At 69.5% G+C, this 115,343-nt stretch carries 93 protein-coding genes (2 of these 93 cut by a window edge); 61 read left to right on the top strand and 32 right to left on the bottom strand.

The genetic code is table 11. From position 1 onward, the window contains the following. From mdoH to FOZ76_RS05085, 3 genes are all read left to right on the top strand, one after another. Window positions 1–167, top strand: partial view of a glucans biosynthesis glucosyltransferase MdoH gene (mdoH, locus tag FOZ76_RS05095; RefSeq protein WP_143947072.1) — the 3' portion only. It extends 2,290 nt beyond the left edge of the window; 167 of the gene's 2,457 nt are visible here — the last part of the coding sequence; its start codon lies beyond the left edge, outside the window; the stop codon is at window positions 165–167. Between the two features lie 380 nt (window positions 168–547). Then, a complete protein-coding gene (locus FOZ76_RS05090; RefSeq protein WP_143947045.1) occupies window positions 548–1,210 on the top strand; it encodes a hypothetical protein in 663 nt (220 codons plus the stop codon). A 199-nt stretch (window positions 1,211–1,409) separates the two neighbouring features. Beyond that, on the top strand, window positions 1,410–2,849 hold the full coding sequence (locus FOZ76_RS05085) for a DEAD/DEAH box helicase (RefSeq protein ID WP_425473236.1): 1,440 nt from the start codon (window positions 1,410–1,412) through the stop codon (window positions 2,847–2,849). A gap of 22 nt (window positions 2,850–2,871) precedes the next feature. Here FOZ76_RS05085 and gluQRS read toward each other — a convergent pair whose 3' ends face one another. Next, the gene (gene gluQRS, locus FOZ76_RS05080; protein WP_143947044.1) at window positions 2,872–3,750 is read right to left on the bottom strand and encodes a tRNA glutamyl-Q(34) synthetase GluQRS; all 879 of its coding nucleotides are present in this window, start codon (window positions 3,748–3,750) and stop codon (window positions 2,872–2,874) included. A 272-nt stretch (window positions 3,751–4,022) separates the two neighbouring features. On the opposite strand from gluQRS, the gene dnaE reads away from it, so the two are divergent. The 5 genes from dnaE (at window position 4,023) to FOZ76_RS05055 (ending at window position 12,049) form a co-directional block, all read left to right on the top strand. After that, window positions 4,023–7,499, top strand: a complete 3,477-nt coding sequence (gene dnaE, locus FOZ76_RS05075) for a DNA polymerase III subunit alpha (protein WP_143947043.1) — start codon at window positions 4,023–4,025, stop codon at window positions 7,497–7,499. Next, window positions 7,499–8,335, top strand: coding sequence for a glycosyltransferase family 2 protein (locus FOZ76_RS05070; RefSeq protein WP_143947042.1), 837 nt, complete (start codon window positions 7,499–7,501; stop codon window positions 8,333–8,335). Before dnaE ends, FOZ76_RS05070 begins: the two co-directional genes overlap by 1 nt. Window positions 8,336–8,512: 177 nt before the next feature. Further along, entirely contained in the window at window positions 8,513–9,973 is a 1,461-nt protein-coding gene (locus FOZ76_RS05065; RefSeq protein WP_143947041.1) for an O-antigen ligase family protein, read from the top strand. A gap of 7 nt (window positions 9,974–9,980) precedes the next feature. Then, window positions 9,981–10,808: a polysaccharide deacetylase family protein gene (locus FOZ76_RS05060; protein ID WP_143947040.1), complete on the top strand. Its 828-nt coding sequence runs from the start codon at window positions 9,981–9,983 to the stop codon at window positions 10,806–10,808. Next, entirely contained in the window at window positions 10,805–12,049 is a 1,245-nt protein-coding gene (locus FOZ76_RS05055; protein ID WP_143947039.1) for a glycosyltransferase, read from the top strand. The genes FOZ76_RS05060 and FOZ76_RS05055 overlap by 4 nt, the downstream gene beginning before the upstream one ends. Before the next feature lie 109 nt (window positions 12,050–12,158). Here the strand turns inward: FOZ76_RS05055 and FOZ76_RS05050 are convergent, their stop codons facing one another. Further along, entirely contained in the window at window positions 12,159–13,079 is a 921-nt protein-coding gene (locus FOZ76_RS05050) for a LysR family transcriptional regulator (RefSeq protein ID WP_143947038.1), read from the bottom strand. A gap of 233 nt (window positions 13,080–13,312) precedes the next feature. Here FOZ76_RS05050 and FOZ76_RS05045 point away from each other — a divergent pair, with 233 nt between their 5' ends. The 4 genes from FOZ76_RS05045 (at window position 13,313) to FOZ76_RS05030 (ending at window position 18,778) form a co-directional block, all read left to right on the top strand. Further along, a complete protein-coding gene (locus FOZ76_RS05045) occupies window positions 13,313–14,020 on the top strand; it encodes a pirin family protein (protein ID WP_143947037.1) in 708 nt (235 codons plus the stop codon). A gap of 150 nt (window positions 14,021–14,170) precedes the next feature. Continuing rightward, window positions 14,171–14,863, top strand: a complete 693-nt coding sequence (locus tag FOZ76_RS05040) for a hydrolase (RefSeq protein WP_143947036.1) — start codon at window positions 14,171–14,173, stop codon at window positions 14,861–14,863. 159 nt (window positions 14,864–15,022) lie between these two features. Then, window positions 15,023–16,921 carry an amidohydrolase gene (locus FOZ76_RS05035; RefSeq protein ID WP_211366024.1) on the top strand — a complete coding sequence of 633 codons (1,899 nt, stop codon included), beginning with the start codon at window positions 15,023–15,025 and terminating at the stop codon, window positions 16,919–16,921. A gap of 249 nt (window positions 16,922–17,170) precedes the next feature. After that, entirely contained in the window at window positions 17,171–18,778 is a 1,608-nt protein-coding gene (locus FOZ76_RS05030) for an MFS transporter (protein WP_143947034.1), read from the top strand. Between the two features lie 110 nt (window positions 18,779–18,888). Here the strand turns inward: FOZ76_RS05030 and FOZ76_RS05025 are convergent, their stop codons facing one another. Continuing rightward, window positions 18,889–20,091 carry an amino acid aminotransferase gene (locus FOZ76_RS05025; protein WP_143947033.1) on the bottom strand — a complete coding sequence of 401 codons (1,203 nt, stop codon included), beginning with the start codon at window positions 20,089–20,091 and terminating at the stop codon, window positions 18,889–18,891. A gap of 121 nt (window positions 20,092–20,212) precedes the next feature. Between FOZ76_RS05025 and uvrB the strand changes: the two genes are divergently transcribed. From uvrB to FOZ76_RS04970, 11 genes are all read left to right on the top strand, one after another. Beyond that, window positions 20,213–22,273, top strand: coding sequence for an excinuclease ABC subunit UvrB (uvrB, locus tag FOZ76_RS05020; RefSeq protein WP_143947032.1), 2,061 nt, complete (start codon window positions 20,213–20,215; stop codon window positions 22,271–22,273). Window positions 22,274–22,492: 219 nt separating this feature from the next. Continuing rightward, entirely contained in the window at window positions 22,493–22,984 is a 492-nt protein-coding gene (locus tag FOZ76_RS05015) for a low molecular weight protein-tyrosine-phosphatase (RefSeq protein ID WP_143947031.1), read from the top strand. 131 nt (window positions 22,985–23,115) lie between these two features. Then, on the top strand, window positions 23,116–23,631 hold the full coding sequence (locus tag FOZ76_RS05010) for a Fe-S cluster assembly transcription factor (protein ID WP_143947030.1): 516 nt from the start codon (window positions 23,116–23,118) through the stop codon (window positions 23,629–23,631). A gap of 51 nt (window positions 23,632–23,682) precedes the next feature. Then, window positions 23,683–24,894, top strand: coding sequence for an IscS subfamily cysteine desulfurase (locus tag FOZ76_RS05005; protein WP_143947029.1), 1,212 nt, complete (start codon window positions 23,683–23,685; stop codon window positions 24,892–24,894). Between the two features lie 16 nt (window positions 24,895–24,910). Continuing rightward, complete coding sequence (gene iscU, locus FOZ76_RS05000) at window positions 24,911–25,294, top strand: Fe-S cluster assembly scaffold IscU (RefSeq protein WP_143947028.1); 384 nt, start codon at window positions 24,911–24,913, stop codon at window positions 25,292–25,294. Window positions 25,295–25,314: 20 nt separating this feature from the next. Then, window positions 25,315–25,638: an iron-sulfur cluster assembly protein IscA gene (gene iscA / locus FOZ76_RS04995; protein ID WP_143947027.1), complete on the top strand. Its 324-nt coding sequence runs from the start codon at window positions 25,315–25,317 to the stop codon at window positions 25,636–25,638. Continuing rightward, on the top strand, window positions 25,638–26,174 hold the full coding sequence (hscB, locus tag FOZ76_RS04990; RefSeq protein ID WP_143947026.1) for a Fe-S protein assembly co-chaperone HscB: 537 nt from the start codon (window positions 25,638–25,640) through the stop codon (window positions 26,172–26,174). Before iscA ends, hscB begins: the two co-directional genes overlap by 1 nt. A gap of 60 nt (window positions 26,175–26,234) precedes the next feature. After that, window positions 26,235–28,097: a Fe-S protein assembly chaperone HscA gene (hscA, locus tag FOZ76_RS04985; RefSeq protein ID WP_143947025.1), complete on the top strand. Its 1,863-nt coding sequence runs from the start codon at window positions 26,235–26,237 to the stop codon at window positions 28,095–28,097. Further along, complete coding sequence (fdx, locus tag FOZ76_RS04980) at window positions 28,097–28,438, top strand: ISC system 2Fe-2S type ferredoxin (protein ID WP_143947024.1); 342 nt, start codon at window positions 28,097–28,099, stop codon at window positions 28,436–28,438. Before hscA ends, fdx begins: the two co-directional genes overlap by 1 nt. Continuing rightward, window positions 28,438–28,629 carry a Fe-S cluster assembly protein IscX gene (iscX, locus tag FOZ76_RS04975; RefSeq protein ID WP_143947023.1) on the top strand — a complete coding sequence of 64 codons (192 nt, stop codon included), beginning with the start codon at window positions 28,438–28,440 and terminating at the stop codon, window positions 28,627–28,629. The genes fdx and iscX overlap by 1 nt, the downstream gene beginning before the upstream one ends. Window positions 28,630–28,633: 4 nt before the next feature. Continuing rightward, entirely contained in the window at window positions 28,634–29,164 is a 531-nt protein-coding gene (locus tag FOZ76_RS04970) for a nuclear transport factor 2 family protein (RefSeq protein ID WP_143947022.1), read from the top strand. A 45-nt stretch (window positions 29,165–29,209) separates the two neighbouring features. Here FOZ76_RS04970 and FOZ76_RS04965 read toward each other — a convergent pair whose 3' ends face one another. The 3 genes from FOZ76_RS04965 to FOZ76_RS04955 form a co-directional block, all read right to left on the bottom strand. Continuing rightward, the gene (locus FOZ76_RS04965; protein ID WP_143947021.1) at window positions 29,210–30,448 is read right to left on the bottom strand and encodes a CaiB/BaiF CoA transferase family protein; all 1,239 of its coding nucleotides are present in this window, start codon (window positions 30,446–30,448) and stop codon (window positions 29,210–29,212) included. A 148-nt stretch (window positions 30,449–30,596) separates the two neighbouring features. Next, the gene (locus FOZ76_RS04960; protein ID WP_143947020.1) at window positions 30,597–31,511 is read right to left on the bottom strand and encodes an SDR family NAD(P)-dependent oxidoreductase; all 915 of its coding nucleotides are present in this window, start codon (window positions 31,509–31,511) and stop codon (window positions 30,597–30,599) included. A gap of 83 nt (window positions 31,512–31,594) precedes the next feature. Continuing rightward, window positions 31,595–32,008 carry a PaaI family thioesterase gene (locus tag FOZ76_RS04955; protein WP_143947019.1) on the bottom strand — a complete coding sequence of 138 codons (414 nt, stop codon included), beginning with the start codon at window positions 32,006–32,008 and terminating at the stop codon, window positions 31,595–31,597. A gap of 146 nt (window positions 32,009–32,154) precedes the next feature. Between FOZ76_RS04955 and FOZ76_RS04950 the strand changes: the two genes are divergently transcribed. The 4 genes from FOZ76_RS04950 to FOZ76_RS04935 all read left to right on the top strand — a co-directional run bounded on the left by FOZ76_RS04950 (window position 32,155) and on the right by FOZ76_RS04935 (window position 37,024). Continuing rightward, window positions 32,155–33,084: a LysR family transcriptional regulator gene (locus tag FOZ76_RS04950; protein WP_143947018.1), complete on the top strand. Its 930-nt coding sequence runs from the start codon at window positions 32,155–32,157 to the stop codon at window positions 33,082–33,084. 170 nt (window positions 33,085–33,254) lie between these two features. Beyond that, on the top strand, window positions 33,255–34,418 hold the full coding sequence (locus tag FOZ76_RS04945) for an acyl-CoA dehydrogenase family protein (RefSeq protein WP_143947017.1): 1,164 nt from the start codon (window positions 33,255–33,257) through the stop codon (window positions 34,416–34,418). A 144-nt stretch (window positions 34,419–34,562) separates the two neighbouring features. After that, a complete protein-coding gene (locus FOZ76_RS04940; protein ID WP_143947016.1) occupies window positions 34,563–35,930 on the top strand; it encodes an MmgE/PrpD family protein in 1,368 nt (455 codons plus the stop codon). Window positions 35,931–36,043: 113 nt separating this feature from the next. Beyond that, window positions 36,044–37,024 carry a Bug family tripartite tricarboxylate transporter substrate binding protein gene (locus tag FOZ76_RS04935; protein WP_143947015.1) on the top strand — a complete coding sequence of 327 codons (981 nt, stop codon included), beginning with the start codon at window positions 36,044–36,046 and terminating at the stop codon, window positions 37,022–37,024. Between the two features lie 168 nt (window positions 37,025–37,192). On the opposite strand, the gene FOZ76_RS04930 is transcribed toward FOZ76_RS04935, so the two are convergent. Next, window positions 37,193–38,194 (bottom strand): Bug family tripartite tricarboxylate transporter substrate binding protein, encoded by a 1,002-nt coding sequence (locus FOZ76_RS04930; protein ID WP_143947014.1) that lies wholly within the window; start codon window positions 38,192–38,194, stop codon window positions 37,193–37,195. A 144-nt stretch (window positions 38,195–38,338) separates the two neighbouring features. Further along, on the bottom strand, window positions 38,339–39,121 hold the full coding sequence (locus FOZ76_RS04925; RefSeq protein WP_143947013.1) for an IclR family transcriptional regulator: 783 nt from the start codon (window positions 39,119–39,121) through the stop codon (window positions 38,339–38,341). A gap of 119 nt (window positions 39,122–39,240) precedes the next feature. Between FOZ76_RS04925 and FOZ76_RS04920 the strand changes: the two genes are divergently transcribed. The 5 genes from FOZ76_RS04920 (at window position 39,241) to FOZ76_RS04900 (ending at window position 43,316) form a co-directional block, all read left to right on the top strand. Continuing rightward, window positions 39,241–40,236, top strand: a complete 996-nt coding sequence (locus FOZ76_RS04920) for a 2Fe-2S iron-sulfur cluster-binding protein (protein WP_143947012.1) — start codon at window positions 39,241–39,243, stop codon at window positions 40,234–40,236. A 109-nt stretch (window positions 40,237–40,345) separates the two neighbouring features. Beyond that, complete coding sequence (locus FOZ76_RS04915) at window positions 40,346–41,713, top strand: aromatic ring-hydroxylating oxygenase subunit alpha (protein ID WP_143947011.1); 1,368 nt, start codon at window positions 40,346–40,348, stop codon at window positions 41,711–41,713. 5 nt (window positions 41,714–41,718) lie between these two features. Then, entirely contained in the window at window positions 41,719–42,507 is a 789-nt protein-coding gene (locus tag FOZ76_RS04910) for an SDR family NAD(P)-dependent oxidoreductase (RefSeq protein ID WP_143947010.1), read from the top strand. 20 nt (window positions 42,508–42,527) lie between these two features. Further along, window positions 42,528–43,118 (top strand): 3-phenylpropionate/cinnamic acid dioxygenase subunit beta, encoded by a 591-nt coding sequence (locus FOZ76_RS04905; RefSeq protein ID WP_143947009.1) that lies wholly within the window; start codon window positions 42,528–42,530, stop codon window positions 43,116–43,118. A 9-nt stretch (window positions 43,119–43,127) separates the two neighbouring features. Beyond that, window positions 43,128–43,316: a hypothetical protein gene (locus FOZ76_RS04900; protein WP_143947008.1), complete on the top strand. Its 189-nt coding sequence runs from the start codon at window positions 43,128–43,130 to the stop codon at window positions 43,314–43,316. 60 nt (window positions 43,317–43,376) lie between these two features. Here the strand turns inward: FOZ76_RS04900 and FOZ76_RS04895 are convergent, their stop codons facing one another. The 6 genes from FOZ76_RS04895 to FOZ76_RS04870 form a co-directional block, all read right to left on the bottom strand. Continuing rightward, window positions 43,377–44,033, bottom strand: coding sequence for a thiopurine S-methyltransferase (locus FOZ76_RS04895; RefSeq protein ID WP_143947007.1), 657 nt, complete (start codon window positions 44,031–44,033; stop codon window positions 43,377–43,379). Between the two features lie 134 nt (window positions 44,034–44,167). Then, window positions 44,168–44,851, bottom strand: coding sequence for an HAD family hydrolase (locus FOZ76_RS04890; protein ID WP_143947006.1), 684 nt, complete (start codon window positions 44,849–44,851; stop codon window positions 44,168–44,170). A gap of 78 nt (window positions 44,852–44,929) precedes the next feature. Beyond that, window positions 44,930–47,077, bottom strand: coding sequence for an exodeoxyribonuclease V subunit alpha (gene recD / locus FOZ76_RS04885; RefSeq protein WP_246129287.1), 2,148 nt, complete (start codon window positions 47,075–47,077; stop codon window positions 44,930–44,932). Continuing rightward, window positions 47,074–50,778: an exodeoxyribonuclease V subunit beta gene (gene recB, locus FOZ76_RS04880; protein ID WP_143947005.1), complete on the bottom strand. Its 3,705-nt coding sequence runs from the start codon at window positions 50,776–50,778 to the stop codon at window positions 47,074–47,076. Before recB ends, recD begins: the two co-directional genes overlap by 4 nt. Then, a complete protein-coding gene (recC, locus tag FOZ76_RS04875; RefSeq protein WP_143947004.1) occupies window positions 50,775–54,296 on the bottom strand; it encodes an exodeoxyribonuclease V subunit gamma in 3,522 nt (1,173 codons plus the stop codon). Before recC ends, recB begins: the two co-directional genes overlap by 4 nt. Before the next feature lie 200 nt (window positions 54,297–54,496). Next, window positions 54,497–54,916, bottom strand: a complete 420-nt coding sequence (locus tag FOZ76_RS04870) for a DUF4148 domain-containing protein (RefSeq protein WP_143947003.1) — start codon at window positions 54,914–54,916, stop codon at window positions 54,497–54,499. 128 nt (window positions 54,917–55,044) lie between these two features. Between FOZ76_RS04870 and FOZ76_RS04865 the strand changes: the two genes are divergently transcribed. Beyond that, complete coding sequence (locus FOZ76_RS04865) at window positions 55,045–55,977, top strand: LysR family transcriptional regulator (protein ID WP_143947002.1); 933 nt, start codon at window positions 55,045–55,047, stop codon at window positions 55,975–55,977. Window positions 55,978–56,002: 25 nt separating this feature from the next. Here FOZ76_RS04865 and FOZ76_RS04860 read toward each other — a convergent pair whose 3' ends face one another. From FOZ76_RS04860 to FOZ76_RS04845, 4 genes are all read right to left on the bottom strand, one after another. Then, window positions 56,003–56,989 (bottom strand): tripartite tricarboxylate transporter substrate binding protein, encoded by a 987-nt coding sequence (locus tag FOZ76_RS04860; RefSeq protein ID WP_143947001.1) that lies wholly within the window; start codon window positions 56,987–56,989, stop codon window positions 56,003–56,005. Window positions 56,990–57,059: 70 nt separating this feature from the next. After that, on the bottom strand, window positions 57,060–58,016 hold the full coding sequence (locus FOZ76_RS04855) for an NAD(P)H-dependent flavin oxidoreductase (RefSeq protein ID WP_143947000.1): 957 nt from the start codon (window positions 58,014–58,016) through the stop codon (window positions 57,060–57,062). 16 nt (window positions 58,017–58,032) lie between these two features. Continuing rightward, entirely contained in the window at window positions 58,033–59,010 is a 978-nt protein-coding gene (locus tag FOZ76_RS04850) for a Bug family tripartite tricarboxylate transporter substrate binding protein (protein ID WP_143946999.1), read from the bottom strand. Between the two features lie 112 nt (window positions 59,011–59,122). Next, window positions 59,123–60,634, bottom strand: a complete 1,512-nt coding sequence (locus FOZ76_RS04845; protein WP_143946998.1) for a class I adenylate-forming enzyme family protein — start codon at window positions 60,632–60,634, stop codon at window positions 59,123–59,125. Window positions 60,635–60,919: 285 nt separating this feature from the next. Here FOZ76_RS04845 and FOZ76_RS04840 point away from each other — a divergent pair, with 285 nt between their 5' ends. The 10 genes from FOZ76_RS04840 to FOZ76_RS04795 all read left to right on the top strand — a co-directional run bounded on the left by FOZ76_RS04840 (window position 60,920) and on the right by FOZ76_RS04795 (window position 72,101). Continuing rightward, window positions 60,920–62,113, top strand: coding sequence for an acyl-CoA dehydrogenase family protein (locus FOZ76_RS04840; protein ID WP_143946997.1), 1,194 nt, complete (start codon window positions 60,920–60,922; stop codon window positions 62,111–62,113). Window positions 62,114–62,122: 9 nt separating this feature from the next. Further along, window positions 62,123–63,244: an acyl-CoA dehydrogenase family protein gene (locus tag FOZ76_RS04835; protein WP_143946996.1), complete on the top strand. Its 1,122-nt coding sequence runs from the start codon at window positions 62,123–62,125 to the stop codon at window positions 63,242–63,244. Then, complete coding sequence (locus FOZ76_RS04830; RefSeq protein WP_143946995.1) at window positions 63,241–64,107, top strand: HTD2 family dehydratase; 867 nt, start codon at window positions 63,241–63,243, stop codon at window positions 64,105–64,107. The genes FOZ76_RS04835 and FOZ76_RS04830 overlap by 4 nt, the downstream gene beginning before the upstream one ends. Window positions 64,108–64,218: 111 nt before the next feature. After that, a complete protein-coding gene (locus FOZ76_RS04825; RefSeq protein WP_143946994.1) occupies window positions 64,219–65,409 on the top strand; it encodes a CaiB/BaiF CoA transferase family protein in 1,191 nt (396 codons plus the stop codon). Then, a complete protein-coding gene (locus tag FOZ76_RS04820; RefSeq protein ID WP_143946993.1) occupies window positions 65,406–66,233 on the top strand; it encodes an HpcH/HpaI aldolase/citrate lyase family protein in 828 nt (275 codons plus the stop codon). The genes FOZ76_RS04825 and FOZ76_RS04820 overlap by 4 nt, the downstream gene beginning before the upstream one ends. Window positions 66,234–66,368: 135 nt before the next feature. After that, a complete protein-coding gene (locus FOZ76_RS04815; protein WP_143946992.1) occupies window positions 66,369–67,928 on the top strand; it encodes an acyl-CoA carboxylase subunit beta in 1,560 nt (519 codons plus the stop codon). A gap of 9 nt (window positions 67,929–67,937) precedes the next feature. Further along, entirely contained in the window at window positions 67,938–69,164 is a 1,227-nt protein-coding gene (locus FOZ76_RS04810; RefSeq protein ID WP_143946991.1) for a CaiB/BaiF CoA transferase family protein, read from the top strand. 37 nt (window positions 69,165–69,201) lie between these two features. Next, entirely contained in the window at window positions 69,202–70,206 is a 1,005-nt protein-coding gene (locus tag FOZ76_RS04805) for a tripartite tricarboxylate transporter substrate binding protein (RefSeq protein ID WP_143946990.1), read from the top strand. 9 nt (window positions 70,207–70,215) lie between these two features. Beyond that, complete coding sequence (locus FOZ76_RS04800; protein ID WP_143946989.1) at window positions 70,216–71,085, top strand: IclR family transcriptional regulator; 870 nt, start codon at window positions 70,216–70,218, stop codon at window positions 71,083–71,085. Between the two features lie 107 nt (window positions 71,086–71,192). Continuing rightward, complete coding sequence (locus FOZ76_RS04795) at window positions 71,193–72,101, top strand: class I SAM-dependent methyltransferase (protein ID WP_143946988.1); 909 nt, start codon at window positions 71,193–71,195, stop codon at window positions 72,099–72,101. Here FOZ76_RS04795 and lysS read toward each other — a convergent pair. From lysS to prfB, 3 genes are all read right to left on the bottom strand, one after another. Continuing rightward, window positions 72,067–73,587, bottom strand: coding sequence for a lysine--tRNA ligase (lysS, locus tag FOZ76_RS04790; RefSeq protein ID WP_143946987.1), 1,521 nt, complete (start codon window positions 73,585–73,587; stop codon window positions 72,067–72,069). The two genes, FOZ76_RS04795 and lysS, sit on opposite strands and share 35 nt — an antisense overlap. Window positions 73,588–73,606: 19 nt before the next feature. Next, on the bottom strand, window positions 73,607–74,356 hold the full coding sequence (locus FOZ76_RS04785; RefSeq protein WP_143946986.1) for an SDR family oxidoreductase: 750 nt from the start codon (window positions 74,354–74,356) through the stop codon (window positions 73,607–73,609). Window positions 74,357–74,360: 4 nt separating this feature from the next. Further along, window positions 74,361–75,465, bottom strand: a protein-coding gene (gene prfB / locus FOZ76_RS04780; protein ID WP_143946985.1) for a peptide chain release factor 2 whose coding sequence is annotated in 2 segments (ribosomal slippage) — window positions 74,361–75,383 and window positions 75,385–75,465 — 1,104 coding nt in all. Because the reading frame shifts where the segments join, the coding sequence is not laid out codon by codon here. Window positions 75,466–75,658: 193 nt separating this feature from the next. Between prfB and FOZ76_RS04775 the strand changes: the two genes are divergently transcribed. Then, on the top strand, window positions 75,659–76,375 hold the full coding sequence (locus tag FOZ76_RS04775; protein WP_170235296.1) for a glutamine amidotransferase: 717 nt from the start codon (window positions 75,659–75,661) through the stop codon (window positions 76,373–76,375). A 46-nt stretch (window positions 76,376–76,421) separates the two neighbouring features. On the opposite strand, the gene recJ is transcribed toward FOZ76_RS04775, so the two are convergent. From recJ to FOZ76_RS04760, 3 genes are all read right to left on the bottom strand, one after another. Next, window positions 76,422–78,128: a single-stranded-DNA-specific exonuclease RecJ gene (gene recJ / locus FOZ76_RS04770; protein ID WP_143946983.1), complete on the bottom strand. Its 1,707-nt coding sequence runs from the start codon at window positions 78,126–78,128 to the stop codon at window positions 76,422–76,424. Between the two features lie 23 nt (window positions 78,129–78,151). After that, window positions 78,152–79,135 carry a hypothetical protein gene (locus tag FOZ76_RS04765; RefSeq protein ID WP_143946982.1) on the bottom strand — a complete coding sequence of 328 codons (984 nt, stop codon included), beginning with the start codon at window positions 79,133–79,135 and terminating at the stop codon, window positions 78,152–78,154. 152 nt (window positions 79,136–79,287) lie between these two features. Next, entirely contained in the window at window positions 79,288–79,638 is a 351-nt protein-coding gene (locus FOZ76_RS04760) for a hypothetical protein (protein WP_143946981.1), read from the bottom strand. Window positions 79,639–79,750: 112 nt separating this feature from the next. Between FOZ76_RS04760 and FOZ76_RS04755 the strand changes: the two genes are divergently transcribed. The 6 genes from FOZ76_RS04755 (at window position 79,751) to FOZ76_RS04730 (ending at window position 93,495) form a co-directional block, all read left to right on the top strand. After that, the gene (locus FOZ76_RS04755) at window positions 79,751–81,037 is read left to right on the top strand and encodes a lipoprotein-releasing ABC transporter permease subunit (RefSeq protein ID WP_143946980.1); all 1,287 of its coding nucleotides are present in this window, start codon (window positions 79,751–79,753) and stop codon (window positions 81,035–81,037) included. After that, window positions 81,030–81,707, top strand: a complete 678-nt coding sequence (gene lolD / locus FOZ76_RS04750; RefSeq protein WP_143946979.1) for a lipoprotein-releasing ABC transporter ATP-binding protein LolD — start codon at window positions 81,030–81,032, stop codon at window positions 81,705–81,707. Before FOZ76_RS04755 ends, lolD begins: the two co-directional genes overlap by 8 nt. A gap of 39 nt (window positions 81,708–81,746) precedes the next feature. Continuing rightward, the gene (locus FOZ76_RS04745; protein ID WP_143946978.1) at window positions 81,747–82,595 is read left to right on the top strand and encodes a TatD family hydrolase; all 849 of its coding nucleotides are present in this window, start codon (window positions 81,747–81,749) and stop codon (window positions 82,593–82,595) included. A 159-nt stretch (window positions 82,596–82,754) separates the two neighbouring features. After that, window positions 82,755–83,531 carry a ferredoxin--NADP reductase gene (locus FOZ76_RS04740; RefSeq protein WP_143946977.1) on the top strand — a complete coding sequence of 259 codons (777 nt, stop codon included), beginning with the start codon at window positions 82,755–82,757 and terminating at the stop codon, window positions 83,529–83,531. A gap of 656 nt (window positions 83,532–84,187) precedes the next feature. Continuing rightward, window positions 84,188–92,737, top strand: a complete 8,550-nt coding sequence (locus FOZ76_RS04735) for a glycoside hydrolase family 94 protein (protein ID WP_143947069.1) — start codon at window positions 84,188–84,190, stop codon at window positions 92,735–92,737. 17 nt (window positions 92,738–92,754) lie between these two features. After that, window positions 92,755–93,495 carry a S1 family peptidase gene (locus tag FOZ76_RS04730; protein ID WP_143946976.1) on the top strand — a complete coding sequence of 247 codons (741 nt, stop codon included), beginning with the start codon at window positions 92,755–92,757 and terminating at the stop codon, window positions 93,493–93,495. Here FOZ76_RS04730 and FOZ76_RS04725 read toward each other — a convergent pair. From FOZ76_RS04725 to FOZ76_RS04705, 5 genes are read right to left on the bottom strand one after another with little or no spacing between them, the layout of a single operon-like run. Beyond that, on the bottom strand, window positions 93,492–94,553 hold the full coding sequence (locus FOZ76_RS04725; protein WP_143946975.1) for a tripartite tricarboxylate transporter substrate binding protein: 1,062 nt from the start codon (window positions 94,551–94,553) through the stop codon (window positions 93,492–93,494). The two genes, FOZ76_RS04730 and FOZ76_RS04725, sit on opposite strands and share 4 nt — an antisense overlap. Before the next feature lie 18 nt (window positions 94,554–94,571). Next, window positions 94,572–96,734: an acetate--CoA ligase family protein gene (locus FOZ76_RS04720; protein ID WP_143946974.1), complete on the bottom strand. Its 2,163-nt coding sequence runs from the start codon at window positions 96,732–96,734 to the stop codon at window positions 94,572–94,574. Window positions 96,735–96,751: 17 nt separating this feature from the next. Then, window positions 96,752–97,951 (bottom strand): acyl-CoA dehydrogenase family protein, encoded by a 1,200-nt coding sequence (locus FOZ76_RS04715; RefSeq protein ID WP_143946973.1) that lies wholly within the window; start codon window positions 97,949–97,951, stop codon window positions 96,752–96,754. 17 nt (window positions 97,952–97,968) lie between these two features. Then, window positions 97,969–99,147 carry an acyl-CoA dehydrogenase family protein gene (locus FOZ76_RS04710; RefSeq protein WP_170235295.1) on the bottom strand — a complete coding sequence of 393 codons (1,179 nt, stop codon included), beginning with the start codon at window positions 99,145–99,147 and terminating at the stop codon, window positions 97,969–97,971. 25 nt (window positions 99,148–99,172) lie between these two features. Beyond that, the gene (locus FOZ76_RS04705; RefSeq protein WP_143946971.1) at window positions 99,173–100,030 is read right to left on the bottom strand and encodes an enoyl-CoA hydratase; all 858 of its coding nucleotides are present in this window, start codon (window positions 100,028–100,030) and stop codon (window positions 99,173–99,175) included. A 168-nt stretch (window positions 100,031–100,198) separates the two neighbouring features. On the opposite strand from FOZ76_RS04705, the gene FOZ76_RS04700 reads away from it, so the two are divergent. Beyond that, window positions 100,199–100,981: an IclR family transcriptional regulator gene (locus FOZ76_RS04700; protein WP_143946970.1), complete on the top strand. Its 783-nt coding sequence runs from the start codon at window positions 100,199–100,201 to the stop codon at window positions 100,979–100,981. A gap of 78 nt (window positions 100,982–101,059) precedes the next feature. Here the strand turns inward: FOZ76_RS04700 and FOZ76_RS04695 are convergent, their stop codons facing one another. After that, window positions 101,060–102,334: an NAD(P)/FAD-dependent oxidoreductase gene (locus FOZ76_RS04695; RefSeq protein WP_211366004.1), complete on the bottom strand. Its 1,275-nt coding sequence runs from the start codon at window positions 102,332–102,334 to the stop codon at window positions 101,060–101,062. Between the two features lie 92 nt (window positions 102,335–102,426). Then, window positions 102,427–103,809, bottom strand: coding sequence for an aminotransferase-like domain-containing protein (locus FOZ76_RS04690; protein WP_246129293.1), 1,383 nt, complete (start codon window positions 103,807–103,809; stop codon window positions 102,427–102,429). A gap of 206 nt (window positions 103,810–104,015) precedes the next feature. On the opposite strand from FOZ76_RS04690, the gene FOZ76_RS04685 reads away from it, so the two are divergent. The 9 genes from FOZ76_RS04685 to FOZ76_RS04645 all read left to right on the top strand — a co-directional run bounded on the left by FOZ76_RS04685 (window position 104,016) and on the right by FOZ76_RS04645 (window position 113,986). After that, window positions 104,016–104,999, top strand: a complete 984-nt coding sequence (locus tag FOZ76_RS04685; RefSeq protein ID WP_143946967.1) for a dipeptidase — start codon at window positions 104,016–104,018, stop codon at window positions 104,997–104,999. Between the two features lie 26 nt (window positions 105,000–105,025). After that, complete coding sequence (locus FOZ76_RS04680; protein ID WP_211366001.1) at window positions 105,026–105,850, top strand: ABC transporter permease; 825 nt, start codon at window positions 105,026–105,028, stop codon at window positions 105,848–105,850. 2 nt (window positions 105,851–105,852) lie between these two features. Next, a complete protein-coding gene (locus FOZ76_RS04675; protein WP_143946966.1) occupies window positions 105,853–106,905 on the top strand; it encodes an ABC transporter ATP-binding protein in 1,053 nt (350 codons plus the stop codon). 34 nt (window positions 106,906–106,939) lie between these two features. Continuing rightward, on the top strand, window positions 106,940–107,983 hold the full coding sequence (locus tag FOZ76_RS04670) for an ABC transporter substrate-binding protein (protein WP_143946965.1): 1,044 nt from the start codon (window positions 106,940–106,942) through the stop codon (window positions 107,981–107,983). A gap of 41 nt (window positions 107,984–108,024) precedes the next feature. Beyond that, complete coding sequence (locus FOZ76_RS04665) at window positions 108,025–108,873, top strand: ABC transporter permease (RefSeq protein WP_246129286.1); 849 nt, start codon at window positions 108,025–108,027, stop codon at window positions 108,871–108,873. 186 nt (window positions 108,874–109,059) lie between these two features. Continuing rightward, the gene (locus FOZ76_RS04660) at window positions 109,060–110,610 is read left to right on the top strand and encodes a fumarate hydratase (protein ID WP_143946964.1); all 1,551 of its coding nucleotides are present in this window, start codon (window positions 109,060–109,062) and stop codon (window positions 110,608–110,610) included. A gap of 20 nt (window positions 110,611–110,630) precedes the next feature. Continuing rightward, the gene (gene pcaF / locus FOZ76_RS04655) at window positions 110,631–111,833 is read left to right on the top strand and encodes a 3-oxoadipyl-CoA thiolase (protein ID WP_281282932.1); all 1,203 of its coding nucleotides are present in this window, start codon (window positions 110,631–110,633) and stop codon (window positions 111,831–111,833) included. Between the two features lie 226 nt (window positions 111,834–112,059). After that, window positions 112,060–112,698 (top strand): FMN-binding negative transcriptional regulator, encoded by a 639-nt coding sequence (locus tag FOZ76_RS04650; RefSeq protein WP_143946962.1) that lies wholly within the window; start codon window positions 112,060–112,062, stop codon window positions 112,696–112,698. 52 nt (window positions 112,699–112,750) lie between these two features. Next, window positions 112,751–113,986: an MFS transporter gene (locus tag FOZ76_RS04645; RefSeq protein ID WP_143946961.1), complete on the top strand. Its 1,236-nt coding sequence runs from the start codon at window positions 112,751–112,753 to the stop codon at window positions 113,984–113,986. On the opposite strand, the gene uraH is transcribed toward FOZ76_RS04645, so the two are convergent. Continuing rightward, window positions 113,962–114,312: a hydroxyisourate hydrolase gene (uraH, locus tag FOZ76_RS04640; RefSeq protein ID WP_143946960.1), complete on the bottom strand. Its 351-nt coding sequence runs from the start codon at window positions 114,310–114,312 to the stop codon at window positions 113,962–113,964. The two genes, FOZ76_RS04645 and uraH, sit on opposite strands and share 25 nt — an antisense overlap. Before the next feature lie 114 nt (window positions 114,313–114,426). Here uraH and uraD point away from each other — a divergent pair, with 114 nt between their 5' ends. Continuing rightward, a protein-coding gene (gene uraD / locus FOZ76_RS04635; RefSeq protein ID WP_143946959.1) for a 2-oxo-4-hydroxy-4-carboxy-5-ureidoimidazoline decarboxylase crosses the window boundary here: on the top strand, window positions 114,427–115,343 show its 5' portion. The gene runs 889 nt beyond the window's last position; only the first 917 of its 1,806 coding nucleotides appear in the window; its start codon is at window positions 114,427–114,429; its stop codon lies beyond the right edge, outside the window.

Here is a 115,343-nt window from a genome sequence, read left to right as displayed (position 1 = left end):
ACAAGCGCGTCGCCTCGGCGTTGGCCGATGGGCCGCGCGGGCTCGGCGAGGCCGACCGTGTCCGGCTGCTGGACGATCCGGTCATGCTGGCCCGGCTGCATGTCGGCGTCTGGCGCGAGGGCGAGCGGCTCGTACGCTGGCAGCCCCGGTCCGATCGCGGCTCCTGAGGCTCTGCGCGCCCGACCCAACGCATGGCGGCGGATCGGGGCGCGGCCCGCCTCGCGACATGCGCATGCAGCCCCAGAGCATGAACGGATGCGGCGCTTTCTCCCGGCACGCCGCATGCAGGCTGAAACGCCAGGCTACGAAACCTATCAGCAACTCGGCCGGTATGGCGCCGCCGTACAGCCAAGGCGCAGAGAGGGGCGGGAGTGCTGCCGATATTTTCGGGTTCGCAGCGGCCGTGTTGGTGACAAACTGAGTCATGTGTCACAATTGGCGTGAATTGTGTGAATCCAGCGCACCGCTGTCTTCCGACATCGCCCGAGCCATGAAGTTATCCGACTTGCCGAGCACGCACACCGCCGGCCTACGTCCGGCAGACGGTGTGTCACCGCAAGCCGCGCCGCGCGTCGAGCCGGGCGGCGAGACGGCCGCGACCCGGTCGCGCCGCGTCGCCGTGCTGGCTTTCCTGGCCGGTGCGCTGGCGGCGGGGGCCGTGACCATCCTGGTCCTCGACGTGGGCCGGGACGGGCCTGTGCGGGCGCTGGCCCCGGAAGAGCCCGAGCCCGCGGCGGAATCGGTTGCCGAGCGCTGGCCAGGTGCGCGCCTGACCACCGCCGCGGCGGCGACCGGAACAGGGCAGAGCCCGCGCGCACAGCTCGTCGCCGGCACGGACGCGCCGCCCAGCGAACCGCTGGCCGACGTGGCGCGCAAGCTGTCGCCGGAATGGCGGCTGGCGTACGCATCACCCGACACCTCGGCCGAGCGCAGGGCGTCGCGCAGCGCGGCGCCAGGGCCCGCGCCGGCCGCGCCTCCCGCGGCACCGCTCCAGAACGCGCCCATCACCCTGGCCAGCGCCGACGCCGGCACGCTGCAGTACGGCATCGGGGTGCGCGTCTATCGCAGCGGGCCCGATGTCGCCGCCATGCTGTCCGAATGCGACAGCCGCGGCTTCTTCGCGCGTCCGGCATGCCGGGCGGAGGTCTGCCGGCCCTACGTCGGGGTGGTGGCCGAGTGCCCCTTGCCCGAGCAGACCATCCTGCACTGAGGCGTCGCCAGTTCGTGCGGGGCACGGCGGCGGGTGATACAATCTCCCTTTCCTCCCGGCTTCATCGCATCCAGCCGGTGTGAGCACGCCCCTCGGTGTACCTGCTTTTCTTTCGGGCGTCATCGTCGTTTGTGTCGTCGTCGTTTGCACCCGGCCGATCACCGAGGCCGGGCTCCCACTCCCTACACTGATCGATTCTTTGAGCGAATCCACACATTCCTCGGGCGTGCCCGCAGGCGTGACCGGCCCGCAGGCGGCCGAGACGCCCACCACTTTCGGCCAATTCGGCTTTCATTCCGATATTGCGCGGGCCATCGCCGAGACCGGCTACAGTACGCCCACGCCCATCCAGGCGCAGTCGATTCCCGTCGTCATCGCCGGCCGCGATGTCATGGGGGCGGCGCAGACGGGTACGGGCAAGACGGCCGCTTTCACGCTGCCCATCCTGCAGCGGCTCATGCCGCTGGCGAGCCACAGTACCTCGCCGGCGCGGCATCCCGTGCGCGCTCTGATCCTCACCCCGACGCGCGAGCTGGCCGACCAGGTCGCCGAGAGCGTGCGCCGCTACAGCAAGTTCACCCCGCTGCGTTCGGCGGTGGTGTTCGGCGGGGTCGACATCCGGCCCCAGAAGGAGGCGCTGCGCCAGGGCTGCGAGATCCTGATCGCCACGCCTGGCCGTCTGCTGGACCACGTGGAGCAGCGCAACGTCGATCTGGGCCAGGTCGGCATCTTCGTCCTGGACGAAGCCGACCGCATGCTCGACATGGGCTTCCTGCCCGATCTCGAGCGCATCATCCAGTTGCTGCCGCGCCAGCGCCAGAACCTGCTGTTCTCGGCCACGTTCAGCAACGAGATCCGCAAGCTTGCGCGTTCCTTCATCAGCCACCCGGTGGAGATCGAGGTGGCGGCACGCAATGCGACGGCCGACAACGTCACGCAGGTGGCCTATGCGCTGCCCGCCGAGGCCAAGCGCGGCGCCGTCGCGCATCTGGTCAAGTCGCGCGGCCTGAACCAGGTCATCGTGTTCTCCAACACCAAAATCGGCACGTCGCGCCTGGCGCGCCAACTGGTGCTGGACGGCGTCAAGGCGGAGTCGATCCATGGCGACAAGAGCCAGCTCGACCGCATGAAAGCGCTGGACGCCTTCAAGGCGGGCGAACTGGAAGTGCTGGTGGCGACCGACGTGGCCGCCCGCGGCCTGGACGTGGCGGGGGTGCCCTGCGTCATCAACTACGATCTGCCTTACAACGCCGAGGACTACGTGCACCGCATCGGCCGTACCGGCCGGGCCGGGGCCTCGGGCGAGGCGATCTCGCTCTTCGCGCCCGAGGAGGAGAAGTTCCTGCTCGACGTGGAGAAGCTGATCGGCCGCCAGGTGCCGCGCGGCACGCTGGATCTGCCCACACCGCCGCGCCATCGTGAGCGCGAGCGTACGGGCGGCGGTGCGCCGCGGCGCGACGAGCGTGGGCCGCGTTCGTCCACGCGGCCCTACAGCCCCCGCCAGCAGCCGGTCGACGAGTTTTTCCTGAAGCCGTACGAGCCCTCGACGGCGTCGGTGGCTTCCAGCCAGCAGCGGCAAGACAACAAGCCCGTGCCGCGCCGGCAAGTCGGCCTGCTGCTCGGCGGCGGCAAGCGCTGAGGCGGGCCCGGCGCGCGGTTTCTCAACGCCAGCGTCGCGCCCAGGCTTCTGTGGCGCAAGGCCAGAAGTCGTCCAGCCCGCCGGCCTCGAAGCGGGCGAAACCCAGGTATTCCCACGCGTGCATGAGCGCCTCGAGCGGTTTGCCCGCGTCGAAGGGCGGTGCGCCGTTCTGCTTGGAGAGCTTGCGCCCGTCGGGCGCCACGACCAGGGGTACATGCATGTAACGCGGCCGCGGTTGGCCCAGCATGTCGTAGAGCGCGCATTGGCGGGCTGTCGACGTGAGCAGGTCGGCCCCGCGCACGATGTCGGTGATGCCCTGGGCGATGTCGTCGAGCACCACGACCCACTGATACGCCCAGAGCCCGTCGGCGCGCCGGATCACGAAATCGCCCACCTCGCGCGCCACGTCCTGGCATACGCGGCCCAGCCAGCGGTCGTCGATGCAGATCTCGCCGGGCGGCACCCGAATGCGCCAGGCGCGCGGCGCGCGCCCCGGCGCCAGGCCCTGCCGGCAGGTGCCGAGGTAGGGGCGCTCGCCAGTGATGGGCGACGGCGGCGCCGCCTCGGCGATCTCGCGCCGCGTGCATCCGCAAGGATAGACAGGCACGCGCGCGGCCAGCGCATCGAGCGCATGCTGATAGCCGGCCAGGCGCGAGGACTGGTAGAGCACCGGCCGATCCGAATGCATGCCCAGTGCGGCGAGCTGCGCCAGGATGACGCGATCGGCGCCGGCGACCGTGCGCGGCGCGTCGATGTCTTCGATACGCACCAGCCAGGTTCCGCCGTGGGCCAGCGCGTCGAGGCGGCTGGCCAGGGCGGCGACCAGCGATCCGAGGTGCAGCGGGCCGGAGGGGCTGGGCGCGAAGCGGCCGACATAGGCGGAGCGGGCGGATACGGGCACGGCAGCGAAAAGGGCAGGGACGGACCCGCGGTACCGGTCCGCGGGTGCAGCCGATCAGTGTAGCCGAGCCGGGTCACGGCGGCCGTCCGCGGCTACAATCCGGGACATGTCTGATATGAAACGACCCCCACGCTCACTGCGTTCGCTGCCCCCCTGGGGGGCTTCAGCCTCCTTCGGGCGGCCGTGCGGAGAGGGAATGCCCCCACGCTCACTGCGTTCGCTGCCCCCCGGGGGGGCGTCAGCCTCCTTCGGGCGGCCGTGCGGAGGCTGACATGTCCTCCCAACCCGCTTTCGTCCATCTGCGCGTACACACCGAGTTCTCGGTGGTGGACGGCATCGTGCGCATCCCCGATCTGGTGGGCCGCGTCGTCGAGCATGGCCAGCCGGCCGTCGCCGTCACCGATCTCGGCAATCTCTTCGGCCTCATCCGTTTCTACAAGGCGGCACGCGGCAAGGGCGTCAAGCCCATCGCCGGCTGCGACGTCTGGGTCGAGGGCGAAGGCGATACCGCGTTCCGCCTGCTGCTCCTGGTCAAGGACCGCCAGGGCTACCTGAACCTGTGCGAGCTGCTGTCGCGCGCCTATCTGACCAACCAGCGGCGGGGCCGCGCCGAGATCCGCCGCGAATGGCTCGTCGAGCTGTCCGAAGGCCTGATCGCGCTGTCCGGCGCGCGTGCCGGCGATGTCGGCCAGGCGCTCGCGGCGGGCAACGTGACGGCCGCCTGCGTCGCGGCCGAAACCTGGGCCGCGATATTTCCCGGGGCGTTCTACATCGAGCTGCAGCGCAGCGGCATGGAGGGCGACGAGACCTACGTGCGCGGCGCGGTGGCCGTGGCCCAGCGCACCGGGTTGCCGGTGGTGGCCACGCATCCGGTGCAGTTCATCGAGCGCGACGAGTTTCGCGCCCACGAGGCGCGCGTGTGCATCGCCGAGGGCGAGCTGCTTGCCAACCCCAAGCGGGTGCGCCGATTCTCCGAGGAGCAGTACCTGCTGTCCTCGCAGGAGATGGCCGAACGCTTCGCGGACGTCCCTTCCGCGCTCGCCAACACGGTCGAGATCGCGCGTCGCTGCAACCTCACCCTGGAACTGGGCAAGCCGCGCCTGCCCGACTTTCCCACGCCGGACGGCATGCCGCTGTCGGACTACCTGATCCAGCTCGCCGAGGAAGGCCTGGCGGTGCGCATGGAGCAGTTGTTCCCCGACCCGGCCGAGCGCGCGGCCAACCACGAAACCTACTACGCCCGTCTGCGCCTGGAGTGCGACACCATCATCAAGATGGGTTTCCCGGGCTACTTCCTGATCGTTGCGGACTTCATCAACTGGGGCAAGAACAACGGCGTGCCGGTAGGGCCGGGCCGGGGTTCGGGCGCGGGCTCCCTGGTGGCCTTCAGCCTGGGCATTACCGATCTCGACCCGATCCGCTACGACTTGCTGTTCGAGCGCTTCCTGAATCCGGAGCGGGTGTCCATGCCCGACTTCGACATCGACTTCTGCCAGGACAACCGCGATCGCGTGATCGAGTACGTCAAGGAGAAGTACGGCCGCGATGCGGTGAGCCAGATCGCCACCTTCGGCACGCTGGGCGCCAAGGCCGTCGTGCGCGATGCGGGCCGCGTGCTGGACATGCCCTATCTGTTCTGCGATGGGCTGTCCAAGCTGATCCCGCACAACCCGGCCGATCCGTGGTCGCTCGACCGCGCCCTGGCCGAGGAGCCGGCCTTCCGGGAGCGCTACGAGCAGGAGGAAGAGGCGAAGGCGCTGATCGATCTCGCCAAGCCGCTGGAGGGCCTGACCCGCAACGTCGGGATGCACGCCGGCGGCGTGCTGATCGCCCCCGGCAAGCTCACCGACTTCTGCCCGCTGTACTGCCAGCCGGGCCAGCAGTCGAGCGCGGTATCGCAGTACGACAAGGACGACGTCGAGGCGGTCGGCCTGGTCAAGTTCGACTTCCTGGGGCTGCGCAACCTCACCATCCTGGAATGGGCGGTGCGCTACGTGCGCGAGTTCAACCCGCAGCGCGCCGACTTCGACCTGATGAAGCTCGCGCTGGATGACCCGGCTTCGTACAAGCTGCTGTCCGACGGCAACACCACCTCCGTGTTCCAGCTCGAATCGCGCGGCATGAAGGAGCTCCTGAAAAAGCTCAAGCCCAGCAACTTCGAAGACATCATCGCCGTGCTGGCGCTGTACCGTCCGGGCCCGCTCGGTTCGGGCATGGTGGACGACTTCGTCAACCGCAAGCACGGCCGCGCGCGCGCGGAATACTTCCACGACGACCTGGAGCCGGTACTCAAGAGCACGTATGGCGTGATCGTGTACCAGGAGCAGGTGATGCTGATCTCGCAGATCATCGGCGGCTACACGCTGGGCGGCGCCGACATGCTGCGCCGGGCCATGGGCAAGAAAAAGCCCGAGGAAATGGCCAAGCACCGCGAGATCTTCGAGAAGGGCGCGCTCGAGAAGGGCTACGACCCTGCGCTTGCGGTCACGCTCTTCGATCTCATGGAGAAGTTCGCGGAATACGGCTTCAACAAGAGCCACACCGCGGCCTACGCGCTGATCGCCTACCACACCGCGTGGCTGAAGGCGCACCATCCGGCCGAGTTCATGGCGGCCACCCTGTCTTCCGACATGGACGACACCGACAAGGTCCAGATCTTCTGGAACGACACGCTGGCCAACGGCGTGAAGGTGCTGCCGCCCGACGTCAACGAATCCGAATACCGCTTCGCGCCGGTGCAGGACGAGCATACGGCGCGCGGCCGGCCGCCGCGCACCATCCGCTACGGCCTGGGCGCCGTCAAGGGCACCGGACAGGCCGCGGTGGAAGAGATCCTGCGCGTGCGGCGCAGCGGCCCGTACACCGATCTTTTCGATTTCTGCCGTCGCGTCGACCGCCACATCGTGAACCGGCGCACCATCGAAGCACTGATTCGCGCGGGCGCCTTCGACTCCCTGCAGCCGAATCGCGCGGCGCTGTTCGCCACGCTGGGCAGTGCCATCGACGCGGCCGAGCAGGCCGAACGCGCGGCCAGCCAGGTCTCGCTGTTCGGCGACGGCGACCTCGCCGAATCGCTGCACCACGAACTGGCCCAGGTCGCGCCCTGGGATCTGCGCGACCAGCTCACCCAGGAAAAGACCGCGCTCGGCTTCTACTTCAGCGGCCACCTGTTCGACGCCTACGCCGGCGAGGCGCGGCGGATCTCGCCGACGCCGCTGGCGCGCCTGCAGCCCTCGCGCGAGCCGCAATGGATGGCGGGCATCCTCACCGACATGCGGGTGCAGATGACGCGGCGCGGCAAGATGGTGTTCGCCGTGCTGGACGACGGCACGGCCCAGCTCGAGATCTCGGTGTTCAACGAGCTCTACGAGATGAACCGCGGCAAGCTCAAGTCCGACCAGTTGCTCATCGTGCAGGGCAAGGTCTCGCACGACGAGTATTCGGGCGGCATGCGCATCGTCGCGGAGGCCCTGCATGACCTGCAGATGGCGCGCGAGAGCCGGGCTCGGGCGCTGCGCATCGCGCTGAACGGCAATGCCGACGCGGTGCGCCTGCGCGAGATGCTCAATCCCTACCGGGCCGAGCCGGAGAACGGCATGCCGGGCACGCCGGTGGAAGTCTGCTACGCCAGCGACACCGCGGCGTGCACCGTGCGCCTGGGCGTGGATTGGCGCGTACGCGTGCCGGACACCTTGATCGAGCAGCTCGTGCAATGGGCCGGGGCGCCCGGCGTATCGCTGGAGTACTGATGGCGGCTGCTCCCCAAGCGGGCCGGCCGGCGCAAGCGTCGGGCGGCACGGTGAACGGCCGTCCCCGCCTGTCCGTGATCGTCATCACGCGCAACGCCGGGCGCCACCTGGCCGCCTGCCTGGCTTCGGTCGACTTCGCCGACGAGTGCGTGGTGCTCGATTCGGGCAGCGATGACGACACGCTGGCCATCGCGCGTGCGCATGGCGCGCGCGTGGAATGCTCGGCCGACTGGCCAGGCTTCGGTGCGCAGAAGAACCGCGTGCTCGCCCTGGCGAGCGGCGACTGGGTGCTGTCGCTGGATGCGGACGAGTGCGTCACGCCCGAGCTCGCGCAAGAGATCCTCCAGGTACTGGCGGCGCCCGCGCACGTCGCGTACGACATGCCGCGGCTGTCGAAATTCTGCGGCCGCTACATGCGGCATGGCGGCTGGTGGCCCGACCGGGTGCTGCGCCTGTTCCGCCGCGGCCAGGCCCGCTTCACCGACGCGCGGGTGCACGAGAAGCTCGTTGCCGAGGGCAGCGTGGGGCATTTGCGCTGGCACCTGCTGCACGACACGCACGCCGATCTGGACGAAGCCATCGCCAAGATCAACCGGTACTCGACCGACAGCGCCCAGGTCCTGCACGCGCGCGGCAAGCGCGCCAATCTGCCGGGCGCCGTCGGACATGGGGTGTGGACCTTCATCCGCATGTATTTCCTGCGGCTGGGCCTGCTCGACGGCCGTCATGGCTTCGTCCTGGCCACAGTGACCGCCATGGGCAGCTACGCGCGCTACGCCAAGCTGATGTTCCTGAACGACGAGGCGCGGCGCGAGCGCGCAACCCCCCCTCGCTGACCCCCTACGCTGCCACATGCTGCATCCCCATTCCCGACGGCACCCTCAGCATCGCCCCCGACACGGATCTAGTCCGCAAGCGCAATGGCGCCGGCCCGAACCTTGTGCGCATCATCGCGCCATCACCCAGCCCATCCCAGCGCCCATGGCCACACGCACGCTCCCACGGTGGGGGGTATGAGCCGCGCCCGGCCGCCCGAAGCGGCTCGCGCCGCAGCCCGCGAGGGCGCAGGCTCGTCCGACCGCCGCGCCCGGCCGCCCGAAGCGGCTCGCGCCGCAGCCCGCGAGGGCGCAGGCTCGTCGGATCTCCGCGCCCAACCGCCCGGACCGGCTCGCGCCGCAGCCTGTCCGGGCGGCGGCGCGCCGGTCCCGCCGTTCGGCACGCCGTCCGGCGGCGCGCGCGCCTGTGTGGCGAACGGGGCGGCCTGGGTGGCCTGGGCGGCGGCGGTGATGCTGCCCGCGCTCACCCTGGTCATGCGCGGCCATACCAATGCTGCGTACTTCTTCATTGCCTTGAGTACGCTGGCAGGCGCGTGGGCGACGCGGGGCGCGGGCCGGGTCGACGGGCCGGCTTTTCGCGCGGACTTCGGCTGGCTGAGCCTGGCCTGCGCCGCTCCCTTCATCGCGGTTCTCTGGAACCAGATCGTCCTGGGCGAGTTCGCCGACCGCCCCTATGACGCGCCGGCCCGCCTGGCATTCGCCGGCGCGGCGGCCTGGTGGCTGGCGCAGATTCCCTACGGGCGGCTGCGGCATGTGCAATGGGGCCTGTGCGCGGGCGCGATGGCCGGCATGCTGGCGCTGCTGGCGGCCACGCACCACGACCGTCCGGAGCCGCCGTTCGCGACGGCGATCACGTTCGGCAACCTGTCCCTGCTCATGGGCCTGTGCGCCTGGCTGGCGCTGGGCTGGCGCCTGAGCCGGATGCCCAGGCTGGAGGCGCTGCTGAAGGTGGCGGCCGGGTTCTGCGGCGTGTACGCATCGTTCCTGTCGCAGTCGCGCGGCGGCTGGCTTGCCTTGCCTGCCGTCGCGCTGATGCTGCTGTTGCTGTGGCGCGGCCATTGGCGCGCCAAGACGATCGGTGCGCTGGCCAGCCTGGCTTTTCTCGGCGGCATCTACCTGGGCAGCCCGATGGTGCAGCAACGCGTCGCCCAGGCATCCACGGAACTTGTCGACTATCTGCAGGGTCGACATACCGACAGTTCCGTCGGCCTGCGGCTGCAGTTCTGGGAGGCCTCGCTCGAGATGTTTGCGAGCCGCCCCATGACCGGCGTCGGGCCGCAGAACGTGCGGGCGGGCTTTCAGGCGCGTGCCAGCGCCGGGGAGCTGGACGCGGCGGCCGCCAGATTTACGCATTCGCACAACGACGTGCTCTGGGCCATGGCCGGGCTCGGGCTGCCTGGGTTGCTCGCCTTGTTCGCGCTGTATGCGGTGCCGCTGGCGATTTTCGTGCGCGTCGCCCGGCGCGGCGCGCCGCCTCAGCAGGCCGCGGCCTGCATGGGGGCCACCGTGGTCGTCTGCTTCGCCGTATTCGGGCTGACGGAAGCCATGTTCGCCATTACCATGAACGCTGCGTTCTACGCCGGCATGATCGCCATTTTCCTCGCACTCTGCAAAGAGTCCGTCCCTACACGTTGCTGAGTTCTGCATGCGCGTCGCCTCATTCCGCACGGTTCCGGTGTTGATGTATCACCACGTCTCGCCCAGCAACGACATGCTGACGACGGTGCCGGAGCGTTTCGAATCCCAATTGGCGTGGCTCGCCGAAGAGGGCTACGCCACCCTGGATGCCGAAGGCCTGGCCGGCTTCCTGGCGGGCCGGCCGGTGCCCGACAGATCCGTCGTCCTCACCTTCGACGATGGTTTCCTGGACAACTGGGTGTATGCGCATCCGCTGTTGCAGCGCTATGGGATGCGCGCGGTGCTCTTTGTCATCACCGGCCAGCTCGGCGAGGGAGCGCCCCGGGCCTGTGCCGGCTCGGCCGGCACGCTGCCCGACACGCCGGGCCATCGCGCCTGCGAGGCGGCGGTGGCCGCTGGCCGTGCCGACGAGGTGATGCTGCGCTGGAGCGAGGTCGAGGCCATGCGCGAGGCAGGGACCTTCGACGTGCACAGCCACACACACACGCATACGCGCTGGGACCAGTGCTGCCCGGACGCCGCGACCAAGCGCGCCGGCATCGCCGAGGACATCGGACTGGCCCGCGAATCCCTGCAGCGGCGGCTCGGCCCGGCCAGTGCGCACCTGTGCTGGCCGCAGGGTTATTTCGACGACGACTACGTCGCCGAAGCCACGGCCCAGGGCTATACCCATCTCTATACCACCGACCCGGTGGGCCAGAACGTTCCCGGCGCCGATCCGCGCCACATCCGGCGCATCACCGCCAAGGACGAGCCGGCGGCCTGGCTGCGCCGCCGGCTGTGGCTGGCCCGGCACCGCGTGCTCGGGCCGCTGTACGACAAGGTGCGGTATTGATCGGCGGCAGCGGCGCGGACGGGCGCAGCGATGAGGCCGGCACCGCGGCGACGGCCGGCGCGCCGCGTCGGCGTCTGCTGTTCCACATCCGGCAGTTCGGCGTGGGCGGGATCGAGAATGCCCTGATGGGCTGGCTGCGCACCATCGATCGCAGCCGGTTCGAGGTTGGCCTGGCCGTCTCCCTGCCCACCCGGGAGTTCGTGGAGATCTATCGTCCGTGCCTGCCGCCCGACGTGCGCACGCACGTGCTCCTGCCGGCCGGTCGCGTCTCGGCGTTGATGCAGCGGCGGCGCGATCATCGGCTCGGCATGCTCGGCCGGGCCGGGCTCGGCGTGGCCATGAGCACCTGGGCGCAGTGGCGGGTGCGTGCCGGGTTGCGCGATCTGGTGCAGGGCTACGATGTGCTGGTGGATTTCGACCTCACGCTGCGCAAAGTCGCCGGCCGGCTGCCGATTCCGATGGTGGGCGTACGCCACTTCGGTTTCTGGCGCACGCGCAGCAGCAAGGCGATACGGGTTGGCCGCGATCTCGCCCGCTACGACGCTGTCGCCGTCCTCAACGCGACCATGTGCGCGCAGGCACGGACGCTGTACGGCGATACCGTGCGGCTGGCCCTGCTGCCCAACGTCTTCGATTTCTCCGCCATGCGCGCCGCCGGGGCGGCCGGCGTCGCCGGGCTGCCGAGCGAGGATTACGTGGTCTGCGTCGCCCGCCTGGACATGGCCACCAAGGGCCAGGACGTGCTGCTACAGGCCTGGGCCGATCTGTGCGCCGAGCCCGGCTGGCGCGAGCACCTGGTGCTGGTCGGCGACGGGCCCGACCTCGGGCGCGCGCGCGAACTGGCCGCGCGGCTGGGCCTGGCTGAGCGCGTGAGCTTCACCGGCCTGCAGACCCAGCCCTATCCCTGGATCGCCCGCGCGCGGGTGCTGGTGCTGGCCAGCCGCGCCGAGGGACAGCCCAACGTGCTGATCGAAGCGATGGCCCTGGGCTGCGTGGCAATCAGCACTGACTGCCCGGTCGGGCCGCGCGACCTGCTCGACGGCGGCGCCGGGTTGCTCGTGCCGCCGGACGACCCGGCCGCGCTCGCTGCAGCGATTCGTCGGGCGCTGCGCGACCCGCAGACGGCCGCCGCGTGCCGCGAGCGCGCCGCCGCGGCGGTGCTCGTCTACGACGCGCCGGCGGGCAACGCGCGCCTGGCCGCTCTGGTCGAAGAGGTGATTCGCGCACGGGGCGGGGGTTGAGGCGAGCGCAAAATGCGATGCGCAGCGCCCAGGTCTGCCGGTGTGGATCATGCAGGACCGATCCGGTCCATCGTCTCCCCCTAGCCCCGCACTCGGCCGGCAGCAACCTTCATTCAGCGCTGTGTGCCCACGGCTCCTGGGCCAACCGATCGGACAGGTATTCGATCAGCGCTTGAACGCGCGCGGGCCGGCTACGGCCAGGTGGCGTCACGACATGCAGCGCGATCGGTTCGATTTCCCAATCGTCCATGACGGTTTCCAGCGCCCCCGATTGCAGATCCTGCCAAGCCAGGAACTCCGGCTGCAAGGCCACGCCAAGCCCGGTCAACAACGCAGGCGTCAACGCCTCGGCATTGTTGACATGCAAGCTCGCCAGCATGGCCTGGCTGAATTCGCCATGCCGCTTGTGGCGAAAACGCCAACTCGTCCCGTTGCGCGAATACGCATACTGCAGCGCCTTGTGGTTGGCGAGATCGCTCGGGTGTCGCGGCCGCCCGTGGCGCTCGAAGTAGGCGGGCGAACCGACGAGCAGGATGCGCACGCGGCACAAGCGGCGGGCCAGCAGGCTGGAGTCGTCGAGATGGGCGATTCGCAGGGCCAGGTCGAACCGCTCGGCCACCAGGTCCACCTGCTTGTCGTCGAACCGCATGTCCAGTTCAACCTCCGGGTGTGCCTGCATGAAACCCGGCAGGATCGGCGCCAGGCGGGCGATGCCGAACGACATCGGGGCCGAGACCCGGATCAATCCCCGCAGGCTGGTTGCCTGCTCGGTGACTTCGGCCTCGACAGCCTCGCCTTCCTCCAGGATGCGGGAGGCGCGCTCCAGCGAGGCGTAGCCGCTCGCCGTCAGCGACATGCGCCGGGACGTGCGGTGAAACAGCACGGTCTTCATGCGCGCTTCCAGGCGCGTGATGGCCTTCGAGACCGTTGCCTGCGACAGCGAGAGTTCGGCCGCAGCCCGGGCAAAGGAGCCACTTTCCGCCACCTTGGCGAAGATGGCCCACGCTTCCAGATCCGGAAGTTTTTTCATTGAATTTTCGGAAATAATTCAATTGAATTCATGATGATTTTATTGGATATGGCCGTGAAAGTGCATCCCATCGGAGCGGCTGCCGCTTGTATCGGGCGGGACGTATCCATGACGAAAGTGTGCGACGAGCATATAAAAAACGGAAAGGGTGCAATTCAGTTCGTCGCCTTCCGGACAAGAAATGTACGGCCTAGACTGATGCCATCGTAATCAGATGCCAACAGGAAGATGCCATGATCGAACGTCGTCCCTTCGATAGTCTAGGCGGAGCCAACCACGGCTGGCTCAACGCCAAGCATCACTTTTCCTTCGCCGGATACCACGATCCGCAACGCGTGCATTGGGGCGCGCTGCGCGTGTGGAACGACGACACCATCGAGCCTGGGACAGGCTTTGCGCCCCATCCGCACTCGGACATGGAAATCATCACCTATGTCCGCGAAGGTGCCATCACGCATCAGGACGACCTGGGCAACAAGGGCCGCACCGTTGCCGGCGATGTGCAGGTCATGAGCGCGGGCACGGGCATCCGTCACTCCGAATACAACCTGGAGCCGGGCATCACGCGCATCTTCCAGATCTGGATCTTTCCGAACCGGCGCGGCGAGCCGCCGTCCTGGGGTTCCAAGCCCTTCCCCAAGGGGGAGCGGTCGGGACAGTTCGTGGCGCTGGCCAGCGGCATCGAAGCCGACGAGGATGCGCTGCCGATCCGTACCGATGCGCGCGTGCTGGGTGCCACGCTCAAGGCCGGTGAAACCGCCGAATACCGCTTCTCCGGCGAAGGTCGCCACGGCTATCTCGTGCCCGCAATCGGCAAGGTCGAGGTCAACGGCGTTGCCCTGGATACCCGCGATGGCGCCGCGATCGAGGGCGAGGACGTCATCTGCGTCACTGCCATAGAGGACACAGAGCTGGTGTTGGTGGATGCAGCCGCCGGCTGACGGAGCTTTTGTATCGATACGGGGGGCCCTGCGGCATCTCCCGCTATCTGGCCCAGGCGGCACCTGCAGGCTTGGACCGGGCATGCGCTGCGCCGAGCAGCGTAGCAACTCGCCGCGTTTCATCCACTCAATCCCTGAAGGAAGAGCCTCATGTCCAACAAATACCTCGAACTGCTGACCCCGCAGAACAGCCAGGTCATCTTCATCGACCAGCAGCCGCAGATGGCCTTCGGCGTGCAGTCGATCGACCGTCAGGTCCTGAAGAACAACGTCGTTGCGCTGGCCAAGGGCGCCAAGGCGTTCAAGATCCCGACCACGATCACCACGGTCGAGAGCGAAGGCTTTTCCGGCCACACCTACCCGGAACTGCTGGCAGTGTTCCCCGAGAACAAGATTCTGGAACGCACCTCGATGAACTCGTGGGACGACCAGAACGTGCGCGACGCATTGGCCGTCGGTGCTGCCCAGGGCCGCAAGAAGATCGTGGTCTCGGGCCTGTGGACCGAAGTCTGCAACACCACCTTCGCGCTGTCGTGCCTGCACGACACCGACTACGAGATCTACATGGTGGCCGACGCTTCCGGCGCCACCTCGTCGGATGCGCAGAAATACGCGATGGACCGCATGGTCCAGGCCGGCATCGTGCCGGTGACCTGGCAGCAGGTTGTGCTGGAGTGGCAGCGGGACTGGGCGCGCAAGGAAACCTACGACGACGTGATGCACCTCGTCCAGGAGCATTCCGGTGCCTACGGCATGGGCGTGGACTACGCCTACACGATGGTGCACAAGGCGCCCGAGCGCGTGCAGCACGGCGAACGCATCGGCCCGAACCCGGCCAATTAGGCAAGCAGGCCGTCCCGGTGGGCAAGCAGTTGCTGAGCATTCCATGAAGGAAAACGCATGACATCCCGTCGAAATATCGTGAGCGCCGCGACGACGCCGGCGCCGGGCAGCCTGCCGGGGCGCTACGTGGCCGCAGCCACTTATCCAGGAGCATCCGCCATGTCCGATCCCCATCCTGACGCTATCTTCTTCAATGGCCAGATCACCACGCTGGACCGTAGCAAGCCGGTGGCCAGTGCCGTGGCCGTCAAGGCCGGCCGCTTCGTCGCCGTCGGCGATGACCAGGAAGTCCTGGCGCTGGCGGGTGATCGCACCAGGCGCATCAACCTCGAGCGCAAGAGCGTGCTGCCCGGCCTGTTCGACAACCACACCCACGTGGTCCGCGGTGGCCTGAACTACAACATGGAGCTGCGCTGGGATGGCCTGCGCTCACTGGCCGATGCGCTGGACATGCTGCGCCGCCAGGTCGCCATCACGCCCGCGCCGCAATGGGTGCGCGTCGTCGGCGGCTTCACCGAGCACCAGTTCGTCGAGCAGCGCCTGCCGACCGTCGACGAGATCAATGCCATTGCGCCGGACACGCCCGTGTTCCTGCTGCACCTGTACGACCGCGCGCTGCTCAACGGCGCCGCCCTGCGCGCCGTGGGCTACACCAAGGACACGCCCGATCCGCTGGGCGGCCAGATCGTGCGCGACACCAATGGCAACCCCACCGGCCTGCTGCTGGCCAAGCCCAACGCGACCATCCTGTACTCGACGTTGGCCAAAGGCCCCAAGCTGCCGCTGGACTACCAGATCAACTCCACGCGCCACTTCATGCGCGAGCTGAACCGCCTGGGCGTGACCGGCGTGATCGATGCGGGCGGCGGCTTCCAGAACTACCCCGAAGACTACGAGGTGATCCAGAAGCTGGCCGACGCCGACCAGATCACCGTGCGCCTGGCCTACAACCTGTTCACGCAAAAACCCGGGCAGGAAAAGGAAGACTTCCTCAACTGGACCCGATCGGTCGAGTACAAGCAGGGCGACGACTACTTCCGCCACAACGGCGCGGGCGAGATGCTGGTGTATTCCGCCGCCGACTTCGAGGACTTCCGCGTCGAGCGTCCGGACATGCCGCCGGAAATGGAAGGCGAGCTGGAGGAGGTCGTGCGTGTGCTGGTGCAGAACAAGTGGCCTTGGCGTCTGCATGCCACCTATGACGAAACCATCTCGCGCGCGCTGGACGTGTTCGAGAAGGTCAACCGCGACGCGCCGCTGACGGGCATCAACTGGTTCTTCGACCACGCCGAGACCATCTCCGACAAGTCCATCGACCGCATCGCCGCGCTGGGCGGCGGCATCGCCGTGCAGCACCGCATGGCCTACCAGGGCGAGTACTTCATCGAGCGCTACGGCGCGAAGACCGCCGAGGCCACGCCGCCCGTCAGGCGCATCCTGGAAAAGGGCGTCAAGGTCTCCGCCGGCACCGATGCCACGCGAGTGGCGTCGTACAACCCGTGGGTGTCGCTGTCGTGGATGATCACAGGCAAGACGCTGGCGGGCACGCAGATGTACCCGCAGCGCAACCTGCTGGACCGCGAGACGGCTCTGCGCATGTGGACGGAAAACGTTGCCTGGTTCAGCAACGAGGAAGGCCGGCGCGGTCGCATCACGGTTGGCCAACTGGCCGACTTCATCGTGCCGAGCAAAGACTTCTTCAAGGTGTCCGAGGACGAAATCTCCTTCCTGACCTCGCACCTGACCGTCGTCGGCGGCCGCGTGGTCTATGGCGAAGGCGAGTTTGCCGAACATGATGACAACCCGCTGCCGCCCGCAATGCCCGATTGGTCGCCGACGAAGTTGTTCGGCGGGTATGCGGCCTGGGCCGACCCCGAAGGCGCAGGCAAGAACTCCCTCAACCCGACCCGTTACCGCAACATGGCGGCGGCCTGCGGCTGCGGCACGGGCTGCGGCCTGCACGGGCACGACCATGCCAGCGCCTGGGCATCGCAGGCGCCCGCGTCCGACCTGAAGGGCTTCTTTGGCGCCCTGGGTTGCTCGTGCTGGATGGCTTGATCTTCCGGTAGCCCGGCGCACTGCGTTTTTTCGTCGCCGCTCGCGCATGAGGAAGTGCAGCGCGCCGGCGTGCGTAGACCGCGAGGCCCGAGTTCCTGGAAAGCCCCGAAGTATCCGACCGATATAGGAGACTCCCATGCCGACGCCGGTTTCTTCAACCGATCACGGCCTGACCGCTGCGTTGCGGCCGCTGTTCGAAAGCCGTGCCGTGCGATTCATCGCCTACCTGGCCTTGCGGGAGCAGCCGACATGACGCGCACGAACGAATCACCATCGAGCGGCTTTGCGCCGCTGCGGCAGTCCCTGTTCGCGGTGCTGTGGGTGGCCACGGTCATCGGCAATACCGGCAGCTTCATCCGTGACGTGGCCAGCGCATGGCTGATGACCGACCTGTCCAGCTCGCCCGCGGCGGTGGCGATGGTGCAGGCGGCCGCCACGTTGCCGGTGTTCCTGTTGGCGATTCCCGCCGGCGTGCTGGCCGACATTCTCGACCGGCGCAAATTCCTGATCGGCATCCAGTTCCTGCTGGCCGGCACCAGCGTCAGCCTGATGCTGCTGTCGGCCGCGGGCCTGCAATCGGTGGCCTCGCTGGTGGCCCTGACGTTTCTCGGCGGCATCGGTGCGGCGCTGATGGGGCCGACCTGGCAAGCCATCGTGCCCGAGCTGGTCCAGAAGAGGGATCTCAAGAGCGCTGTGGCGCTCAATTCGCTGGGTATCAACATCGCACGGGCCGTCGGCCCGGCGCTGGGCGGGGTGATCCTGGCCAGCCTGGGTGCGGCGTTCACCTATGGCGTGGACGTCATCAGCTACGTCTTCGTCGTCGCCGCGCTGCTGTGGTGGCCGCGCCCGAAGGCCGCGCAGGACGTGTTGTCCGAGCGTTTCGTCGGGGCCTTTCGCGCCGGGCTGCGCTATGCGCGGGCCAGCCGTGAACTGCATGTGGTGCTGGTGCGGGCTTTCCTGTTCTTTGCGCTGGCCAGTTCCGTCTGGGCGCTGCTGCCGCTGGTGGCTCGCCAACTGCTCGGCGGCGGGGCGGGTTTCTACGGCATCCTGCTCGGCGCGGTCGGCCTGGGCGCGATCGGCGGCGCCGTCGTCATGCCACGCCTGCGCGCGCGCCTGGACGCCGACGGCCTGCTGCTGGCCGCCGCGCTGGTGACGGCGGTGGTGATGACCTTTCTCTCTTTCTCCCCGCCGCAATGGGCAGCCGTGGCCGCATTGCTGGTGCTGGGCATGGCCTGGATCACCGCGCTGACCACGCTCAACGGTGTGGCCCAGGCCATCCTGCCGAACTGGGTGCGTGGGCGTTCTTTGGCGGTGTACCTGACCGTGTTCAATGGTGCCATGACCGTGGGCAGCCTGAGTTGGGGCGCAGTCGCACAATGGACCTCGGTGCCGTTCACGCTGCTGGCCGGTGCGGCCGGGCTGGTGCTGGTCGGCGTGGTGGCGCACCGGATCAAGTTGCCCACGGGCGAAGCTGACCTGGTGCCCTCGAACCACTGGCCCGAGCCGCTGATGGCTGTGCCCATCGAAAACGACCGTGGTCCGGTGCTGATCCAGATCGAGTACCGCATCGCACCGGAAAACCGCGCCGACTTCCTCAAGGCGCTGGCCCGGCTGTCGGGTGAGCGACGGCGCGACGGTGCCTACGCCTGGGGCATCGCGGAGGACTCCGGCGACCCCGGCCTGATGCTCGAATGGTTCCAGGTCGAATCCTGGGCCGAACACCTGCGCCAGCACAAGCGGGTCTCCAAGGCGGATGCCGATGTGCAGGAAGACGTGCTGCGTTTCCACCAAGGAGAACAGCGCCCGGTGGTGCGCCATTTCCTGGCTTTCAATCATCCGCACGAAGGCCGGGCATAGGCGGGCCCCGTAACGCGGCAGGACTCAGCCCGGTCAGGCCCGGCGCTGCCGACCGCCCATGGAGAAGGGCGGCTCGGCGCGCCGGCTTTGCCGTGGAACGGCCCTGCGGTTCAGAGCACCGCGGCGATCGCCTTGGCGACGTTGTCGATGTTGCGGCTGTTGAGCGCGGCCACGCAGATGCGGCCGGTGCCGACGGCGTAGATGCCGTGCTCTTCGCGCAGCCGGTCGACCTGCGCGGAGGTCAGGCCGGAATAGGAGAACATGCCGCGCTGCGCCTTCACGAAGTCGAAGCTCTGCTTGGCGCCGCTGGCGGCAAGCTTCTCGACCAGTTGGCTGCGCATCAGGCGGATGCGGTCGCGCATCTCGGCCAGTTCGTCTTCCCATTCCTTGCGCAGCGCCGGGTCGTTGAGCACCATCGACACCACGGTGCCGCCATGGGTGGGCGGGTTGGAGTAGTTGGTGCGCACGACGCGCTTGAGCTGGCTCAGGGTGCGCTTGGCTTCGTCGCCGTCGCCCGCGATCACGGTCAGGGCGCCCACGCGCTCGCCGTACAGCGAGAACGACTTGGAGAACGACGAGCTGATGAAGGTGGTGATGCCGGCGTCGGCGAACAGGCGCACCGCGGCGGCATCGGCGTCGATGCCGTCACCGAAGCCCTGGTAGGCGATGTCCAGGAAGGGCGTCAGGCCACGTTCCTTCACCACGGCGACAACCTGCTTCCACTGTTCGGCCGAGAGATCCACGCCGGTCGGGTTATGGCAGCACGCATGCAGCACGACGACGGTGTATGCCGGCATGGCGCGCAGCGCGGCGAGCATCTCGTCGAACTTCACGCCGTGCGTGGCGGGATCGTAATAGGGGTAGCTGACGACCTCGAAGCCCGCGCCTTCGAAGAGCGCGCGGTGGTTCTCCCAGCTCGGATCGCTGATCGCGACCTTGGCGTCGGGCGTGAGGCGCTTGAGGAAATCGGCACCCACCTTGAGCGCTCCCGTGCCGCCCAGGGCCTGGACGGTGACGAGCCGGCCGCTGTCGAGCAGGGCGGCGTCATTGCCGAGCAGCAGCTTCTGCACGGCCTGGTTGTAGGCGGCGATGCCCTCGATCGGCAGGTAGCCGCGTGCGGCGGCGGCTTCGATGCGCGCGATCTCGGCCTTGCGCACGGCGCGCAGCAGCGGCACGCGGCCCTCGTCGTCGTAGTACACGCCCACGCCCAGGTTCACCTTGGTGGGCCGGGTGTCGGCAGCATACTGCTCGTTCAGGCCGAGGATGGGATCGCGCGGAGCCATTTCCACGGCGGCAAGAAGGGAACTCGTCATAGTAGGAAAGCTGGGCGGGGAGGAGGATGGAAACGGGATGTAATGCAGGAGAACGTCGCCCTTGAATAGCAGGGCACCGACCGCCACAATGGCAGGTTACAGTCAACCCAAAGAGTCTAGCATGTCCGATTCCGGCTTCGTGCGTTTTCCGGACAGCCCCTTTCAGCTCTACCAGCCGTATCCTCCGGCCGGCGATCAGCCGAAAGCCATCGACAGCCTCGTGCAGGGCGTGCACGACGGCCTCATGTTCCAGACGCTGCTGGGCGTCACGGGCTCCGGCAAGACCTACACCATGGCCAACGCCATCGCCCGCCTGGGCCGGCCCGCGCTGGTGATCGCCCCCAACAAGACGCTCGCAGCCCAGCTCTACGCCGAGATGCGCGAGTTCTTCCCGCGCAACGCGATCGAATACTTCGTCTCGTACTACGACTACTACCAGCCCGAGGCCTACGTGCCCTCGCGCGATCTCTTCATCGAGAAGGATTCCTCGGTGAACGAGCACATCGAGCAGATGCGCCTGTCGGCCACCAAGAGCCTGCTGGAGCGGCGCGACACGGTGATCGTGGCAACCGTATCGTGCATCTATGGTATCGGCAATCCCAACGATTACCACGCCATGGTGATGACGCTGCGCACCGGCGATACCTTGGGCCAGCGCGACATTCTCAAGCGCTTGGTGGCGATGCAATACACCCGCAACGACGCGGACTTCAGCCGGGGCACCTTCCGCGTGCGCGGCGAGACCATCGACATCTTCCCGGCCGAGCACGCGGAGCTTGCCGTGCGGGTGACGCTGTTCGACGACGAGATCGAGACGCTCGAGCTGTTCGATCCGCTCACCGGACGCGTGCGCCAGAAGATCCCGCGCTTCACGGTGTATCCGGGCTCGCACTACGTGACCCCGCGCGAGACCGTCATGCGCGCCATCGACAACATCAAGGACGAGCTGCGCGAGCGCGCGCGCTTCTTCGTGGAGAACGGCAAGCTGGTCGAGGCCCAGCGCCTGGAGCAGCGCACCCGTTTCGACCTGGAAATGCTGCAGGAGCTGGGCTTCTGCAAGGGCATCGAGAACTACAGCCGGCACCTGTCGGGCGCGCGCCCGGGCGAGCCGCCGCCCACGCTGGTGGATTACCTGCCGCCCGATGCGCTCATGTTCATCGACGAGAGCCACGTCACCATCGGCCAGCTCGGCGGCATGTACAAGGGCGACTATGCGCGCAAGGCCAATCTGGTCGAGTACGGCTTTCGCCTGCCGTCCGCGCTGGACAACCGGCCGCTGCGCCTGGACGAGTTCGAGGAGCGCATGCGCCAGTGCGTGTTCGTCTCGGCCACGCCGGCGAACTATGAGCACCAGCACGCCGACCAGGTGGTCGAGCAGGTGGTGCGTCCCACCGGCCTGGTCGACCCGGTGGTCGAGGTGCGCCCGGCCGGCACCCAGGTCGATGACGTGCTGGGCGAGATCCACGAGCGCGTCGCGTGCGGCGATCGCGTGCTGATCACCACGCTCACCAAGCGCATGGCCGAGGACCTCACCGAGTTCCTGAGCGAGAACGGCGTCAAGGTGCGCTATCTGCACTCGGACATCGACACCGTGGAGCGCGTGGAGATCATCCGCGACCTGCGCCTGGGCGTGTTCGATGTGCTGGTGGGCATCAACCTGCTGCGCGAGGGGCTGGACATCCCCGAGGTGTCGCTGGTGGCGATCCTGGACGCCGACAAGGAAGGCTTCCTGCGCTCCGAGCGCAGCCTGATCCAGACCATCGGGCGGGCGGCGCGCAACCTGAACGGCCGCGCCATCCTGTATGCCGACCAGGTCACCGACTCCATGCAGCGCGCGCTGGCCGAGACCGGCCGGCGGCGCGAGAAGCAGATGCAGTTCAACGCCGAGAACGGCATCGTGCCGATCGGCGTGGTCAAGGAAGTACGCGACCTCATCGACGGCGTGGTGGCGAGCGACGACATGCTGGCCGCCGCCCCCCCCGAGGAGGCCCTCGGGTCGATGTCGGAGAAGCAACTCGCGCGCGAGATCCGGCGCCTGGAGAAGGCCATGCTTGATCATGCGCGCAACCTCGAATTCGAACAGGCCGCACGCATGCGCGACCAGCTCACCCAGTTGAAGAAGCAGGTCTTCGGCGGCGGCGCGGCCGGCGATTCGGTGGTGCTCGAAGACCAGGGGCAGTGAGCGGTGCACCGTCATGGTGCGCGAAGCGCCGCGACAGGGCGCCGGGGCGCGTCTGGCCGGCTTCTTGCTAAGGGAAAACCCACGTTTCCCGGTGCCCGCGGCGCCGGTCGAGGCCGGAAAACCTCAAACATAACGAGGGTTTACGTATAACACCCGGGATCGCCGATCAAGCTTAAAAAATGCTTGAAATATATCGGGTTTTCCCTCAAACTTTGCACCATGATGACCAAGGTTCTTTTCGTAAGCATGGGCAACGTCTGCCGCTCCCCGAGCGCTCAGGCTGTGTTCCAACGTATGGTTGACGAGGCCGGGTTGAGCGATTTCGTGCGCGCCGATTCGGCGGGCACGCACGCGTTCCATATCGGCGAGGGCGCTGACGCCCGCGCCACGGCGGCGGCTCGCAAGCGCGGCTTCGACATTTCCAGCCACGTCGCGCGCCAGGTGCGCCCGGAGGATTTCCAGGAATTCGACCTGATCCTCGCCATGGACTGGGACAACCTCTCCACGCTGCAGCACCAGTGCCCGCGCGGCCTTCAGCACAAGCTGATGCTGTTGATGCGCTTCGCCAACGAGTATGAAGAGGCCACCGTGGCCGATCCGTACTATGGCGGCCCGGATGGCTTCAACAAGGCGCTGGACTACGTTGCGGACGCCTGCCAGGGCGTGCTCGAGCTGGTGCGCAAGCGCGCTACCCAATACCAGGCAGCCTGAACCGGCAGGCCGGCTCCGCCGGCCTGCGGACGGAGTGTGTCGCGCCTGCGGGCGCGATGCTTTTGCCTGAAAGCCCTAGTAATTTACTCGGGTACGCGCTATACTTGAGTAAATCATTCGGGAATTATGCCATGCGGCTCACGACTAAAGGCAGGTTCGCGGTCACCGCCATGATCGATCTGGCTTTGCGTCAGCAAAGCGGTCCGGTCCCGTTGGCGGCGATCAGCGATCGCCAGAACATTTCCCTTTCGTATCTGGAGCAGTTGTTCGGCAAGCTGCGTCGCCACGAGCTGGTCGACAGCGTGCGCGGGCCGGGCGGCGGCTATTCCCTGGCCAAGCTGGCGCGGGAGGTCACGGTGGCTGACATCATCTTCGCCGTGGACGAGCCGCTGGATGCGACGGACTGCGGGGGAAAGAAGGATTGTACGCGCGGCAACGACGGTCGTCGCGGCGCGTGCATGACGCACGACCTATGGACCACGCTCAACCGCAAGATGGTCGAGTACCTGGATTCCGTGTCCTTGCAGGACTTGGCCGACCAGCAGCGCACGCGCGAGCTGGAGGCGGCGTCGCACGCGCATGCGGTGCGGCTGGCCCAGCGCAGCGAGGGCGATACCGCGCCGCGCGTGCAGGCCACCGTCGCATAGCAGCGCAGGCCGCGGCAGGCACCGTGTTCATGGAACCGATTTGAGGGCAGTATGACCAAGCAACCTATCTACTTCGATTATTCCGCCACCACGCCGGTGGACCCGCGCGTCGCCGAGAAGATGATTCCCTGGCTGACCGAGCACTACGGCAACCCTGCGTCGCGTAGCCACGCCATCGGCTGGGAGGCCGAGGAGGCCGTCGAGAACGCGCGCGCCGAAGTGGCTGCCCTGGTCAACGCCGATCCGCGCGAGATCATCTGGACCTCCGGCGCCACCGAGTCCGACAACCTCGCCCTGAAGGGCGCGGCGAACTTCTATGCCGAGCGCGGCAAGCACATCATCACCGTCAAGACCGAGCACAAGGCGGTGCTGGACACCTGTCGCGAGCTGGAGCGCCAGGGCTTCGAAGTCACTTATCTCGACGTGCAGGAAAACGGCCTGATCGATATCGAGAACTTCAAGCGCGCGCTGCGTCCGGACACCATCCTGGTCTCGGTGATGTCGGTCAACAACGAGATCGGCGTGATCCAGGACGTCGACCAGATCGGCGAGATCTGCCGCGACAAGGGCATCATCTTTCACGTCGATGCGGCGCAGGCCACGGGCAAGGTGCTCATCGACCTGCAGAAGCAGAAGATCGACCTGATGTCCTTCTCGGCGCACAAGACCTACGGCCCCAAGGGTATCGGCGCGCTCTACGTGCGCCGCAAGCCGCGCGTGCGCATCGAGGCGCAGATCCACGGCGGCGGGCACGAGCGGGGTTTTCGCTCCGGCACGCTCGCGCCGCACCAGATCGTGGGCATGGGCGAAGCCTTTCGCCTGGCGCGCGAGGAGATGGCGACCGAAAACGAACGCATCCGTGCGCTGCGCGACCGGCTGTGGGCCGGCGTGTCCGACATGGAAGAAGTCTATGTGAACGGCGACATGGAGCGCCGCGTTCCGCACAACCTGAACGTGAGCTTCAACTACGTCGAGGGCGAGTCGCTCATTATGGGGATCAAGGAGCTGGCGGTCTCGAGCGGCTCGGCCTGCACCTCGGCCAGCCTGGAGCCTTCCTACGTGCTGCGCGCGCTCGGGCGCAACGACGAACTCGCGCACAGCTCGATCCGGTTCACGCTTGGCCGTTTCACCACCGAGCAGCACATCGACTACGCCGTGGCCCTCATCAAGGAGCGCATCGGCAAGCTGCGCGAGATGTCGCCGCTCTGGGAAATGGCGCAGGAAGGCATCGATCTGAATTCCGTGCAGTGGGCGGCACACTAAGGCTAAGGAGTACATCATGGCATACAGCGACAAGGTCATCGACCACTACGAGAATCCACGCAACGTCGGTTCGTTCGACAAGAGCGAAGCCGGCGTGGGCACCGGCATGGTCGGCGCCCCGGCCTGCGGCGACGTCATGAAGCTGCAGATCAAGGTGAGCGCGGACGGCGTCATCCAGGACGCGCGCTTCAAGACCTACGGCTGCGGTTCGGCGATTGCGTCGAGTTCGCTGATCACCGAATGGGTCAAGGGCAAGACACTCGATCAGGCGCTCGACATCCGCAATACCCATATCGCGCAGGAGCTGGCGCTGCCGCCGGTCAAGATCCACTGCTCCATCCTCGCCGAGGACGCCATCAAGGCGGCGGTCGAGGATTACCGCACCAAGCACGCTTCCTGAGCGCCGTTGGAGGGCACGTCATGTCAGTAGCTTTGACAGAAAACGCAGCGCGCCATGTCCAACGCTATCTGGAGAGGCGGGGCAAGGGGATAGGCCTGCGCCTGGGCGTGCGCACTACCGGCTGTTCCGGGTTGGCCTACAAGCTCGAGTTCGTGGACGATTCGGCGAACGACGACGAGGTCTTCGAGAGCCACGGGGTGAAGGTCTTCGTCGATCCCAAGAGCCTGCCCTATCTGGAAGGTACTCAGCTCGACTACACGCGCGAGGGGCTGAACGAAGGATTCCGCTTCAGCAACCCCAACGAAAAGGCGCAGTGCGGCTGCGGCGAGTCGTTCACGGTCTGATGGCGATTCCCTTCAACGTCGACTTCGACGCCGATCATTACGCCCTGCTGGGCCTGCCGCGCCGCTATGCGCTGGACCGCGCCGCGCTCGACACTGCCTGGCGCGAGCTGCAGGCCAAGGTGCATCCCGACCGCTACGCCACGGCGTCGGAAGCCGAACGGCGGGTGGCCATGCAGTGGGCCTCGCGCGTCAACGAGGCCTACCGCGTTCTGCGCTCTCCGCTGCAGCGCGCGCGCTATCTGTGCGAGCTCGCCGGCGTGGACGTCGGCGCGGAAACCAACACGGCCATGTCGCCCGGTTTCCTAATGCAGCAGATGCAATGGCGCGAGGCGCTCGACGAGGCCCGCGAGACGCGCTCGGCGGACGCGCTGGATGCGCTGAACGACGAGATCGATGATGCCCGTACGCGCATCCAGCGCGAGGTGACGGGCATGCTGGACGGCAGTCCGCCCGACGCGGCCGCTGCGGCTGCGCGCGTGCGCGAATGGATGTTCCTGGAGCGCCTGGCCGAGCAGGTCGAAGCCACGCACTCCTGACCCTACAATTTCTCGAGTCGCTGTGGCCGCAACGCGGCGCGGCGGCGCGTCTTCAGGCTTATGGCACTACTGCAGATTTCCGAGCCCGGCATGTCGCCCGCTCCTCATCAACGACGCCTGGCGGTCGGCATCGACCTGGGCACCACCAACTCGCTGGTGGCCGCCGTGCGCAGCGGTACGGCCGAGGTGCTTTGCGACGCCTCGGGCGCGGCGCTGCTGCCGTCGGCGGTGCGCTATCTGCCCGGGCGCGATGTGCGCATCGGCCGCGAGGCCCTGGCCGCGCAGCAGGAAGATCCGCGCAACACCATCGTATCGGTCAAGCGCTACATGGGGCGCGGCGTGGACGAGGCGCGAGCCGTGGCGTCGCCCTATACCTTCGCCGGCGAGGGCGGCATGCTGCGCCTGGTCACCGTACAGGGTGAAATCAGCCCGGTTGAGGTCTCGGCCCAGATCCTCGCCAAACTGCGTCAGCGCGCCGAAGACGCGCTGGGCGACGATCTGGTGGGCGCCGTCATCACGGTGCCGGCGTATTTCGACGACACCCAGCGGCAGGCCACGAAGGATGCCGCCCGCCTGGCCGGGCTGAACGTGCTGCGTCTGCTCAACGAGCCGACGGCGGCCGCGATCGCCTACGGCCTGGACAACGCCGCCGAGGGCATCTACGCGGTGTACGACCTGGGCGGCGGCACCTTCGATATCTCCATTCTGCGTCTGTCCAAGGGCGTGTTCGAAGTCATCGCCACCGGCGGCGACACGGCGCTCGGCGGCGACGACCTGGACCGCGCGGTAGTCGACTGGCTGGCGGCCGAGCACGGCGTGTCGGCCGCCACGCCGCAGGACGTGCGCGGCCTGCTGGTCGCCGCGCGCAGTGCGCGCGAAGCGCTCTCCGAGGTCGAGGCGGTGGTGCTCGAGACGCGCCTGGAAAACGGCGCGCCGGTGCGCGTGACGCTGACGCGCGCGCAGTTCGAGGCGCTTGCCGAGCCGCTGGTCAAGCGCACGCTGGCCACCGTGCGGCGCACGCTGCGCGACGCCGCGCTGGGCGTGGACGAAGTCCGGGGCGTGGTGATGGTCGGCGGCGCCACGCGCACACCGTTCGTGCGGCGCGCTGTCGGCGAGCTTTTCGGCAGCCAGCCGCTCACCGATCTGGACCCGGACCAGGTGGTCGCGCTGGGCGCGGCCATGCAGGCCAACCTGCTGGCGGGCAACGGCCAGCCGGGCGAGGACTGGCTGCTGCTGGACGTCATCCCGCTGTCGCTGGGTCTGGAAACCATGGGCGGGCTGGTCGAGCGCATCATCGAGCGCAACACCACGATCCCGGCCGCGCGCGCCCAGGAGTTCACGACCTTCAAGGACGGCCAGAGCGCGATGGCGATCCACGTTGTGCAGGGCGAGCGCGAACTGGTGAGCGATTGCCGCTCGCTCGCGCGCTTCGAATTGCGCGGCATCCCGCCGATGGCCGCCGGCGCCGCGCGCATCCGCGTCACCTTCCAGGTCGACGCCGACGGCGTGCTGTCGGTCACTGCGCGCGAGCAGGCCTCGGGCGTCGAAGCGGCAATCAATGTCAAGCCGTCCTACGGTCTGTCCGACGAGGAAGTGGCCGCCATGCTGCAGGACGGCATGCGCAGCGCGGAATCCGACATGCGCGCGCGTGCGCTGCGCGAAGAACAGGTCGAGGCCGAGCGCCTGGACGAGGCGGTCAGTTCGGCCCTGGCGGCCGACGGCGGCCTGCTCGACGCCGCCGAGCGCGCCGAGATCGACGCCCGCCTGAGCGCCGTGCGCGAAGCCGCGCGCGGCGAGGATGTCCAGCGCATCCGCGATGCCGTCGCCGCGCTCTCGCGCGCCACCGACAACTTCGCTGCGCGCCGCATGGACCGCAGCATCCGCGCGGCCCTGGCCGGCCGCAAACTCGACGAACTCGCCTGATGCCCAAGCTCACCGTATTGCCCCACGCCGACATCTGCCCCGAAGGCGCCGTCATCGAGGACGCGCCGGCGGGCGAGTCGATCTGCCGCGTCCTGCTCGCGCACGATATCGAGATCGAGCACGCCTGCGAGATGTCGTGTGCCTGCACGACCTGCCATGTCGTGGTCAAGCAGGGCTTCGATTCGCTCGAGGACGCCAGCGACGACGAAGAGGACCTGCTCGATCGCGCCTGGGGCCTGGCGCCCACCTCGCGCCTGTCCTGCCAGGCCCGCCTCACCGACGAGGACCTGGTGATCGAGATCCCGCGCTACACCATCAATCACGCGAAGGAGAACCACTGATGAAGTGGACCGACGTCAACGATATCGCGATCGCGCTGGCGGATGCGCACCCTGACGTGGACCCGCTGTCGGTGCGTTTCACCGACCTGCACGCCTGGGTGCTGGCCTTGCCGGGTTTCGACGATACGCCCGAGCGTTCGAGCGAGCGCGTCCTCGAGGCCATCCAGCAGGCCTGGATCGACGAGGTCTGAACGCATGCCCGCCTTGACTCCCGCGCAGGCCATCTCGGCCTACATCCACGCCAAGGACGGCAACCGTCCGCACTTGTTGCGCACGGCATTCATCGAGGATGTGTCGCTGCAGATGGTCGTGCAGACCGATGCCATCGACTTTCCGCCGACGGTGGAGGGCGTGGGGGCCGTCGCCGACGTGCTGGTCTCGCGCTTCAACCTGAGCTACGAGAACATCTATACCTTGTGCCTGTGCGCCGCGCCGGACGTGGACCGGGCGCGCGCCTTCAGCAGCGACTGGCTGGTCGCCATGACGGAGAAGGGCAGCGGCGTGGTGCGGCTGGGCCACGGCCGCTACGATTGGAGCTTCGAGCCCGCCACCGGCCAGGTGCGCTCGCTGCGCATCACGATCGCCCGCATGGAACGGTTTTCGCCGGAGCACCAGGATGCGGTGCTGGGCTGGGTGGGCGCGTTGCCGTATCCGTGGTGCGAAACCCATGCCGCCCGGCAGCGCGCGCCGGCCTGGGTGCGCGAGCAGTTGCCCGTGCTGGGCTGAAGAATCGCTGCTCGACGCAAGGGCTGTGGCAGCAGGTACGCTTACTCAGCCGGCGCTGCGCTGGCCGGCCAGGAGCCGCTCGATGCGCTCGGCATCCCAGCCCAGCACCTCGCGCAGGACTTCCTCGGTATGCTGGCCGAGCAGCGGCGGGGCGTTGCGGTACTCCACCGGCGTCTCGGACAGGCGGATCGGGCTTGCCGTGGTGGGAGCCGTGCCGCCGGTCGGGTGCGGCAGCGTGCGCCAGATCTCGCGATGCTTGACCTGGGGATCTTCGAAGACCTGGTCGATGGTGTTGATCGGACCGCAGGGCACGCCGGCGGCCTCGAGCCTGGCCAGCCATTCGTCGCGCTTGCCGGTCTTCATGATCTCCTCGAGCACGGGGATCAGCGCGTCGCGGTTGGTGATGCGGCCGCGGTTGGTCGCGTAGCGCGGATCGGTGCCCAGCTCCGGGCGGCCGATGGCGTTGCAGTAGGCGCGATACTGGCCGTCGTTGCCCACGGCGACGATGAGATGGCCGTCGGCGGCGGCAAACACCTGGTAGGGCACGACGTTCTGGTGCGCGTTGCCGGCGCGCCGGGGCGTGGCGCCGGAGGTCATGAAGTTCAGGTTCTGGTTGGCCAGCATCGCCACCTGGCAGTCGAGCAGGGCGGTGTCGATGTATTGGCCCAGGCCGCTGCGGTTGCGCTCCTGCAGGGCGGCGAGGATGCTCACGGTCGCGAACATGCCGGTGAAGAGGTCGGCCACGGCCACGCCGGCTTTCTGCGGGCCGGCGCCGGGCAGGCCGTCGCGCTCGCCGGTGATGCTCATCAGCCCGCCGGTGCCCTGGATCATGAAGTCGTAGCCGGGACGCGGCGCGTAGGGGCCGCTCTGACCGAAGCCGGTGATCGAGCAGTAGATCAGCCGCGGGTTCAGCTCGCGCAGGCTGGCGTAGTCCAGGCCGTAGCGCTTGAGGCCGCCGACCTTGAAGTTCTCGACCACGATATCGCTGATCTTGGCGATCTCCTTGACGGTGGCCACGCCTTCTTCGGTGGCGATGTCGATCGTCACCGATTTCTTGTTCCGGTTGCAGCTCAGGTAGTAGGCGGCCTCGGTGGTGTCCTCGCCGTTCTCGTCGCGCAGGAAGGGAGGGCCCCAGGTGCGCGTGTCGTCGCCCGCGCCGGGACGCTCGATCTTGATGACCTCGGCGCCGAGATCGGCCAGGTTCTGGGTGCACCAGGGGCCGGCGAGAACGCGGGACAGGTCGAGGACGCGGATACCGGAGAGGGGGGCGAGACGCTGGGTCATGAAGGGTTTCCAGTAAGGCGCCGCGCTCTTGCGCGGCGGTATGTACGACCAAAAAAGCAGCGCGGCGCCACAGGGGGCGCCGCGGCGAAACCGGAACGGGCCGCCCGCGGCGGGCTGGTCCCGGCCGCGGGGCGCCTGGCGCAGCCGATCAGATCGGGTCCCAGGAAATGACGTCGGACGAACGCTCGAGCTTGTAGAAGCTGCTTTTCATGGCCGGCATGGCGATCTCGGCGACGGACTCGGGCGTCCAGCCCTCGGACATCTGCACCGAGCGGATCGGGCGCGGCTGGCTGAAGAGCATGATCTCGTTCGCGCGCACGCAGAAGATCTGGCCGCTGACTTCGCTGGCGGCATCGCTGGCCAGGTAGACGGCGAGCGGCGCGATCTTGCCGGCTTCCATTTTCTGCAGCTTGGCGACGCGGGCCTTCTCTTCGGGCGTTTCGGCCGGGATCGAGCTGGTCATGCGGCTCCAGGCGAAGGGCGCGATGCAGTTCGAGCGCACATTGTAGCGTCCCATGTCGAGCGCGATCGATTTGGACAGGCCGACGATGCCCATCTTGGCGGCCGAGTAGTTGGCCTGGCCGAAGTTGCCGATCAGCCCGGAGGTGGAGGTCATGTGCACGAAGGCGCCGCCTTCCTGGTCGCGGAAGTGATTGGCCGCGGCGCGGCTGACGTGGAAGGTGCCGAACAGGTGCACTTCGAGCACCTGGCCGAACTCTTCCTCGCTCATCTTGTGGAACATGCGGTCGCGCAGGTTGCCGGCGTTGTTGACGACGGCGTCGATGCGCCCGAAGTTGTCCAGGGCGCATTGCACGATCTGGTTGGCGCTGGCCGCGCCGGCCACGCTGTCGGTGTTGGCCACGGCCTGGCCGCCGGCCGCGCGGATCTCGTCGACCACACGCTGGGCCGGACCGACGTCGCCGCCTTTGCCGTCCAGGCCGACGCCCAGGTCGTTGCACACGACCTTGGCACCCGAGGCGGCCATCGCGAGGGCGATGCCACGGCCGATGCCGCCGCCGGCGCCGGTGACGATGACTACCTTGTCCTTGACCATGTCGCTCATGGATCTCTCCTGTGTCTGGGTATGAATATCGGGTTTCTACTGCGTCGGGGTTCTACTGCGTTGCGCGGGCGCCGGCAAGGGCCTCAGACGTCCCGGCGCTGGACCAGCTTGAAGGTGGCGCGGGCGACCGCCACGCGCTTTTCGCCGTCTTCGCTGGTGATGGTGCCTTCGCAGAAGGCGATCGAGCGGCCGCGGCGGATGCAGCGGCCCTCGATGATGATGTCGCCGGTGGCGGCTTCCAGAAAATGCGTGGACATTTCGATCGTCATCACGCCCACGCTGTGGGGCGCATGGCCGCGCGCCGCCGCGCTCATGGTGAAGTCGAAGATGGCCATCAGTGTGCCGCCGTGGATGTCGCCGCGGCTGTTGGTGAGCTCCGGACGCAGGGTGAGGCAGGTGCGGCAGTAGTCTTCGCCGATCTGCTCGGGGCGCAGCCCGAGGTACTGCATCAACGGAACGGAGATGCCGAAGTAGTCGATGGGGTCCTGCGTGCTCATGTGTCGATCCTTGGGAAACGCCGTATTCCAGATACGGCCCGGGCATTTTAGGGGGCCGGGGCGCCTGCCCAACGAAGCATGATAGATTCTGCAGGCTGGACCGGGGAACTCCGGTTTACTGAAGGCACGCTTTTGCGTGATGGAACATGCGGTACGACCTGACCGATTTGCGCCTCTTTCTGAATGTGGGCGAGACACTCAACCTGACCCGTGCGGCCGAGCGCAGCTTTCTGTCGCTGCCGGCGGCGAGCACGCGCATCAAGCAGATGGAAGACGCCTTCCAGACACCGCTGCTGGTGCGCCAGGTCAAGGGCGTGAGCCTGACGCCCGCGGGCGCAACGCTGCTGGCGCACGCGCGCGAAGTGTTTCGCGAGCTGGAGTGCATGCACGCCGACCTGCAGCCCTACGCCAGCGGCGTGAAGGGGCGCCTGCGCGTGCTCGCCAACACCACCTCGACCAACTCCTTCCTGCCGGATGCGCTGTCGAGCTTTCTGGCGGCCAATCCGGAGGTCGATGTCGAGCTCGAGGAGAAGCTTTCCAAGGATATCGTGTCGGCGCTCAACAGTGGCGCGGCCGATCTGGGCATCGTCGCCGGCAACGTGGCCATCGATGGCCTGGAGGCGTTGCCGCTGTTCAGCGACGAGCTGGTGGTGATCGCCTCGGTGAACCACCCGATGCGCCAGTTCAAGCGCACCCGCTTCGCCGACCTGCTCGACAACTACCGCTTCGTCGGCATCAGCCAGGTGAGCGCGATCCAGTCCTTCCTGGACAACATCGCCAATGCCATGGGCAAGCGCATCAGCCTGCGCATCCAGGTGGGCAGCTTCGACGCGGTGTGCCGGATGGTGGAGGCCAATGCCGGGATCGCGGTGATCCCGCTCACCAGCGCCGAGCGCTACAACAACCGCCAGGCGCTGCGCCTCATCCAGCTCGAAGACGAGTGGGCACATCGCGAGATCCAGGTGTGCCGCCGCCCGGGCGGGGACCTGCCGCGCTTTGCCGAAACATTCATCGAGCACCTGGTGCGCGCGGCGCAGCCGGCGCGCACGGCCAAGATCGGGGCGGCGGCGGCGTGATCCGTAGCCGCGGGCAGGGTGGACGGCGCGCCGGCGCGCGCGGCGGGCGGCCCGGCCGGGCGGGCTTTCCGCCAAGCTAAGGCGCTCTTTCGGAAAGCCGAATTCGGGCGGGTGGGGACGGCCCCCATAATGGCGCGTCACCCTACGATACAAGACGGACGGCCGCACCCATGACCCCCACCCAGGACGATCTCTATCCCGACATTCGCGCCGCCCTGCGCGACCTCTGCGCGGGTTTCGATTCCGCCTACTGGCAGAAGATCGAAGAGCAGAACGCGTTCCCCGAGGCCTTCGTCAACGCGCTCACCGGCGCCGGCTGGCTGTCCGCCCTGATCCCCGAGGAATACGGCGGCCCGGGTCTGCCGCTGCTCGCGGCTTCCGTCATCATGGAAGAGATCAACCGCAACGGCGGCAACTCGGGCGCCTGCCATGGCCAGATGTACATCATGGGCTGCCTGCTGCGCCACGGCTCGCCCGAGCAGAAGCAGCGCTACCTGCCCGGCATCGCCTCCGGCGAGCTGCGCATGCAGTCGATGGCCGTGACCGAACCCACCACCGGCACCGACACGACCAAGCTCAAGACCGTCGCCGAGCGCCGCGGCGACAAATACGTCGTCAACGGCCAGAAGGTCTGGATCTCGCGCGTGCAGCACTCCGACCTGATGCTGCTGCTGGCGCGCACCACGCCGCTCGCCGAGGTCAAGCGCAAGTCCGAGGGCCTGTCGGTCTTCATCGTCGACCTGCGCGACGCCATCGGCCGCGGCCTGTCGGTACGGCCGATCCGCAACATGGTCAACCACGAGACCAACGAGCTGTTCTTCGACAACCTGGAGATCCCGGCCGAGAACCTGATCGGCGAGGAAGGCAAGGGCCTGAAGTACATCCTGGACGGCCTGAACGCCGAGCGCATCCTGATCGCCGCCGAGTGCATCGGCGACGGCTACTGGTTCACCGAGCGCGCCGCGCGCTACGCCACCGAGCGCCGCGTGTTCGACCGGCCCATCGGCCAGAACCAGGGCATCCAGTTCCCGATCTCGCGCGCCTACGTCAATATCGAGGCCGCCAGCCTGATGCGCGTCAAGGCCGCCGAACTCTTCGATGCGGGCAAGCCCTGCGGCGGCCAGGCCAACATGGCCAAGCTGCTCGCGGCCGACGCGTCCTGGGAAGCCGCCAACGCCTGCCTGCAGACCCACGGCGGGTTCGGCTTCGCCGCCGAGTACGACATCGAGCGCAAGTTCCGCGAGACCCGTCTCTACCAGGTGGCGCCGATATCGACCAACCTGATTCTTTCGTTCGTGTCCGAGCACATCCTCGGCATGCCGCGTTCGTTCTGAAAGTTGAGGTCCCCCTACGCGCTTACGCGCCCCCCCCCCGGGGGGGGGGGCACTGGCGGGCCGGCCAAGCCGGATCCGCTGTGCCCTGGATCATGCGGTGTGCTTGCATGCGTTGCGGCGGGCACACGCCACGGAGATTTGACGATGACTGACAATCCGACCCAGGCCTTGTGCCGGTTCCTCGCCGAGTTCACGCTCGACGACGTGCCGACGCCGGTGGTGGAAAAGACCAAGGATCTGTTTCTCGACTGGTTCGCCTCGGCGCTGGCCGGCAAGGGCACCAAGCCGGTGCAGAGCATCGCGCGCTTCGCCCAGGCGGCCGGCCCGCAGGACGGCAGCGCGCAGATCTTCTGCACGCGAGCCTACACCTCGCCGTACTTCGCCGCCCTGGTCAACGGTGCGGCCTCGCACGTGGTCGAGCAGGACGACGTGCACAACGGCTCGGTGTTCCATCCCGCGGCCGTGATCTTCCCCGCCGTGATGGCGGTGGCGCAGGACGAGCAGCGCACGGGCGCCGAGGTGCTGCTGGCGTCGATCGCCGGCTACGAGGCCGGCATCCGCATCGGCGAGTTCCTGGGACGCTCGCACTACCGCATCTTCCACACCACCGCCACGGTGGGCACGCTGGCCGCCGCCGTCGCCGTGGGCAAGCTCTGGGGCTTCGACGCCGAACGCATGGCGCAGGCCCTGGGCTCGGCCGGCACGCAGGCCGCGGGCCTGTGGGAGTTCCTGCGCGACGCGGCGGATTCCAAGCAGCTACACACCGCCAAGGCGGCGGCCGATGGCCTCATGGCCGCTTGGCTGGCGCGCGACGGCTTCACCGGCGCGCGCGACATCCTGTGCGGGCCGCAGGGACTCGCCGCCGGCATGTCGAGCGATGCCGATCCCTCGCGCCTGGTCGACGGGCTGGGCACGCGCTGGGCCACGGCCGAGACCTCGTTCAAGTACTTCGCCTCGTGCCGCCACACCCACCCGGCCGCCGATGCGCTGAAGGTGCTGATGGTGCGCGAGCAGCTCGCCTGGGACGACATCGAGGCGGTCACCGCCCATGTGCACCAGGGCGCGATCGACGTGCTCGGCCCGGTGCTCGACCCGCGCACGGTGCACCAGGCCAAGTTCTCGATGGGCACGGTGCTCGGGCTGGTGGCCGTGCACGGCCATGCCGGGCTCAACGAGTTCGACGACCATGCGCTCACGGACGCGAAGGTTGCGGCGTTTCGCGATCGGGTCGAGATGCTGCTCGATGCCGAGATCGACGCGGCCTATCCCAAGCAGTGGATCGGCCGCGTCACGGTGCAGACCCGCGACGGCCGCACGCTCGAGGCGCGCGTGGACGTGCCCAAGGGCGACCCCGGCAATACCTTGACGCGCGAGGAGCTGCAGGCCAAGGCCCTGCAGCTCGCGCGCTACAGCGACAGCGCCTCGCAGGCCGAGATGCACGAGCTGTTCGCACGGGTCTGGAGCCTCGAGGCGCAACCCCATGTGAATGATTGGTTCGGCGCGCGCCGCTGAACCGCATACCGGTGCGCCCGTACGGCCGTGCCGTGCGGGCGCTTGCCACACCGCGGCCGTCACAACAAAAGCAGGCCGGCCGCCATGCCCGTCAGCACGGGAAGGAAGAGACAATGTCGTTCAACGCAGCGCGCCGATTCGGCGCCGCGGCCCTGATGGCCGCACTGGGACTGGTGGGCGTGGCGCACGCCGCCGGTGATTTTCCGAACAAGCCCATCCGCCTGGTGATCCCGTTCCCCGCCGGCGGCGGCACCGACACCATCGGCCGCATCATCGGCAAGGGCCTGCAGGAAGCCTGGGGCCAGAACGTGATCGTCGACAACGTCGCCGGAGCGGGCGGGCAGATCGGCGGCAGCCAGGTCGCGCGCGCGGCCCCGGACGGCTACACGGCGATGATCGGCATCACCTCGCTGATCCAGCAGCCGCCGCTCTACAAGAACCTGCCCTACGACGTCTTCAAGGACTTCCAGCCGGTCTCCATCGTGGCGTATTCGTCCGACCTGGTGCTGGTGCCTTCCACATCGCCCTTCAACTCGGTGGACGACATCATCAAGGCCGCCAAGGAGCGCCCGGGCGCGCTGTCGGCGGGTTCCTACGGCGCGGGCACGTCCTCGCACCTGCACGTCGAACTCTTCAAGCTGAACAACGACGTCGACGTGATCCACGTTCCCTACAAGGGCGCGGCGCCCGCGATGGTCGACGTGATGGGCGGCCAACTCGACGTGGCCTTCGTGGACGTGACCTCGGCCGGCCCGCACCTGAAGTCGGGCAAGGTCAAGGTGCTGGCGGTGACCGGCGGCAGCCGCGTATCCATCGCCCCGGACGCGCCCACGCTCAAGGAACTGGGCCAGCCCGGCTACGACGCCAACGGCTGGTTCGCGCTGCTGCTGCCGGCGAACACGCCCAAGCCCATCCTGGACAAGTACTCGCAGGAGGTCATGCGCATCGTCAAGAGCCCGGAGATGACCGAGCGCCTGACGGCCCTGAGCCTGCGCCCCGGCGGGACGACCCCCGAGGAGATGCAGGAGGCGATGGTGCGCGACGGCAAGGGCTGGGCCTCCATCGTGGAGCGCGCGAACGTCAAGATCGATTGATGAGGGCGGAAAATGGAGCCGGTGTAGGGGCCGGCTCCATCGTTCCGAATTTTACGGGCCGCTGTCGCGGCCCGCTTTTTTTTGACCGTGCGGCCCGGGTCGATGCGCTGCAGGCCAGCGAGGCATCGGGACAGGAAGGTCTCGGCATGAAGGCGCCTTCCGGATGCGTCATTCGGGCTTGAGATTCGCGGCGCGCGCAACCTCATCCCAGCGCGCGATGTCCTGGGCGATGCGTTCGCTCAGCGCCGCGGAATCCGTGTTGCCCGGGTCCATGCCCAGCGCGTGCATTTTCTCGACGGTGTCCTGCTCCTTCAGGATGTCCGCCACGGCGGTGCGCAGCGCGGCCAGCACCGGTTCGGGCGTCCCCTTGGGGGCCATCAGTCCGGTCCAGATCGTCACGTCATAGTCCGCAAAGCCGTTTTCGGCGACGGTCGGGATGTCGGGGAAAGCGGCCGAGCGCTTGCCGGTGGTCACGGCCAGCGCTTTCAGCTTGCCCGCCTGCACCTGGGGCATCACGGCCGCGCTGTCCAGGACGCCGACCTGGATTTCCTGCCCCAGCAAGGCGGCCACCACCGGCCCGGAACCACGGTAGGACACGTGGTTGAACTTGATGTCCGAGGCGGCCGACAGCGTTTCCGCCGCGAGCTGGAAGGATGAAGAAGCGACTCCGTGGTCCAGCCTGCCGTCCTGGGTGCCGGTGGCGTATTGCGCCAGGTCCTTCAGGTTCGCGATGGGCAGCGCCGCCGGCACGGTCACGATCAGCGGAAAGGAGCCGAGCAGGGCGATGGGCTCGAAATCCTGCATGGGGTCGTACGACAGGCCCTTCATCACCGCCGGGTTCACCGTCAGGCCGCCGCTGGAGGACACCAGCAGCGTATAGCCGTCGGGCTTGGCTTTCGCCACGAAGCCGGTGCCGATGGCCGAGCTGGCGCCCGGCTTGTTCTCCACCACGAAGCTCTGCTTGAGCCGCTCCTGCAGCTTGGCGGAGACCAGACGCGCCAGGATGTCGTTGGTGCCGCCCGGCGCGAAGCCGACGACGATGCTCACCGGCTTCTCAGGGTAGCCGTCGGCCGCTGCGGTGGATGCGAAAGCCGACAGCACGGCGCCGGCCAGGGCCGTACAGACGGCGCGAAGATACGCCCGACGGGCGCGGACGGGGCGATTGAGCATTGCGATGTCTCCTGTACTTGTTCATGGGTCGACCTGGGCCGAGCATCCGTCAAGCGGATACCGAGTCCATTTTACGGACAGATTTTGACGTAGGTCAAATTCTGATCACGCAGTCCGCACAGTGGATATGCGCTGCTCGCGGTGTCACATGCGCGCTTCTGCGCTGTGTTCTGCGCTATGGCCCAGCATGCCCGACAGGGTGGCGGCCTCCTCGACGAGCAGCTTTGCGACCTGCTTGAGCCGGCTGGCGTTGAGTCTCACTTCAGGGCCGAAGACCCCGATCGAGCCGGCCGCGGCCCCGTGGCGATCGAAGAACGGCACCGCGACCGCGACCGCGCCGGAAATGAGCTCGTTGTGGCTGCTCGCATAGCCCCGTTTGCGGGTCTGTACCAGTTCCTCCTGCAGCACCTTGAGATCGACACCGGAATCCCGGAGATATTCCCGCAGCTCTTCCGGCGCGGCGTCCATGTAGGCGAGGATGGCGCGCCCGGAGGCGCCGCGCACGATGCGCTCCGTATATCCCACGCCCCGTTTGAAGTTCAGCGGTTGCGGGCTGGGCAGCTCCGCCACGCACAGGCGCAACGGCCCCTGCGGGACGAACATCGCGACGGTCTCGCTGGTCTCGCGCCAGATCCGCTGCAGGACGGGCTGCGCGAGCAGCGACAGGTCCAGGCTGGATGTCCAGACATGGGCCAGTCTGGCCACCGAGGGGCCGAGGCGGAACTTCTGCGGTTCGCCCGCGGACACCAGGAACCCATGCTCTTCGAGGGTGTAGAGCAGCCGATACAGCGTCGGGCGGGAAAGGTCGACCCGCTTGAGCAGCTCCGCGGGCGAGAGCTCGACATCCTGCGGTGTGAAGGCGAGCAGGATCTCCAGCGCGCGGCCTACCGCACGCACGTTCTCGCTTTTCTCGGTGGTGGTTGCCATGGCTTGCGGTTCCTCGATCGAATGAAAACCACATTGTCCATCACGCGGACGCGTTGACAACAAACGAGATATGTCCATAGAATGAATTTACTGTCCGACTCATGGACAACGGAGACGCGATGAGTTCCCACATCCCCATCACGCTGCTTTTTGCCGACGGTGTCTCGTGCCGCCTCGCGGTTGCCCGCGGCGCAAAGCTGATCGACGCGGCCGCGGCGGCGGGCCTCAACCTGTTGACGGACTGCGCCAACGGTCAGTGCGGCACCTGTACGGCGCAACTGCTGTCGGGCACGGTGCAGATGGACGACTACGATCCTTCCGTGCTGCCCGACGATGACCGCGCTGCGGGCGTCGTGCTGCCTTGCGTCTGCCGCGCCAGCGCGCCGTGCGCGGTGGCGTTCCCGTACGACGCCAGCGAGGCGCTGGCCGAGGAGGCGCCGCCGATCCCCGGCGAAGTGCTCGCGCTCGAGCGCACCGCGCCGGACATCGTGCGTCTGGAACTGGCGATCGACGAGGCGCTGGCTTTCGAGCCCGGCCAATACGTGCGCATCCAACCGCAGGGCATGGCGATCGCCCGTTCCTACTCCATGGCCAACCCGCCCGGCAGCGATCGCCTGGAATTCTTCATCCGCCTGGTGGCCGGCGGTGCCTTTTCGAGCTGGCTGGCAGGTGCGCGGGCCAACGACCGGGTGGCGCTGAGCGCGCCGCACGGCACGTTCTTCCTGCGCGACGAGCCGCGTCCGCGCCTGTTCGTGGCCGGCGGCAGCGGGATGGCGCCTTTCCTCTCGATGCTGCGCGCGATGAGTCCTGCCGCGCGCGCCGTTCCCACCACCGTATTGTTCGGTGCGCGCACGCCGGAACATCTGTTCGCTCTCGGGGAGCTGCAGGCCCTGCGCAGCGAGATGCCGCAGCTCGACGTGAGGCTGGCGCTGGAGCAGGGCGCGGATCGCGAGAGCCACGCCGGCTACCCCACGGACCTGATCGGCGGGCTGAGGCTGGAGCCATCCACCCGCGTCTATCTATGCGGGCCACCGCCCATGGTGGAAGCCGGCCGCGCCGCCGTGCAGGCGGCCGGACTGCCGCGCGGCGAGGTGCTCTGCGAGCGCTTCAACTGAACCTTGCCCTTCGCCCGACGGATCTCGCCGCGCGCCGCGCGGGCGCCGACCGGACGTCCGGTCCGAGCCGCCGAGGAATACCCACCTACGGAACACAGAGAAAGCACCCATGATCTCCATCACCCCTGAATCCCGCTACAACTCCCTGATCGATCTGCGCAAGGGGGAGATCGGCCGCGAGATTTTCTCCAGCCGCGATATCTACGAGGAGGAGCTCGAGAAGGTCTTTACCCGTGCGTGGCTGTTCGTCGGCCACGAAAGCCAGATTCCCGAGCCCGGCGACTTCTTCAGTTCTCGCATGGGCGGCGAATCCGTGATCCTCGCGCGCGACAAGAAAAGAAAGGTCCATGTCTTTCTGAACTCCTGCCGGCACCGCGGCATGAAGGTGTGCCAGTACGACCACGGCAACACGCAGCTCTTCACCTGCCCCTATCACAGTTGGAGCTACACGACCGACGGCAAGCTCTTCGGCGTGCCGCAGTTCAAGAGCCTGTACGAGGGCTGCATGGAAAAGGAGGCGTGGTCGCTGATCGAGGTGCCGAGGATGGAGACGTACAAGGGCACGGTGTGGGCAAGCTGGGACAAGGATGCCCCCGATCTGCTGACCTACCTGGGCGACGCGAAGACCCACCTGGACCTGGCGCTGGACTGTCGCGACGGGCGCGAGGGCGGCTCCGAGGTGCTGTTCGGCGTGCACAAGTGGATCATTCCGTGCAACTGGAAGTTTGCCGCGGAGAACTTCCTGGGCGACACCTACCACAACGTGAGCCACCGCTCGGTGGACCTGATCGGCATCGGCCCCAGCGCCGAGGCCGGCGTGAAAGGCCGCCGCGACAACGAGATGGAAAAGGCCCGGCACGTCTGGGTCAACTTCCCGGCAGGCCACGGCGTGCACAGCGCGATCATGCCCGAGGACTGGGAGTTCCTGAACACCTACCAGAACAATCCGGTGGTGGCCGAGTATTTCCGCGAAGCCCATGCCAAGCGCAAGGAGCGCCTGGGCGCCGAGCGCCACCGGCTGATCCCGTTCGTGGGCACGATCTACCCCAACGTGTCGTTCCACGGCAATCAGCCGCGCAACCTGTGCGTCTGGCATCCGCACGGGCCGGAGTCGACGGAAGCCTGGCGCTTTTTCCTCGTCGACGCCGATGCCCCGCAGGAGGTCAAGGACTTCCTGCGCAGCTACTACATGCGCTATTCGGGCCCGGCGGGCATGACCGAGCAGGACGACATGGAAAACTGGAACTATGCGACGGCCGGCAGCCGGGGCGTGATCGCCAAGCGCTATCCATACAACTATACGCAGTCGCTGGGCAGAGTGGGCACCGATGGCCCGGTCGCGGGCAACGTGAGCCTGCAGGTGAGCGAGGAGAACCCGCGGCAGTTCTACCGCCGCTGGCGCGACTACATGAACGGCGCCGACTGGGACACGCTGCTGGGCCGCAGGGATGCCGGCCCCGCGAGCATCGCGGGGTGAGCGACATGAGCGTGATCATCGTCACCGGCGGGACCTTCGGGCTGGGCCAGTCCATCACGGTGGAACTGGCGCGGCGCGGCCATCGGGTGGTGGCTTTCGGCCTGGCGCAGCCACAGGTTTCGAGCACGGCGCAGGGCACGCAGTCGCTGCTGGCCGAGCTGGACAGCGCCGGCTGCACCGCGGATGTGCTGCAAGCCGATGTATCGAACGCGGCCGACGTGCAGCGTGTGGTCGATCACACGATGGCGCGCCACGGCGCGATCCACGGCCTGGTCAACAATGCCGCCATCGGCCCGCTGGGCACGGTGCTGGACACCGACGAAGCCTTGTTCGAGCGCATCGTCGCCGTGAACCTCAAGGGGACCTACCTCATGAGCCGCGCCGTGCTGCCGCACCTGCGCGCCGCCGGTGGCGGCGCCATCGTGAACATCGGTTCCGGCGCGGGCTGGGGCAAGCCCAACATGGCGGCCTACAGCGCCAGCAAGGGCGGCATCGTCGCGCTCAGCATGGCGATGGCCTACGACCACTTTCATGACCACGTGCGGGTGAACGTCGCCATACCCGGCGGCGGCGGCATCGTGTCGGGCATGAGCGTCGGGCGCTTCGGCGGCGACGTCGATGCCTTTCTGCGCAAGCCCGCCCCGGGCACGGCGGCGGGCCGCCCCGCCACCGGGCGCGACCTGGCCAACGCCGTTGCCTTTCTCTTGTCGGACGAAGCCGCCGCGATCTCGGGCACCGTGATCGACGTGGGCTGCTTCGCCCTGCAGGGCGGCCCCGTTCCGCCCAAGCCCTGAACGCCATCCAAGGAGCCATCATGTCCGAAGTCGCCGAAACAGCCCAGACGGCCGCAGCGCGAAGCCAGCGTCCCGCGCGCGATGCGCGCTATTACGAAATCAAGCGCGAGATCGAGGAGTTCCTCTACGACGAAGCCAACCTGCTCGACGAGCGGCGCTTCCCGGACTGGCTCGACACGCTGGCCGAAGACCTGCGCTACTTCATGCCCATGGAATACAACGTGAAGGCGGGCGAGCACGCCACGCGCGAGTACACCACGCGCGAGAAGCACATGAGCTGGTTCAACGAAGGCAAATGGACCCTCGCCAAGCGCGCCGAGCAGATCCTGACCGGCGTGCACTGGGCCGAAGAACCGCTCTCGCGCGTGTGCCGGCTCGTCAGCAACGTGCAGTTGACGGGAATCGACACGAACGACGCCGGCGAGTTGGAAGTCGATACTTCCAGCCGCTTTCTGATCTACCAGAACCGCTGCGAATACGAGCAGTACTTCTTCGTGGGCGACCGCATGGACCGCATGCGGCGCACGGCGCACGGCTGGAGGCTCGCCAGCCGCGAGATCCGCATCCATCAGAACGTGCTGCTGGCCAAGAATCTCACGATCTTCTTCTAGGAGGACATCATGCTGAACCTGATGGATATACAACCCGGCCAGTGCATCCGGCTGACGAACGGCGTCACCGGCGAAGTCATCGAGAACGCGGGCGACGGCATGTGGGTCAAGGCCAGGTTCGAGGCGGGAGACGAGGAGCTCGTGTTCTGCGAGGACATCGCCGGCCTCGTGTCGCCGCCGGTACGAGCGCGGGCCTGAGTCCGCGGGCGGCCCGCGCGGCGTGCGATGCCGCCGCGCGCAATGGCCGCACAGCCGCCGTCAACGCCGCGCGAGGCGGTAGGTCAGCGTATCCAGCCGGCTCGCTCCCGCCGCCAGGAACTTCGGCTCCTTGGCGAGCGAATCCCGGCGATCGAGCAGCGAGGCCTCGGTGTGCGGCGCGTACAGCGCCTGCACGTCGGCGTCGGGCACGCTAAAGGGCGGCCCGTCCATCTCGTCCTGCGGATAGTCGAGCGTGACGAGCAGGCCCCGGCAGCCGCTGCGCAGGCCTGCATAGACATGTTCCACATAATGTCGGCGCATGTCGGGGGGCAGGGCGATCAGGGCGGCGCGGTCGTAGACCGCGTCGAAGCCGGCCAGGAAGTCCGCGTCCAGGGCGAAGATGTCGCCCTGGATGAGTTCGATGCGCCCGCTGCGCCAGTGCTCGCCCAGGGCGGAACGGCGCCGCTCGGGCGTCAGGCCGTTCTCGGCGAAGAACTGCCCGACGGCCAGTTCCGAGAGTTCGACCCCGACGACTTCGTGTCCCTGCTCGGCGAGCCACAGCATGTCGAGCGACTTGCCGGCGAGCGGTACGAGCACGCGCGCTTCGGGCGCCAGGCCCAGGCCGGGCCAGAATTTCTGCAGCGGCGGCGTGATGCGGTTCTGGTGGAAGTGGGTGCGGCCTTCGCGCCAGCGCGACAGCCAGAATTCAGGTTCCATGCGTGGGCTCCGACGGTATGAAGAGGGCGAGCGGTCGATGCCGGGATTCTGCCACCTCAGCCTCCGCCCGTCCGCCCGAAGGCGGCTGAAGCCCCCGGGGGCAGCGAACGCAGTGAGCGTGGGGGTGGTTCATGTCATGACGCGCCGCTTTGCAGCACGCTCGCGAGTGCGCCCATGTCGTCGAAGATGCGGGCGACGCCGACGGCGCGCAGGGCCTGCGCGCCGCTGTGCCCCAGGCCGCCCGGGCTGTAGCCGAACACGGTGGCGCCGGCGGCGACGCCGGCCCGCGCGCCCGTGACGGTGTCCTCGACGACCGCGCAGCGGCGCGGATCCACGCCCAGCGCCGCAGCGGCGGCCAGGTAGACGTCGGGATGCGGTTTGCTGCGCGGCATCTCGTGGCCGCTGAAGATCCGGCCTTCGAACCAGCCGGCGAGGCCGGTCTTGCCCAGTTGCAGGTTGATCTTCACACGATCGGCGCCGGAAGCGACGGCGATGCGCCCGCCCGCCAGGACATGGATCGCCTCGACCGCGGCGGGTGCGCCCGGGATGGCGACGATCTCGCGCGCGAGCGCGGCGTCGCGGCGGGCGCGAAAGCCGGCGAGCCAGTCCTCGGTGAGCACGAAGCCGGTGCGCGCTTCGATCAGCGCGGCTTCGTCCTTGACCATCTTGCCGACGAAGGTGGCCATGGCCTCGGGCAGGGTGAGGGTCCAGCCCAGTTCGCCGAGCATCTGCACGAGCACGCTGCAGGTGATGGCTTCGGAGTCGACGAGCACACCGTCGCAGTCGAAGAGCACGGCGTCGTAGGGAAAGGAGGACATGGCGGAGGCGAGCGTCAAAAAGGCGAAGGATACCGCAGCGGCCGCGGTGCGCGGCGGCGCACGGGCGCCGCGCCGGTCTCAGCCGTGCTCGTCCTGCATCAGTCCGCTCGCGCGCACCACGCGGCGCTCGACGGCGAAACCGAGCAGGTGGCGCGGGCCGGATTCGAGCAGCGTGAAGTGTCGGCGTGCGCGGGTGATCGCGGTATAGACCAGCTCGCGGGTAAGGATGGGGTTGGGCTGCTCGGGCAGGGCGAACGCCGTGTGGTCGAACTCGGAGCCCTGGGATTTGTGCACGGTGAGCGCGTACACCGTCTCCACGTCCTGCAGGCGGCTGGGCAGCACCCAGCGCACGGCGTCGCCCCCGGCGCCGCCCGGAAAGGCCACGCGCAGCGCGGGCGGCGCGTGCGCCGCGCCGGGCACGGCGAGCGTGATGCCGATGTCGCCGTTCATGAGGCCCAGGCCATAGTCGTTGCGGGTGACGAGCACGGGGCGGCCCGCGTACCAGCCGTCGTCCGCGTCGATCAGGCCCGCCTGCAGCAGGATGCGCGCGATGCGCCGGTTCAGGCCCTCCACGCCCCAGGGGCCGCGGCGCAGCGCGCACAGGAGTTGAAAGCGCCCGTGCGCGGCGAGCACGGCCCGCGCCCAGTCGTCCCAGGCAGACTGCGCGGTTCCGGCGGCGGGCCGGTCTTCGCGCATGACGCCGAGGTAGTGGCGATAGCCGAAGGCGCGCGCAGCGTCGGCCGCGGCGTGCGGCGTCGTGTCGCGCGGCCCGGCGAAGAGCTCGCCCTGCGCCGGGGCCGGCGGCGCTGCGGCAGGCGCGCCGTCGATCACCAGGCGGGCCAGCGCCTCGTCCTGGCGCGCATCGACGGCGATCACGTCCAGGTCGGCATGGCCGTGCCGCAGGACCGACTCGACCTGGCGCACCCGGCCGGCGTTGACCGCCTCGGCCAACCGGCCGATGCCGCTGCTCGCGGAGAAGCGATGGCTGTGCCGCAGCATGGCGATGGCCTGGTCGATCGGCATACCCTGCGGATCGAGCAGGGCGTCGGGCACGGGTTGGCCCGTGGCCGCTTCCAGCCAGGCGGCCGTGGCCGGCGTGTAGTGCGCCCGCTCGGCGCGTGCGCACAACTCACCCAGCACGGCGCCGGCCTCGACCGAGGCGAGCTGGTCCTTGTCGCCGAGCAGCACCAGGCGAGCCCGCGGCGGCAGGGCGTCGAGGACGGCGGCCATCATCTCCAGGTCGATCATCGACGCTTCGTCCACGACCAGCACGTCCAGCGCCAGCGGGTTGCCGGCATGGTGGCGGAAACGCCGGGTGTCCGGCCGGCTGCCGAGCAGGCGATGCAGCGTGGTGACGTCGGTCGGGATGTGCGCGCGGACGTCCTCGGCCTGCGCCAGGCCGGCCAGCGGCAGACGGGCGACGGCGCCGGCGATCGAGGCGTTCAGGCGGGCCGCGGCCTTGCCGGTGGGCGCGGCCAGGCGGATGCGCAGCGGGGCCGCGGCGGCGGCCGGTGCCAGGGCCGCCGCCTGCAGCAAGGCGAGCAGGCGCACCACCGTGGTCGTCTTGCCGGTGCCCGGCCCGCCTGTCACGACCGCGAAGCGCGCGCGCGCGGCCAGCGCGCAGGCGAGCTTCTGCCAGTCGGTCGAGCCGTCGCCTGCCGAAGGAAACAGGCGGTCGAGCACCGTTCTCGAGGCGGCGGGGTCGGGCGCCTCCTGGCCGGTGTCCAGGCGCAGGTCGATGCGGCGCCGCACGGCGCGCTCGTAGTGCCAATAGCGGCGCAGGTACAGGCGATGGCCGCGCAGCACCAGCGGCGTGGCACCGTCGCCATCGGCGAGCAGAGCGGGCGCGCGCAGCGCGGCCAGCCAGGCCGCCAGGTCCAGGCCGGCCAGCAGTTCGCCCGGCAGCGGTACGCTGGCCTCGTCCGCGCGCCGCAAGCCATCCGGCGGAAGCGAAAGCGCGAGCGCGGGATCGCGCAGCGTCGCGGCCAGGTCCAGGCAGGCATGGCCGCGGCCGAGCTGGTGGCTGGCGAGTGCCGCGGCGAGGATCAGCAGGGCCGGCGCGCCGGGCGCCTCCTGCGCGAGGAAGCGGGCGAAGGCGGCGTCGAGCTGGCGCACCCAGCCGCGCTCGGCCCAGACCTCGAGCACCTCGAGCAGAGCGCGCGTATCGTCCAGGGCCGGCATGCCGGCGCCGTCGTGTGCCGCGCGGGTCTGCGGTGTGCGGTTCATGGACGCCGCCCACGCGGCGCGTCGCGGCCGGCGAAGGCCGCGTCCAGCGCCTCGATGAGGCTGCGCGGCGGGCGTTCGATGTGCACGCCCGCGCCCGGCGCATCGAGGCCGCGCAGAAAGAGATAGACCGCGCCGCCGACGTGGCGGTCGTAGTCGTAGTCCGGCAGGCGGGCGCGCAGCAACCGGTGCAGGGCGAGCAGATAGAGCGCGTACTGCAGTTCGTAGCGCGAGGCGAGGATGGCGCTGCGCATGGCTTGCGGGGTGTAGGCGGCGGCATCCGGGCCGAGCCAGTTCGATTTGTAATCGGCGACGTAATAGCGGCCTTCGTGTTCGAGCACGAGGTCGATGTAGCCCTTGAGCATGCCGTTCAACTGCTGGGGCAGCAGGGCGGGCCTGGGCGCGCCCTGCAGCGTGCCCGCACGCACCAGGGCATCGATGCGCTCGGTGTCCAGCCGGTGGCTGGGCAGCCAGAACTCGAGCTCGGCACGGTAGGCGGCAAGCGTGCCGAGCCGAAAGGCAGGGCTGTCGTTGCCGCACGGCAGGGGGGTTTCAAGCAGGGCGAGCATCCAATCGGTGAGCGCCTCGATGTGCGATTCCCAGCCGCGGCGCTGGCAGCGGCGCGCGATCAGATCGCGCAGCACGTCCGGCTGCGCGCGCACGGCGGCGAATCCCTGCGTCGCGCACCACTCCAGCAGGTCGTGCAGAAACGTGCCGGCCTGCGCACCGCGGGCAAACGCATGGATGCCGCGGGCGATGGCGCTGCCGGTGGCCGCGGCGGCGATCTCGTCCTGCCCGTGCGAGAGTTCGCGCAACTGGTCCTGGTCGGGGGTGTCGTCCTGGGGGGCGTGCGGATCGTGCGCGGTGTCGGCGTAGGCCAGAGCCGAGTACGAGGCCACCCACCAAGCCTCGCGGTGCACGCGCCTGGATTGTCGCGCCGGGCCCAGGGTGTCGGCCGTTGCCGGCGGCGCGTAGCGGCCCGCGTCTCCCATGGGCACGGGCTCGACCGCGATGCTCGCGCAGGGCACGGCCCAGCGCCGAAGCTGCGCGTCGAGTTCGCCCTCGTCCTGCAGTCCGGCGAGATAACCCAGGGCGCTGCGGGGCAGGTCGGCCAGCGCGCCCACGCCGACCCAGGTGGCGTGCTTGGCGCGGGTCAGCGCGACGTACAGCTTGCGCAGGTCTTCGCCCAGGCGTTCGCGGTCGGCTGCGGCGAGGACCGCGTCATCGGCCTGCAGGGCCACGCGCACGCGCTCGCCGTCGCGCCAGACCCAGGGCGGCTTGGCGCCGGCATCGACGGGCCGGCAGTCGGCGGCGAAGGGCAGGAACACCAAGGGGTATTCCAGGCCCTTGGATTTGTGGATGGTCACGATCTGGACGATGTCCGCGTCGCTCTCCAGGCGCAATTGGCGCGCGTCGCCGCCGCCGGCGCGCCGCCCCTCGGCGCGCGCCTGGGCAAGGTGGCGAATCAGCGCATGCTCGCCGTCGAGCAGCGCGCTCGCCTGCTGCAGCAGTTCGGCGAGGTGCAGAAAGTCGGTGAGCACGCGCTCGCCGGAGGCGCCGCCGGGATGGCGCCAGCCCGGCGCCAGCAGGCGCGCCGGCACGCCGAAGTCCTGCATCAGGCGACGCAGCATGGGCAGCACGCCTTGGCGCCGCCAGGTCTCGCGGTAATCGCGGAACTGCAGCACGCGGGCCTCCCAGGCGAGTTCGTCGCTGCCCAGGCGGTCCAGCGCGCTCCAGGGCAGGCCCAGGGTCGGGCTGGCGAGCGCGGCGCGCAGCAGGCGCGGGTTCTCCGGTTCCGCGCAGGCGCCCAGCCAGTGCTGCAGTTCGACGGCCTGCGCGCTCTGGTAGACCGAATCCTGGTCCGACAGATAGACGCTGCGCACGCCGCGCTCGCGCAGCGCGTCGCGCACTTCGGCCGCCTCGGTGCGGTTGCTGACGAGCACGGCGATGTCGGCGGGGCGCAGGTTGAAGGTCTTGCCGTTCTCGTGGAGGATGGCGCGGCCGCGCAGGCCGGCGTCGAGCAGGCGCACGATTTGGCTCGCGCAGGCGGCGGCCTGGGCCTGGCGGTAGGCGCCTTTGCCGAGCGCGCGCTCCGGCTGCGCGCGCGGCTGCTGCCAGAGCGTGAGGGCGGCGGTGCAGGGTTTGCCGTCCAGCACGAAACCGCCGTCGCCGTGCCTGGCTTCGACCGGCAGAAAGGGTACCGGGTTGCCGCCGTCGCGGCGAAACAGGAAAGCACCGTTGCCGTCGGCCCGCGTCTCGGCCGCCGCAAAGACATGGTTGACGGCCGCCACCATGCTGGCGCTGGAGCGAAAGTTCCGCCGCAAGGTGTACAGCCGGTCGCCGGCCCGGGCGCGCGCGTCCAGGTAGGTGTGGATGTCCGCGCCGCGAAAGGCGTAGATCGCCTGCTTGGGGTCGCCGATCAGCACCAGGGCCCGGTCGGGCGCGTTCTCCTGCATCCGGTAGACCGCATCGAAGATGCGGAACTGCACGGGGTCGGTATCCTGGAACTCGTCGATCAGGGCCACCGGGAACTGCTGGCGGATGCGCGCGGCCAGGCGCTCGGCGTTGGGCCCGTCGAGTGCGGCGGCAAGCCGCGTGAGCAGATCGTCGAAGCCCATGCGCGCGCGCTGCGCGAGCGCCTGGTCGAAGCGCGTGCTGATCCAGCGTGCGGCGTGGACGAGAACCTCGTCGTGGGCGTCCGGCAGCTCGTCGAGGGCGGTATGCAGGGCAGCCATCGCGTCCAGGCCGGGATGCGCGGGCGGCTCGCCCTGTTTCCAGGCTTCGGCCATGCCCGCCGGCGTGAGGCGGGCGCGGGCCGCCGCCGAGAGCTCGGGCCGCCGCAAGGCCGGGTCGGCGGCCCAGGCGCGCAGGGCGTCGAACCACTTGGTGTAGTGCTGCGCGCGCAGGCGGGTGCCGTTCACCTGCTTGGCCGCCACGGCCTCGTCGCACAGGGCCTGCAGCGCGTCGGCCCAGGCCGGCCAGGGGGATTTCAGTTCCGCCAGGCGTTCGGTGCAGGTCTGCTCGGCGGCGGCCAGGGCGCGGGCGGGGGGCTCGGCGTGGGCCAGGGCGTGCCGGTAGGGCATGAGCGGACGCACGGCGGCCAGCAGGTCGTCCGGCCCCTGCGGCCACCAGCCGTGCACGGTCTGCGCCGACGAGGCCGGCAGCGGCACCAGGAAACTGCGCCAGTAGTCGCGTGCCGCCTGCGTCAGGAACTCGTCGTTGTCGGCTTCCAGGGTCTGCGTGAACAGGCTGTCGCTGTCGAAGGCATGTTCGCCGAGCATGCGATTGCACCAGCCGTGGATGGTGTGGATCGCTGCCTCGTCCATCCATTCGGCGGCGAGCTGCAGGCGGTGCGCGCAGGCCGGCCAGCGCGCCTCGGGATGGTCGTCGCGCAGTTGCCGCAGAAACGCGTCGCCCGGGGGCTCGTGCGCGGGCTGGCGAAACGCCTGCGCCGCGGCGGACAACTGCCGGCGGATGCGGTCGCGCAGCTCCTGGGTCGCGGCCTCGGTGAAGGTGACGACCAGGATCTCCGGCGGATCGAGCGGCCGCGGGTAGGCGTCCTCGCCGCCATGGCCGAGGACCAGGCGCAGGTAGAGCGCGGCGATGGTGTAGGTCTTGCCCGTGCCGGCGCTCGCCTCGATCAGGCGGCTGCCGTGCAGGGGAAAGCGCAGCGGGTCCAGCGTGGGGATGACGGGCGCGCTCAAGGCTGGGCCCTCCCGCCGGCGCGCGCCCGCCTGGCCGGGGTCGCGCCGGCGTCGCCGGTAGGGTCCGCGTCGCCGTACACCGCGCGGTGCAGCGGGCGCAGCAGGGCCTCGGCAAGCTCGCCGAACTCGCCGCTGGCCGTGAGCGCCGCATAGTCGGGGTAGGCGCGGGCGAGGTAGGGGTCGCTGCGCTCGCCGTCGTGCTGGTAGCCGCCTTCGTATTCGGCTCGTGCCTTGGCCGCATCGTGGCCCTTGAGCCAGGCGAACGCGCTGCGCACCGCGAGGGGCAGCGGGCGCTGCATGCCCTCGCCCCAGGCGCGGAGCAGATCGCGCAGCAGCGCGCGGGCGGTGGCTTCGGGCAGCGGCGGCAAGGTGGCGCTGCCGACCTTGCTGACGATCTCGGTGGTCACTGGCCGGCCGGCGAGGTGGCACGCCAGGTGGGTGACCCAGTGGCGGACCAGCCGGTCCAGGCGGTAGTGGCCGTCCTTGACGACGTCGCTGGTGTCGAGCACGACGCGAGCGAGCGCGCCGCATCCGTTGCTGCGCAGACCCTGGACCCAGTCGTGCAAGGGCGGGCCTGCCGGCAGCCCGGCGTCCAGATCGATGGCGATGTCCTCGGCCAGCTCGGGCCAGGGGGCGAGGGCCGCCTCGTAGCGCGCGAACAGCGCGTCCAGCGGCGCCGTCAGCGCCTGGGCCGCGGCCGTGCCGAAACCCGCTTCGGGCAGCTCGCCGCATCGCTGCAGGCGGGCCAGGGTCCGCGCGCGGCTGGCGAGCCCGTCCTCGCCGCGGGCCCGCGCCAGGGCTTCGCTGCGCACGAGTTCGTCCTGCAGTTGCCAGCGTGCGAGGCCGTCCAGCGCGAAGGGTTCGTGATCCTCGTCGACCGGATCGGCAAGCTCCAGCCACACGCCCAGCCGATGCCGGAAGAAGGCGCGCACAGGCGCGCGCAGGAACTCGGCCAGCTCGGCCAGTTGCAGCGGCTCGGTGCGCAGGTGCGGCGGCAGCGGCACATCCGCTTCGGCAGGGGCGGGCGCGGCGACCCGCCATTCGGCGGCGTAGGTGTAGAGCGGGCCCTCGGCCTGCGCCGGAAAGTAGCGTGGGCTGAAGGGCTGCAGCGGGTGCGCCACGGTGAGCGCGGCGACCAGTCGCTCGCCGCCGGTGTCTACGGTGTCGTCGGCGCTGTGCGCGTCATCGGACAGGCGCCAGCCCGCGCCCAGGTGCTCGCGCAACTGGGCCACCAGCACCGAGGGTGGACGCTCGGTGTTGTCGTGGATGCTGCGCGCGACCCAGGAAATGTGCAGACAATCCCGTGCCGAGAGCAGCGCTTCGAGAAAGAGGTAGCGGTCGTCCTCGCGGCGCGAGCGGTCGCCCGGGCGGTAGTCGCGGCCCATCAGGTCGAAGTCGAGCGGCGGGCGCGTGCGCGGATAGGCGCCGTCGTTCATGCCGAGCAGGCACACCCGGCGAAACGGGATGGCGCGCATCGGCATCAGGGTGGCGAAGGTGATCGCGCCGGCGAAAAAGCGCTGAGTCAGCCCGGTCTCGTGCATCTGCGCGAGCCAGTGCTCGGCCACCACCGACAGCGGGACGGTTTCGGCGAGGCCGGCTTCGGCCGCGGCCTGCTGCCAGTCGTCGAGGGCTTCCTGCAAGCGCAGCAGGGTGTATGCGCCCTCGTCGTCGCCGTCGGCGAGAAAGAAAGTGTGCAGCAGTTCGCTCAGGCGGGCGCACCAGGTGTCGACGTCCGCCGGCTCGCACAGGCGGCTCCAGGTGCCGGCGAGGGCCTCGAAAAGTCGCGTGAGCGGACCGAGCAGCGCCGCGTCCAGCCCGCCGACGTCGTCGTAGGGTTCGATGTCCTGCCAGGCGTCGCTGTGCGCGCCGACGGCGTAGCCGAGCAGCATGCGGCGCAGGCCGAACAGCCAACTATTGGCCGCTGCGGCCGGGGCGGCCGGCAGGCCCAGCGCCGCTCGATGTTCGCCATGCAGCCCCCAGCGCACGTTGGCGCCGCGTATCCAGGCATGCAGGCGCGGCAGGTCGGCCTCGGCGATGCCGAAGCGCGCGCGCAGCGCGGGCACCTCGAGCAGGTCCAGGACATCGCTGACCGCCACGCGCGAGTGCGGCAGGCCGAGCAGGATCTCCAGCGCATGCAGCAGGGGATCGACCGCGCGCCGGTTCTGGTCCACCACGCTGAAGGGCAGGTAGCGCGGATCGCCGCGCTCGATCTGGCCGAACACCGCCTGCACGTGCGGCGCGTAGACGTCGATGTCCGGCACCATCACGATGACGTCGCGCGGGCGCAGGCCGGGATCGGCATTGAAGGCGGCCAGCAACTGGTCGTGCAGGATCTCGACCTCGCGCTGTGGGCTGTGCGCCAGGTGGAACCGGATGGACTCGTCGTGCGCCGGGTCCACGGGCGGCCACTGCGCGAGCGTTTCGCGCAGCGGCCGCAGTTCGAGCACGTCGTCCTGCAGTTGGCCGAGCAGCGTGCCGGTATCGCCCGGTTCGAACTGCGGCACCTCGTGCAGGTCCGGGTGTTCTGTACTGTATTCCTCGAGCAGGGCGATGAAGTCGCGTCCCTGCTTGCCCCAGGCGGCCAGCAGGGGCTGGGCGTGCTGGTGCAGCGTCTCGGGCGTCAGTTCGGCGGGCATGCCGTCGCGGCGCCGGGTGAGCCGCCGCGCGCTGCGCAGCAAGTCCTTGTCGGCGACGATGTCGCCCCAGTAGTGCTGGCAGGGGTTGTGCAGGCACAGCAGGACGTGGCTGTAGCGGCCTAGCGCGCTCAGCACCTCGAGCGACTGGCGCGGCAGGCTCGAGATGCCGAACACGACGATGCGCCGGGGCAGCGGGCGCACCGGCACGGCGCCGTCCCGGACCGCCTGCACGAAGGCCTCGTGCACGGCCGCGCGGCCCGGGCCGGCGCGCTCGCCCATGCCCATGCGCGTCACGTCGCGCAGCAGGGCGCGCCAGAGCGCGGGCTGCCAGCGTTGATCCTCGGGCAGCGCCACGGCGCCGCCGCGCGCCGGCAGCAGCGCGTCGCTGCCCTCGGCCCACGCGGCCAGCCAGTCGGCCCTGTACACCTGGTATTGGTCGAACAGGTCGGCCAGCCGCTCGGCCAACTGGAAGCGCTTGCGCAGGTCATCGTCCTCGGCCAGGAAGCGGCGCAGCGGCGCATAGCGCGCGTCGGTTTCGAGCAGCTCGGGCAGCAGGCGCATGAGGCGCCAGACGAGGCGCTCCTTGTCGAAGGGCGAGACTTCGGGCACGGCGTGGGCGCCGAGCACGCTGCGATAGGCCTGCCAGAGAAAGCGCGAGGGCAGCAGGAAGTCCAGCCCCGCGGCGATTCCGCAGCCCGGCGCCTCATCGTCGTCGGGATCGGTGGCGAGCGCGAGCTTGAGCCACTGCGCGATCCCGTTGCTCTGCACCAGGATGGTCTCGCTCTCGAGCGGCGCGAGCGGGTGCGCGCCCAGCCAGGCGACCAGCAGGTCGCGCAGGCGCTCGGGGCGGTTGCTCTGGATGAAGGTGATGCCGACGTGCAAGGGCGTGGCGGCCGCGCGGGCCGTTGAGGCGGATAAAGGTGAACGATACCGCAGCCGGGGCGCGAGGGTCAGTCGGGCCGGCTTCGTGGCGTTCCCGCGCACCGGGTGCAACCGGCCGACGCAAATGCGAACGCCCGTGGTCGTGCGGCCACGGGCGTTCCCTGGGGACGGGGCGGGCGTGTGCCGCCCGGTGATGACGATCAGCTATTGATGTCGTAGCCAGCCTGGGCGTGCTGCGCGGCGGGCGGGTAGTCGAGGCTGTTCTGCGGCAGCTCGCCGTTGGCGCGGGCCTGGTTCAGTTCGGCGAGCACCTCGGTGCGGCTGTGCGAGGCAGCGGCGAGCGCGGGAGCAGGCGGGTAGTCCAGATTGCCGGTGGGCAGCTCGCCGGCGGCGCGCGCGGCGTTCAATTCGGCCACGACTTCGGCCCGGGTCTGGGCCGGCGCCTGGCTGACGAGCGCGGGCGGATAGTCCAGATCGGTGGCGGGCAGTTGGCCGGCGGCGCGGGCAGCGTTCAGCTCGGCGACCACTTCGGCGCGGGTCAGGCCTTGGGCGTCGGCCGCGAAGGCGGCGGGGCTGGCGGCAGCGGCGGCGAGGATGAGGGCGATGGCAGTGCGTTTCATGATCAAACTCCTTGTTCTTCGTGAGGTCGGGTTCTTGTCTGCAACCCGATGACTGAATTGTGTTCTTTTGCAGGAGTGAGATAAAGTTCCTGAGATGGAATCAATTTTCCATTCATGGGATAAAGATTATGGTAAAGGGCGAGATCGTGGACGAGGGCGTGCCGCGCCTGGATGACATCGCGCTTTTCGTGGAAGTGGCCAGGCGCAAGAGCGTGAGCCGCGGCGCCGAGGCCCTGGGGCTGCCCACCTCCACCGTTTCCCGGCGCCTGAAACAGCTCGAGCGCATGCTGGGGCTGCGCCTGCTCAACCGCACGACGCGCCGGATGGAGCTGACCGAAGCGGGGGCGCGCTATTACGCCCGCTGCCTGCCGCTGGTCGAGGAGGTCCGGGTGGCCCACGAGCAACTGGGCGAGATGCTCACCGTGCCCCGCGGCCATCTGCGCGTGTCCATGCCGAACAGCCTGGGCTCGCTGATTCTGCCGCGCCTGTTGAGCGGCTTCTCCGAGGCCTTCCCCGACATCCTGTGCGAGGTGGACCTCGGCGTGCAGTCGGTCGATGCCGTCACCAACCCCTTCGACGTCGTGCTGCGTTTCGGCGTGCAGCCCGACAGCGGGCTGGTGGCGCGGCGCATCCTGCTGATGGAGCATGGTCTGTTCGCGGCGAAGTCATACCTGGATCGCCACGGCCGCCCGCGCGAACCGGAAGACCTGCGCGCGCACCACTGCCTGCGACCCTATGACGACGCCTCGTCGTCGCGCTGGTCGCTGCGTCGCGGCGACGAGGTGCGCGAGGTCGAGGTGCGGGGGCGGGTGGTGGTCAACAACATCGGCATGCTGGGCACGCTGGCCCGTCTGGGCCTGGGCATCACGTCGCAGCCGTTCAGCAAGGACCTGCACTTTCTGGCCGCGGGCGAGGACATGGAGCAGGTGCTGGCGGACTGGAGCCTCGACCCGATTCCGCTCTATGCCCTCCTGCCCTCGCGCATCCTGCCGGCCAAGACGCGCGCCTTTCTCGATTATCTCGCGCCGCTGCTGGTGCACGACGCGACAGGCTCGGGCTGACGCGCGTCAGCGTGCAGGGGGGGCGTTATTCAACCGTGATGTTGGCCTTGCGGATCACTTCGCCCCACTTGCGGATCTCATCGTCGATGAACTTGCCGAATTCCGCGGGCGTGCCCGGGCTCACTTCGGCGCCCGCATCGAGGATGCGCTTGGCTACGGCCGGGTCGTTCAGGCCCTGGTTCATGTCGGCGTTCACCTTGTCGACGATCTCCTGCGGCGTACCGGCCGGCGCCACCAAGCCGCTCCATGAATAGGCTTCGTAGCCGGGCACGCCGGATTCGGCGATGGTCGGCACGTCGGGCATCATGCGCGAGCGTTCCGGGTAGCCCACGCCCAGGGCGCGGATGCGGCCGGCCTGCACATGGGGCACGGCGCTCGGGCCGTCGGCGAACATCACCTGCACCTGGCCGCCCAGCAGGTCGGCCATGGCGGGCGCGCTGCCGCGGTAGGGCACGTGCATGATGTCGGTGCCGGCCATGCTGTTGAAGAGTTCGCCCGCGAGGTGGGTGCCGCCGCCCGTGCCCGAGCTGCTGAACGAGAGCTTGCCCGGGTTGGCCTTGGCGTAGGCGATCAGCTCGGCGACGTTGTTCACCGGCAGCGAAGGGTGCACCACCAGGAAGATCGGGAAGGTCGCGGCCATGCCCACCGGCACGAAATCCTTCTGGATGTCGTAGGTGAGGTCCGAGCGCAGGCTGGGCAGCACGGTGTGGTGAATGGCCGCGAACAGGTAGGTGTAGCCGTCGGGCCTGGCCTTGGCCACGGCCTGCGCGCCGACGATGCCGCCCGCGCCGGCGCGGTTGTCGATGATGGCCGCTTGCGGCCACAGCTTGTCCAGCGGCTGGGTGGCGAAGCGCGCCGTGGTGTCGACCGGGCCGCCCGGCGGGAACGGGACGACGAAGGTCACGGGCCGCGCGGGAAAAGGATCGGCGGCGAGGGCGGGCAGGGCCGGCAGGGCGCTGCCCGCGGCAAGGGCTGCTGCGCTGGTCAGCAGGCGGCGGCGGGTGGGTTGCATGGTGTCTCCAGAAAGGCGAAAGCGTGAAGCCGGCCATCGGGCCGGCCTCGGATTGATGGGTGCCGCGGCGTCAGCGTACGGCGTAGAGGGCGGCGTAGTACTCGCGCCGCATGCGCTCGACCAGCTCGGCGGTGGGCAGCACCTCGCGGATGGCGGCCACGCCCTGGCCGGCGCTCCAGATGTCCTTCCAGGCCTTGGGGCGGTTTTCCTTGTCCATGTTCACCGGCTTGCCCGGCGCCACGTTCTCGACCTCGGCGAGCTCGATGCCGGCCGCGGCGATGCTCGCGCGCAGGTAGTTGGCCGGCACGCCCGAGAAGTACGGCGTGTAGACCACGTCGCCGGCCTGGGCGTCGAGCACCATCTGCCGGTAGGCGGGCGAGGCCATGGCCTCGGTGGTGGCGATGAAGCGCGTGCCGATGTAGGCGAAATCGCAGCCCAGGGCGCGCGCGGCGAGGATGTCCTTGCCGTGCGACATGCAGCCCGACAGCGCGATCGGGCCGTCGTAGAAGCTGCGGATCTCGTTGACCAGGGCGATCGGGTTGATGCGTCCCGCATGCCCGCCGGCGCCCGCGCTCACCAGGATCAGCCCGTCCACGCCGGCGTCGATGGCCTTGCGCGCATGGGTGGCGTTGGTCACGTCGTGCAGCACCACGGCGCCGTAGCCGGCGGCCGCGTCGACCACCGGCCGGGGCGCGTGCAGCGAAGTGATGTAGAGCGGTACGCGGTGTTCGACGCAGGTCTCGAGATCGGGCTGCCAGCGGGTGTTCGACGGATGGATCACCAGGTTCACGCCGTAGGGCGCGATGGTGGCCGCCGGGCTCTCGCGCCGTGCAGCGTCGAGCGAGCGCCCGATCGTCTCCAGCCACGTCCCGAGTTCGGCCTGGGGGCGCGCATTCAGCGAGGGGAAGGTGCCGATCACCCCCGCCCGGCACTGCGCGAGCACCAGATCCGGGCCCGAGACCAGGAACATGGGTGCGCCGATCACCGGCAGGGTGGTTTGGCGCAGCAAGCGCTCGACGTTGCTCATCGGGAATGTGCCTCGTTCATTCGGGTTGGATGCCCGCGGTATCGACCACGTTCTGCCACAGGGCGTACTCGCGCTCGACGCGCTGCTGCAGGGCGGCGCCGTCGGGCTGGTGCAGGGTATGGCCGGCCTTCTCCATGATCTCGCGAAAGCCGGGCTCGGCATTCACGTCGCGCATGGCGGCGGCGAGTGTCTCGATCACCTCGGGCGGCAGCTCGCGCGGGCCGATGACGGCGTACCAGCCGGTGACTTCGTAGTCGGGGATGCCTGCTTCGATCATGGTCGGCACATCGGGCAGTCCCGGATTGCGTTCACGCGAGGTGACGGCGAGCGCGCGCGCCTTGCCGCTCTCGACGAAGCTCTTGGCGGTGCTCGTGATGTCGAACATGAAGGTGATCTTGCCGCCCATCACATCGACCATGGCGGGCGAGTTGCCGCGATAGGGCACGTGCAGCATGGGCGCGCCGGTGGTCTGCTTGAGCAGTTCTGCCGACAGGTGGTTGGAGGCGCCGATGCCGGCCGAGCCGAAGCTCACTTCCTGCGGGTTGGCCTTGGCATACTCGATCAGGTCCTTGACCGACTCGCCCTTGAAGTCCGGACCCACCAGCAGCACGTTGGTGTAGTCCGCGACCAGGCCCACCGGGGTGAAGGCGGTGCGCGGATCGAACAGCGTGCTGCGCTGGACCTGCGGCGACATGGTCATGGTCGGGCTGGCGACGAAGTTCAGCGTGTAGCCGTCCGGCCGCGCTTTCTGGGTGGCGTCGGCCGCGATCATGCCCGAGGCGCCCGGGCGGTTGTCGACCAGCACGGTCTGGCCGATCTTCTCGGAGAGATAGCGCGCGAAGACGCGGGCGCTGGTGTCCACGGGACCGCCCGGCGAATAGCCGACCAGCAGCGAGATCGGGCGCTCGGGATAGGCCGCGGCCAGGGCGGGCTGGGCAAGGGTGGCGCCGGCCAGCAGCGCGAACGCACCGGCCATGTGTTTGATGGTGGGCATGTGGGCTCCTCCTGTTTCTCGTGTGATGCAAGGGGTCGTTCCGCCCGGCCGCCCGAAGGAGGCTGGAGCCCCTCGGGGGCGGCGAACGCCGTGGGCGCGGGGTGGTCTCCTCCTACAGACGGGCGCGCAGGGACTGCTTCTGGATCTTGCCGCTCAGGGTGGTCGGGATGGCGTCGATGGCGAGCAGCGCGGCCGGCCGCTTGTACGGCGCGAGCTGGCTGCGCAGGTAGGTGCCGAGCGCGCTCAGGTCCACCTCCACGCCCGGCAGGGTCTCGACGAAGGCGACCACGCTTTCGTTGCCGCCGGCCTCGGGCACGCCCAGCACGGCCGATTGGCGCACGCCCGGATAGGCGTTGATGACGGCCTCGACCTCGATCGGATAGACGTTGAATCCCGAACGGATGATGAGGTCCTTGCTGCGGCCCGAGATGAAGAGCGCGCCGTCATCGTCGAGATAGCCGATGTCGCCGGTGGCGAGCCAGCCGCCGGGCAGGATCGCGGCGGCGGTCTGCTCGGGGTTGCGGTAGTAGCCGAGCATCACACCGGGACCGCGCACGTGGATGTCGCCGGGCTCGCCGGGCGCGCGAGCGGGCGCATCCAGCGGGCCGATGTGCAGCTCGACATCTTGCACCGCGTGGCCGGCGCTGCAGTCGCTGCGCGGTGCGTCCTCCCGGGTGATGCACAGCGAGCCGGCGTATTCGGTGATGCCGTAGCCGTGGTGCAGCGGCAGCCCGAAATACGCCTGCACATCGCGCTTCAAAGATGGGTCCAGGGGCGCGCCGCCGGTGTACACATAGCGCAGCCGGGGCGCCTTGAGCGCGGCGCGCTCGGGCGCGGCTGCCAGGATGCGGTTGAACATGGTCGGCACGCCCTGCAGCATGCTGATGCCGGGCGCCTCGAGCGCGCGGAAGACGTCGCCGGCGTCGAACTGTGCGCGCAGGCACAGGCTGGCACCGGCGTGCAGGGTGGCCATCAGCACCGTGGCCAGGCCGAAGATGTGCGAGAGCGGCAGTGCGGCGTAGGCCACGTCGTGCGCGCTCAGGCTGCGCGACTCGGCCGAGACGCGGGCAAAGTGCAGCAGCCCGCGGTGCGAGACCATCACGCCCTTGGGTGCGCCGGTGGTGCCCGAGGTGTAGATCAGCGCGGCGACCTGGTGCGCCAGCGGCCCGGTTTCGCTGACGGTGCCCGGGTGCGCGACGTAGCGCAATGCGCCGGCCGTGCCCTCGAGCGGCACGGCGAGCGCGCCGGCGGCTTCGGCGTGCGCGGCCGCCGCGGGCGATACCCTGGCGGTATACACCGTGAGCGCCGGCTCGGCATGCTCGCCGATGGTGGCCAGTTCGCGCGGCGACAGGCGCGCGTTCACGCCCACTGCCCAGGCGCCCATCAGACTGCAGGCGAAGAGCGCGACGACCATCTCCGCGCTGTTCTCGCCGACGATGAGCACGCGCTGCCCGGCGCGCACGCCCTGGGCCTGCATCCAGTGCGCGGCACGCTCGATCTCGCGCCAGAGCCCGCCATAGGTGAGCGTGCGCTCGGCCTCGTGCAGGCAGACGGCGTCCGGCGCGCTGCGGGCCCAGGCTTGCGGGATTTGGTGGATGGCGGTGGACAGGGGTTGCGCGGACATGACAGTCTGGGGCTGGCGCACGGAGCGCGGGGTGGCGAACGGGGCAAGTCTAATCAGCGCTGCCTCCGGCGGGCATTCCGATTTCACTAAGGCCGCGTATGGCAGGGCCGAACATCCCGTCTACGCATGGCCGGGCGGCGCGTTCGGCGCCCGGGGATTCGCCTGTGCCGAAGCGGGTGTTCGGGAAAAATGAGTTTGCGCGTGCGCCCGCGCTTGCTAGATTGCGCAATGCCGGATCGGGATGCCGCGTGGCCGTCCCACCTCACCGATACTCACGGGAATCCCATGGATTTGACCTACACCGAACAGGACGTCGCCTTTCGCGAGGAAGTGCGCGCATTTCTGCGGGACAAGCTGCCCGCCGACATCAAGGACAAGGTGCTGCGCCACCAGCGTCTCGAGAAGGACGATTACATCCGCTGGCACAAAGCCCTGGACGAGCAGGGCTGGGGTGCGCCGAGCTGGCCCAGGGAGCATGGCGGCACCGGCTGGAACCCGCTGCAGCGCCTGATCTTCGAGATCGAGTGCTACACCGCCGGCGCGCCGCGCCTGCTGCCGTTCGGCCTGACCATGATCGGCCCGGTGCTGATGAAATACGCCAGCCAGGCGCAGAAGGATTACTTCCTGCCGCGCATCATCAAGATGCAGGACTGGTGGTGCCAGGGCTATTCGGAACCGGGCGCCGGTTCCGACCTCGCTTCGCTCAAGACGCGCGCCGTGCGCGACGGCGATCACTACGTGGTCAATGGCCAGAAGACCTGGAACACGCTGGGCCAGCACGCCGACTGGATCTTCTGCCTGGTGCGCACGGATGCCCAGGCCAAGCTGCAGGAAGGCATCTCGATGCTGCTCATCGACATGAAGACGCCCGGCATCACCGTGCGCCCGATCGTCACGCTCGATGGCGGTGCCGAGATCAACGAAGTGTGGCTCGAGGACGTGCGCGTACCCGTCGAGAACCTGGTGGGCGAGGAGAACAAGGGCTGGACCTACGCCAAGTACCTGCTGGGCCACGAACGTACCAACATTGCCGGCCTGGGCCACTGCAACCGCGAGCTGACGCTGCTCAAGCAGCAGGCGCGCGAGGTCAAGGGCAGCGACGGGCGCCCGCTGTTCGAGGACGTGCGCATCCGCGACCGCATTGCGCGCGTCGAGATGGACATCATGGCGCTCGAAATGCTGCTGCTGCGCGTGGCGACCGCCGCCGCCGGCACCAACCCGGCCACCGAGGCTTCGATCCTGAAGATCCGCGGCTCCGAGATCCAGCAGAACCTGGCCATGCTGCAGATGGAGGTCGCCGGCGCCTACGCCTGGCCGTACTCGCCCGACTGGATGCATGCCGGTGCCGCCGAGCAGGGCCCCGGGCCCGCGTTCGCCGCGGGCAACGCCGCGGGCTACTTCGACATGCGCAAGACCACCATCTACGGTGGCAGCACGGAAATTCAGAAGAACATCATCGCCAAGATCGTCTTGGGATAAGAGGCCGGCATGGACTTTCAGTACAGTGAAGAACAACGGATGCTCGCCGACAGCCTGCGGCGCTACGCGGCGCAAGGCTGGAGCATGGAGACGCGGCGCGCCGCGGCCACGTCGGGCCAGGGCTACGACGAGCGCAACTGGGGCGTGCTGCGCGACATGGGCGTACTCGGCCTGATCGTGCCGGCCGAGTACGAGGGCTACGGCGAGAACCCGGCCAGCCTGCTGCCGGTGAACATCGAGCTGGGTCGCGCGCTGGCGGGCGAGCCGGTGGTGCCGGGCGCCGTGGTGTCGGCCGCGATCCTCACGCAGCATGGCAGCGATGCGCAGAAGCAGCAGTGGCTGCCCAAGCTCGCCTCGGGCGAGGCCATCCTGTCGCTGGCCTACCTGGAGCCGGCGCAGCGCTATGCCACCGCCCCGCGCGACACCCGTGTCGAGAAGACCGCCGACGGCTACCGCCTGAACGGGCAGAAGGCCATGGTGTGGTACGGCGCCGCCGCCCGGGCGCTCTTCGTCAGCGCCGTGGACGGCGCCGGCAAGGCATCGGTGTTCCTGGTGCCCACGGACGCCGCGGGCGTGAGCCTGAAGGACTATCCCACGATGGATTGCCAGCGCGCGGCCGAGCTCGGCCTGACGGACGTGCAACTGCCGGCCGAGGCGCTGGTCGGCGCCGAAGGCGAGGCCCAGGCCGTGCTGGACACCGGCATGGACTACGGCATTGCCGCGCTGAGCGCGCACGCCGCGGGCGCGATGGAGCGCCTGATCGAGATCACGGCGGACTACCTGCGCACGCGCAAGCAGTTCGGCCAGCCGCTCGCCAAGTTCCAGGGGCTGCAGCATCGCGTGGCCGAGATGGTCATCCAGAAGGAGCGCGCGCTGTCCATGGCCTGCGTGGCCGTGAGCGCGCTGACCGAGCCCGACGCCGAGCGCCGCCGCCGCATGATCTCGGGCGCCAAGGTGGTGATCGCCGAGGCCGGTCGCTTCGTCGGCCAGCAGGCCGTGCAACTGCACGGCGGCATGGGCATGACCGCCGAGCTGGAGGTGGGCGACTACTTCAAGCGCCTGACCCTCGTCGACCCGCTTTTCGGCGACATGGACTTTCACGTCGCGCGTTTTTCGGAGCATATGGCATGAGTCATGCGAGCCGGCCGCCCGAAGGCGGCGCGCAGGAAACGCCCGATCCGGCCGCGTGGATCGGCCGCAGCCAGGAGCTGCGCGACGTGATCACGTCGAATCTGGCGGTGCGCATCGCCGCCACCTTCGGCAAGCCGGTGCCCCAGCCGGGCGAGGGCCTGCCGCTGCTGTGGCACTGGGCGTACTTTCAGGAGCCGGTCGATCCCCCGGGCATCGGCGCCGACGGCCACCCGGCGCGCGGCGGCTTCCTGCCGCCCGCGGCCGGACGCAACCGCATGTGGGCCGGCGGCGACGTCGAGTTCATCCAGCCGCTGCGGGTGGACGTCCCGGCCGTGCGCCGCACCACGATCACGGACGTGAAGGAGAAGGTCGGACGCACGGGGTCGCTGCTGTTCGTCACGCTCACGCACGAGCACCTGCAGGAGGGCGAACTCGCCATCCGTGAGCAGCAGAACATCGTGTACCGCGCGCCGTCGCCGCCCAAGCTGTCCAACGACGAGCCGGTGCCCGAGGCGCAGTGGGCCATGCGCGTGGTACCCGACGAGGTGCTGCTGTTCCGCTACTCGGCCGTGACCTTCAACGGTCATCGCATCCACTACGATCAGCCGTACGTGACGCAGGCGGAAGGGTATCCGGGGCTGGTCGTGCACGGCCCGATGATCGCCACCCTGATGTGCCAGGCCTTCGTGGATGCCAACCCCGGCAAGGGCGTCACGCGCCTTACCTACCGCGGCCTGCGCCCGCTGATCGCCCCGCAGCCGTTCGAGGCGGCCGGGCGCATCGTGGGCGAGGGCAGGGCCGAGCTGTGGGCCGCCAACGAGGCCGGCCTGGCCCATCGCGCCGAGCTGCAGTTCGCGGGCTGAGCGTTCACGCCGTATCGAGGCGCGCGCCGGCGGGCGCAGCGCCCGAGCGCCAGCCTCATGCCGGCCCGCACGCGGGCCGGTTTTCCGAATGTCATCCTGAGGTTCATCACCATGTCCAATCCGACGCGTCCGCTCGAAGGGATCACCGTCATCAGCCTCGAACACGCGATCGCCGCGCCTTTCTGCACGCGCCAGCTCGCCGACCAGGGGGCGCGCGTCATCAAGGTCGAGCGTCCCAGCGCCGGCGACTTCGCCCGCGGCTACGACGAGCGCGTGCGCGGTTTGTCCTCGCATTTCGTCTGGACCAACCGCTCCAAGGAAAGCCTGACGCTGGACCTGAAGCAGCCCGGCGCACGGGCCGTGCTCGACAGGCTGCTCGACGAGGCGGACGTGCTGGTGCAGAACCTTGCGCCGGGCGCGGCCGCGCGTATGGGCCTGTCGTTCGAGGCCCTGCACGAACGGCTGCCCAGCCTGATCGTGTGCGACATTTCGGGCTACGGCGAGGGCGGCCCCTACCAGGACAAGAAGGCCTACGACCTGCTCATCCAGAGCGAGAGCGGTTTTCTCTCGGTGACGGGCACGGCCGAGGAGCGCGCCAAGGCGGGCTGCTCGATCGCCGACATCTCGGCCGGCATGTACGCCTATTCCAGCATCCTCGCGGCCTTGCTGCAGCGCGGGCGCACCGGCAAGGGCAGCCGCATCGACGTGTCCATGCTCGAAAGCATGGTCGAGTGGATGGGCTTTCCCATGTACTACGCCTTCGAGGGCGCGGCCCCGCCCGTGCGCGCCGGCGCCGCCCACGCCACGATCTATCCCTATGGTCCGTTCCCCGCCGGCGACGGCGGCACCGTCATGCTCGGCCTGCAGAACGAGCGGGAATGGGCGGTGTTCTGCGAACGCGTGCTGCAGGAGCCGGCGCTGGCGCAGGACGAGCGGTTCGCCTCCAATTCGCGGCGGGTGCAGAACCGGGCCGCGCTGCGAGAGCGCATCGTCGCCAGCTTCGCCGGGCTGAGCGTGCCGCAGATCATCGAGCGGCTGGAAGAGGCGCGCATCGCCAACGCCAGCGTGAACGAGATGAAGGACGTGTGGGAGCACGGGCAGTTGAAGGCGCGCGAACGCTGGCGCGAGATCGGCAGCCCGGCGGGCACTTTGCCCGCGCTGATCCCGCCGGCCACCAACAGCAGTTACGAACACGCCATGGGCGCCGTGCCCGCTTTGGGCGAACACACCGACGGCATCCTCGCCGAACTCGGTCTGGACACCGCCGCGGTGGCTGAACTGCGCGCAGCGGGGGCCGTATGAGCAGCACGACCTCGCAAGGCGGCTACGCGCCGCTGTTCGTGCCCGCCACGCGCACGGAACGCATCGCCAAGGCGCTCGCGGCCGGGCCCGATGCCGTGATCGTGGACCTCGAGGACGCGGTCGAGGCCATCGCCAAGGAGAGCGCGCGCAACGCGCTGGGCGCCTTTCTCGCCGAGCATGCCGAGATCCGCGTGGTGGTGCGCGTGAATGCGGCAGGCACCGCCGAGCACGAAACCGACCTCGCCCTGTGCAATGCCCATCCGAATGTCGCCGGCATCATGCTCGCCAAGGCCGAGAGCGCGGCCGAGGCCGCGCACGCCGCCGAAGGCGGCAAGGCGGTCTGGGCGCTGGTGGAAACCGTGGGCGGGGTGGCCCGCCTGGACGAGATCGCCGCCACGCCCGGGGTCGAGCGCCTGGTGTTCGGCACCCTGGACTTCGGGGTCGACGCCGGGCTCGACGCCGCGCTGTCCAGCCATGCCGTGATGCTGGACCACGTGCGTTGCCGCATGGTGCTGGCGAGCCGGCTCGCCGGTATCGCCGCGCCGCTGGACGGCGTCTACACCGCGATCGACGATCCCGAGGGACTGCGCGCCAGCGCGCGCCACGCCATGGGCCTGGGCATGGGCGGCATGCTGTGCATCCATCCCAAGCAGGTGCCCGTCGTGCAATCGGCCACCGCGCCTTCCGAAGAGGAGGTTGCCTGGGCGCGCCGCGTCATCGCCGAAGCCGAACGCACCGGCCTGGGCGCTTTCCAGCTCGACGGAGCCATGGTGGACGCGCCCGTGATCGCGCGCGCCCGGCGCATTGTGCAGCGCGCGGCGTAGTACGCCCGCGTCCCCCGCCGCCAGGCGCTGCGGCGCCGGCAATTTTCGCCTGTCGGAAATTGCGGCCCGGCGCTCGGCGCGCGCCGTCGCTTTGCCTAGAATCGGTGCAGACCTGCACGAAGAGGCGAGGACGAGATGGCGTGGGAGGCAGCATACGCCGAGCTGGATCGGCGGCGCGCCGCGGCGCGCGAGATGGGCGGCGCCGAGGGCGTGGCCCGGCAGCACGGCCAGGGCAAACTGACGGTTCGTGAACGTATCGACGCGCTGCTCGATCCGGGCAGCTTTCGCGAGTTCGGCCTGACGACGGGCAAGGGCCGCTACGACGCCCAGGGCGATCCGGTCGGCTTCACGCCCAGCAATGCGGTCATCGGCAGCGGACGGCTCGATGCGCGCAAGGTGATGGTGTCGGCGGACGATTACACGATAGCCGCCGGCTCCAGCGAATCCAGCGTTGCCGACAAATGGGTGTACGCCGAGCGCATGGCGCACCAGTACCGCATGCCGCTCGTGCGCCTGGTCGACACGGCCGGCGGCAGCGTTCGGCTGCTCGAGCAGCAGCAGGCCACCAAGATCCCGGGCTATTCGGGCTGGCCCGTCATCCCGCTGCTGTCCACGGTGCCGGTGGTGGGCGTCGCGCTCGGCGCGTGCGCCGGGCTGGGCGCGGTCAAGGTGAGCGCGGCGCACTTTTCCGTCCTGGTGCAGGGCGTGTCGCAGGTGTTCGCGGCCGGCCCGCCGGTGGTGCTGCAGGGATTGAACCTCAAGCTCGACAAGGAGGCCCTGGGCGGCGCCGCGGTCGCCGCCCGCGCGGGCACGGTGAGCCTGGTCGCCGGCGACGAAGCCGAGGCTTTCGCCGCCGTCCGGCGCTTCCTGTCGTATCTGCCGCGCAACGTCTGGCACCTGCCGCCCGTGCTGCCGGCCGAGGACGATCCGGCGCGCGCGGATGCCGCCCTGGACGAGCTGGTGCCCGAGAACCGGCGCCAGACCTACAAGGTGCGCGAGATCCTGGATCGGGTGTTCGATCGCGGCTCGGTCTTCGAGATGTCGCGCCGCTTCGGCGGTTCCACCGTCACTTGCCTGGCCCGGCTCGCCGGGCATCCGGTCGGCGTGATGGCGAACGACCCGACGGTGATGGGAGGCGCCATGACGCATCAGGCGGCGCTGAAGACCGAGCGCTTCGTCGACCTGTGCGATACCTTTCACCTGCCGGTGGTCAATTTCGTGGACCAGCCCGGCCTGATGATCGGCCCCGAGGCCGAGGCGGCCGGCACCGTGCCGCTCGCCTACCGCGCGGCGGGCGCGATCGAGCAGGCGGCCGTGCCGTGGATCTCCATCGTGGTGCGGCGCGCGTTCGGCGTGGGCGGCGGCCTGCACGGCCCCAAGTACGGCGAGAGCGGCCAGTCGCTCAATCACCGTTACGCCTGGCCGTCGGCGCAATGGGGCTCAATCCCGATCGAAGGCGGGGTGGCCGCGGCGTACCGGCGCGACATCGAAGCGGCGGCCGATCCGCTCGCGCGCCGCACCGAACTCGAGGCGTACTACCGCAAGCTCGCCTCGCCGTTTCGCACCGCCGAGCGCTTCGGCATCGTCGACATCATCCGGCCGTCCGAGACCCGCGCCCTGCTGTGCGACTGGGTCGAGGATGCCTACGAGCTCGTGCGTACCCAGCTCGGCCCGCGCCAGCGCGGCATGCGCTGAGGAGGCAGCATGCAACCCAGACCCGCAGCCCAGGGTGGGACGGGGCCGCTCGCCGGCTATCGCGTGCTCGAACTGTGCTCGACGATCGCCGGCCCGGCGTGCACCCGGTTGCTCGCCGACTTCGGTGCCGAGGTGATCAAGATCGAGCCGCCCGAAGGCGACCCGGTGCGCAACATGGGCAGCCACGACGGCGACGTGTCGCTCTACGGGCTGACCATCCTGCGCAACAAGCGCCTGGTCTCGATCGACCTGCGCACCGACGAGGGCCGGGCGCTGGTGCGCGAGCTCGCGGCCGGCTGCGACGTGGTGGTCGAGAACTTCCGGCCCGGCACGCTCGAGCGCATGGGGCTGGACTACGGGCAACTGGCCGCGCGCAACCCGGGGCTGGTGATGGTGCGCATCAGCGGCTACGGGCAGACCGGGCCGTATGCCACGCGCCCGGGCTACGGCGTGACCTGCGAGGCGGTGGGCGGCGTGCGCCACATGACGGGCGACCCGGACCGCCCGCCGGCGCGGGTCGCGCTGGCCGTGACCGACGAGCACACGGCGGTATATGCGGCGTTCGGCGCGATGATGGCGCTGCTGCACCGCGAGCGCACGGGCCAGGGGCAGGTGGTCGACGCGGCGCTGTACGAAGCGGCGTTCAGCATGATGGAGCCGCACGTGCCGGCGTTCGCGCGCCTGGGCAAGGTGCCCGGACGGGTCGGGCCCAACCTGCCGTCGACGGCACCCAACAGCCTCTATCCCACGTCCGACGGCGAGTACGTGCTGATCGCCGCCAACAACGATGCGATCTTCCAGCGCCTGGCCGCCGCCATGGGCGATGCCGGGCTCGCGCAGGACCCGCGCTACGCCACCCAGCGCGCCCGCGCGGCGCGCGTGGCCGAGCTCAACGCGCGCGTGGGCGACTGGACCCGCACCCGCACCGCGGCCGAGATCGAAACGCAACTGCTTGACGCGGGCGTGCCGGTGGCGCGCATCTACACCATTGCCGACATCTTCGCCGACCCGCACTATCGCGCCCGCGACATGCTGCTGTCGCTGCCGCACGAGACCCTGGGCGACGTCACGGTGGCCGGGGTGGTGCCCAAACTGTCGGCGACGCCGGGCGGCGTGCGCCATCTGGGCGGGGCGGTGGGCGCGGACACGCGCGCCGTGCTGCGCGAGATGCTGCGGCTGACCGAGGACGAACTCGACCGCCTGCAGGACCAAGGGGTGATCGTCGGCCTGCGCTGACGCGGGCGCGCCCACCGGACAACAGGGGGGAAACACCATGACGCAAGCTGGATTCCGTGCCGCGCTCGCCGCCGCGGCGATCGCCACCGGTATGGCCGCGCCCGGCGCGGGCTGGGCAGCATCGCCCGCCGCGTCGAGCTGGCAGCCCGGCCATGTGGAGTTCGTGGTCCCGGCCGGCCCCGGCGCGGCGCTCGACGCCGCGGCGCGCACGCTGGCGCAACTGGCCCAGCAGACGGGCAAGGTGCCTGCCATGATCGTCACCAACCGCCCCGGCGGGGCGGGCGTGATCGCCTTGAACGTGCTCGAGCAGCACCCGGGGGACGGCAACTACCTCATGACGCTCACGAGTTCGCTGCTCAACAACCAGATCCTGGGCGTCGTCGACCGCGATTATCGCGACTACACGCCGATCGCCAAGCTGTTCGACGAGTACGTGGCGGTGGTGGTCAGTGCGAAGTCGCCTTACCAGACGCTGGACGCGCTGCTCAAGGCGATGCGCGAGAACCCGGCTGCGCTGAACATCGGTGTGGCGACTTCGATCGGCAACCACATCCACGTCGGCATCGCCAAGCCGCTCAAGGCCGCGGGGGTGGACATCGGCAAGCTCACCATCGTGCCCTACAAGTCGTCGGCCGAGTCGATGACGGCGCTGATCGGCGGGCACCTGGACATCGTCGCCGCCACCACGCCCAACTTGCTGGGCCCGCTCCAGGCGGGCGCGATCCGCGTGCTCGCCGTGAGTTCGCCGCAGCGCTTGCAGGGCGAGCTGGCCAGCATACCGACATGGCGCGAGCAGGGGGTCGATGCCGTATCCGTGTCCGCCCAGGGTATTCTCGGGCCGCGCGGCATGACGCCGCAGCAGGTGGCGTTCTGGGACGGGCTGCTGCGCCAGGTCGTGCAGACCCCGGCGTGGGAGGATGTGCTGCAGCGCAACCAGTGGCGCGGCGACTACATCGGCCCCGGCGAGGTGCGCGACTATCTTGCCCGCGAATTCGACGGCACACGGGCCATCCTGGCCGATCTCGGCCTGGTCGAACCGTGAGGGGGCCCGATGGCGAATCGACGGCGGGAACTGAGCTACCGCGACGCGACCGAACTCATCGAGGACGGCGACCCTCGGTTCGTGCGCACGCTCGCGCGGGGCCTGGCCTTGCTGCGGTGCTTTCGCCCCGGCGAGCGCTGGCTGGGCAACAATGAGCTGGCCGAGCGCAGCGGCTTGTCGCGCACCGCCGTGTCGCGCTTTACCTATACGCTGGGCCGGCTCGGCTACCTGAGCTATGCGCCCAAGCGGAACAAGTACGCGCTCGGTACGGCGCTGCTGGTGACGACATTTCCCATGCTGGCCAATCTCGCCGTACGCCGCATCGCCCGGCCCTACATGCAGGAGCTGGCAAACCAGGTGCGCGGCGTGGTTTCGCTCGGCGTGCGCCACGGCATGGGCATGCTCTACGTCGAGAGCTGCGCCTGCTCGACGGCGCGCATCCCGGTCGTGGTGGGCATCGGCTCGCGCGTGCCGCTGGCGCGCACCGCCATGGGCCGGGCCCATCTGGCCGGCCTGAGCGAGATCGAGCGGGCCATGCTCCTGCGCGAGATGGCCGCGCACTATCCCGAGCAGTGGGCCGAGCTGGCCGAGCGCATCCGGCTGGCGCTGGTGCAGTACGGAAAGGTAGGCTATTGCGTGTCCGAGCCCGGCCTGGCCAAGGAATCACGGGCAGTCGGCGTGGCGCTACGGCACGCGCCGGACGGCGTCGCCTACGCGTTCAACTGCGGTGTTCCGGCGTTTCGGCTCGACCCCGGCCAGTTGGAGAGCGACATCGGGCCAAGGCTGCGCAGCATGGTCGCGTGCGTCGAGATGGCGCTGGTCGAGGCGGGCAGCGTGGCCAGCGCCGGCGCGACGCAAGCACCGAACGAGGAGGCTTGAGGCATGGCCGAACGCCCCCGCCGAGGAGCGTGACGCCGTCTGCGCGATGCCGTACATTTTGTGCAGGCGTGCCGCTGTCGCGGCGCGCGTCACGCAACGGGGCCGGCATGCGCGAGCGGGAGAACGGAATCGGCGAACGCGCGGCACGGCCGCCCTACGTCTCGACCGAACTGTCGGCGGTGCCTTCGACGCTGCGCATTCCCCTGGCCGCGCGCGCCCTGGGCGCGCGCATCTTCCCACGTCTGTCGGTGGCCGACCGCTATGCGGCCCAGGCCCTGGCCGGCATGGGCGACGATGGCCGTGCCTGGGTGCGCGACCGCATCATGGTCTACGGCATACTCAAGCGCACGCACGCCTTTCGGGCCACCGCGCAAGCCTTCCTGGCGCAGCGGCCCGACGCCCTGGTCGTGAACCTGGGCTGCGGCCTGTCGCAGTACTTCCAATGGCTGGACAACGGCCGCGCCCGCATGCTGGACGCCGACCTGCCCGAGGTGCTGGCGATCCGCCGCCGTCTGCTGCCCGTGCTCAACGCCCGGCACCGGATGGCCGAGGTCGACCTCACGGCGCCCGACTGGTGGCAGGCGCTGGGCCTGGCCGAGGGGGGCGGGGACGCGCTCTGCCTCTTTCTCGAAGGCGTGCTGATGTATCTGCAGCCGGCCCAGGTGTCCGCGGTGCTCGCGGCCTTCGGCGAGTATGCGCCGGATGGCTCGATCCTCGTCTTCGACGCCATGTGCTGGCTCTCGACCGGACACGCCCACTGGCTGGCGTCGATGCGGCGCACGGGCGCCGAATTCACCTGGGGCCCGCGGCGGCAGGCCGACGTGACGGCGGCGCATGCGCGTTTGCGCCTGGATGACGTGGCGTCGCTGCTGGCGGACTACGGCCCGCCGTACAGCGTGGTCGAGCCGATGTTCCGCGCGTGGTACGAGGTGCCGTTCTACGGCGTGTATCGGGTGGGTCTGGAGGTCGGGCCGTCCCGAGTCAGTCTTCCGGCCGCAGGTGCGGGAACAGGATGACGTCGCGGATGCTCGGGTTGTCGGTGAGCAGCATGACCAGGCGGTCCAGGCCGATGCCGCAGCCGCCGGTGGGCGGCATGCCGTACTCGAGCGCGCGCACGTAGTCGGCGTCGTAGTACATGGCTTCCTCGTCGCCGGCGTCCTTGGCGGCGACCTGGGCCTTGAAGCGCTCGGCCTGGTCTTCCGGGTCGTTCAGCTCGGAGAAGCCGTTGGCCAGTTCGCGGCCCACGATGAACAGCTCGAAGCGCTCGGTGATGCCGGGCACCGTGTCCGAGGCGCGCGCGAGCGGGGAGACCTCCACCGGGTAGTCGATGATGAAGGTCGGCTCCCAGAGCTGCGCCTCGGCGGTCTCCTCGAAGAGCGCAAGCTGCAGCGCGCCCAGGCCGGCCTTGGCCAGGGTGGGGCCGTCGATGTCCGCGCCGCGGCGGCGCAGCTCGCTGCGCACGAACTCGGCATCGTCGAGCTGCGCCTGGGTGAACTCGGGCGCGTACTTGAGGATGGCTTCGCAGATGGTGAGGCGCGCAAACGGCTGGCCGAGGTCCAGCGGCCGTCCCTGATAGGTCAACCGGGCGCTGCCGGTGGCGTCGATGGCCGCCTGGCGGATGAGATGCTCGGTGAAGTCCATCAGCCAGCGGTAGTCCACGTAGGCGGCGTAGAACTCCATCATCGTGAACTCGGGGTTGTGGCGCGGGCTCACCCCTTCGTTGCGAAAGCTGCGGTTGATCTCGAAGACGCGCTCGAAGCCGCCGACGATCAGGCGCTTTAGATAGAGCTCGGGCGCGATACGCAGGAACATCTGCATGTCGAGCGCGTTGTGGTGCGTGGCGAAGGGCTTGGCCGCGGCGCCGCCCGGAATCGGGTGCAGCATCGGCGTCTCGACTTCCAGGAAGCCGGCGTCGGTCATGTGGCGGCGTACGCTCGCGATGGCCTTGCTGCGCGCCTCGAAGGTGCGGCGCGTATCCTCGGTCATGATGAGGTCGACGTAGCGCTGGCGATAGCGCAGCTCGGTGTCGGCCACGCCGTGGAACTTGTCGGGCAGCGGGCGCAGCGACTTGGCGAGCAGGCGCACGCTCGTCGCCTTGACCGAGAGTTCGCCCTTGTTGGTCTTGAAGACGGTGCCTTCGACCGCGATGATGTCGCCGATGTCCCACTGCTTGAAGGCCGCGTAGGGCTCCTCGCCCAGCGTGCCGCGATCCAGGTAGATCTGGATGCGGCCGGTGCTGTCCTGCAGCGTGGCGAAGCTTGCCTTGCCCATCACGCGCTTGAGCATCATGCGGCCGGCGACGCTGGCCGGCACGGCGGCCGCTTCGAGCGCCTCCTGGGCCAGGTCGTCGTACTCCGCGTGCAGCGCGGCGGCGCGGGCGCTGGGCGTGAAATCGTTGGGATAGGCGCTGCCGTTCTCGCGCAGCTTGGCGAGTTTGCCGCGGCGCTCTGCGATCAGGCGGTTCTCATCGAGGGCGGGAGACGGCGCGGTGGGGTCGGTCATGGTGTTGCGCAGTGAGGAATCAGTAGTGGCGGATGTCGTCGACTTCGGTGGCGCCGAAGTCGTCGCGCTCCAGGTAGGCAAGGACACGCGCGGCCGTGGCCTCGGGCGTGGCGAGCTTGCCTTCGTCGTGCAGGGCCTGAAAGCGCGCAAGGTCGGGGAAATCCTGGGACGGCGTGGCGCGGATGCCGGCCTGCATGGGCGTGTCGATCACGCCCGGAGCGAGCGAGACGATGCGCGCGCCGTGCGGGCCCTGTTCGAGCTTCACGGTGCGCGCGTGCATGTCGAGCGCTGCCTTGGAGGCGCAGTACACGCTCCAACTGGCGGTGGGGCGGCGCGCCGCGCCGGAGGAAATGTGCAGGATGCGCCGGTTGGCCGTGAGCCCCTCGGTGGCCTGCAGGAAGTGCCCGGTCAGGACCATCGCCGCCGTCACGTTGACGTTGAACGCCGCGGCGATCTGCTCGGCCGGCTGCAGGCCGGCCGGGCCCACCGGCCCCAGCGTGCCGGCGTTGTTGATGAGCAGGTAGCGCTGGGCGTTGCGCGGCATGGCGATCGCCATGCGGGCCGCGGCGGCCTGCATGGCCATGGGGTGCGACAGATCGACCGTGTGCTCCTCGAGCTGGCAGCCCTGCGCCAGCGCGTGGCGAGCCAGCTCGGGGTGCAGATTGCGTGCGAACGTGATCAGGTGGGTGCCTTCGCGCGCGAGGCCGAAGGCAAGCGCGGCGCCGAGACCGCGCGAAGCGCCGGTGATGATCGCCACCGTATGGGTCATGGTGTCATACCCCTTGCTTCAGGCTGGCCTGGATGAACGGGTCGAGGTCGCCGTCCAGGACCTTCTGGGTGTTCGAGATCTCGACGTTGGTGCGCAGGTCCTTGATGCGGCTCTGGTCCAGCACGTAGGAGCGGATCTGGTGGCCCCAGCCCACGTCGGTCTTGGCGTCCTCCAGCTTCTGCTGCTCGGCCATGCGCGTGCGCATCTCCTGCTCGTAGAGCTTGGAGCGCAGCATCTGCATCGCTTCGGCGCGGTTGCGATGCTGCGAACGGTCGTTCTGGCATTGCACCACGATGCCGGACGGAATGTGCGTGATGCGCACCGCCGAATCGGTCTTGTTGATGTGCTGGCCGCCGGCGCCGCTGGCGCGATAGGTGTCGATCCGCAGATCGGCCGGGTTGACGTCGATCTCGATCGAGTCGTCCACCTCGGGGTAGGCGAACACACTCGCGAACGAGGTGTGGCGCCCGCCGGCCGAATCGAAGGGGCTCTTGCGCACCAGGCGGTGCACACCGGTCTCGCTGCGCAGGTAGCCGTAGGCGTATTCGCCCTCGACCTTGATGGTGGCCGACTTGATCCCTGCGATTTCGCCTTCGGATTCTTCCATCACCTCGGTCTTGAAGCCCTTGCGCTCGCAGTACCTGAGGTACTGGCGCAGCAGCATCGAGGCCCAGTCCTGGGCCTCGGTGCCGCCCGCGCCGGCCTGGATGTCGAGAAAGCAATTGAGCGGGTCGGCCGGGTTGGAGAACATGCGGCGGAATTCGAGCGCCTCCAGGCGTTCCTGGAAGCCGTCGGCATCCTGCTCGATGGCTTCGAGGGTGGCCTCGTCGTCATCGCCCGCGGCCAGCTCGAAGAGCTCCTGCGCGTCGGCCAGGCCCTGGCCGAGTTCGCTCAGCGTGACGACGACATCCTCCAGGGCCTTCTTTTCGCGGCCGAGGTCCTGCGCGTGCTTGGGATCGTTCCAGACGTTGGGGTCTTCGAGTTCGGCATTGACGACTTGCAGCCGTTCCGACTTGCCAGCGTAGTCAAAGATAGCTCCGCAGGGAACGTTCGCGCGCCAGGTAATCCTCGAGACGGGCGGCGATCTGGTTCTGGCGTTCTGCTTCCATGACAACTCCTTGCGGGGTGCCTGCAGCGCACAGGCACCGATTCGAGATTCGGGATCAACTCGCCATTTTAGCCTGTGGCCGCGGTCATCCCGACCGGGCCCGACCGGTGCGAGCGCAAAGCGGGCACGCCACCTGCGCCTCATATGATCCTAAAATTGCGTCTTTTGCATCGACGCCATCCAGAGTCCTCGCCATGCAGCCCATTCTCATCCTTCAGACCGGCAATCCCCCGCGCGCGGTCAGCGAGCGCCATGGCGGTTTCGACGCGATGGTGTGCGAGGTGGCGGGGCTGTCCCCGCAGTCGGTGGACATCGTCAAGGTCTATGCGGGCGAGCGCCCGCGTGCGCCGGGCGCATATCGGGCGGCGATCATCACCGGCTCGCCGGCCAACGTCACCGACCGGCTGCCCTGGAGCGTCGAATCGGCCGGCTGGATACGCGATGCGATGGATGTGGAACTGCCGCTGCTCGGGATCTGCTACGGCCACCAGTTGATGGCCGATGCCCTGGGCGGGCGCGTCGACTACAACCCGCGCGGCCGGGAGAGCGGCACGCGCTGGGTCGGCCTGGCCGATGCCGCCACCGACGATCCGCTGCTCGCCGGCATGGAAAGCGCCTTTCCGGCGCACTTCATCCACGAGCAGTCGGTGCTCGAAATCCCGCCCGGCGCCATCGTGCTCGCGGCCAACGCGCACGACGCGCACCAGATCGTGCGCATGGGCCCGCGCGCGGTCGGCGTGCAGTTCCATCCCGAGTTCACCGCCGGTGTGATGCGAACCTACATCGAACAGTTGCGCGATCTGCTCGCGGGCGAGGGCGCCGACGTGCCGGCTCTGCTCGATGGCGTGCGCGAGGCGCAGGCGAGCAACTCGGTGCTCACCCACTTCCTGCGGACCTACGCGGCGCGCTGACGGCCGCCTGCGTCGTTGTGCGCGGCGCGCGGCACCCCGGGCGCGTTCAGGCCGCCTCGGCGTGTTCCAGCACGAGCTGCACCGAGATCATGCCGTTCCAGGTATTGGACTCGAGCCGGTAGGCGGCGTGGATGGTGTCGGGCAGCGGGTCGGCATGGCCGAACCAGATCGCATCGAAGCGCTGGTGGCCGCGCTCGAGCGCGAGCTTCATGTGCTTCTGGCCGACCAGGCGCTGGTGGCGCACGGTGAACACGTCGGCGAACACGGGCGCGGGAAAGCCCGAGCCCCAGACTTCGCGATTCAGCATGTGCGCTACGTCGACGTTGGCGTAGCCCGATTCGAGCGAGCCGTCGGTCTCGAGCAGCGGCTCGAAGCGGTCGCGGCCGGAAAGCTCGCGCACGGCGGCGTCGAAGGCGGGCATGAAGACGGGCAGGTCTGCCTCGGCGAGGGTCAGCCCGGCCGCCATGGCGTGGCCGCCGAACTTGGGAATCAGGTTCGGGTGGCGCTTGGCGACCAGATCCAGCACGTCGCGCAGATGGACGTCCGGGATGGAACGGCCCGAGCCGCGCAGCTCGCCGTCGCCGGCCGGCGCGAAGGCCAGGGTCGGACACCAGAACTTCTCCTTGAGCCGCGAGGCCACCAGGCCGACCACGCCCTGGTGCCAGCCCGCGTCGTACACGCACAGGCTGGCGCGCGCCTGGGCATCGATGCTTTCGCAGGCGGCGAGCGCCTGTTCGCGCATGGTGGTCTCGATATCGCGGCGCTCGCGATTGATCGCATCGAGCTGGCGCGCGAGTTCGAGCGCCTCGGCTTCGTCGTCGGTGATGAGGCAGCGGATGCCCAGGCTCATGTCGGCGAGCCGGCCGGCGGCATTGATGCGCGGCCCGACCGCAAAGCCCAGGTCGAACGCCGTGGCATGGCGCGGCTCGCGCGCGGCGACGGCGAACAGGGCGCGCAGCCCGACCTGCATCCAGCCGTTGCGCATGCGGGCGAGCCCCTGGGCCACCAGCAGGCGGTTGTTGGCGTCCAGGCGCACCACGTCGGCCACGGTGCCGAGGGCGACCAGATCGACCAGGGCGTTCAGCCGCGGCCCGCCGTCGGCGGCGTACACGCCGCGGCGGCGCAGCTCGGCGCGCAGGCCGAGCATCAAATAGAAGATCACGCCCACGCCGGCCAGGTTCTTGGACGGAAAGCCGCAGCCCGGCTGGTTCGGGTTCACGATGGCCAGCGCATCCGGCAGGACGTCGCCCGGCAGGTGGTGATCGGTCACCAGCACCTCGATGCCCGCCTGCCGCGCGGCGGCCACGCCGTCCACGCTGGCGATCCCGTTGTCCACGGTGACGATCAGATCGGGCTTGCCCGAGGGGTGGACGGTGGCCAGATCGACCACGGCCGGCGACAGCCCGTAGCCGGTCTCGAAGCGGTTGGGCACCAGGTAATCGACCACGGCGCCCATGGCGCGCAGCGCCCGCACGGCGACCGCGCAGGCAGTCGCGCCGTCGCAGTCGTAGTCGGCCACCACCAGCATGCGCGCCCGCCGCTCGATGGCGTCGGCGAGCAGGCTGGCCGCCTGCTCGCACTGCGTGAGCTGGTTGGGCGGCAGCATGGCGCGCCAGTCGGCCTGGAGGGTGCTCGCGTCGGCGACCCCGCGCGCCGCCCACAGGCGGGCGAGCAGCGGGTGCACGCCGGCACGCAGCAGAGCCTGTGCGGCATCGGGTCGGGCGGAACGGGCGACGAGGCGGGGCGAGGGCAAGACGGAAACTCCGGATAAAGGGGTCAGCGGGCGGTGTACCAGGCGTGCCAATCGTGCCGGCGTGGCCGCAGCAGGCGGCGCCAGCCCTGGACGGGCGAGATATCCAGCGTCGCCAGGCGGGATTCACCGGTCAGCACCAGGCGCAGGGGCCGGGCGCCGCGCGCCTGCAGCCGCGCGGCCAGCGGGGCGAGCCGCTCCTGGTCCAGGCGGGCCAGTTCCTGCAGCCAGCGCAGCCAGTCGCCGGCCGCGGCCGGCGCTTCCAGGCGCGCGTCGATCACCGGTGCGGTCGGCGGCGGGCCGTCGGCCTGGGTCATTCGCTCGGGCGAGGCGAAATCGGCCGCTCGTCCGCCGCCGAAGAGCCACAGGCTGTTGACGGGTGGCAAGCCGGCCTGCGCGCGCGCGGCGTTCGCCGGATCGTCGTGCCAGGCCATCTGCACCAGGTTGAGCACGCGGCGCCAGGGGCGCGAGGCCGGGTCGAGCGACCACCAGGTCTGCACTTCGCGGCCGGTGGCCGCCTGGGGGGTGGGAGCGTAGGGCGCGACGCCGGCGGGCAGGACTACGCGCAGGCGCGCCGGACCGACCAGCCGCGCGGCGATGCCGACCTCGCTCAGCAGGGGCTGGGCGATTTCGATGAGGCGGCCGGCGTCCTCGTCGGTAAGGCGCAGCGCTGCCGGGTCCAGCAGCGTCACGCCCTGCTGGCTGACATGCAGGTGGGCAAGATCGGCGAGCCAGATCGGCTGACCGGCGTCGTGCGAGCTGGCGGCGCCGGCCTCGATCACCGACCAGCCCGCGCCCAGGGGGGCGCCGTCCGGCGGTACGTAGCCCGCGCGCTCGAGCAGCCACGCCTGCAGCGGCGTGCAGGCGTACTCGGCGAGCGGCAGTTCGCGGACCTCGGCGGCGGCCAGCGACAGCCAGTGGGCGAGGGTGGGCGATGTCTCGGGCAGGCGGCGAGCGATCTCGGCGGCCGCGGCGGCGGGCGGCAAAGCGCCCGGAAGGACCAGAATCATGGCTCTGGATTGTAAGCCGGCGCGCGCACGCCACGTGCCGCGTCGCACCGCCCGCTTCGGCAGCCGGGCAAGACGGTGCGTCTTGTCTGCGCCACGCCCGGCCGAACGCACACGGTCGCCCGGGTCGATCATCCCGGGCTCGATCCGAAGGTTCAGGGCAGCAGGTATTGCGAGGGGTGGGTCGGTACGATCAGGCCGTGCGCCACTTCGTAGACATGCACTGCCACGGCGAGCCGCTCGCGCGCGGAGAGCTGCTGCAACGGCGGCTGCGTGCGGTAGAACGCCTCGACGCGGCGGATCTGCGCGTAGGCGTCGGGCGAGACTTCCTTGAGGTAGGCGAGCTTGCTGGCGGCCGCGGCGATGTAGGCCGGCTCCTGCAGCACCCAGGGCAGGATCACGATGGGCTCGGGCGCGCGCGGCGCGGCCGGCGGCACGCCGCACGCGCTGAGCGCGGCGGCAAGGCAGCAGAGGAGGGGGCGTGCCAGAAGGCGTGTCGGCGTCATAGGCGGCTGAGAGCCGACAGATGATACCCGGGTGTATCGATGTCCCGCGCGGCGCGAAATTGTTACGCCGCGCACGGGCGTCGCTCCACGCCGCTCTGCCATAATCGCGCTCGTGAAAAAACTCTATGAACTCTGGATCGGCTGGCGCTACACGCGAGCTGGCGGCGGGCGCCGGCGGGACCGGTTCCTTTCTTTCATCTCCGCATCGTCGATGGTCGGCATTGCGCTGGGCGTGGCCGCGCTCATCATCGTCATGTCGGTGATGAACGGTTTTCAGAAGGACGTGCGCGACCGCATGCTCTCGGTGCTGCCGCACATCGAGATCTACGGCCCCGGCACCACGGCGCTCGCCAACTGGGAGCAACTGGCGCAGATCGCCGCGCGCCATCCGCAGGTGCGCGCGGGCGCTCCCTACGTGTCGGCGCAGGCCATGCTCGCGCGCGAGCAGACGCTGCGCGGTGTGCAGGTCAACGGCATCGATCCGCAGGCCGAGCGTGGCGTCTCCGAGGTGGCCGACCAGATGATCGCCGGCGCCATCGACGCGCTGCAGCCGGGCAGCTACGAGGTAGTGATCGGCGCTGCGCTGGCGCAGGCCATGGGCAGCGTCGGCCCGGACGGCATGGTGCGCAGCCTGTCGATCGGCGACCAGGTGCTGCTGATGGCGCCGCAGGGCACGATGAGCCCGGCCGGCTTCTCGCCGCGCATGCGCCAGTTCACCGTCGCCGGGATCTTCTCCTCGGGGCACTACGAATACGACTCCTCGCTCGCCTTCGTCAACGTGCAGGACGCGGCGACGCTGTTTCGCGACGGCGCGCGCGCCGGGGTGCGGCTGCACATCGCCGACATGATGCAGGCGCCGCGCGTGGTCGCCGAACTCGCCCCGACGTTTCCGCCCGGCCTGCGGTTGTCGGACTGGTCGCAGAACAATCGCACCTGGTTCGCCGCGGTGCAGACCGAGAAGCGCATGATGTTCATCATCCTCGGCCTGATCGTGGCGGTGGCCGCGTTCAACCTGCTCTCCTCGCTGGTCATGGCGGTCAACGACAAGCAGTCGGACATCGCGATCCTGCGCACGCTGGGCGCGCCGCCCGGCGCCATCGCCCGCATCTTCATCGTGCAGGGCGCCCTGATCGGCCTCATCGGCACGGTGCTCGGCGTGGCCGGCGGCATGCTGGTGGCCTACAACATCGACGTGATCGTGCCTTTCATCGAGCGGGTCTTCAACGTGGAATTCCTGCCTCAGCAGATCTATTTCATCACTCAGTTGCCGTCCGACCCGCGCGCCGACGACATCGTCGCGGTGGCGGCGACCGCGCTGGCGCTGTCGCTGCTCGCCACGCTGTATCCGAGCTGGCGCGCCTCGCGCCTGCAACCCGCGGAGGTGCTGCGCCATGACTGACACCGTGTTGCGGGCGCGCGAGCTGACCAAGCGCTACACTGAGGGCGGCGCGACGGTGGAGGTGCTGCGCGGCGCGAGCCTGAGCGTGCCGACCGGCGAGATGGTGGCCATCGTGGGCGCATCCGGCTCCGGCAAGAGCACGCTGCTGCATCTGCTGGGCCTGCTCGATGCGCCGAGCTCCGGCTCGGTCGAGCTGGTCGGGCGGGCGACCGCCGGCATCTCCGAGCGCGAGCGTGCCCAGTTGCGCAACCGCCATCTCGGTTTCGTCTACCAGTTCCACCACCTGCTGCCGGAGTTCACCGCGCTCGACAATGTCGCCATGCCGCTCATCATCCGCCGCATGGAGCGCGCCGCGGCGCGCGAACAGGCGCGCGAGTTGCTGGGCAAGGTGGGGCTGGCCGAACGCGTGCTGCACGCGCCGGGGCAACTCTCGGGAGGCGAGCGCCAGCGGGTCGCCCTCGCGCGGGCGCTGGTCACGCGTCCGGCCTGCGTGCTGGCCGACGAGCCTACCGGCAACCTCGACCGGCATACCGCACGCGACGTGTTCGGCCTGTTGCGCGAGGTCAACCGCACCCTGGGTACGGCCTTCGTGATCGTGACCCACGACACCGAGCTTGCGGCCCAGGCCGATCGCCAGCTCGCCATGCACGAAGGCCGCCTGGACGGTTGAGGCAGCCGCTGCGCGGCGCCACCGCAGGAGAGTTCCACGTTGCTCATCGACACGCATTGCCACCTGGATGCCGCCGAGTTCGACGACGACCGCGCCCAGGTCATCGCCGCGAGCCGGTGCGCCGGGGTGCGCGCGGTGGTGCTTCCGGCGATTGCGCCGTCCAACTACGCTGCCGTGCGCGAGCTTGCGCACGGCATGCCGGGCGGCGCGTATGCGCTGGGGATCCATCCGCTGCTGGTGTCGCGCACGCCGGACGAGGCGATCGACGCCCTGCGCCAGGCGGTGCAGCAAGCGCTGGCCGACCCGCGTTTCGTCGCCGTCGGCGAGATCGGGCTGGATCTGTTCGTCAAGGAGATCGCCAGCGGCGTCGAACTGCAGCGGCAGGAACGCTTCTTCGCCGAGCAGTTGCGCATCGCCGCCGAGTTCGACCTGCCGGTGCTGGTGCACGTGCGCCGCTCGCAGGACCTGGTCCACAAGCATCTGCGCCGGATTCCGGTGCGCGGCGGTTTCGCGCACGCGTTCAACGGCAGCGAGCAGCAGGCCGACCGCTTCATCGCCCAGGGCCTGGCCTTGGGCGTGGGCGGCGCCATGACCTATCCGCGCTCGCTGCAGATCCGCCGGCACGCGGCGCGGGTGGGGCTGGAACACTTGGTGCTGGAGACCGATGCGCCGGACATCCCGCCGGCCTGGCTGCATCCGCCGAACACGCGCAATGCCCCGGCCGAGGTGGCCGGCGTGGCGCGCGCGCTGGCCGAGCTGCGCGGCGATCCGGTGGACGAGGTCGTGGCTGCGACCGGCGCGACCGCCTTGCGGCACCTGCCGCGGCTGGCGGCGCACCCCGATCTGGCGGACGGCGCGGGCAGCGCGAGCACCTCGGTCGGCACATAACGCGCGTGCAGGCTATGGGGCGCGCCGATATTTCCACCGGTTATATCGATACAACGCTCCGCGCCTTGGTCCGTCCCTGCGGGATCGTGTATCGTTGCGGTGCAGCACGTTATATGCTCATAATTCTCAACTGTTTGCTTATTTCCTCTAGTTATTAAGATGGCTGCTTTCAATACCGAGCGTGTCCTGAGCGTGCATCACTGGAACGATACGCTGTTCAGTTTCAAGACCACGCGCGACCCGGCGCTGCGCTTTCACAACGGTCACTTCGTGATGATCGGCCTGGAGGTCGAGGGCAAGCCGTTGATGCGTGCCTACAGCATCGCCAGCGCCAACTACGAGGAGAACCTGGAGTTCCTGAGCATCAAGGTCCAGAACGGCCCGCTCACCTCGCGCCTGCAGCACCTGAAGGAGGGCGATTCCATCCTCGTCAGTCGCAAGCCGGTGGGCACGCTGGTCGTGGACGACCTGAATCCGGGGAAGAACCTGTTCCTGTTCGGCACCGGCACCGGCCTGGCCCCCTTCATGAGCATCGTCAAGGACCCCGGCACCTACGAGCGCTTCGAGAAGGTCATCCTGGTGCACGGCGTGCGCTGGGTGAGCGAACTCGCCTATGCCGACTTTCTCAGCAGCGAATTGCCCGACAACGAGTTCTTCGGCGAACTGGTGCGCGACAAGCTCGTCTACTACCCGACCGTGACGCGCGAGGAATTCCGCAATCGCGGACGCATCACCGATCTCATCGAATCCGGCAAGCTGTGCCGGGACATCGGCCTGCCGCAGCTCAATCCCGAGACCGACCGCGCCATGCTCTGCGGCAGCCCGCACATGCTGGCCGACGTCGGCGCCATGCTCGACGGCCTGGGCTTCAAGGTCTCCCCGGGCACCGGCCAGCCGGGCGACTACGTCGTCGAGCGCGCCTTCGTCGAGAAGTAACCCCTCCTCTTGCAGGGCAGGGCCGGTGGCTCGGACCACGGTGCCCTGGCTCTCGCAGTCGCGTCCTGTCGCAGACACACGCTCGCGTCGCCCCCGCCTGGGGCGTATGCCAAGAAAACGCACGAGCGTCTGAAGTTCGCTGCGTTGCCCGCCGCCCGATTCTCTCGCCCCCCGGCTGCCGACATGGCGCGCGCGCTCCCGTCCGGCAGGCGGCAGCAGAGGACGCGCGCGCGGCCGATGTGCACGGCCACGCGGACAAGCGGGCGAATTGCGCGTAGTCTTGTATGCGCGGCCGCACCATCGGGACCCCTCGTCCAGCGGCTGCTTGCGCGTGGCGCCGGGCCTGATCCCAACGCGCCCGATCCGCCGTCCGTCGGATCGACACCCACTGCAGAAGATCGATGCCTGGGCAGTCCGCCCAGCCCCCTCAACACGCGCCTAGCCTGCCCTGCGCCGCAGCCAGCGGATGCGGCGATGTTCTTTCACGGTGGACAGCAGATCCGCCCTACCTGGAGTTCCACCATGTCGCAGCATCCCTATGTTCACGAGACTTACGGCGCCATGCGCTTTCGGGGGGAGCCCGTGATGCTGCGGAAACTCGACCTGCGCGCGTCTTCTTGAAGCGCACACTTGCCTTGCGCCGGGCGATGGCGACGATGAAGGGCTACGGAAATGCGTTCACGGCATCCTTTCTTCACCGCACCTTCGGGCGCAGCCCGCCGTCGACGCCCTGGGCCACCGGGGCGCCCGTGCGGGCGGAGCTCTTCGGCGTCGAGCGCCTGGAGCAGCACGCCCAGAGTCTGGCCGCCGCGCAGCCGGTCACCGCGAAGCCGCCTCCCGTGCCGCCCCTGCGCAGGCGCCTGGACGAGAACGCCCGGGTGCTGCTCGGCGCCTACCGCGCCAGTGCCGCCGAATTGGAGGCGGGGCGGCGCGTGGTGCCCGCGGCCGAGTGGCTGCTCGACAACTACCATCTGGTCGAGAAGCAGATCCGCGAGATCCGCAGCGATCTGCCGGCGGACTACTACCGCCAACTGCCCAAGCTGGCCTCGGGCCCGTTCGCCGGCTATCCGCGGGTCTTCGGGCTGGCGTGGGGCTTCATCGCGCACACCGACAGCCATGTCGACGCCACTGTGCTGCGCGGCTTCCTGGTGGCCTACCAGCGCGTGCAGCCGCTGACCATCGGCGAGCTGTGGGCGGTCGCGATCACCCTGCGCATCGTCCTGATCGAGAACCTGCGCCGCCTGGCGGACCAGATCACGGCGGGACGCGCGGCGCGAGCGGATGCCGACCAGCTCGCGGCCCATCTGACGAGCTCGGGCGCGGCGCATTCGGCGCTCGACGAAGACATCGCCGCGCGTTCGCCGCTGGCGCTGTCCGAGCTCTTTGCGGCCCAGTTGGCCAAGCGGCTGAGAGACCACGATCCCCAGACCATGCCGGCCCTCGGGTGGCTGGAGGAGCGCCTCGGGCAGCAGGGCGTCACCATCGACGACGTGGTGTCCCACGCCCAGCAGCGGCAGGGGGCCTCCAACGTCACGGTGCGCAACGTGATCACCAGTCTGCGGCTGATGGCCGACATCGACTGGGCGGACCTGTTCGAGCGCGTGAGCCTGGTGGATGCGCGGCTGCGCGCGGGCAGCGACTTCGCCGCGATGGATTTCCCGACGCGCAATCTCTACCGCAGCGCCATCGAGCAACTGGCGCGCCGCTCGCCCCGCTCGGAGCTGGAGATCGCCGACCATGTCGTGTCCGCGGCGCAGTCCGCCGCCGCGGACCAGGCCGACGCGCGCGAGCGCGCCAGGCTCGCGGACCCCGGCTACCACCTCATCGCGCAAGGCCGGCCTGCGCTGGAGAAAGCCATCGGCTTTCGTCCGCCGCTGCATCGGCGCCTGGGCCACTGGCCCCGTGGCCTGGGCATCGGCGCCTATGCCGGAGCGATCCTGGCCGGTGCGGCGGGTCTGCTCGCGCTGGCGCTGGCATGGGTCCCGGCGGGCGGCAGCACCGCCGTCCTCGCGCTGTGGGCGCTTGCGCTGCTGCTGCCGGCGATCGAGGTCGCGACGGCGCTGGTGAATCGCCTGGCGGCCTGGCGCTTCGGCGCGGTCCCACTGCCGGGGCTGGAACTCGTCGCGGGTGTGCCTGACACGCTGCGTACGCTGGTGGCGGTGCCCACCCTGCTGACCAGCGAGGCCGACCTGCTGGCGCAGATCGAGCGGCTCGAGGTTCATCATCTGGCGGGCGGCGGGGGCGACATCGTTTTCGCCTTGCTGACCGACGGCGTCGACGCGGACAGCGAGACGCTGCCATCGGATGCGCCGCTGCTGGCGACGGCGGTGCAGGCCATCGCGGCGCTGAACCGGCGCCACGGACCCGCGCCCGCGGGCTGCCGCTTCCTGTTGCTGCACCGGCGCCGGGTCTTCAACGCGGCAGAGAACACCTGGATGGGCTGGGAGCGCAAGCGGGGCAAGCTGCATGAGCTCAATCGCCTGCTGCGCGGCGCGAGCGATACCAGCTTCGTGCCGCAGGGCGACGCGTCGCGCGTGCCGCAGGGCGTGCGCTATGTCCTCACGCTCGATGCCGACACGCGGCTGCCGCGCGATGCGGCCCTGCGGCTGGTGGGCAAGATGGCGCATCCGCTGAACCGGCCCCGCTTCGACGCTGCCTTGCAGCGTGTCGTGGGCGGCTACGGGATTCTCCAGCCGCGCATCACGCCTTCGCTGCCGGTGGGCCGGGAAGGCTCGCTCTACCAGCGGCTTTCCTCCAGCCCCGGCGGCATGGATCCGTATGCGATGGCCGTCTCGGACGTCTACCAGGACCTCTTCGGCGAAGGTTCCTACACCGGCAAGGGCATCTACGACGTGGACGCCTTCGAAGCGGCCCTGCACGCGCGGGTGCCCGACAACACCCTGCTGAGCCACGACCTGTTCGAGGGCGTGTTCGCGCGCGCCGGGCTGGCGTCGGACATCGAGCTGGTCGAGGAAGCGCCCGCGCGCTACGACGTCGCGGCGCGGCGCCAGCACCGCTGGAGCCGGGGCGATTGGCAACTGCTGCCATGGATCTTCGGGCCGCGCACGGGCGTGCGCGCCGTTCCCGCCATCGGCCGCTGGAAGATGCTCGACAATCTGCGGCGCTCGCTGCTCGCGCCTTTCACGCTGCTGGCGCTGGGCGTTGCCTGGCTGCTGCCCGCGCCGTCGGCGTTCGTGGCCACCGCGCTGGTGCTGGCCGCCATCGCAATCCCCGCCATGCTGCCGACGGTCTTCGCGGTCTGGCCGCACCGCGCGGGCGTGCGGATGCGCAGCCACTTCCTGGCGCTCGCCGCCGACCTGAAGCTGGCCCTGCTGCAGACAGGTCTGGCGCTGACCTTCCTCGCGGACCAGGCCTGGCGCATGGGCGATGCCATCGTGCGCACCCTCGTACGCCTGTTCTTCACGCGCCAGCGTTTGCTCGAATGGACGACGGCGGCGCAGGCCGGCAGGCGTCCACGGCTCGATCCGGCGGGCTTCTACCGCCAGATGGCCGGCGGCGTGTCACTCGGGCTGGTCATGAGTGCCGCTGCACTGATCCTGTCGCCATCGTCCTGGCCGGTGGTGCTGCCGTTCACGCTGCTGTGGCTCGTGGCACCCACCCTGGCCTGGTGGGCCAGCCGGCCGCCGAAGCCGGCGCGCCGCAGCGCGCCCCGGGCAGCCGATGCCCGGGCACTGCGCCTGATCGCGCGGCGCACCTGGCGCTATTTCGAGACCTTCGTGACGCCGGCGGACCACATGCTGCCGCCCGACAATTTTCAGGAAGTACCCAAGCCGGTCCTGGCACGGCGGACCTCGCCCACCAACATCGGCCTGTATCTGCTGGCCACCGCGGCGGCGCGCGATTTCGGCTGGACCGGCCTGGCCGAGACCGTCGAGCGCCTGGAGGCGAGCTTCGCCACGTTGCGCAGGCTGCACCGCTACAAGGGCCACTTCTTCAACTGGTACGACACATCGGATCTGCGTGCGCTGGACCCGCCCTATGTGTCGTCGGTGGACAGCGGCAACCTGGCCGGCCACCTGATCACGCTGGCCAACGCCTGCGAGGCGTGGCGCGACGGCGTTCGCGAACCCGATGCCAGGGCCGGCATGGCGGATGCCCTGGAACTGGCCCGCGAAGCCCTGGCAGGCCTGGACGTGGCGCGCCGCGCGCGGGGTCGGCGGGTCGGCGAGCTGCTCGATGACATGGCACTCCAGCTCCAGGGGCCGCAGGCGCTCGACGCCCTTGCACCCACGCTGGGCCGGCTCGCGCAGAAGGCCGCCGGCGCCGCCCAGGAGCTGGCGCTGGTCGAGGACGAAGAGGCGGAGGACCTCGTCTTCTGGATCGAGGCGTTCGGCCGCGCGGCGGCTGCGCATGCGCACGACGCGCGCCATGCCCAGGCACCGCAGGCGCTGGCGGCCCGCCTGCAGGTGCTGGCCGACACTGCGCGTGCGATGGCGCTGGCCATGGATTTCACCTTTCTCGTCGACCCGGAGCGCAAGCTGCTGTCCATCGGGTACGCACCGGCCGATCAGCGCCTGGACGCCAGTTGCTACGATCTGCTCGGCTCCGAGGCCCGCCTGGCGAGCCTGTTCGCCATCGCCAAGGGCGATGCGCCCACGCGCCACTGGTTTCGCCTGGGCCGCACGGCCACGCCGGTGGGCTTCGGCTCTGCCCTCGTGTCCTGGTCGGGCTCCATGTTCGAATACCTGATGCCCTCGCTGGTGATGCGCGCGCCGGTCGGCAGCCTGCTCGAGCAGACCAACCGGCTGGTGGTGCATCGGCAGATAGCCTACGGGGACTCGCTCGGCATGCCCTGGGGCATTTCCGAGTCCGCCTACAACGCCCGCGACCTGGAGTACACCTACCAGTACTCCAACTTCGGGGTACCCGGCCTGGGGCTCAAGCGCGGATTGGCCGACAACCGCGTGGTCGCGCCCTATGCCACAGGCCTGGCGGCGATGGTGGACCCGCGGGCCGCCTGCCGCAACTACGCGCGACTGGCCGCGATGGGCGCGCTCGGCCGCCATGGCTTCTACGAGGCGCTGGACTTCACACCATCGCGCCTGCCCGAAGGCGACCGGGTGGCGATCGTGCGCAGCTTCATGGCCCACCACCAGGGCATGACCATCGTGGCCATCGCCAACGTGCTGCATGGCGGCGCGATGCGCGCGTACTTTCACCGCGAGCCGATGATCCAGTCCAGCGAGCTGCTGCTGCAGGAGCGCATGCCGCGCAACGTCGCGGTGGAGCATCCCCGCGCGGAGGAAGTCATGGCCTCCCGCAACGACAGCAGCGCGCAGGCGCCGGCCGTGCGGCGCGTACCGGCCTCGGCGCCGGGGCCGGCGCCCGTCACGCACCTGCTGTCCAACGGAAGCTACAGCGTGATGCTGACCGCGGCCGGCGCGGGCTACAGCCGCTGGCGCGGCCTGGCCGTGACGCGCTGGCGCGAGGATGCGACCCGGGACCCCTGGGGCAGCTTTGTCTATCTGCGCGACGTGCGCAGCGGCCAGGCCTGGTCCGCCACCGCCCAGCCGCTGCCGGCCGATGCCCGGCACGGCGACGCGCTGTTCGCAGAGGACCGCGCCACCTTCACCCACCGCGACGGCGGCCTGGCCACTACGCTGGACGTGCTGGTCTCGGGCGAGAGCGATGGCGAGGTGCGCCGCCTCTCGCTGGCCAACAGTGGACGCCGCGCACGCGAGGTCGACGTCACGTCCTATGCGGAAGTGGTGCTGGGTGCGCAGTCCGCCGACGAAGCCCACCCGGCCTTCGCCAAGCTCTTCGTCCTGACCGACTATCTGCCCGAATTCGGCGCCCTGATCGCCACGCGGCGCACGCGTGCGCCCGAGGAACCTTCCGTCTGGGCCGCGCATTTCGCGGTGGTCGAGGGCGAGATCACCGCCGAGCCGCAACACGAATCCGACCGCGCCCGTTTCCTGGGCCGCGGCCACGATGCCGGCACGGCCGCGGCGATCGTGGATGACCAGCCGCTGTCGAACACAGTGGGTACCGTGCTCGACCCGGTGTTCTGCCTGCGCCGGCGCCTGCACATTCCGCCGGGCGGGCTGGCGCGCATCGCCTTCTGGACAGTGGTGGCCGCGTCGCGCGCCGAACTGCTGGACCTGATCGACCAGCACCACGACCGCAGCGCCTTCGAGCGCGCCGCCACGCTCGCGTGGACGCAGGCGCAGGTCCAGCTTCGCCACCTGGGCATGGATGCGGACGAGGCCGCCGACTTCCAGCGCCTGGCCGCGCCGCTGCTCTATGCCGACCGGCGGCTGCGCGCCGCCCCCGAACTCATCGTGCGCGGGACGGGGCCGCAGTCCGGGCTGTGGCCGCACGGCGTGTCGGGCGACCTGCCCATCGTCCTGCTGCGCATCGACGAGATCGAGGACCTGGCCCAGGTGCGGCAGGTGCTGCGTGCGCACGAGTACTGGCGCATGAAGCAGCTCGGCGTGGACCTGGTCATCCTCAACGAGCGCGCGTCTTCCTACGTGCAGGACCTGCAGGTGGCGATCGAGACGGCCGTGCGCAGCAGTCAGGCGCGCCCCCGCCTGGACGCCGGCCATGCGCAGGGAGCGATCCATGCGCTGCGCGCGGACCGGCTGGGCGCCGAGGGACGCGCCTTGCTGCAATCGGTCGCGCGGGTCGAGCTCGTCGCACGCCAGGGTTCCATGGCCGATCGGCTCGCGCGCCTGGCGCCGCTGCGGGCGGGGCCCGCGAGCGAGCCGGCATCGCCGCTGCCGCAGGGCGCGCCGGCGCCCGCTGCCTTGCCATTGGCGGAGCCGACGGCATCGCAGGACCTGGAGTTCTTCAACGGCCTGGGCGGCTTCGCGCAGGATGGCCGCGAATACGTGGTGCGCCTGCAGCCCGGCCAGACCACGCCCGCGCCCTGGATCAACGTGATCGCCAATCCCGGCTTCGGCTTCCAGGTGTCGGCGCAAGGCAGCGGCGCCACCTGGTGCGAGAACAGCCGCGAGAACCAGCTCACGCCGTGGTCGAACGACCCCGTCAGCGATCCGTCCGGCGAGGCCTTCTATGTGCGGGACGAGGACAGCGGTGCCCTGTGGTCGCCGACGGCATGGCCGCTGCACGGCGCCGGCGCCTGCGAGGCCCGGCACGGCCGGGGCTACAGCCGCTTCGCGCACGAGGCGCACGGCATCGCGCTCGAACTGCTGCAATACGTGCCGCTGGACGATCCGCTGAAGATCTCGCGCCTGACCTTGCGCAATCGATCGGACCGGGCGCGGCGTCTGTCGGTGACGGCCTATGTGGAATGGGTGCTGGGCACGTCGCGCGGCGCGTCGGCACCGTTCATCGTGACGGCCAGCGACGCGGCCAGCGGCGCGATACTGGCCCGCAAGCCCTGGGGCATGGCCTTTCCGGGAAGGGTCGCCTTTGCCGATCTGGGCGGACGGCAGACCGCATGGACCGCAGACCGCACCGAGTTCCTGGGCCGCCATGGCAGTCCCCGGGCGCCCGCGGCCCTCTTGGGGCGCGAGCCGCTCTCGGGGGCGATCGGGGCGGGGCTGGACCCTTGCGCGGCCCTGCAGTGCGTGGTGGAACTGGCCGCGGGCGAATCGATCGAGGTCGTCGCCCTGCTGGGCCAGGCCGTTTCCGAAGAGCAGGCACGGGCTCTGATCGCCCGCTACCGCGCGGCGGACCTCGATGCCGTGCTGGCCGGTGTCACCGCCTACTGGGAGCGAACGCTAGGCGCGGTCCAGGTCAGCACGCCGGACCGCGCGATGGACATCATGCTCAATGGCTGGCTGCTGTACCAGACCATCGCCTGCCGGCTGTGGGCCCGCTCGGCCTTCTACCAGGCCAGCGGCGCCTACGGATTCCGGGACCAGTTGCAGGACGGCATGGCATTGAGTCTGTGCCAGCCCGAAGCCGCGCGGCACCATATCCTGCGCGCCGCCGCGCGCCAGTTCGTCGAAGGCGACGTGCAGCACTGGTGGCTGCCGCACTCGGGGCAGGGCGTGCGCACGCGCATCTCGGACGACCGGGTCTGGCTGGCCTACGCCACGGCCGGCTACGTCGCCAGTTCGGGCGATGCGGCCATCCTCGACGAGAAGGTGGACTTCCTGGACGGGCCGGCGCTGCAGGCCGGCGAGCACGATGCCTTCTTCCAGCCCATGCCGGCGGGCCAGCCGGCCTCGCTGTTCGAGCACTGCGCGCGCGGCCTGGACCAGTGCCTGGACCTCACCGGCGCCCTGGGCCTGCCGCTCATCGGCACCGGCGACTGGAACGACGGCATGAACCGGGTGGGTGCCGGCGGGCGAGGCGAGAGCGTGTGGCTGGGCTGGCTGCTGGTGCGCACGATCGCCCTGTTCGCGCCGCTGGCCGAGGGACGCGGCGATGCGCGCGCCGCGCGCTGGCGCGCGCACGCCGAATCGGTGCGCGCGGCGATCGAGCGCGAGGCATGGGACGGCGACTGGTATCGCCGCGCCACTTTCGACGACGGCACCTGGCTCGGCGCGCAGGACAACGAGGAATGCCGCATCGATGCCATCGCGCAGGCCTGGGCCGTGCTGTCGGGCGCGGCCGAGCCATGGCGCGCGGCGCGCGCCATGGACTCGCTGGCGCAGCACCTGATCGTGCCCGCCGACGGCCTGATGCTGCTGCTGGCGCCCCCGTTCGACAAGACCGCGCGGGACCCCGGCTACATCAAGGGCTATCCGCCCGGCCTGCGCGAGAACGGTGGCCAGTACAGCCATGCCGCGGTGTGGGCGATCCTGGCGTTCGCCCGGCAGGGGGACGGCGACCGTGCCGCCTCGCTGTTCGCGCTCGTCAACCCGATCCACCACGCTCGCACGCCGCAGGAGGTGGCCAGGTACAAGGTCGAGCCCTACGTGATCGCGGCCGACGTCTACGCCGTGGCGCCGCATGCGGGGCGCGGCGGGTGGACCTGGTACACGGGCTCGGCCGGATGGATGTACCGCGCCGGCATCGAGGGCATTCTCGGGCTGCGGCGCGAAGGCGATTGCCTTAGGATCGATCCGTGCATCCCCTCCGAGTGGCCCGGCTTCGAGATGAACCTGACGATCGAATCCACCCGCTGCGCCATTGTCGTGCGCCACCGGTCGTCGCGCTGCCGAGGCATCTCGCAGGCGCTGCTCGACGAGCAGGCCGTGGCCCACGAGGAGGGCGGCGCGCGCGTGCCGCTGGACGGTGCAACGCACCGGCTGGTGCTCACGATCTGAACCACAGGACCTGCCCCATGATCGAACCGCTCTTTCTGACGACCGCGAGGGTCACCACCTTCGACGGGGATCGCCTGCTCACCGGCGCCAGCGGCTTCTTCTTCGAGCGCGCGGGGCGTCTGTTCTTCGTCACGAGCCGGCACGTGCTCCAGGACGCGCCGAGCGGCCACCATCCCAATCGCATCGAGATCGAGCTGCACATCGATGCCGTGAACCTCACGCGGTCCCTGGCCCTGTCGATCTGGCTTTTCAAGGAGGGCCGAAGCCAGTGGCGACAAGGCTCGGACTCCGGCGGCGACATCGATGTGGCCGTGCTCGAGATCGATCGCGCGCTGCTGCCCGCGACGGCCGAGATCCGCTGCTTCACCCCCGCCAACCTGCAGAGCGAGCTGAGCCGGATCGAAGCGGGCAGGGGCTTGCTGATCGTCGGCTTCCCGCTGGGATTCCACGACACCATGTACCACCTGCCCGTGGTGCGCCACGCCGTGATAGCTTCCGCCTTCGGTATCCGCTTCCAGGGCCAGGGGTTCTTTCTGACCGACGCGCGCACGCATCGCGGCACCAGCGGCGCGCCGGTGGTCATGCGCGATCCCGAAGCCGGCGCCGCGCTGCCGTGGCGATTGCTCGGCGTGCACTCGTCCCGCATCGACATGGGCACGCGGGATTTGACACTGGACGAATCCCTCGGGCTGAACGCAGCCTGGTATGCAGCCATCCTGCTCACCCTGACCGATGAACCCATGCCGCCGGCCGGCTAGCGGATCGTGATCTGCTGCTCGCGGATGAAGTCGCTCCAGGTCTGTGTGTTTTCCTTGACGTAGGCGAGCATGTCCGCGGGCGACAGGTACCAGGGTTCGTTGCCGCTCGCCAGCAGCCGTTCCTGGAATGACGGTGTGTCGAAGCCGGCCTTGATCTGCGCGGCGAGCGCGTCGACGGTCGCCGGCGGCAGGTTCGGCGGCCCCACGATGCCGGCCCAGATGCCGGGCAGAAGATCGGCGTAGCCTTGTTCCTGGAACGTCGGCACCTCGGGCAGCGTGGCCAGGCGTTCGGCGCCGGCGATCGCGAGCGGCCGCAGCTTGCCTTCGCGCACATACGGCATCGTCGAGGTGCTGTCGGCCAGAAAGAAGTCGACCCGCCCGGCGATGAGGTCGAGCACCGCTTGAGGGCTGCCCTTGTAGGGCACGTGGGTCATGCGAAGTCCCGCCGTCGACTTGAATCGCTCCATGACCAGATGGCCCATCGTGCCCGGGCTCGAACTCGCGAAGGTCAACACGTCCGGGTTCGCCTTGGCGTACGCCGCCACGTCGGTGGCGTTGCGCATCGCGCCGGTGCGGGGATTCCCGGCGCTCGTTACCAGCACCAGCTTCTGCGTATAGAGCATGCCGAGCGCGGTCACGTTGCGCTCGACGTCGAAATGCTTGCCCTCGAACGCCGGCGCGAGCGTGGTCGAACCGGACAGCAGCATCAGCGTCGTCCCGTCGGCAGCGCTTCTTTGCATCTGATCGAGCGCGATCGTACCGCTCGCGCCAGGGCGGTTCTCGACGATGACCGGCTGGCCGATCCGGCCCTGCAGATCGGCGGCGAGCGCGCGCGAAACGGTGTCGGACGCGCCGCCGGCGGTGAACGGCACGAGGATGCGGACCGGCTTGTCGAAGGTCTGGGCCACCGCCGGGCGCCATGCGCCGCCCAGCGCGGCCAGCGCCGCCACGGCGGCGACGCCCCGAAGCACGGTGCGCCGCCCGGAGCGCGGCTGCAGGGGGGCGGGCGGCGATTCGCCCGGAGCGCTGGCGCTCGGGATCGCGGAACGAATCTTCATGGTCTCCTCCGATGGCCTTCAGGCCGGTTCACGCGGCGCAGCGGCGGCGCCGCCCGTGGTCGGTACACTGAGCCGGACCAGTGCATCGACGGCGACGACACCACAGCCGCGCGGCAGTACCAGGACCGGATTCAATTCGAGTTCGTCGATGTCGTCGCCGAGCGCAATCATCACGTCCGAGAGGGCGACCATCAGCGCCACCAGCGCTGCGCGGTCGGCGGCGGGGCTGCCGCGAAAGCCGTCGAGCAGCCGGCTGCGGCGCAGTTCGGCGAGCATGCCGTCGGCGGTCGCGGCATCGACCGGCAGCAGCCGGTGCGCAACGTCGGGATCCAGTTCGGCCTCGACGCCGCCAAAGCCGACCGTCATCACCGGCCCGAAGATCGGGTCGCGCACGATGCCGAGCAGCATCGGCACGCCGCCCACCACCTGCGATTGCACGACGACACCGTCGATGCGCGCCTCGGGACGCTGGCGCGCGACGTCGGCGCGCAGCCGCGCATGCGCGTCGCGTACCGCCGCGACGTCGGCCAGCCCCAGCCGTACGCCGCCGATCTCGCTCTTGTGCGCGATGTCGGGGCTGACGATCTTGAGCGCGACCGGCCAGCCGAGCCGCGCCGCGGCGGCGGCCGCCGCGTCGGCGTCGTGCGCCAGCGTCTCGCTCACCATCGGCAGGCCCGAACCGGCGAGCAGCGCCTTCGCCTCGACCTCGGTCAGTTGCCGGCGCCCGCCGGCGCGCGCAGCGCGCAGGATCTCGGGCCGCGCGCACACCGCCGCGGTCCCGGACCGGCACGCGCCGGGCTCCCAGCGTCCGGCCGGATCGGCGCGCCAGCGCACGATGCCGGCGAGCGCTGCGCTGGCGCGATGGATGTCGCGGAACACGACGATGCCGCCGGCTTCGAGCGCGTCATGGCAGGTGGCGCCCTCGGCCGTGTCGATGACGATGAAGAGCTTCTCGCAGGCAGCGGCGGCGCGCAGCAGCTCGGGCGCCATCACATCGAGCAGCTCGCCCATCACATAGAACACCGCCGCGTCGAATTCGTCGGCCGCGGCGATCGCAGCGAGCACCGCCGGGAATGCGCTGCGGTCGCTGGTCACCTGGCCGGTCAGGTCCACGGGATTGGCGACCATGCCGTAGGTGGGCACCACGGCGCGCAGCCGTGCCTGCGTGGCCGGCGACGAGTTCGGCACCGCGACGCCGTCGCGCGCCAGATGGTCGGCCATCAGTGCGCACGCCGCGCCGGACAGCGAGACGATGCAGGCGCCGCGGCCGGCCGGCCTGCGCCCCGTTCGCCACAGACGAACCAGGTCGATCAGCCGGTGCGGATCGGTGGCGCTGGCGATGCCGAGCTGGCGAAAGGCGGTGCGATAGACGACGTCGCGGCCGGCCAGCGCGGCGGTATGCGACACGGTCGCCTCGGCCCCTTTCGCCGAGCTGCCGACCTTGAGCAGGAACAGCGCCTTGCCGGCGCGCCGCAGTGCCAGCGCGACGCGCACGAACTCGGGCCCGCGGCGGATCTGCTCGACGTAGCCGACGACGGCCTCGGTGTGCGGGTCCGCCGCGAAATGCGCCAGGTAGTCGGTCAGGTCGACGCAGGCTTCGTTGCCGGTGCTGACGATGCAGGAGAAGCGCAGGCCAGAGTCGAGCCCGAGATTGCGCAGCAGCGCGGCAATGTTGCCGCTCTGGGCCGCGATCGCGATCGGGCCCGGCTCGCGGCGGCGCGCGATGTGCCGGATGAAGGTCGCGAACACCCCGGTGTGGTTGTTGGCGAAGCCGATGCAGTTCGGGCCGGCGACGAGCATGCCGGAGCGGCGCGCGAACGCGACCAGTTCGGCCTGCAGCCGTGCGCCGTCGTTCTCGCCGCTCTCGGCGTAGCCCGAGGCGAACACCACGGCCGCGCGGATGCCGATGGCGTGGCAGCGTTCCAGCGTGGGCAGCACGTCTGCCGCGCGCACCGCGAGCACCGCCAGATCGGGTGCGAAGGGCAGGGCATCGATGGAGGGGTGGCACGCCAGCCCGTCGATCGCGTCGTACTTCGGATTGACGAGCAGCAGCCGTTCGGCAGGGAAGCCGGCCTCGCGCAGGCTCGCCACCGGCATGCCGCCAGTGCGGCCCGGATCGGCGCTGGCGCCGACGATGACCAGCGAGCGCGCGTCGAGCAGGGGGGCGAGCGGCAGTGACATGGCGGTGCTTCCTTCTTCTACAAGCCGAGCAGCGCGCGTGCGAGGATGTTGCGCTGGATCTCCGCCGAGCCGCCGTAGATCGATTGCGCGCGCGTGTTCAGGTGCCAGGGCAGCATCGCGTGAACGACCTGCGGCAGCGGCCCGTCGTCCTCGAGCGCGTACAGCGGCCGGCGCGGCTCCCAGGCAAGGGCCGCGGCGCCGAGAACCTCGACGCCGAGCCGCGTGATCGCCTGCCGGATCTCGGTCGAGCGCAGCTTGAGCATCGATGCCACCGGCCCCGGCGGTTCGCCGGCGGCCAGCCGCGAGATGGTCTGCAGCTCGATCATCGTCAGCGCTTCGATGTCGGTTTCGATCGTCGTCAACTCGGCCTGTACGCGCGCATCGTCCAGCGGATCGTCGGTGGCGCCGAGCGCCGCCGACGCCTCGGCCAGCTTGGCCAGGTCCATGCGCAGCCTCGATGCGAACAGCACGCCGCCGCGCTCGAATTCGAGCAGGTACTTGCCGTAGCGCCAGCCTTCGCCCTCGTCGCCGACGCGATTGGCCAGCGGAATCCGCAGGTCGTCGAAGAACACCTGGTTGACCTCGTGATCACCGCCGATCAGGCGGATCGGCCGCACCGTGATGCCGGGCGTGGCCATGTCGATCAGTACGAACGAGATGCCTTCTTGCTTGCGGCCGGTGTCGGCGGTGCGCACCAGCGCGAACATCCAGTTCGCGTAGTGCGCGTAGCCGGTCCAGATCTTGGTGCCGTTGATCACGTACCCATCGCCGTCGCGGACCGCGCGGGTGCGCAAGGCCGCGAGGTCGGAGCCGGCGCCGGGTTCCGAGTAGCCCTGGCACCAGAGATCGTCGCCGGACAGAATGCGCGGCAGGAATCTTGCCTTTTGCGCGGACGAGCCGAACTTCATGATCACCGGGCCGACCAGGCGCAGCCCCATCTGATTGGGCAGCGGTGCGCCCGCGCGCGCACACTCCAGGTCGAACAGGTAGCGCTGGATCGGCGTCCAGCCGGTGCCGCCGTATTCCACCGGCCAGGCCGGCGCCGCCCAGCCGCGACGATGCAGCGCCTGATGCCAGGGGCGCACGATCTCGGGTTCGGGCGCGGCGCAGACGTTGAGCCGCGTACCGCGGCGGATCTCGGGCGTGAGGTGCTCGGCGATGAAGGCGCGAACCTCCTCGCGAAAGCGTCGTTCGTCGTCGGTCAGGTCCAGCGTCATCGCAAGCCTTTGTCGGTTCAGTCGAAGGGGCGCAGCCCGCCGGCCGCGCGGCGCAGCGCGACGATGCGGCGCTGGTGCTCGGCCGCTGTGCCATGCGTCATTTCGAACGCGAGCAGCCGCTTGGCGTAGGCGCCGATGGCGAGTTCGTCGGTGACCCCCATCGCGCCATGGATCTGGATCGCGCCCTCGGCGATCGCGCGCGCCGCACGGCCGACGCGGATCTTGGCGCCCGAGACCATGCGCGCTCGCGCGCCGGGATCGCCGTCCAGACGCAGCGCCGCGCACAACGCGATCGCACGCGCCTCTTCGCGATGCAGCGCCATGTCCACCATCCGGTGGCGCAGCGCTTGATGGGCCGCGAGCGGCTGGTCGAACTGGATCCGCGTCTTCGCGTAAGCGACGGTTCGGTCGACCAGTACCGTCAGGCAGCCGATGGCGTCGGCGCAGGCGGCGGCGGTGGCCGCATCGAGCGCGGCCTCGAGCGCGACCCGGGCGTCGCCGGGCTCGGCGTCCGAGGCGCCGAGCCGGTCGCCATCGGTCAGCGTGACGCCGTCGAACGCCAGGTCGGCGGCACGCCGGCCGTCGACCCGCCCGAAGGCGGTGGCCGCAAGCCCCGGCGCACGCGGCGTCACGGTGAACACGGCGATGGCGTCTGCGGGCCCGGCTGCGTCATCGTCGATCCGCGCCGGCACCAGCCACAGGCCGGCATCCGGTGCATCGACGACGCCGCGCACGACGCCGTCGAGCCGCCAGCCGCGGCCGTGGCCGCGCGTCGCGCGTATGTCGAGTCCGCGGCGGCCATCGGCCGCGATCGCGCCGCTGGCGGCCAGCGCGATGCGCAGCGCGCCCTTGGCGAGCGCGGGCAGCCAGCGTTCCCGCTGCGCCGGCGTAGCGAGGCGGGCGATCAGATCGGCGCCCAGCACCGCGGTGCTCAGGTAGGGCGCCAGCACCAGCGCGCTGCCCAGCCCTTCCATCACGATCGCGATGTCCATCGGCCCGCCGCCGCTGCCGCCGTCGGCCTCGGGCAGCGGCAGGCCGAGCCAGCCCAGCTCGGCCATCGAGCGCCATACCGCGTGTCCGGCCTCGGCGTCACCGTCGGCGATCCGGCGATACTGGGCAAAATCGTGCTCGCGCGCGACGTAGCGGGCGACACTGTCCTGCAGCAGGCGCTGTTCTTCGGAGAGGTTCAGGTTCATTGGCGTTCCGGCGATACGATCGGGTTCAGTCGCGCGCCGGACGGTTCTGCAGCGTCGCCGGCAGGCCGCAAGGGTCGACGCGCTGGCCGAAACGCAGCAGATTGTGCGCATGGCAGAGCTGGTGCAGCCCGAAGCTCTGGTCGATCGCGACCTGCTGCCCCATCGCATCGGCCGAGCGGTTGACCGCCTCCTTGGCCATCTTCAGCGCGAAGCTCGGCTTGCCGGCAATGCGCCGGGCGATCGCGAGCACGCCTTCGGCCAGCGCATCGCGCGCGAACACGCGGTTCACCATGCCGAAGCGTTCGGCGTCGCGGGCGCTCCAGGTGTCGCCGGTGAACAGCATTTCCTTGGCCTTGCGAATGCCGAGTTCCCACGGATGCGCGAACCATTCGACGCCAAGGTTGCCCAGCGCGACCGCCGGATCGCTGAACTCGGCGTCGTCGCTCGCGCAGATCAGGTCGCAGGCCCAGGCGAGCATCAGGCCGCCGGCAATGCATTTGCCCTGCACTTGTGCGATCGTCGGCTTGCTCAGGTTGCGCCAACGGCGCGTCATCTGCAGGTAGATTTCCTGCTCGCGCGCGAAGCCGCCCTCGGCGCCCGGCAAGGCGAAACCGCCCCAGGTCGAAAGCACCGGCAGGTCGCGGCCGAGTTGCGGCTGCCCCTGCGCGCGCAGATCGTGGCCGGCGGAGAAATGCGGATCGGCGCCGGCCAGGATCAGCACCTGGATGGTGTCGTCAGCCACCGCGCGATCCATCGCCGCCGTCAGCTCGTAGGTCATTTGCAGATTCTGCGCATTGCGCACTGCCGGGCGGTTCATGACGATGCGGGCGATCCCGGCCTCGGGCTGTTCGTAGACGATCGTCTCGACATCGGAATCGGGCATCGTGTGTCTCCTGCGGAATGGGTCGACACAGCTTAGCGAGCGCGATACCGGGCGCAAAGACGGCAGTTTCTCTGGGTGGAACATGCTATCGTCGGCTCGAATGTCCGGCCGCGGAACGGCGACGTCCCGCATGGCGCACAAGGGCACGCAACCCGGGGCGGAGACGAGATGGCACTGGTGAACCGATCGCTCGAACGGGGGCTTGCGCTGCTCGCCTGTTTCCGGCCCGGCCTGGGTACGCTGTCGCACCGCGATCTGGTCGAGCGCACGGGGCTGCCCAAGGCAACCGTCACGCGCCTGCTGCGCACACTACGCGAACAGGGCTACGTGGCCTTCGATGCCGCTCTGGGCGGCTACCGGCTCGGGGTGCCGATCCTGGGCCTCGCGCGCGCATGGATTCTCGAGAATCCGCTGCTGCCGGCCGTCTCGCCGGCGCTGCGCCGGATCGCCGGCCAGACCCGCGCGATGGCCAGTTTCGGTACCGCGCACGATGGCGACATCGTCTATCTGGACGGCGTGAACCGCGACGACAGCCGCCCCGGCCGCCAGATCGGGCGCGGGATGCGCATACCGATCCTCAGCAGTTCGGTCGGCCATGCCTGGCTGGCCGGCCTGCCGCCGGGGCGGCGCACGGCCGAGATCGCGCGCCTGCGTGCAGCGTCGGTGGAATGGCCGGCGGGCGCGCGCGCGCTCATCGACGGCGCACTGCGCCACTATCGCGAGCACGGCTATTGCACGCTGCTCTACAACGAAGGGCGGCACCGCGCGATCGCGATGCCGGTCGCCGGCTCCGACGGCGGCCACTATACGGTCAGCATCGTCTATCCGGTCCAGCCGTCCGGCCCGCGCAAGCCGGGCGACCCGGCGCAGGACGACGCGGTGGCGTTGGCGATGGTGCAGGCGCTGCGCGATCTGGCCGCCAGCGTTCCCGGGCCGGCCGCGCCGGCGTGAGGTCCTGGTGCGGGAGGGCTGCGGCCGCTTGCGAAGGCATGCGTCAACGAACGTCGAGCGCCGGATACGGACGTGTCTTCATGCGAAGCGCGTCGGCCGCAGGGGCGTGATATCCAGGGGCGGCGCCCGCCCGTCGATCAGGTCGCACACGATGCGGCCGGTGATCCCGGCCAGGGTCAGGCCGATGTGGCCGTGGCCCACGGCATGGATGACCCGGGCGTCGGCGGGCGAGGGACCGATGGCCGGCAGCGAGTCCGGCATCGACGGGCGGAAACCGAGCCAGTCGCTGCCCGCGCGCGACAGGCCGGGGACGAGTGTGCGCGCCACCGCGGCGATGGTGTCGGTGCGCACCGGCCGGGGAGGGCGGCCAAGCCCACCGAGTTCCACGGTGCCGGCCGCGCGCAGGCCGCTGCGAAGAGGCGTCATGTAGAACCCGTGCTCGGGATAGCAGCAGGGCGCACCGAGCAGGCCGGCGCCATCGGGAAACATCACGTGATAGCCGCGCTCGGTATCGAGCCTCAGGCGGTCGCCCACGCTGGCGGCCAGCCTACCCGACCATGCCCCCGCGGCAAGTACGACGCGCTCGGCCTGCAGCACCCGCGTGCCGAGATGCACGTCGACGTGCTCGGGCGTGCCGGCGATGCCCGCCGCCTCGCCTCGCACGAAGGTGCCGCCCTGACGGCGGACCGTCTCGGCCAGGGCCAGCGCATAGGCGCGCGGATCGTCGACGAAGTAGGTATCGGTAAACCGGACGGCCTTGTGATAGAGGGGCGCGAGGGCGGGTTCGGCGGCGCGTACGGCCTCGGCGTCCAGGATCTCCATGCCCACGCGCTCGCGTGCGCGCAGGGCGATCTCGCGCTGGGCCGCCGCGAAGCTGCGCGGCGTCTTGTACAGGTACAGGCAGCCGGCGCGCCGGATCAGCGCATCCGCGCGGCTGGCTTCGATCAGAGGGGCATGGCCGGCCTCGGCCAGCCGCAGCAGGCCGCCCAGCACCGCGGTGATGCGCTCGACCTGCGCCGGGGTGCTCGCCCGCACGAACTCGGCCAGCCACGGCAGCAGGCGCGGCAGATCGCGCCAGAAGATCGCGAGCGGGCTGCGGCGCTCCAGCAGCATCGCGGGCACCCTGGCGAGCACGCCGGGCGAGGCCACCGGGATGCACGCGCCGAAGGCCATGGTGCAGGCGTTGCCGAAGCTGGCCGCGCCGGTGTAGGCGGCGCCGGCGGCGGGCGGTTCGCGGTCGACGAGCGTGACGGTGTGCCCGCAGCGCTGCAGCCACAAGGCGCACGACAGGCCGACCACGCCCGCGCCGACGATGGCGACGCGGCGCGGCGGACCCGGGGGGTGAAGAGGCAAGGGCGGCAGGGACTCGTGAAACGTCATGGCGGGATACCGGGTTGAAGTTGGCGTTCTCGGCGTGCAGCGGCGCCGATGCATGCCGACACGCCCTAGACGCGCTCGCCCGCGCGCGGCGGACGCTCGATGCATTGGGCGATGGTGCGCACGGCCTCGTTCCAGTCGGCATCGCTGGCCACCGATCCCTTGTAGAGGCGGATGCCGTTGTGCATCGACGGCCCCGTCGAGAACATCGTCGAGGGCGCCACGCCGATGCCCTCGCCGCGCAGGAAATCGGTGAACTCGCTGGCGGGCAGTGCGCCCGGCAGGTCGATCCACAGGCAGTTGCCTTCGGGCCCGCCCGGCCGCAGCGCGCGGCCCAGATGCGCGGCGGCCGAATCGTGCCGGCGCAGCAGCCGCTCGCGCAACTCGTCGATGACCGCCGTGTGGCTGCCGGCCGCGATCAGGCGCGCCACCAGCGTCACCGTCAGGGGCGCGGCCATCCACATGCTGCCGCGCAGTGCGCGCAGCACCGCGCCCGCGTAGGCGGCGGGCGATACCACGAAGCCGCAGCGCAGGCCCGGAGCCATCACCTTGGCCACCGAACTCAGGTGGAAAGTGCCCTGCGGATACAGCTCCCGGATGCTGGGCAGGAACTCGCGCGCGAGCGGGCGAAACACTTCGTCCTCGACGACGACGAGAGCATGCCGGGCGGCCACGTCGGCGATGGCCCGGCGCCGCTCGAGCGACAGGGTGATCGACGTCGGGTTGTCCAGCGTGGGCGTCAGGTAGATGGCCTTGACGCGCGGGTTGCCGGCGTGGCGCGCCAGTGCGTCCGGCAGGATGCCGCCTTCGTCGACCGCCACGGGAATCAGCCCCAGGCCCAGCATCTGGGCGGCCGTCTTCACGCCCTGGTAGGTCAGCGCCGGCACCAGCACCAGGTCGCCGGGCTTCATCACCGCGGCCAGCACCAGCAGCAGGCCATGCTGGGCGCCGGCGGTGATGGCGACATCCTCGGCGGCCGCTTCGATGCGCGTGTCGCGCAGCCAGCGCACCGCCATCTCGCGCGCCGCGGGCGGCCCGGCGGCCGGATGGTATTCGCACAGGTCGGCCACGCTGGCCGTTTCGGCGGCGATCTCGCGCAGCGCCGCGGCCGCCGCCGCGTCGAAGGCGGCGCTGTGCTGCTTGAGCACGGACAGATCCACCCGCGGCAGCGCCTGCAGGCGCTCGTAGGTGGGCGCGATGTGGTCCAGGCCGCGCCCCCGCACGGCAGTGCCCCGGCCCACATGCGCCGATACCACGCCGCGGTCCTTCAGGTACTTGAACGACTTGGTCACGGTGGTGAGGTTCACCCCCAGCGCATCGGCCAGACGGCGCTGCGATGGCAGCCGCTCGCTGGCCTTGAGCCCGCCGGCGGCGATCTCGTTGGACAGCGCCACCGCAATGCGCACGTACACCGGCCGTTCGTCGTCATCCGCGGCCAGCGCCCGCTTCACGTTGTCCAAGGTAGCGCCATGCTGCGCTTGGGCTGTCTCACTGCTTCTCGCCACGGTTCTGTTCCTGGTTCAAGTGGCCGCGCCGCGCGCGTCCGAGCATCGTATCGATTGTATGACATACGAAAATAAATGTATGGCATACATTTTGCATGAATTCGGTTGGACGTTTTCCCAGACCCCAGCATGCACCAAGACAGAACCCCGCCATGACCCAGACCTCCACTCTCAAGTACGACGACCTCATCGTGGTCGACTCGCTGTTGATCTGCAATTTCGAACGCACCATCCTGGAGGCCATGCACCAAGCTGGCATCACGGTGGCCAACTGCACGTGCAGCGTCTGGGAGAATTTCACCGAGACGATGGAGAACGTCGCGCGCTGGAAGCGCGTCTTTCGCGAGAACGCCGACATCGTGCTGCACGTGCGCAGCGTGGACGACATCCACCGCGCCAAGCGCGAGAAAAAGCTGGGCATCATCCTGGGCTGGCAGAACACCTCGGGCATCGACGACAACCTCGACTTCATCGAGCTGTACGCCGAACTCGGCATCCGCGTGATCCAGCTCACATACAACACGCAGAACCTGGTGGGCTCGGGCTGCTACGAAAGCCAGGACAGCGGTCTGACCGACTTCGGCCGCGACGTGGTGGGCGAACTGAACCGGCAGGGCATCCTCATCGATCTGTCCCACGTGGCCGAACGCGGCGCGAACCAGGCGTGCGAATGGTCCACCAAACCGGTGGCCTATACCCATTGCTGCCCGGCTTCGCTCAAGGCGCATCCGCGCAACAAGAGCGACGCCGCGTTGAAGAAGGTCGCCGATCGCGGCGGCTATATCGGCTGCACCATCTTCCCGCCGTTCCTGCCCAAGGGCACGGCGTCCACCATCGACGACTTCGTCGACGTCATCGACTACATGATCAACCTGGTGGGCGAGGAACACGTCGGCATCGGTACCGACATGTCGCAGGGCCAGCCCTGGTCGTTCCAGGAATGGGTGATGCACGACAAGGGCAACGGGCGCCGCCTGACCACGTTCGGCGAACTGGTCTTCCCCAAGGGCATCGAGCGCATCGAGGATTTCCCCAACCTCATGCCTGCGATGCAGCGCAAAGGCTGGACGCACGGTCGCATCGAACGCGTGCTGGGCCAGAACTGGCTGCGCCTGCTGAACGACGTCTGGGCCTGAGGGGCCCCGCCCCCGAGGATTCGCACATGGTCATCGAGACATCGTGGCAGGCCCGCCTGCAGCGCGCCGCCTGCGGCCTGCTGGTGCTGCTCGGCTTCGGCGTGATGCTGTTCCCGCTGCTGCTGGTGATCTGGCTCAGCTTTTTTTCCAACAGCATTCTGGCGCTGCCGCCCGCGGGCTATACGTTGGACTGGTATGCCGCGCTGGGCGGCCAGCCCGCGTTCCTGAGCGGCTTCGTCAACAGCCTGGTCGTGGCGCTGCTCGCCACGCTGATCGGGCTGGCCGTCTCGATACCCGCATCCGTCGCGATCGTGCGCGGCCGTTTCCCCGGCCGCGAGCTGATCCTGCACCTGCTCACCGCGCCGCTCACCGTGCCCGCCATCGTCCTGGGTGCGGCGCTGTACGTGAGCTTCATCGCCACCGAGATCGCCACCGGCTTGCCCCTGGTGGGCGATCGCAGCGGGCTGGTGGCGGGCCACGTGCTGCTCACCATTCCCTGGTGCATCCGGCTGATCACGGCCAACCTCGTGGGCTTCGACATGTCGATCGAGCACGCCGCGCAAAGCCTGGGCGCCTCGCCGCTGGTGGCCATGCTCAAGGTGACCCTGCCCGTGATCTGGCCCGGCCTCGTCGCCGCCACCCTGTTCAGCTTCGTCGTGAGCTTCGGCAACCTGGAGGTCTCCCTGTTTCTCGTCTCGCCGGGCCAGACCACGCTGCCGATCGCGATCCTGCAGTACCTGGAATGGAAGATCGATCCGATGATCGCCGCCGTCTCGGTCGTGCAGACGCTGGTCATCGCGGTGGCGCTCTTGGTCACCGACCGTTTCGTTCCCCTCACCCGAGTCGTCTGACCATGGCCACCGTACAACTGCAGAACCTCGTCAAGACCTACGGCGCCTTCACCGCCGTGGGCGACCTGTCGCTGGACGTGGCGCAAGGCGAATTCCTCGTGCTGCTCGGGCCGTCGGGCTGTGGCAAGACCACCACGCTGAAAATGATCGCCGGCTTCATCGAAGCCACGTCCGGCAGCGTGGTGGTGGGCGGACGCGACGTCACGCGCATGCCGCCGTACCAGCGCAACCTGGGCGTGGTGTTCCAGAACTATGCGTTGTTTCCGCACCTGAGCGTGTACGAGAACGTGGCCTTCCCGCTGCGCCGGCGCAAGGTGGCCGCCGCGCAGATCGACAGCAAGGTGAAGGAGTCGCTCGAACTGGTGCAGATGGGCCATCTGGCGCAGCGCCTGCCGCGCGAACTCTCGGGCGGCCAGCAGCAGCGCGTGGCGATCGCGCGCGCCTTGTCGTTCCGGCCCGACGTGCTGCTGCTCGACGAGCCGCTGTCGAACCTGGACGCCAAGCTGCGGCTGGAGGTGCGCCAGCAGATCCGCCACCTTCAGCGCGACATGGGCATCACCACCGTGATGGTCACGCACGACCAGGAAGAAGCCATGAGCGTGGCCGATCGCCTGGTGGTGATGCAGTCCGGCGTGGTGCAGCAGGTGGGCTCCAGCCAGGAGATCTACCAGCGCCCGGCCAACGACTTCGTCGCCTCGTTCATCGGCTCGGTGAACTTCCTGCGGGGCGAGGTCCGCGAAGGCTGTTTCGTCGCGGGTGACGGCGTGCGCCTGCCCGGCGTGCACCTGCCCGCGGGCACGCGGCGCGTGGTGGTGCGCCCCGAGGCCATCGCACTGGACGCGGGCGCGCAGCCCGCGCATGCGCTGCACGCCGAGGTGCTCGAAGTCGTGTATCTCGGCGCGCACTCCGAAATCGTCCTGGGCATCGCGCCCGGACTCGTGCTCACCGCCCGCGTCCAGAACGCGGCGGGCGGGGCGGCCGGCCACCGCGTTCAAGCCGGCCAGAGCATTACCTGCTCCATTGCGCAAGACGCGGTGTTCGCGCTTGCCGATTGACGATGTCCCCTCGTTTCCCCTCCCGGAGTAAGCCATGACAGTGAAGATGACTCGACGCGATTTCACCACCCTGATGGGCGCCGCCGGCGCCATGTCCATGCTTGGCATGCCGCGCGCCCACGCGGCCGGCGGCCCGGTGGTCGTCGGCACCTGGGGCGGCGACTACCAGGCCGCCCTGCAGAAGTACATCGCCACCCCGCTGGTCGACCCCAAGGGCTACAAGGTCAGTTTCGACAGCGCCGCCGAATCGCCGCGAAAAGTGAAGCTCCTGGCCGAGCGCCGTCTGCCGCGCGGCTCGATGGACGTCGCCGCGCTGACCGCATCCGGCAGCTACGACATGTTCGAGAACGACGCCATCGAGAAAATCGACTACAGCCGCGTGCCGCTGGCCGAAAAGATTCCCGCCGCGCTGTGCTCGGATTACCTGGTGCCGCAGTACTACACCACGCGGGTGGTCCTCTACAACCCGAAGTTCGTCACCACTGCGCCCACCTCGTACGCCGACCTCTGGAACCCGGAGTACGCGGGTCGCGTCGGCGTGATCGACATCCAGTACTTGACCACCATCGAGTCGGCGGCCATGGCCTTCGGCGGTTCGCTCACGAACTACGAGCCGGGCAAGGAAAAACTGCTGGAACTGAAGAAGCAGGGCGTGCGCATCTACCCCACGAACGAGGCCATGGCGCAGGCACTGCAGACCGGCGAATGCTGGATCTGCATCATGTGGCATGCCCGCGGGGTGCTGTGGCAGAACGCCGGCGTGCCCATCGATATCGCGGTGCCGAAAGAAGGCTCCGTGGTCTACCTCACCGGCTTCGCGCTGCCGCGCAACGCGCGCAACAAGGATGGCGCCTACGAGTTCCTCAATGCCCAGCTCGAGGACTCCGCGCAGATCGGGTTCGCGCACGACCTGGGCGGCACGCCGGCGGTCGAGGGTGTTGCGCTGCCGCCGGAGCTGGCCAAGCAGATCGTCTACACCCCCGAGCAGCAGGCGCAATTCATGATGCAGGACGACGCATACCTGTCCAAGAACGACGCCCAGCTCAAGGATTGGTGGGACAAAGTCTTCAAGGGCTGAGTCCGGGCTCGGCGCAACGGGAAAGAGACAGAGGAACCGCCTTGGAAACGAATCGTTTGCGCGCGGCCGCGCTGGTCGCGCCGGCCACGCTGGTCACCATCATCTTCCTGGTGCTGCCGCTGCTCCTGCTGTTGCGCTACAGCCTGAACCGCTACGTGCCGGGCGAATTCATGGTCGAGGCCCTGACCGGCGCGAACTATGTCCAGGCGTTCCTCGACCCGTACTATCGCGGCATCCTGGGCAAGACCATCTTCATGGCGGCGCTGGTGACGGCGCTGTGCATCGTGCTGGGGCTGCCGCTCGCGCAGTTCCTCGCGCGGACCACATCGCGCTACAAAAGCCTTTTGCTGCTGTGCGTGATCGTGCCGTTGTTCGTGGGCAACGCGGTGCGCGCGGCCGGCTGGATGGTGGCCTTCGGCCAACAGGGGCTGGTCAACCAGGTCGGCCTTTTCAGCGGCATCCTCGATGCTCCCGTGGACATCATGTACACGCCGGCGGCGGTGCTGATCGGCCTGCTGTCGGTGAACCTGCCGTTCGTGGTGCTGACGATCCAGAGCGTGCTCGAGGGCATCGACCGCTCGGCCGAGGAAGCCTCGCTCAGCCTGGGCGCCACGTCGTTCGAGACCTGGCGGCTGGTGACGCTGCCGCTGGCCATGCCGGGCGTGCTTGCCGCGGCGCTGATGTCGTTCATTCTGGCGATGAACGCCTACGCCACCCCGATGCTGCTCGGTGGGCCCGGTTTCCGGATGATGGCGCCGGTGGTGGCCGACGAGATCCTCGTCAAGAACAACTGGCCCTTCGGTGCCACGCTGTCGCTGCTGCTGATCGCCATCACCACCGTGCTCACGTTGGCGATCAACCGCTTTCTGGCACGAACGCGCAAGGCTTGAGAATGCAAGGGAGCCAGCGCATGCCCGCAGGCCCGCCGGCGGGGGCGCCGGTGACGGCAGTTTCGTCGGATGCGATCGGCGCCGCCCCAGCGTAACGAAGCACGGGCAGGGCGGGCGAAGACGGCGCGGGTCGGTAGTATGATCACCGGCGATTACACTATCCGGCTTTCCGACCGCGTTCATACCATGACCATCATCCGCGCCGACGACCTCGTGCAATCGATTGCCGATGCCGTCCAGTTCATCAGCACCTACCACCCGACCGACTACATCCGCCATCTCGCCAAGGCCTACGAGCGCGAGCAGAGCCCGGCCGCGCGCGACGCGATGGCGCAGATCCTCACCAACTCGCGCATGTGCCGCGAGGGCCGTCGGCCGATCTGCCAGGATACCGGCGTGGTCAACGTGTTCCTGAAGATCGGCATGAACGTGCGCATCGAGCCCTGTACGCAGTCGCTGCAGGATCTGTGCGACGAGGGCGTGCGCCGCGGCTACCTGAACCCGGACAACCCGCTGCGCGCCTCCATCGTGGGCGATCCGATCTTCGCGCGCAAGAACACGCGCGACAACACGCCCTGTATCGTGAGCGTCGAGCTGGTGCCCGGCGACACCATCGACGTGCAGGTCGCCGCCAAGGGCGGCGGCTCGGAGAACAAGGCCAAGTTCGCCATGCTCAACCCGGGCGACTCCATCGTCGACTGGGTGCTCGAGCAGGTGCCGAAGATGGGCGCCGGCTGGTGCCCGCCCGGCATGCTCGGGATCGGTGTCGGCGGCACCGCCGAGAAGGCCATGCTGATGGCCAAGGAATCGCTGATGGAAGACCTCGACATGACCGCGCTGCTCGAGCGCGGCCCGGCCAACGAGTTGGAAGAGATGCGGGTGGAGCTCTACAACCGCATCAACGCCCTGGGCATCGGTGCGCAGGGCCTGGGCGGCCTGACCACGGTGCTCGACATCAAGATCAAGACCTTCCCGACGCATGCGGCTTCCAAGCCCATCGCCATGATTCCGAACTGCGCGGCCACGCGCCACGTGCATTTCGTGCTCGACGGCTCGGGCGCGGCCGACCTGCAGCCGCCGGCGCTGTCCGAGTGGCCCGATATTTCCTGGGCGCCCGACTATGAGCAGTCGCGTCGCGTGAACCTGGACAGCCTCACGCCGGAGGAAGTCGCCTCCTGGCAGCCGGGCGAGACCCTGCTGCTCTCGGGCAAGCTGCTCACCGGCCGCGATGCCGCCCACATACGCATGAAGAAGCTGATCGAGGCCGGCGAATCGCTGCCGGTGGATTTCGCCAACCGTGCGATCTACTATGTGGGTCCGGTCGACGCCGTGCGCGACGAGGCCGTGGGCCCGGCAGGCCCCACCACCGCCACCCGCATGGACGGTTTCACCGACATGATGCTCGAGAAGACCGGCCTGCTGGTGATGGTCGGCAAGGCCGAACGCGGGCCGGTCGCGATCGACGCCATCCGCCGCCATGGTGCGGCCTACCTGATGGCTGTGGGCGGGGCGGCCTACCTCGTGGCGCGCGCCATCCGCTCGGCCAAGGTCCTGGCCTTCGACGACCTGGGCATGGAAGCCATCCACGAATTCGAAGTCGAAGACATGCCGGTCACCGTCGCGGTGGACGCGCGGGGAACCTCGGTCCACCAGACCGGCCCCAAGACCTGGAAGGCGCGCATCGAACAGATGGCCAGCGCCGCCGAGTCCTGTGCCACCGCCGGCGCGGCCAACTGATCACCTAGGAGTTTTTTATCGTGCAAGCCTTTATCTGCGACGCAATCCGCACCCCCATCGGCCGCTACGGCGGCGCCTTGTCCTCGGTCCGCACCGACGATCTCGCCGCCGCACCGCTGGCCGCCCTGATGGCGCGCAATCCCAACGTCGACTGGGGCGCCGTCGAAGACGTGGTCTACGGCTGCGCCAACCAGGCCGGCGAAGACAACCGCAACGTCGCACGCATGGCGCTTCTGCTGGCGGGCATGCCCCAGCAAGTGCCGGCCAGCACCATCAACCGCCTGTGCGGCTCGAGCCTGGACGCCATCGGCGTCATCTCGCGCGCCATCAAGTCGGGCGAGATCGAGTTCGGCATCGCCGGCGGCGTGGAAAGCATGAGCCGCGCGCCTTTCGTCATGGGCAAGGCCGACTCGGCCTTCTCGCGCGTGGCCAAGATCGAAGACACCACCATCGGCTGGCGCTTCATCAACCCGGCGTTCAAGGCCAGGTTCGGCGTGGATTCCATGCCCGAGACCGCCGAGAACGTGGCCGAGCAGTTCGGCATCAACCGCGAAGACCAGGATGCCTTCGCCCTGCGCAGCCAGCAGCGCTGGGCCGCCGCTCAGGAGCGCGGTTTCTTCAAGTCCGAGATCTCGCCGCTCAGCATCCCGCAGAAGAAGGGCGATCCGCTCGTCGTCGACACCGACGAGCATCCGCGTCCCCAGACCACCATCGAGCAGCTCGCCAAGCTCAAGGGCGTGGTCAAGCCCGGCGGCACCGTCACGGCCGGCAACGCCTCCGGCGTGAACGACGGCGCCGGCGCGCTGCTGATCGCCTCCGAAGCCGCGGCCGCCCGCCACGGCATGACGCCGCGCGCACGCGTGGTCGCCGCCGCCACCTCCGGCGTAGAGCCGCGCATCATGGGCATCGGCCCCATTTCGGCCACCCGCAAGGTGCTGGCCAAGGCCGGCCTCACGCTCGAGCAGATGGACGTCATCGAGCTGAACGAAGCCTTCGCCGCGCAAGGCCTGGCCGTCACCCGCGACCTCGGCCTGCAGGACCTGGACCCGCGCGTGAACCCGAACGGCGGCGCGATCGCCATCGGCCACCCCCTGGGCGCCTCCGGTGCCCGCCTGGCCATGACCGCCCTGTATCAACTGCAGGCCACCGGCGGGCGCTACGCGCTGTGCACCATGTGCATCGGCGTGGGCCAGGGCATCGCCATCATCATCGAGCGCGTCTAAGACGCGCGCCGCGGCTGTCCGCGCGGCGTTGCCCGTGCTGCCGAAGGCGGCGCGGGGATGAGCCCTCCGGTCATGCGGAGGGCTCTTTCATTTCACCGTGGCGGCAGGCCGGCGTCAGTCGCTTCGTGAAACTGGCCCATTGAAAATGATGGGAACTGGATCTTCCCATCATGCCGGTTTGCCATGAAAGTAAAGGCCGTTCATACCGCGCGTTGGCTCGCCTACGATGTATATCCCTTCGCACTTCGCCGAACACCGGCCCGAAGAACTGGCTCGCATCATCCGCGAGTACCCGCTGGGCGTGCTGGTCACGCACCGTGCCGAGGGGCTGGACGCGAATCACCTTCCGTTCGAGTTCGATCCCGATGCGGGGGCGCATGGGGTACTCAAGGCGCATGTGGCGCGCGCGAATCCGGTCTGGCAGCGCGGTGCTTCGGGCAGCCCGGTGATGGTCGTGTTTCGCGGGGCCGAGGGCTATGTCTCGCCCAACGGGTATCCCAGCAAGCACGAGGCGCATCGCCAGGTGCCGACCTGGAACTACGAGGTCGTGCATGCGCATGGCCTGCTCACTGTGTGCGACGATGAGCGTTTCGTGCGCGGCGTCGTCGCGCGGCTGACGCGCCGGCACGAGGCCGGCGAAGCACGGCCCTGGAAGATGTCGGACGCCACGCCCGAGTTCATCGACGGCATGTTGCGCAACATCGTGGGCATCGAGATCGCCGTCACCTCGCTGGTGGGCAAGCGCAAGCTCAGCCAGAACAAGGAGGAGCGGGATATCCGCGGCGCCGGCGAGGCGCTGCAGGCGAAGGGCCTGCACCCGATCGGCGCGGCCATGCTGGCCGCTGCTGCCGCAAAGCGCGGATGAGCGCCGGGGCCGCCTGCCTCATCCTTCGCTCTCGAGCACGTCGAGCAATAAGATGAAAACCACTTTCTATGGCTGGCGGATCGTGACCGCCTGCATGCTGCTTGCGACCGTGAGCTGGTCGCTGGGCGTCTTTGGCATGGGCGTCTATGTCTATGCGCTGACGAACCATCAGGGGTTTTCCATCAGTACGGTGTCCACCGCCGTCACCAGCGCCTACGTGGTCAGTGCGTTGCTCATGGTCAGCGTAGGTCGCTTGATCGCCCGACGCGGGCCACGGGTCGTCGTGGCGGCCGGCGTCCTGGCGATGGCGCTGGGCGTGATGGCCATGCCGCACTGCCGGCAGCCCTGGCACCTCTACGCCGCGTTCGCGATGCTGGGCGTGGGCATGGCCGCTCTTTCCACCAATACCATCGGAAGCACCCTCGCGCCCTGGTTCGAGCGGCACCAGGGCAGGGCTATGTCGACGGCCATGCTGGGCGCAAGCATCGGCGGCATGATCGGCACGCCCTTGCTGATGGGCGGGATGCGCATCTGGAGCTTTCAGACGACAGCCGCGCTCGCCGCCGCTGTCGCGATTCTGGTGGTGCTGCCGCTGGCTGCCCTGGTCATCAAGACGCGGCCGCAGGACATCGGGCAGTTTCCCGATGGCGCCGCGGCCCCGCCGGACACTCATGCGTCCCAGGCCGTCCCGTGGCGTCTGGGCAGCGCGCTCGCCACACGGCAGTTCCGCAGCCATGTCGTTGCATTCGGCCTGGGCCTGATGGTGCAGATCGGGTTCCTCAGCCACCATGTGCCGATCGCCATCCCCGTGCTGGGCGCCGGGGGCGCGGCAGTGGCCGTTTCCGCCGCGGCCATCGCGGCATTCGTCGGACGGCTCCTGCTGGCGCGCTACGCGGATCGCATCGATGTGCGAAAAGCCGGCGCCGGCGTACTCCTGCTGGCCGCCGCCGCGCTGGTCGGCATGGCGCTGTTCCCCAGTCCGTGGGCGCTGATGGCGTTGAGCATTGTCTATGGGCTCACCGTGGGCAACGTCACGACGCTGGCGCCGATGATCATCCGGCGCGAGTTCGGCGCGGCGTCGTTCGGCGCTGTCTTCGGCCTCGCCGCCACCTTGAATCAGCTCGCGATGTCTCTCGGCCCTTCGCTATTCGGCGGGCTGCGCGACGCCTTCGGCAGCTATGGGCCGGGGCTCCTGTTGTGCAGCGTCCTGAACGTCGCAGCCGCAGCGGTCATCGTCTGGGGCGGAAGGCTCCCGTTGACCGCTCAGGAGCCCCGGTACGTCGAGTAGCTCCACGGGCTGACGAGCAGGGGCACGTGATAGTGCTCCTCGGGCGAGGCAATGCCAAAATCCAGATTGACGATGTCCAGAAACGGCGGTTCGGGCAGTTCGACGCCCTGCACCCGGAAGTACGCCGCCACCGCGAACGCCAGGCGGTAGGTGCCCGGCACGAGCTGCTCGGGCTCGATGAGCGGCGCATCGTTGCGCCCGGCCGCGTTCAGCGTGTAGATGCCCAGGGTTTCGATGCGCCCGCCGGTGGTGCGCTCCAGCGTCACCTGCATGCCCGCGGCGGGCCGGCCGCTGGCGGTGTCCAATACGTGCGTGCTCAGTCCCATGACAGATTCTCCTGGATGTTCGTGTGCATTAAGTGTATATAGTTTTCGTATACAAAATTCGAGCGTGACGGCATTTCGCATGGTTCCGAGCGCTCGCTTCGCCCGAGACGTCACATGAATCCCAGCCTCAGCCTGACTCTTCTGAACGCCGCCTCCGATGCCGATGCATCGGCCATGCTCGACGGCATCTACGAGCACTCGCCGTGGATCGCCCAGGCCGCGCTCGCCGCACATCCCGGCCCGCAGCGTTTTGCTTCGCTGGCCGCGCTCAAGCAGGCCCTGGCCGACGTGGTGCGCTCAGCGCCGCGCGAGCGCCAGCGCGAGTTGATCCTCGCGCATCCGGACCTCGCCGGCAAGGCCATGAGCGAGCGCACGCTCACCGCCGAATCCACCGACGAGCAGAATCGCGCCGGCCTGACCGCCTGCACGCCCGAGGAGCTGGCGCGCATCCGCGAGCTCAACGCGGCCTACCGCGAGCGCTTCGGGCTGCCGTTCGTGCTCGCCGTGCGCGGCCCCCGGGGCGACGGGCTGGCCAAGCAGGCGATCTTCGCGACCTTCGAGCGCCGGCTTGCGAACACGCCCGGCTTCGAGTTCGACGAAGCGCTGCGCAATATCCATCGCATTGCCGAGATCCGGCTCAACGAGCGCTTCGGCTACGTGCCGGCCGAGGGCAACGCGGCCTGGGACTGGCTGGAGGCGCTGGCCCGGCATACCGAAGCCGCGGAGCCTGGCGCGCTCACCGTCACCTACCTCAGCGATGCGCATCGCGCATGCGCCGAGCAGATCGCGCAGCGCATGCGCGAGTGCGGCTTCGACGACGTGCAGGTGGATGCGCTGGGCAACGTGGTCGGCCGCTATCATCCGGCGCAGCCCGGCGCGCGCTATCTGTTGACCGGCTCGCACTACGACACCGTGCCCAACGGCGGCAAGTACGACGGACGGCTCGGCATCGCCGTGCCGATGGCCTGCGTACAGCGTCTCGCGCGCGCCGGGCGGCGGCTGGCGGTGGGCCTGGAGCTGGTGGCCTTCGC

This window comes from Verticiella sediminum (assembly GCF_007558815.1).
In the GTDB taxonomy this organism is placed as follows: domain Bacteria; phylum Pseudomonadota; class Gammaproteobacteria; order Burkholderiales; family Burkholderiaceae_B; genus Verticiella; species Verticiella sediminum.
The sequence above is the reverse complement of the archived record's forward strand: the minus strand, read 5'-3'. Positions and strand labels throughout refer to the sequence as shown.

Coding starts and splice junctions, on each gene's coding strand:
- dnaE (WP_143947043.1), top strand. CDS start 4,023: ATGTCCTCCCAACCCGCTTTCGTCCATCTGCGCGTACACACCGAGTTC.
- FOZ76_RS05070 (WP_143947042.1), top strand. CDS start 7,499: ATGGCGGCTGCTCCCCAAGCGGGCCGGCCGGCGCAAGCGTCGGGCGGC.
- FOZ76_RS05065 (WP_143947041.1), top strand. CDS start 8,513: ATGAGCCGCGCCCGGCCGCCCGAAGCGGCTCGCGCCGCAGCCCGCGAG.
- FOZ76_RS05060 (WP_143947040.1), top strand. CDS start 9,981: ATGCGCGTCGCCTCATTCCGCACGGTTCCGGTGTTGATGTATCACCAC.
- FOZ76_RS05050 (WP_143947038.1), bottom strand. CDS start 13,079: ATGAAAAAACTTCCGGATCTGGAAGCGTGGGCCATCTTCGCCAAGGTG.
- FOZ76_RS05045 (WP_143947037.1), top strand. CDS start 13,313: ATGATCGAACGTCGTCCCTTCGATAGTCTAGGCGGAGCCAACCACGGC.
- FOZ76_RS05040 (WP_143947036.1), top strand. CDS start 14,171: ATGTCCAACAAATACCTCGAACTGCTGACCCCGCAGAACAGCCAGGTC.
- FOZ76_RS05035 (WP_211366024.1), top strand. CDS start 15,023: ATGTCCGATCCCCATCCTGACGCTATCTTCTTCAATGGCCAGATCACC.
- FOZ76_RS05030 (WP_143947034.1), top strand. CDS start 17,171: ATGACGCGCACGAACGAATCACCATCGAGCGGCTTTGCGCCGCTGCGG.
- FOZ76_RS05025 (WP_143947033.1), bottom strand. CDS start 20,091: ATGACGAGTTCCCTTCTTGCCGCCGTGGAAATGGCTCCGCGCGATCCC.
- uvrB (WP_143947032.1), top strand. CDS start 20,213: ATGTCCGATTCCGGCTTCGTGCGTTTTCCGGACAGCCCCTTTCAGCTC.
- FOZ76_RS05015 (WP_143947031.1), top strand. CDS start 22,493: ATGATGACCAAGGTTCTTTTCGTAAGCATGGGCAACGTCTGCCGCTCC.
- FOZ76_RS05010 (WP_143947030.1), top strand. CDS start 23,116: ATGCGGCTCACGACTAAAGGCAGGTTCGCGGTCACCGCCATGATCGAT.
- FOZ76_RS05005 (WP_143947029.1), top strand. CDS start 23,683: ATGACCAAGCAACCTATCTACTTCGATTATTCCGCCACCACGCCGGTG.
- iscU (WP_143947028.1), top strand. CDS start 24,911: ATGGCATACAGCGACAAGGTCATCGACCACTACGAGAATCCACGCAAC.
- iscA (WP_143947027.1), top strand. CDS start 25,315: ATGTCAGTAGCTTTGACAGAAAACGCAGCGCGCCATGTCCAACGCTAT.
- hscB (WP_143947026.1), top strand. CDS start 25,638: ATGGCGATTCCCTTCAACGTCGACTTCGACGCCGATCATTACGCCCTG.
- hscA (WP_143947025.1), top strand. CDS start 26,235: ATGGCACTACTGCAGATTTCCGAGCCCGGCATGTCGCCCGCTCCTCAT.
- fdx (WP_143947024.1), top strand. CDS start 28,097: ATGCCCAAGCTCACCGTATTGCCCCACGCCGACATCTGCCCCGAAGGC.
- iscX (WP_143947023.1), top strand. CDS start 28,438: ATGAAGTGGACCGACGTCAACGATATCGCGATCGCGCTGGCGGATGCG.
- FOZ76_RS04970 (WP_143947022.1), top strand. CDS start 28,634: ATGCCCGCCTTGACTCCCGCGCAGGCCATCTCGGCCTACATCCACGCC.
- FOZ76_RS04965 (WP_143947021.1), bottom strand. CDS start 30,448: ATGACCCAGCGTCTCGCCCCCCTCTCCGGTATCCGCGTCCTCGACCTG.
- FOZ76_RS04960 (WP_143947020.1), bottom strand. CDS start 31,511: ATGAGCGACATGGTCAAGGACAAGGTAGTCATCGTCACCGGCGCCGGC.
- FOZ76_RS04955 (WP_143947019.1), bottom strand. CDS start 32,008: ATGAGCACGCAGGACCCCATCGACTACTTCGGCATCTCCGTTCCGTTG.
- FOZ76_RS04950 (WP_143947018.1), top strand. CDS start 32,155: ATGCGGTACGACCTGACCGATTTGCGCCTCTTTCTGAATGTGGGCGAG.
- FOZ76_RS04945 (WP_143947017.1), top strand. CDS start 33,255: ATGACCCCCACCCAGGACGATCTCTATCCCGACATTCGCGCCGCCCTG.
- FOZ76_RS04940 (WP_143947016.1), top strand. CDS start 34,563: ATGACTGACAATCCGACCCAGGCCTTGTGCCGGTTCCTCGCCGAGTTC.
- FOZ76_RS04935 (WP_143947015.1), top strand. CDS start 36,044: ATGTCGTTCAACGCAGCGCGCCGATTCGGCGCCGCGGCCCTGATGGCC.
- FOZ76_RS04930 (WP_143947014.1), bottom strand. CDS start 38,194: ATGCTCAATCGCCCCGTCCGCGCCCGTCGGGCGTATCTTCGCGCCGTC.
- FOZ76_RS04925 (WP_143947013.1), bottom strand. CDS start 39,121: ATGGCAACCACCACCGAGAAAAGCGAGAACGTGCGTGCGGTAGGCCGC.
- FOZ76_RS04920 (WP_143947012.1), top strand. CDS start 39,241: ATGAGTTCCCACATCCCCATCACGCTGCTTTTTGCCGACGGTGTCTCG.
- FOZ76_RS04915 (WP_143947011.1), top strand. CDS start 40,346: ATGATCTCCATCACCCCTGAATCCCGCTACAACTCCCTGATCGATCTG.
- FOZ76_RS04910 (WP_143947010.1), top strand. CDS start 41,719: ATGAGCGTGATCATCGTCACCGGCGGGACCTTCGGGCTGGGCCAGTCC.
- FOZ76_RS04905 (WP_143947009.1), top strand. CDS start 42,528: ATGTCCGAAGTCGCCGAAACAGCCCAGACGGCCGCAGCGCGAAGCCAG.
- FOZ76_RS04900 (WP_143947008.1), top strand. CDS start 43,128: ATGCTGAACCTGATGGATATACAACCCGGCCAGTGCATCCGGCTGACG.
- FOZ76_RS04895 (WP_143947007.1), bottom strand. CDS start 44,033: ATGGAACCTGAATTCTGGCTGTCGCGCTGGCGCGAAGGCCGCACCCAC.
- FOZ76_RS04890 (WP_143947006.1), bottom strand. CDS start 44,851: ATGTCCTCCTTTCCCTACGACGCCGTGCTCTTCGACTGCGACGGTGTG.
- recD (WP_246129287.1), bottom strand. CDS start 47,077: ATGAACCGCACACCGCAGACCCGCGCGGCACACGACGGCGCCGGCATG.
- FOZ76_RS04870 (WP_143947003.1), bottom strand. CDS start 54,916: ATGAAACGCACTGCCATCGCCCTCATCCTCGCCGCCGCTGCCGCCAGC.
- FOZ76_RS04865 (WP_143947002.1), top strand. CDS start 55,045: ATGGTAAAGGGCGAGATCGTGGACGAGGGCGTGCCGCGCCTGGATGAC.
- FOZ76_RS04860 (WP_143947001.1), bottom strand. CDS start 56,989: ATGCAACCCACCCGCCGCCGCCTGCTGACCAGCGCAGCAGCCCTTGCC.
- FOZ76_RS04855 (WP_143947000.1), bottom strand. CDS start 58,016: ATGAGCAACGTCGAGCGCTTGCTGCGCCAAACCACCCTGCCGGTGATC.
- FOZ76_RS04850 (WP_143946999.1), bottom strand. CDS start 59,010: ATGCCCACCATCAAACACATGGCCGGTGCGTTCGCGCTGCTGGCCGGC.
- FOZ76_RS04845 (WP_143946998.1), bottom strand. CDS start 60,634: ATGTCCGCGCAACCCCTGTCCACCGCCATCCACCAAATCCCGCAAGCC.
- FOZ76_RS04840 (WP_143946997.1), top strand. CDS start 60,920: ATGGATTTGACCTACACCGAACAGGACGTCGCCTTTCGCGAGGAAGTG.
- FOZ76_RS04835 (WP_143946996.1), top strand. CDS start 62,123: ATGGACTTTCAGTACAGTGAAGAACAACGGATGCTCGCCGACAGCCTG.
- FOZ76_RS04830 (WP_143946995.1), top strand. CDS start 63,241: ATGAGTCATGCGAGCCGGCCGCCCGAAGGCGGCGCGCAGGAAACGCCC.
- FOZ76_RS04825 (WP_143946994.1), top strand. CDS start 64,219: ATGTCCAATCCGACGCGTCCGCTCGAAGGGATCACCGTCATCAGCCTC.
- FOZ76_RS04820 (WP_143946993.1), top strand. CDS start 65,406: ATGAGCAGCACGACCTCGCAAGGCGGCTACGCGCCGCTGTTCGTGCCC.
- FOZ76_RS04815 (WP_143946992.1), top strand. CDS start 66,369: ATGGCGTGGGAGGCAGCATACGCCGAGCTGGATCGGCGGCGCGCCGCG.
- FOZ76_RS04810 (WP_143946991.1), top strand. CDS start 67,938: ATGCAACCCAGACCCGCAGCCCAGGGTGGGACGGGGCCGCTCGCCGGC.
- FOZ76_RS04805 (WP_143946990.1), top strand. CDS start 69,202: ATGACGCAAGCTGGATTCCGTGCCGCGCTCGCCGCCGCGGCGATCGCC.
- FOZ76_RS04800 (WP_143946989.1), top strand. CDS start 70,216: ATGGCGAATCGACGGCGGGAACTGAGCTACCGCGACGCGACCGAACTC.
- FOZ76_RS04795 (WP_143946988.1), top strand. CDS start 71,193: ATGCGCGAGCGGGAGAACGGAATCGGCGAACGCGCGGCACGGCCGCCC.
- lysS (WP_143946987.1), bottom strand. CDS start 73,587: ATGACCGACCCCACCGCGCCGTCTCCCGCCCTCGATGAGAACCGCCTG.
- FOZ76_RS04785 (WP_143946986.1), bottom strand. CDS start 74,356: ATGACCCATACGGTGGCGATCATCACCGGCGCTTCGCGCGGTCTCGGC.
- FOZ76_RS04775 (WP_170235296.1), top strand. CDS start 75,659: ATGCAGCCCATTCTCATCCTTCAGACCGGCAATCCCCCGCGCGCGGTC.
- FOZ76_RS04765 (WP_143946982.1), bottom strand. CDS start 79,135: ATGATTCTGGTCCTTCCGGGCGCTTTGCCGCCCGCCGCCGCGGCCGCC.
- FOZ76_RS04760 (WP_143946981.1), bottom strand. CDS start 79,638: ATGACGCCGACACGCCTTCTGGCACGCCCCCTCCTCTGCTGCCTTGCC.
- lolD (WP_143946979.1), top strand. CDS start 81,030: ATGACTGACACCGTGTTGCGGGCGCGCGAGCTGACCAAGCGCTACACT.
- FOZ76_RS04740 (WP_143946977.1), top strand. CDS start 82,755: ATGGCTGCTTTCAATACCGAGCGTGTCCTGAGCGTGCATCACTGGAAC.
- FOZ76_RS04735 (WP_143947069.1), top strand. CDS start 84,188: ATGAAGGGCTACGGAAATGCGTTCACGGCATCCTTTCTTCACCGCACC.
- FOZ76_RS04730 (WP_143946976.1), top strand. CDS start 92,755: ATGATCGAACCGCTCTTTCTGACGACCGCGAGGGTCACCACCTTCGAC.
- FOZ76_RS04725 (WP_143946975.1), bottom strand. CDS start 94,553: ATGAAGATTCGTTCCGCGATCCCGAGCGCCAGCGCTCCGGGCGAATCG.
- FOZ76_RS04720 (WP_143946974.1), bottom strand. CDS start 96,734: ATGTCACTGCCGCTCGCCCCCCTGCTCGACGCGCGCTCGCTGGTCATC.
- FOZ76_RS04715 (WP_143946973.1), bottom strand. CDS start 97,951: ATGACGCTGGACCTGACCGACGACGAACGACGCTTTCGCGAGGAGGTT.
- FOZ76_RS04710 (WP_170235295.1), bottom strand. CDS start 99,147: ATGAACCTGAACCTCTCCGAAGAACAGCGCCTGCTGCAGGACAGTGTC.
- FOZ76_RS04705 (WP_143946971.1), bottom strand. CDS start 100,030: ATGCCCGATTCCGATGTCGAGACGATCGTCTACGAACAGCCCGAGGCC.
- FOZ76_RS04700 (WP_143946970.1), top strand. CDS start 100,199: ATGGCACTGGTGAACCGATCGCTCGAACGGGGGCTTGCGCTGCTCGCC.
- FOZ76_RS04685 (WP_143946967.1), top strand. CDS start 104,016: ATGACCCAGACCTCCACTCTCAAGTACGACGACCTCATCGTGGTCGAC.
- FOZ76_RS04680 (WP_211366001.1), top strand. CDS start 105,026: ATGGTCATCGAGACATCGTGGCAGGCCCGCCTGCAGCGCGCCGCCTGC.
- FOZ76_RS04675 (WP_143946966.1), top strand. CDS start 105,853: ATGGCCACCGTACAACTGCAGAACCTCGTCAAGACCTACGGCGCCTTC.
- FOZ76_RS04670 (WP_143946965.1), top strand. CDS start 106,940: ATGACAGTGAAGATGACTCGACGCGATTTCACCACCCTGATGGGCGCC.
- FOZ76_RS04660 (WP_143946964.1), top strand. CDS start 109,060: ATGACCATCATCCGCGCCGACGACCTCGTGCAATCGATTGCCGATGCC.
- FOZ76_RS04650 (WP_143946962.1), top strand. CDS start 112,060: ATGTATATCCCTTCGCACTTCGCCGAACACCGGCCCGAAGAACTGGCT.
- FOZ76_RS04645 (WP_143946961.1), top strand. CDS start 112,751: ATGAAAACCACTTTCTATGGCTGGCGGATCGTGACCGCCTGCATGCTG.
- uraH (WP_143946960.1), bottom strand. CDS start 114,312: ATGGGACTGAGCACGCACGTATTGGACACCGCCAGCGGCCGGCCCGCC.